Annotated in this window: 114 protein-coding genes, 2 tRNA genes and 2 pseudogenes (2 of these 118 cut by a window edge); 54 read left to right on the top strand and 64 right to left on the bottom strand. The window is 66.8% G+C overall.

Going from position 1 to position 110,662, the window contains the following annotated elements; all coding sequences use genetic code 11:
• Together JC881_RS21575 and JC881_RS21570 are read right to left on the bottom strand one after the other, a co-directional pair.
• Positions 1-211, bottom strand: partial view of a sulfite exporter TauE/SafE family protein gene (locus tag JC881_RS21575; RefSeq protein ID WP_233101947.1) — the start only. The gene continues 431 nt to the left of window position 1, outside the view; the window shows 211 of its 642 coding nt (coding positions 1-211); the start codon lies at positions 209-211; its stop codon lies off the left edge, out of view.
• 67 nt (positions 212-278) lie between these two features.
• The gene (locus JC881_RS21570) at positions 279-1,538 is read right to left on the bottom strand and encodes an MFS transporter (RefSeq protein WP_198787724.1); all 1,260 of its coding nucleotides are present in this window, start codon (positions 1,536-1,538) and stop codon (positions 279-281) included.
• A gap of 89 nt (positions 1,539-1,627) precedes the next feature.
• Between JC881_RS21570 and JC881_RS21565 the strand changes: the two genes are divergently transcribed.
• The 4 genes from JC881_RS21565 to JC881_RS32730 all read left to right on the top strand — a co-directional run bounded on the left by JC881_RS21565 (position 1,628) and on the right by JC881_RS32730 (position 4,858).
• A complete protein-coding gene (locus JC881_RS21565; RefSeq protein WP_198787723.1) occupies positions 1,628-2,479 on the top strand; it encodes an AraC family transcriptional regulator in 852 nt (283 codons plus the stop codon).
• A gap of 118 nt (positions 2,480-2,597) precedes the next feature.
• Positions 2,598-3,308 carry a phosphatase PAP2 family protein gene (locus JC881_RS21560; protein ID WP_198787722.1) on the top strand — a complete coding sequence of 237 codons (711 nt, stop codon included), beginning with the start codon at positions 2,598-2,600 and terminating at the stop codon, positions 3,306-3,308.
• A 96-nt stretch (positions 3,309-3,404) separates the two neighbouring features.
• The gene (locus JC881_RS21555) at positions 3,405-3,647 is read left to right on the top strand and encodes an acyl carrier protein (RefSeq protein ID WP_198787721.1); all 243 of its coding nucleotides are present in this window, start codon (positions 3,405-3,407) and stop codon (positions 3,645-3,647) included.
• The gene (locus tag JC881_RS32730; RefSeq protein ID WP_198787720.1) at positions 3,644-4,858 is read left to right on the top strand and encodes a beta-ketoacyl-[acyl-carrier-protein] synthase family protein; all 1,215 of its coding nucleotides are present in this window, start codon (positions 3,644-3,646) and stop codon (positions 4,856-4,858) included. The genes JC881_RS21555 and JC881_RS32730 overlap by 4 nt, the downstream gene beginning before the upstream one ends.
• On the opposite strand, the gene JC881_RS21545 is transcribed toward JC881_RS32730, so the two are convergent.
• Positions 4,855-5,766 carry a LysR substrate-binding domain-containing protein gene (locus tag JC881_RS21545; protein WP_198787719.1) on the bottom strand — a complete coding sequence of 304 codons (912 nt, stop codon included), beginning with the start codon at positions 5,764-5,766 and terminating at the stop codon, positions 4,855-4,857. The two genes, JC881_RS32730 and JC881_RS21545, sit on opposite strands and share 4 nt — an antisense overlap.
• A 151-nt stretch (positions 5,767-5,917) precedes the next feature.
• On the opposite strand from JC881_RS21545, the gene JC881_RS21540 reads away from it, so the two are divergent.
• From JC881_RS21540 to JC881_RS21525, 4 genes are all read left to right on the top strand, one after another.
• Positions 5,918-7,270, top strand: a complete 1,353-nt coding sequence (locus tag JC881_RS21540; RefSeq protein WP_198787718.1) for a M20/M25/M40 family metallo-hydrolase — start codon at positions 5,918-5,920, stop codon at positions 7,268-7,270.
• A 104-nt stretch (positions 7,271-7,374) separates the two neighbouring features.
• Positions 7,375-7,788, top strand: coding sequence for a DUF2501 domain-containing protein (locus JC881_RS21535; RefSeq protein ID WP_198787717.1), 414 nt, complete (start codon positions 7,375-7,377; stop codon positions 7,786-7,788).
• A gap of 83 nt (positions 7,789-7,871) precedes the next feature.
• Positions 7,872-9,590 (top strand): SulP family inorganic anion transporter, encoded by a 1,719-nt coding sequence (locus JC881_RS21530; protein ID WP_198787716.1) that lies wholly within the window; start codon positions 7,872-7,874, stop codon positions 9,588-9,590.
• A 19-nt stretch (positions 9,591-9,609) separates the two neighbouring features.
• On the top strand, positions 9,610-10,503 hold the full coding sequence (locus JC881_RS21525; RefSeq protein WP_198787715.1) for a LysR family transcriptional regulator: 894 nt from the start codon (positions 9,610-9,612) through the stop codon (positions 10,501-10,503).
• Here JC881_RS21525 and JC881_RS21520 read toward each other — a convergent pair.
• Entirely contained in the window at positions 10,463-11,746 is a 1,284-nt protein-coding gene (locus JC881_RS21520) for a hypothetical protein (protein ID WP_198787714.1), read from the bottom strand. The genes JC881_RS21525 and JC881_RS21520 overlap by 41 nt on opposite strands.
• A 21-nt stretch (positions 11,747-11,767) precedes the next feature.
• Positions 11,768-12,340 (bottom strand): DUF3299 domain-containing protein, encoded by a 573-nt coding sequence (locus JC881_RS21515; protein ID WP_198787713.1) that lies wholly within the window; start codon positions 12,338-12,340, stop codon positions 11,768-11,770.
• A 129-nt stretch (positions 12,341-12,469) separates the two neighbouring features.
• Between JC881_RS21515 and JC881_RS21510 the strand changes: the two genes are divergently transcribed.
• Entirely contained in the window at positions 12,470-12,997 is a 528-nt protein-coding gene (locus JC881_RS21510; RefSeq protein WP_198787712.1) for a hypothetical protein, read from the top strand.
• Here JC881_RS21510 and arfB read toward each other — a convergent pair.
• Genes arfB through clpB form a run of 3 tightly spaced genes read right to left on the bottom strand, consistent with a single transcriptional unit; the run spans position 12,966 to position 16,401 of the window.
• Complete coding sequence (gene arfB / locus JC881_RS21505) at positions 12,966-13,373, bottom strand: alternative ribosome rescue aminoacyl-tRNA hydrolase ArfB (RefSeq protein ID WP_093434177.1); 408 nt, start codon at positions 13,371-13,373, stop codon at positions 12,966-12,968. The genes JC881_RS21510 and arfB overlap by 32 nt on opposite strands.
• 55 nt (positions 13,374-13,428) lie before the next feature.
• A complete protein-coding gene (locus tag JC881_RS21500) occupies positions 13,429-13,770 on the bottom strand; it encodes a hypothetical protein (RefSeq protein ID WP_233101946.1) in 342 nt (113 codons plus the stop codon).
• 9 nt (positions 13,771-13,779) lie between these two features.
• Positions 13,780-16,401, bottom strand: coding sequence for an ATP-dependent chaperone ClpB (clpB, locus tag JC881_RS21495; protein ID WP_198787710.1), 2,622 nt, complete (start codon positions 16,399-16,401; stop codon positions 13,780-13,782).
• Between the two features lie 141 nt (positions 16,402-16,542).
• On the opposite strand from clpB, the gene JC881_RS21490 reads away from it, so the two are divergent.
• Positions 16,543-17,538 (top strand): Bug family tripartite tricarboxylate transporter substrate binding protein, encoded by a 996-nt coding sequence (locus JC881_RS21490; RefSeq protein ID WP_198787709.1) that lies wholly within the window; start codon positions 16,543-16,545, stop codon positions 17,536-17,538.
• Between the two features lie 6 nt (positions 17,539-17,544).
• Here the strand turns inward: JC881_RS21490 and JC881_RS21485 are convergent, their stop codons facing one another.
• Entirely contained in the window at positions 17,545-18,021 is a 477-nt protein-coding gene (locus tag JC881_RS21485; protein ID WP_198787708.1) for a molybdenum cofactor biosynthesis protein MoaE, read from the bottom strand.
• A gap of 253 nt (positions 18,022-18,274) precedes the next feature.
• Between JC881_RS21485 and dapA the strand changes: the two genes are divergently transcribed.
• Positions 18,275-19,171 (top strand): 4-hydroxy-tetrahydrodipicolinate synthase, encoded by an 897-nt coding sequence (gene dapA, locus JC881_RS21480; RefSeq protein ID WP_198787707.1) that lies wholly within the window; start codon positions 18,275-18,277, stop codon positions 19,169-19,171.
• On the opposite strand, the gene moaD is transcribed toward dapA, so the two are convergent.
• The 7 genes from moaD to JC881_RS21445 all read right to left on the bottom strand — a co-directional run bounded on the left by moaD (position 19,158) and on the right by JC881_RS21445 (position 25,688).
• Complete coding sequence (moaD, locus tag JC881_RS21475; RefSeq protein ID WP_198787706.1) at positions 19,158-19,409, bottom strand: molybdopterin converting factor subunit 1; 252 nt, start codon at positions 19,407-19,409, stop codon at positions 19,158-19,160. The genes dapA and moaD overlap by 14 nt on opposite strands.
• Before the next feature lie 7 nt (positions 19,410-19,416).
• Entirely contained in the window at positions 19,417-20,703 is a 1,287-nt protein-coding gene (locus tag JC881_RS21470; protein WP_198787705.1) for a molybdopterin molybdotransferase MoeA, read from the bottom strand.
• Entirely contained in the window at positions 20,696-21,241 is a 546-nt protein-coding gene (mobB, locus tag JC881_RS21465) for a molybdopterin-guanine dinucleotide biosynthesis protein B (RefSeq protein ID WP_198787704.1), read from the bottom strand. The genes JC881_RS21470 and mobB overlap by 8 nt, the downstream gene beginning before the upstream one ends.
• An 18-nt stretch (positions 21,242-21,259) precedes the next feature.
• Positions 21,260-22,675, bottom strand: a complete 1,416-nt coding sequence (gene thrC, locus JC881_RS21460; RefSeq protein WP_198787703.1) for a threonine synthase — start codon at positions 22,673-22,675, stop codon at positions 21,260-21,262.
• 9 nt (positions 22,676-22,684) lie between these two features.
• The gene (locus JC881_RS21455; protein WP_198787702.1) at positions 22,685-22,999 is read right to left on the bottom strand and encodes a response regulator; all 315 of its coding nucleotides are present in this window, start codon (positions 22,997-22,999) and stop codon (positions 22,685-22,687) included.
• Positions 23,000-23,017: 18 nt separating this feature from the next.
• Positions 23,018-24,340, bottom strand: a complete 1,323-nt coding sequence (locus JC881_RS21450; RefSeq protein ID WP_198787701.1) for a homoserine dehydrogenase — start codon at positions 24,338-24,340, stop codon at positions 23,018-23,020.
• A gap of 115 nt (positions 24,341-24,455) precedes the next feature.
• The gene (locus JC881_RS21445; RefSeq protein WP_198787700.1) at positions 24,456-25,688 is read right to left on the bottom strand and encodes a pyridoxal phosphate-dependent aminotransferase; all 1,233 of its coding nucleotides are present in this window, start codon (positions 25,686-25,688) and stop codon (positions 24,456-24,458) included.
• 99 nt (positions 25,689-25,787) lie between these two features.
• Between JC881_RS21445 and JC881_RS21440 the strand changes: the two genes are divergently transcribed.
• The 8 genes and pseudogenes from JC881_RS21440 (at position 25,788) to JC881_RS21405 (ending at position 31,441) form a co-directional block, all read left to right on the top strand.
• Entirely contained in the window at positions 25,788-26,171 is a 384-nt protein-coding gene (locus tag JC881_RS21440; protein WP_198787699.1) for an Mth938-like domain-containing protein, read from the top strand.
• A gap of 135 nt (positions 26,172-26,306) precedes the next feature.
• Positions 26,307-26,783: a peroxiredoxin gene (locus tag JC881_RS21435; RefSeq protein ID WP_007830801.1), complete on the top strand. Its 477-nt coding sequence runs from the start codon at positions 26,307-26,309 to the stop codon at positions 26,781-26,783.
• A 221-nt stretch (positions 26,784-27,004) separates the two neighbouring features.
• On the top strand, positions 27,005-28,795 hold the full coding sequence (locus JC881_RS21430; protein WP_198787698.1) for a PhoH family protein: 1,791 nt from the start codon (positions 27,005-27,007) through the stop codon (positions 28,793-28,795).
• Between the two features lie 152 nt (positions 28,796-28,947).
• Complete coding sequence (locus JC881_RS21425) at positions 28,948-29,319, top strand: VOC family protein (RefSeq protein WP_198787697.1); 372 nt, start codon at positions 28,948-28,950, stop codon at positions 29,317-29,319.
• A gap of 6 nt (positions 29,320-29,325) precedes the next feature.
• Positions 29,326-29,775, top strand: a complete 450-nt coding sequence (locus JC881_RS21420) for an EVE domain-containing protein (RefSeq protein ID WP_198787696.1) — start codon at positions 29,326-29,328, stop codon at positions 29,773-29,775.
• A 44-nt stretch (positions 29,776-29,819) separates the two neighbouring features.
• Positions 29,820-30,278, top strand: a complete 459-nt coding sequence (locus JC881_RS21415) for a GyrI-like domain-containing protein (RefSeq protein ID WP_198787695.1) — start codon at positions 29,820-29,822, stop codon at positions 30,276-30,278.
• Positions 30,275-30,733, top strand: coding sequence for an MGMT family protein (locus JC881_RS21410; RefSeq protein ID WP_198787694.1), 459 nt, complete (start codon positions 30,275-30,277; stop codon positions 30,731-30,733). The genes JC881_RS21415 and JC881_RS21410 overlap by 4 nt, the downstream gene beginning before the upstream one ends.
• Positions 30,733-31,441: pseudogene (locus JC881_RS21405) on the top strand (helix-turn-helix transcriptional regulator). The gene JC881_RS21410 and the pseudogene JC881_RS21405 overlap by 1 nt, the downstream one beginning before the upstream one ends.
• Positions 31,442-31,457: 16 nt before the next feature.
• Here the strand turns inward: JC881_RS21405 and dnaB are convergent.
• From dnaB to ppsA, 7 genes are all read right to left on the bottom strand, one after another.
• A complete protein-coding gene (gene dnaB, locus JC881_RS21400; protein WP_198787693.1) occupies positions 31,458-32,864 on the bottom strand; it encodes a replicative DNA helicase in 1,407 nt (468 codons plus the stop codon).
• Positions 32,865-33,043: 179 nt separating this feature from the next.
• The gene (rplI, locus tag JC881_RS21395; RefSeq protein ID WP_198787692.1) at positions 33,044-33,496 is read right to left on the bottom strand and encodes a 50S ribosomal protein L9; all 453 of its coding nucleotides are present in this window, start codon (positions 33,494-33,496) and stop codon (positions 33,044-33,046) included.
• A gap of 12 nt (positions 33,497-33,508) precedes the next feature.
• Positions 33,509-33,790 (bottom strand): 30S ribosomal protein S18, encoded by a 282-nt coding sequence (gene rpsR / locus JC881_RS21390; RefSeq protein ID WP_007830781.1) that lies wholly within the window; start codon positions 33,788-33,790, stop codon positions 33,509-33,511.
• Positions 33,791-33,811: 21 nt separating this feature from the next.
• Positions 33,812-34,126, bottom strand: a complete 315-nt coding sequence (gene priB, locus JC881_RS21385; RefSeq protein WP_042579539.1) for a primosomal replication protein N — start codon at positions 34,124-34,126, stop codon at positions 33,812-33,814.
• Between the two features lie 4 nt (positions 34,127-34,130).
• Positions 34,131-34,505: a 30S ribosomal protein S6 gene (gene rpsF / locus JC881_RS21380; protein WP_198787691.1), complete on the bottom strand. Its 375-nt coding sequence runs from the start codon at positions 34,503-34,505 to the stop codon at positions 34,131-34,133.
• Between the two features lie 116 nt (positions 34,506-34,621).
• Positions 34,622-35,116 carry a hypothetical protein gene (locus JC881_RS21375; RefSeq protein WP_198787690.1) on the bottom strand — a complete coding sequence of 165 codons (495 nt, stop codon included), beginning with the start codon at positions 35,114-35,116 and terminating at the stop codon, positions 34,622-34,624.
• A 131-nt stretch (positions 35,117-35,247) separates the two neighbouring features.
• Positions 35,248-37,641 (bottom strand): phosphoenolpyruvate synthase, encoded by a 2,394-nt coding sequence (gene ppsA, locus JC881_RS21370; RefSeq protein ID WP_198787689.1) that lies wholly within the window; start codon positions 37,639-37,641, stop codon positions 35,248-35,250.
• A 190-nt stretch (positions 37,642-37,831) separates the two neighbouring features.
• On the opposite strand from ppsA, the gene ppsR reads away from it, so the two are divergent.
• Positions 37,832-38,653: a posphoenolpyruvate synthetase regulatory kinase/phosphorylase PpsR gene (ppsR, locus tag JC881_RS21365; protein ID WP_042579541.1), complete on the top strand. Its 822-nt coding sequence runs from the start codon at positions 37,832-37,834 to the stop codon at positions 38,651-38,653.
• Positions 38,654-38,738: 85 nt separating this feature from the next.
• Here ppsR and ahpF read toward each other — a convergent pair whose 3' ends face one another.
• Positions 38,739-40,313, bottom strand: a complete 1,575-nt coding sequence (gene ahpF / locus JC881_RS21360) for an alkyl hydroperoxide reductase subunit F (protein WP_198787688.1) — start codon at positions 40,311-40,313, stop codon at positions 38,739-38,741.
• A 90-nt stretch (positions 40,314-40,403) separates the two neighbouring features.
• Positions 40,404-40,967: an alkyl hydroperoxide reductase subunit C gene (gene ahpC, locus JC881_RS21355; RefSeq protein WP_007830764.1), complete on the bottom strand. Its 564-nt coding sequence runs from the start codon at positions 40,965-40,967 to the stop codon at positions 40,404-40,406.
• A gap of 251 nt (positions 40,968-41,218) precedes the next feature.
• Here ahpC and bfr point away from each other — a divergent pair, with 251 nt between their 5' ends.
• The 13 genes from bfr (at position 41,219) to hemP (ending at position 52,294) form a co-directional block, all read left to right on the top strand.
• Complete coding sequence (bfr, locus tag JC881_RS21350) at positions 41,219-41,695, top strand: bacterioferritin (RefSeq protein ID WP_056583098.1); 477 nt, start codon at positions 41,219-41,221, stop codon at positions 41,693-41,695.
• A 118-nt stretch (positions 41,696-41,813) separates the two neighbouring features.
• On the top strand, positions 41,814-42,458 hold the full coding sequence (locus JC881_RS21345; protein ID WP_198787687.1) for a PepSY-associated TM helix domain-containing protein: 645 nt from the start codon (positions 41,814-41,816) through the stop codon (positions 42,456-42,458).
• Between the two features lie 66 nt (positions 42,459-42,524).
• On the top strand, positions 42,525-43,025 hold the full coding sequence (locus tag JC881_RS21340) for a DUF2271 domain-containing protein (protein WP_198787732.1): 501 nt from the start codon (positions 42,525-42,527) through the stop codon (positions 43,023-43,025).
• A gap of 49 nt (positions 43,026-43,074) precedes the next feature.
• Positions 43,075-43,884, top strand: coding sequence for a DUF4198 domain-containing protein (locus tag JC881_RS21335; RefSeq protein ID WP_198787686.1), 810 nt, complete (start codon positions 43,075-43,077; stop codon positions 43,882-43,884).
• Between the two features lie 15 nt (positions 43,885-43,899).
• Entirely contained in the window at positions 43,900-44,904 is a 1,005-nt protein-coding gene (locus JC881_RS21330) for an FAD:protein FMN transferase (RefSeq protein ID WP_198787685.1), read from the top strand.
• Entirely contained in the window at positions 44,901-46,259 is a 1,359-nt protein-coding gene (locus JC881_RS21325; protein WP_198787684.1) for a sulfite reductase subunit alpha, read from the top strand. Before JC881_RS21330 ends, JC881_RS21325 begins: the two co-directional genes overlap by 4 nt.
• Positions 46,260-46,499: 240 nt before the next feature.
• The gene (locus JC881_RS21320; RefSeq protein WP_198787683.1) at positions 46,500-48,878 is read left to right on the top strand and encodes a catecholate siderophore receptor Fiu; all 2,379 of its coding nucleotides are present in this window, start codon (positions 46,500-46,502) and stop codon (positions 48,876-48,878) included.
• 87 nt (positions 48,879-48,965) lie between these two features.
• Positions 48,966-49,646, top strand: a complete 681-nt coding sequence (locus JC881_RS21315; RefSeq protein ID WP_198787682.1) for a Fe2+-dependent dioxygenase — start codon at positions 48,966-48,968, stop codon at positions 49,644-49,646.
• Between the two features lie 115 nt (positions 49,647-49,761).
• Positions 49,762-50,034, top strand: a complete 273-nt coding sequence (locus JC881_RS21310; protein ID WP_093434223.1) for a (2Fe-2S)-binding protein — start codon at positions 49,762-49,764, stop codon at positions 50,032-50,034.
• Positions 50,035-50,114: 80 nt separating this feature from the next.
• Entirely contained in the window at positions 50,115-50,834 is a 720-nt protein-coding gene (locus JC881_RS32620; protein ID WP_198787681.1) for a TonB family protein, read from the top strand.
• A 14-nt stretch (positions 50,835-50,848) separates the two neighbouring features.
• Complete coding sequence (locus tag JC881_RS21300) at positions 50,849-51,565, top strand: MotA/TolQ/ExbB proton channel family protein (RefSeq protein ID WP_042578501.1); 717 nt, start codon at positions 50,849-50,851, stop codon at positions 51,563-51,565.
• Between the two features lie 5 nt (positions 51,566-51,570).
• The gene (locus tag JC881_RS21295) at positions 51,571-51,984 is read left to right on the top strand and encodes an ExbD/TolR family protein (protein ID WP_198787680.1); all 414 of its coding nucleotides are present in this window, start codon (positions 51,571-51,573) and stop codon (positions 51,982-51,984) included.
• A gap of 97 nt (positions 51,985-52,081) precedes the next feature.
• A complete protein-coding gene (gene hemP / locus JC881_RS21290; protein WP_013540500.1) occupies positions 52,082-52,294 on the top strand; it encodes a hemin uptake protein HemP in 213 nt (70 codons plus the stop codon).
• Between the two features lie 181 nt (positions 52,295-52,475).
• On the opposite strand, the gene JC881_RS21285 is transcribed toward hemP, so the two are convergent.
• Complete coding sequence (locus JC881_RS21285; protein WP_013540499.1) at positions 52,476-52,883, bottom strand: GlcG/HbpS family heme-binding protein; 408 nt, start codon at positions 52,881-52,883, stop codon at positions 52,476-52,478.
• 161 nt (positions 52,884-53,044) lie between these two features.
• Here JC881_RS21285 and JC881_RS21280 point away from each other — a divergent pair, with 161 nt between their 5' ends.
• Entirely contained in the window at positions 53,045-53,746 is a 702-nt protein-coding gene (locus JC881_RS21280) for a Bax inhibitor-1/YccA family protein (RefSeq protein WP_198787679.1), read from the top strand.
• Positions 53,747-53,791: 45 nt separating this feature from the next.
• Here JC881_RS21280 and rlmD read toward each other — a convergent pair whose 3' ends face one another.
• From rlmD to surE, 5 genes are read right to left on the bottom strand one after another with little or no spacing between them, the layout of a single operon-like run.
• Positions 53,792-55,228: a 23S rRNA (uracil(1939)-C(5))-methyltransferase RlmD gene (gene rlmD / locus JC881_RS21275; RefSeq protein ID WP_198787678.1), complete on the bottom strand. Its 1,437-nt coding sequence runs from the start codon at positions 55,226-55,228 to the stop codon at positions 53,792-53,794.
• A 43-nt stretch (positions 55,229-55,271) separates the two neighbouring features.
• Positions 55,272-56,297, bottom strand: a complete 1,026-nt coding sequence (locus JC881_RS21270; protein ID WP_198787677.1) for a sigma-70 family RNA polymerase sigma factor — start codon at positions 56,295-56,297, stop codon at positions 55,272-55,274.
• A gap of 4 nt (positions 56,298-56,301) precedes the next feature.
• The gene (locus tag JC881_RS21265) at positions 56,302-57,210 is read right to left on the bottom strand and encodes a peptidoglycan DD-metalloendopeptidase family protein (protein ID WP_198787676.1); all 909 of its coding nucleotides are present in this window, start codon (positions 57,208-57,210) and stop codon (positions 56,302-56,304) included.
• A gap of 11 nt (positions 57,211-57,221) precedes the next feature.
• The gene (locus JC881_RS21260) at positions 57,222-57,995 is read right to left on the bottom strand and encodes a protein-L-isoaspartate(D-aspartate) O-methyltransferase (protein WP_198787675.1); all 774 of its coding nucleotides are present in this window, start codon (positions 57,993-57,995) and stop codon (positions 57,222-57,224) included.
• A 1-nt stretch (position 57,996) separates the two neighbouring features.
• Positions 57,997-58,755 (bottom strand): 5'/3'-nucleotidase SurE, encoded by a 759-nt coding sequence (gene surE, locus JC881_RS21255; protein ID WP_198787674.1) that lies wholly within the window; start codon positions 58,753-58,755, stop codon positions 57,997-57,999.
• Positions 58,756-58,882: 127 nt separating this feature from the next.
• Here surE and JC881_RS21250 point away from each other — a divergent pair, with 127 nt between their 5' ends.
• A complete protein-coding gene (locus JC881_RS21250) occupies positions 58,883-59,869 on the top strand; it encodes an NADPH:quinone oxidoreductase family protein (RefSeq protein WP_198787731.1) in 987 nt (328 codons plus the stop codon).
• A gap of 81 nt (positions 59,870-59,950) precedes the next feature.
• Here JC881_RS21250 and JC881_RS21245 read toward each other — a convergent pair whose 3' ends face one another.
• From JC881_RS21245 to JC881_RS21235, 3 genes are all read right to left on the bottom strand, one after another.
• Entirely contained in the window at positions 59,951-60,295 is a 345-nt protein-coding gene (locus JC881_RS21245) for an H-NS histone family protein (protein WP_198787673.1), read from the bottom strand.
• 277 nt (positions 60,296-60,572) lie between these two features.
• Positions 60,573-60,648: transfer RNA gene (locus JC881_RS21240), tRNA-His, on the bottom strand.
• A 76-nt stretch (positions 60,649-60,724) separates the two neighbouring features.
• Positions 60,725-61,387, bottom strand: coding sequence for a YbhB/YbcL family Raf kinase inhibitor-like protein (locus tag JC881_RS21235; protein ID WP_233101945.1), 663 nt, complete (start codon positions 61,385-61,387; stop codon positions 60,725-60,727).
• Between the two features lie 196 nt (positions 61,388-61,583).
• On the opposite strand from JC881_RS21235, the gene JC881_RS21230 reads away from it, so the two are divergent.
• Positions 61,584-61,832 (top strand): GlsB/YeaQ/YmgE family stress response membrane protein, encoded by a 249-nt coding sequence (locus tag JC881_RS21230; protein ID WP_013540415.1) that lies wholly within the window; start codon positions 61,584-61,586, stop codon positions 61,830-61,832.
• 53 nt (positions 61,833-61,885) lie between these two features.
• Positions 61,886-62,218, top strand: coding sequence for a hypothetical protein (locus JC881_RS21225; RefSeq protein WP_124458666.1), 333 nt, complete (start codon positions 61,886-61,888; stop codon positions 62,216-62,218).
• Positions 62,219-62,245: 27 nt separating this feature from the next.
• On the opposite strand, the gene JC881_RS21220 is transcribed toward JC881_RS21225, so the two are convergent.
• From JC881_RS21220 to JC881_RS21195, 6 genes are all read right to left on the bottom strand, one after another.
• Complete coding sequence (locus tag JC881_RS21220; RefSeq protein ID WP_198787672.1) at positions 62,246-62,920, bottom strand: histidine phosphatase family protein; 675 nt, start codon at positions 62,918-62,920, stop codon at positions 62,246-62,248.
• Between the two features lie 103 nt (positions 62,921-63,023).
• Positions 63,024-64,940: a SurA N-terminal domain-containing protein gene (locus JC881_RS21215; RefSeq protein WP_198787671.1), complete on the bottom strand. Its 1,917-nt coding sequence runs from the start codon at positions 64,938-64,940 to the stop codon at positions 63,024-63,026.
• A gap of 77 nt (positions 64,941-65,017) precedes the next feature.
• Positions 65,018-65,093 (bottom strand) — tRNA-Val (locus tag JC881_RS21210).
• A 27-nt stretch (positions 65,094-65,120) separates the two neighbouring features.
• A complete protein-coding gene (locus JC881_RS21205) occupies positions 65,121-65,393 on the bottom strand; it encodes an HU family DNA-binding protein (RefSeq protein ID WP_007830705.1) in 273 nt (90 codons plus the stop codon).
• A gap of 234 nt (positions 65,394-65,627) precedes the next feature.
• Complete coding sequence (locus JC881_RS21200) at positions 65,628-66,713, bottom strand: tartrate dehydrogenase (RefSeq protein ID WP_198787670.1); 1,086 nt, start codon at positions 66,711-66,713, stop codon at positions 65,628-65,630.
• The gene (locus tag JC881_RS21195; protein ID WP_198787669.1) at positions 66,710-67,633 is read right to left on the bottom strand and encodes an alpha/beta fold hydrolase; all 924 of its coding nucleotides are present in this window, start codon (positions 67,631-67,633) and stop codon (positions 66,710-66,712) included. The genes JC881_RS21200 and JC881_RS21195 overlap by 4 nt, the downstream gene beginning before the upstream one ends.
• Positions 67,634-67,703: 70 nt before the next feature.
• Between JC881_RS21195 and JC881_RS21190 the strand changes: the two genes are divergently transcribed.
• Complete coding sequence (locus tag JC881_RS21190) at positions 67,704-68,663, top strand: LysR substrate-binding domain-containing protein (RefSeq protein WP_198787668.1); 960 nt, start codon at positions 67,704-67,706, stop codon at positions 68,661-68,663.
• Between the two features lie 3 nt (positions 68,664-68,666).
• On the opposite strand, the gene JC881_RS21185 is transcribed toward JC881_RS21190, so the two are convergent.
• From JC881_RS21185 to uvrC, 3 genes are read right to left on the bottom strand one after another with little or no spacing between them, the layout of a single operon-like run.
• Positions 68,667-69,554: a DMT family transporter gene (locus JC881_RS21185; protein ID WP_198787667.1), complete on the bottom strand. Its 888-nt coding sequence runs from the start codon at positions 69,552-69,554 to the stop codon at positions 68,667-68,669.
• Positions 69,551-70,117 (bottom strand): CDP-diacylglycerol--glycerol-3-phosphate 3-phosphatidyltransferase, encoded by a 567-nt coding sequence (pgsA, locus tag JC881_RS21180; RefSeq protein ID WP_198787666.1) that lies wholly within the window; start codon positions 70,115-70,117, stop codon positions 69,551-69,553. Before pgsA ends, JC881_RS21185 begins: the two co-directional genes overlap by 4 nt.
• Before the next feature lie 59 nt (positions 70,118-70,176).
• Positions 70,177-72,168, bottom strand: a complete 1,992-nt coding sequence (gene uvrC / locus JC881_RS21175; RefSeq protein ID WP_198787665.1) for an excinuclease ABC subunit UvrC — start codon at positions 72,166-72,168, stop codon at positions 70,177-70,179.
• 143 nt (positions 72,169-72,311) lie between these two features.
• Between uvrC and ggt the strand changes: the two genes are divergently transcribed.
• Complete coding sequence (gene ggt / locus JC881_RS21170) at positions 72,312-74,360, top strand: gamma-glutamyltransferase (protein WP_198787664.1); 2,049 nt, start codon at positions 72,312-72,314, stop codon at positions 74,358-74,360.
• A gap of 39 nt (positions 74,361-74,399) precedes the next feature.
• Here ggt and JC881_RS21165 read toward each other — a convergent pair whose 3' ends face one another.
• Entirely contained in the window at positions 74,400-75,851 is a 1,452-nt protein-coding gene (locus tag JC881_RS21165; protein WP_233101944.1) for a M20/M25/M40 family metallo-hydrolase, read from the bottom strand.
• Between the two features lie 86 nt (positions 75,852-75,937).
• Here JC881_RS21165 and earP point away from each other — a divergent pair, with 86 nt between their 5' ends.
• The 3 genes from earP to JC881_RS21150 all read left to right on the top strand — a co-directional run bounded on the left by earP (position 75,938) and on the right by JC881_RS21150 (position 78,763).
• Positions 75,938-77,044, top strand: coding sequence for an elongation factor P maturation arginine rhamnosyltransferase EarP (gene earP, locus JC881_RS21160; RefSeq protein WP_198787663.1), 1,107 nt, complete (start codon positions 75,938-75,940; stop codon positions 77,042-77,044).
• Positions 77,045-77,219: 175 nt separating this feature from the next.
• Entirely contained in the window at positions 77,220-77,774 is a 555-nt protein-coding gene (gene efp / locus JC881_RS21155) for an elongation factor P (RefSeq protein ID WP_198787662.1), read from the top strand.
• Positions 77,775-77,899: 125 nt separating this feature from the next.
• Positions 77,900-78,763, top strand: a complete 864-nt coding sequence (locus JC881_RS21150) for a TIGR00730 family Rossman fold protein (protein ID WP_198787661.1) — start codon at positions 77,900-77,902, stop codon at positions 78,761-78,763.
• 13 nt (positions 78,764-78,776) lie between these two features.
• Here the strand turns inward: JC881_RS21150 and JC881_RS21145 are convergent, their stop codons facing one another.
• The 8 genes from JC881_RS21145 to pncB form a co-directional block, all read right to left on the bottom strand.
• Positions 78,777-79,451, bottom strand: coding sequence for a TetR/AcrR family transcriptional regulator (locus JC881_RS21145; RefSeq protein ID WP_198787660.1), 675 nt, complete (start codon positions 79,449-79,451; stop codon positions 78,777-78,779).
• Entirely contained in the window at positions 79,438-79,626 is a 189-nt protein-coding gene (locus JC881_RS21140; protein WP_198787659.1) for a hypothetical protein, read from the bottom strand. The genes JC881_RS21145 and JC881_RS21140 overlap by 14 nt, the downstream gene beginning before the upstream one ends.
• Before the next feature lie 14 nt (positions 79,627-79,640).
• Positions 79,641-81,170, bottom strand: a complete 1,530-nt coding sequence (locus tag JC881_RS21135) for an MFS transporter (RefSeq protein ID WP_198787658.1) — start codon at positions 81,168-81,170, stop codon at positions 79,641-79,643.
• 108 nt (positions 81,171-81,278) lie between these two features.
• Positions 81,279-82,442 (bottom strand): MFS transporter, encoded by a 1,164-nt coding sequence (locus JC881_RS21130; RefSeq protein ID WP_198787657.1) that lies wholly within the window; start codon positions 82,440-82,442, stop codon positions 81,279-81,281.
• A complete protein-coding gene (gene rmuC / locus JC881_RS21125; RefSeq protein ID WP_198787656.1) occupies positions 82,439-83,809 on the bottom strand; it encodes a DNA recombination protein RmuC in 1,371 nt (456 codons plus the stop codon). Before rmuC ends, JC881_RS21130 begins: the two co-directional genes overlap by 4 nt.
• Before the next feature lie 24 nt (positions 83,810-83,833).
• Entirely contained in the window at positions 83,834-84,820 is a 987-nt protein-coding gene (locus JC881_RS21120; RefSeq protein ID WP_198787655.1) for a 2-hydroxyacid dehydrogenase, read from the bottom strand.
• A gap of 11 nt (positions 84,821-84,831) precedes the next feature.
• Entirely contained in the window at positions 84,832-86,244 is a 1,413-nt protein-coding gene (locus JC881_RS21115) for a sodium:proton antiporter (RefSeq protein ID WP_198787654.1), read from the bottom strand.
• Between the two features lie 48 nt (positions 86,245-86,292).
• Positions 86,293-87,513: a nicotinate phosphoribosyltransferase gene (gene pncB, locus JC881_RS21110; RefSeq protein ID WP_198787653.1), complete on the bottom strand. Its 1,221-nt coding sequence runs from the start codon at positions 87,511-87,513 to the stop codon at positions 86,293-86,295.
• Between the two features lie 182 nt (positions 87,514-87,695).
• Between pncB and JC881_RS21105 the strand changes: the two genes are divergently transcribed.
• Together JC881_RS21105 and JC881_RS21100 are read left to right on the top strand one after the other, a co-directional pair.
• Complete coding sequence (locus JC881_RS21105) at positions 87,696-87,929, top strand: CsbD family protein (protein ID WP_093434272.1); 234 nt, start codon at positions 87,696-87,698, stop codon at positions 87,927-87,929.
• A 70-nt stretch (positions 87,930-87,999) separates the two neighbouring features.
• Positions 88,000-88,407: a hypothetical protein gene (locus JC881_RS21100; protein ID WP_093434274.1), complete on the top strand. Its 408-nt coding sequence runs from the start codon at positions 88,000-88,002 to the stop codon at positions 88,405-88,407.
• A gap of 83 nt (positions 88,408-88,490) precedes the next feature.
• Here JC881_RS21100 and JC881_RS21095 read toward each other — a convergent pair whose 3' ends face one another.
• Positions 88,491-88,937 carry an acyl-CoA thioesterase gene (locus JC881_RS21095; RefSeq protein WP_198787652.1) on the bottom strand — a complete coding sequence of 149 codons (447 nt, stop codon included), beginning with the start codon at positions 88,935-88,937 and terminating at the stop codon, positions 88,491-88,493.
• Positions 88,934-89,869, bottom strand: a complete 936-nt coding sequence (locus tag JC881_RS21090) for a histone deacetylase family protein (protein WP_233101943.1) — start codon at positions 89,867-89,869, stop codon at positions 88,934-88,936. The genes JC881_RS21095 and JC881_RS21090 overlap by 4 nt, the downstream gene beginning before the upstream one ends.
• Before the next feature lie 170 nt (positions 89,870-90,039).
• Between JC881_RS21090 and JC881_RS21085 the strand changes: the two genes are divergently transcribed.
• Positions 90,040-90,591: a phasin family protein gene (locus JC881_RS21085; RefSeq protein WP_198787650.1), complete on the top strand. Its 552-nt coding sequence runs from the start codon at positions 90,040-90,042 to the stop codon at positions 90,589-90,591.
• Positions 90,592-90,721: 130 nt separating this feature from the next.
• On the top strand, positions 90,722-91,480 hold the full coding sequence (locus tag JC881_RS21080) for a 3-hydroxyacyl-CoA dehydrogenase (protein ID WP_198787649.1): 759 nt from the start codon (positions 90,722-90,724) through the stop codon (positions 91,478-91,480).
• Here the strand turns inward: JC881_RS21080 and JC881_RS21075 are convergent.
• Complete coding sequence (locus JC881_RS21075; protein ID WP_198787648.1) at positions 91,428-92,381, bottom strand: YihY/virulence factor BrkB family protein; 954 nt, start codon at positions 92,379-92,381, stop codon at positions 91,428-91,430. The genes JC881_RS21080 and JC881_RS21075 overlap by 53 nt on opposite strands.
• Before the next feature lie 85 nt (positions 92,382-92,466).
• Here JC881_RS21075 and dnaG point away from each other — a divergent pair, with 85 nt between their 5' ends.
• A complete protein-coding gene (gene dnaG, locus JC881_RS21070; RefSeq protein ID WP_198787647.1) occupies positions 92,467-94,458 on the top strand; it encodes a DNA primase in 1,992 nt (663 codons plus the stop codon).
• 123 nt (positions 94,459-94,581) lie between these two features.
• On the opposite strand, the gene JC881_RS32725 is transcribed toward dnaG, so the two are convergent.
• Entirely contained in the window at positions 94,582-94,914 is a 333-nt protein-coding gene (locus JC881_RS32725; RefSeq protein WP_332875267.1) for a hypothetical protein, read from the bottom strand.
• On the opposite strand from JC881_RS32725, the gene rpoD reads away from it, so the two are divergent.
• Positions 94,907-97,093 (top strand): RNA polymerase sigma factor RpoD, encoded by a 2,187-nt coding sequence (rpoD, locus tag JC881_RS21065; RefSeq protein WP_332875266.1) that lies wholly within the window; start codon positions 94,907-94,909, stop codon positions 97,091-97,093. The genes JC881_RS32725 and rpoD overlap by 8 nt on opposite strands.
• A gap of 108 nt (positions 97,094-97,201) precedes the next feature.
• On the opposite strand, the gene JC881_RS21060 is transcribed toward rpoD, so the two are convergent.
• Entirely contained in the window at positions 97,202-98,377 is a 1,176-nt protein-coding gene (locus tag JC881_RS21060) for a hypothetical protein (RefSeq protein ID WP_198787645.1), read from the bottom strand.
• Positions 98,378-98,524: 147 nt separating this feature from the next.
• Here JC881_RS21060 and JC881_RS21055 point away from each other — a divergent pair, with 147 nt between their 5' ends.
• Genes JC881_RS21055 through sugE form a run of 3 tightly spaced genes read left to right on the top strand, consistent with a single transcriptional unit; the run spans position 98,525 to position 101,260 of the window.
• Positions 98,525-99,760, top strand: coding sequence for a multidrug effflux MFS transporter (locus JC881_RS21055; RefSeq protein WP_198787644.1), 1,236 nt, complete (start codon positions 98,525-98,527; stop codon positions 99,758-99,760).
• Between the two features lie 14 nt (positions 99,761-99,774).
• Positions 99,775-100,905: an HPP family protein gene (locus JC881_RS21050; protein WP_198787643.1), complete on the top strand. Its 1,131-nt coding sequence runs from the start codon at positions 99,775-99,777 to the stop codon at positions 100,903-100,905.
• A gap of 34 nt (positions 100,906-100,939) precedes the next feature.
• Positions 100,940-101,260 (top strand): quaternary ammonium compound efflux SMR transporter SugE, encoded by a 321-nt coding sequence (sugE, locus tag JC881_RS21045; RefSeq protein WP_198787642.1) that lies wholly within the window; start codon positions 100,940-100,942, stop codon positions 101,258-101,260.
• Positions 101,261-101,272: 12 nt separating this feature from the next.
• Here sugE and JC881_RS21040 read toward each other — a convergent pair whose 3' ends face one another.
• Genes JC881_RS21040 through JC881_RS21030 form a run of 3 tightly spaced genes read right to left on the bottom strand, consistent with a single transcriptional unit; the run spans position 101,273 to position 104,459 of the window.
• The gene (locus JC881_RS21040; RefSeq protein ID WP_198787641.1) at positions 101,273-102,259 is read right to left on the bottom strand and encodes a tripartite tricarboxylate transporter substrate binding protein; all 987 of its coding nucleotides are present in this window, start codon (positions 102,257-102,259) and stop codon (positions 101,273-101,275) included.
• Positions 102,260-102,297: 38 nt separating this feature from the next.
• Positions 102,298-103,506 carry a CaiB/BaiF CoA transferase family protein gene (locus tag JC881_RS21035; protein WP_198787640.1) on the bottom strand — a complete coding sequence of 403 codons (1,209 nt, stop codon included), beginning with the start codon at positions 103,504-103,506 and terminating at the stop codon, positions 102,298-102,300.
• The gene (locus JC881_RS21030) at positions 103,503-104,459 is read right to left on the bottom strand and encodes a hydroxymethylglutaryl-CoA lyase (protein WP_198787639.1); all 957 of its coding nucleotides are present in this window, start codon (positions 104,457-104,459) and stop codon (positions 103,503-103,505) included. Before JC881_RS21030 ends, JC881_RS21035 begins: the two co-directional genes overlap by 4 nt.
• Before the next feature lie 111 nt (positions 104,460-104,570).
• Between JC881_RS21030 and JC881_RS21025 the strand changes: the two genes are divergently transcribed.
• The 3 genes and pseudogenes from JC881_RS21025 (at position 104,571) to JC881_RS21015 (ending at position 107,211) form a co-directional block, all read left to right on the top strand.
• The gene (locus JC881_RS21025) at positions 104,571-105,488 is read left to right on the top strand and encodes a LysR family transcriptional regulator (protein WP_198787638.1); all 918 of its coding nucleotides are present in this window, start codon (positions 104,571-104,573) and stop codon (positions 105,486-105,488) included.
• A gap of 113 nt (positions 105,489-105,601) precedes the next feature.
• A pseudogene (locus JC881_RS21020) lies at positions 105,602-106,492 on the top strand (MBL fold metallo-hydrolase); the annotation flags it as partial.
• Complete coding sequence (locus tag JC881_RS21015; RefSeq protein WP_198787636.1) at positions 106,486-107,211, top strand: DsbA family protein; 726 nt, start codon at positions 106,486-106,488, stop codon at positions 107,209-107,211. The pseudogene JC881_RS21020 and the gene JC881_RS21015, both read left to right, overlap by 7 nt.
• Before the next feature lie 7 nt (positions 107,212-107,218).
• On the opposite strand, the gene JC881_RS21010 is transcribed toward JC881_RS21015, so the two are convergent.
• The 4 genes in view from JC881_RS21010 to JC881_RS20995 are tightly spaced (at most 37 nt apart) and all read right to left on the bottom strand, a layout consistent with a single transcriptional unit that may run on beyond the window.
• Complete coding sequence (locus tag JC881_RS21010; RefSeq protein WP_198787635.1) at positions 107,219-108,919, bottom strand: tannase/feruloyl esterase family alpha/beta hydrolase; 1,701 nt, start codon at positions 108,917-108,919, stop codon at positions 107,219-107,221.
• Between the two features lie 37 nt (positions 108,920-108,956).
• Positions 108,957-109,661, bottom strand: coding sequence for an ABC transporter ATP-binding protein (locus JC881_RS21005; RefSeq protein ID WP_198787634.1), 705 nt, complete (start codon positions 109,659-109,661; stop codon positions 108,957-108,959).
• Positions 109,654-110,424: an ABC transporter ATP-binding protein gene (locus tag JC881_RS21000; RefSeq protein ID WP_198787633.1), complete on the bottom strand. Its 771-nt coding sequence runs from the start codon at positions 110,422-110,424 to the stop codon at positions 109,654-109,656. The genes JC881_RS21005 and JC881_RS21000 overlap by 8 nt, the downstream gene beginning before the upstream one ends.
• Positions 110,421-110,662, bottom strand: the final stretch of a protein-coding gene (locus JC881_RS20995; RefSeq protein ID WP_198787632.1) for a branched-chain amino acid ABC transporter permease. The gene runs 763 nt beyond the window's last position; only the last 242 of its 1,005 coding nucleotides appear in the window; the start codon falls outside the window, past its right edge — the gene reads right to left on this strand; its stop codon occupies positions 110,421-110,423. The genes JC881_RS21000 and JC881_RS20995 overlap by 4 nt, the downstream gene beginning before the upstream one ends.

Genomic DNA, 110,662 nt, shown 5'->3' with positions numbered 1-110,662 from the left:
GCAGGGATTTGTCGAAGGCGCGGCGCACCGTGACGGCCGCGATCACCTGCCCCGTCAGCGCGCCAAACAGCGCGAGCACGGCGGCCAGTTGCGGCTCCAGGGTCCAGGCCCAGACCGACATCGCGACCAGCCCGAACGCAAAGCCCGACAGGCCCTGCACGAAACCCGCCAGCACGGCGCCGACGATCACATAGACATACAAGGCTTGCATGCGGCCGATGATAGGAGCCGCTGCAGCGCGTTCGCCCGCCTCGACGGACGGCGTTGGAGAGAAGGGATCAGGCCGAAGCCGGCACCAGCGCCGTGCGGCGCACGCGCGTGACGTTGAACGCGCTCGCGATCAGCACGCCCTGCACCAGCGCCAGGCCGACGATCACGCTCGTGTACTGGCCGTGGTCCATCAGGCGGCCGAACACCAGCGGCGCGAGCGCCTGGCCGATATCGAGGCCCGCATACACCACGCCGTAGACGCGGCCGGTGGCGTTGGGCGGGGTCGAGCGCTTGACCAGCAGGTCGCGCGACGGCCCGGCCACGCCCGAGACGAAACCCATCGCGCCGAACAGCACCGGCACGAGGACCGGCGGGAACTGCGCGAAGGCCAGCACCAGCGCCAGCGCGGCTGCGATGCCGAAGCCCGCGCCCACGATGCGCTCGCAGCGCGACGAGTCGGACGCAAGGAAACCGCCCACCACCATGCCGGCCGCGCTCGCGACCATGTAGACCGTGAGGCACACCGCCACCAGCGCCACCGGCACCGCGTGCAGATGGCCCGCGGCGACCGGCGCGAAGGTCTGCACCACGCTGATCACCGCGGCGTAGAAGAAGAAGAAACCGAAGCACATCCACACGGCCGGAATGCGCAGGAAGTCGAACTCGCCGCCGATCGGCGCGGGCTCGCCCTGCCCCGTGGCCTTGTGCACGGCCGCCACGTCGAGCGACAGCACGCTGCGGTAGATCCACAGCACCAGCAGCACCACGATGGCCAGCACGCCGGCCGAAGCCAGCGCCACGCGCCACGAGAACGCGATAGCGATCGGCACCACGAAGGCCGGCGCGAGCGCCCAGCCGAGGCTGCCGGTGATGCCGTGCACGCTGTAGGCATGGCCCAGGCGCGTGGGCGCGACCTTGCGGTTGAAGAGCGTGTAATCGACCGGGTGGAACACGCCGTTGCCGATGCCGCCGACCACGGCGCACGCGAGGAGCATCCAGTAGCTCTGCGCCATCGCATAGCCGAAGGCGGCGAGACCGAGCGCGCCGAGGCCCACGAACAGCACCGGCCGCGGGCCCAGCTTGTCGACGATGAAGCCCGAGGCCGCCTGCACGATGCACGAGACCACGAAGAACACCGTGAGCACCGCGCCCAGCTCGGTGTAGCTCACGTTGAACGCGTCCTTGAGCCAGGGGAACAGGGGCGCCAGGATGAGCTGGCTGAAGTGGCTGATCGCGTGGGCCAGGCCGACGAGGCCGATGAGTTTCGCGTCGGAACCCAGGGAGTGCGCGGGGGACGTGGAAGGTGGGGTGGTCGCGTGGGAGGACATGGATTGCTACAAAAAACCGGGGCAGGCTCCGATGCTATGCCCCCGGGGCGCGGCAGAATGGCGATACGGCGACAACATTTGTCGAAACCATGCCACGCGCCTCCTCCACCGTTTTCCACCCCTCGCCGGTCACCAGCGTCGCCTCGCTCACGCCGCACCTGTACGCCCCTGACGCGGTGCGCCCGCTGCGCGCCAAGGAGCACTTCCTGAGCGCGGACACCTTCGTCGAGCTGCACCAGCATCCGTGGCCGCAGCTCACGTTCTCCACGCGCGGCGTGATCCGCCTGAGCACCGAGGACGGCAGCTACATCGTGCCGCCCTCGCGCGCGCTGTGGGTGCCGGCGAACATGCCGCACAGCATCATGCTCATCGAGGACGCCGAGCTGCGCACCATCTACCTGCACGCCTGGCTCGCGCCCGCCTGGGAGAAATGCGAGGTGCTGGAGATCAGCCCGCTGATGCGCGCGCTGATGCTCGCGCTGGACACCACGCCCGACGGCCTGCCGCCCACCGATCCGCAGGCGCCGCAGCGCGAACGCATGATCGCGCCGCTCTTGGTCGACGAGATCGAGCGCGCCACGCAGATCCGCATCGACGTGCCGCTGCCTACGGACAAGCGGCTGCGCCAACTCTGCGAGGCGCTGTTGCGCAACCCCGCCGACCGCTCCACGCTGGCCGAGCGCGCGGCCACCATCGGCGCGAGCGAGCGCACGGTGGCGCGGCTTTTTCGGGACCAGCTGGGCATGAGCTGGCAGCAGTGGCGCCAGCAGGCGGTGATGGCGCATGCGCTGCCGCTGCTCGCGCGCGGCATGGCGGTGAGCCAGGTGGCCGCCGCCAGCGGCTATGCCACCGACAGCGCGTTCTGCGCGATGTTCAAGGCGGCGACGGGGCGCTCGCCGACCTCGTTCCAGCACAAGAAGCGGTCGGCCGTGCCTGCATGAACCGCCGTCCGAACCACCACTTCAACCGCCACTTGAACCATTGAACGCGCGGGGCCTTCCCGACGCTCTGGCAAGATCGGCGGGCCCGAAAAACCACGGACCTTCCATCGACCAGCCCATGGCATCGCCTCCCCGACCGCAGACCTGGACCGCCGACATCGGCCTGCGCATTCGCCGCCATTTCCTCTTGAAGGCGGTCGGGACCACGGTGTTCACCTGGCTGTTCTTCATCGGCTACTTCCACCTGCTGCGCAACCCCGCCTTCCCGGTCGCGGTGATGCCGCTCACGGCGCTGGACCACCTCATTCCGTTCCAGCCCTACACGCTGGGCGCCTACCTCTCGCTCTGGGTCTACGTGGGCATCGCGCCCGGGCTGCAACTCACCTTCCGCGAGCTGGTGGTCTACGGGTTGTGGATCTGCGGGCTGTGCCTCACGGGGCTGGCGCTTTTCTATTTCTGGCCGACGCAGATACCGCCGCTGCCCATCGACGCCTCGGGCTACCCGGGCTTCGCGATGCTGCAGGGCGTGGACGCGGCGGGCAACGCCTGCCCGTCGATGCACGTGGCCGTGGCCATCTTCACGGCCCTGTGGGTCGAGCACCTGCTGCGGCAGGCGGGCGCGCCCGTCGTGTTGCGCATCGTCAACGGGGCCTGGTTCCTGGCCATCGCCTATTCGACGCTGGCCGTGAAGCAGCACGTGGTGCTGGACGTGGTGGCCGGCGCGCTGCTGGGTATGGCGTTCGCGATCCCCTCGCTGCGCTGGCGGCCGGGCAAGCGTTTGCGAGGGGATTCCCCTCCGGTCGGAGCGGATATCATTGGCCATCACTGACCAACACAGGCCGAGCGAGGAAGGGATCGACCCCATGGCACACCCCGAAAGGGTTGCCGTCGATCAACGGCGGCACAAGACGACAGGCATCGCACGATGAGTTCGCTGAAGGAATTGCAGGACCTGATTCACGAGAAGTACGGCATCGAACCGTCCAAGCTCGACCCCAACGCCTCCATGCGCGAAACCGGCGGTCTCGATTCGCTGGCGCTGGCCGAATTCCTCTTTGCCATCGAAGACCACTTCGGCATCACCATGCCCGACGAGGACGCGAGCATCGACACCCTGGCCGAGCTCGCGCTGCTGGTGGACAAGGTCCGGGCCGCGAAGGTCGCGTGAACCGCCACGAGGTTGCCGTCACCGGGCTGGGCGTCATGGCGCCCCACGGCGACGAGCCCGGCGCGCTGTTCGAGGCGCTGCTGCAGGCCCGATCGGCCATCCAGCCGGTCTTTCCCGAACTGCCCAAGCCGGCTGCCGCCGCCACGGTGGCATTCGACGAAACGCGCTGGTTCACCAAGCTGCAGCTGGCCGGCGTCGACCGCGTGAGCCAGCTCGCGGTGGCCGCGGCCGACCTCGCGCTGCGCGATGCGAACCTGCCGCTGGCCGATGCCGATCTCGAACGCGTCGGCGTGTATGCCGGGTGCGGCATGGGCGGCGCGGCCGCACTGGAGGCGGCCTACCGCGGCAACGGGCGCGTGTCGCCGCTCACCATTCCGGCCTTCATGCCCAACGCGCCCGCGGCCCACGTGGCGATGCGCAACGGCGTGCTCGGCCCGGTGCTCACCTACTCCGTGGCCTGCGCCTCGTCGTCGGTCGCCATCGCCGAAGCGGCCAAGGCGATCGAGCGCGGCGAAGTGGACATCGCCATTGCCGGCGGCAGCGAGGCGCTGATCGTGCCCGGCGTGGTGCTGGCCTGGCAGGCGATGCAGACGCTGGCCACCTTCCAGCCCGGCGAAGCGGCCGGCGCGGTGCGGCCGTTCGCGAGCGACCGCAGCGGTTTCGCGCTCGGCGAAGGCGCGGCCTTCCTTGTGCTCGAATCGGCCGAGCGCGCGCGCCGCCGCGGCGCGCGCAGCCATGCCACGCTGGCCGGCTGGGGCCTCTCCAGCGATGCCACCCATCTCACCAAGCCCGACGCACCCGGCCAGGCGCGCGCCTTGCGCCAGGCGCTGCGGCAAGCCGGCCTGCAGCCGCGCGACGTGGGCTATTGCAACGCGCACGGCACGGCCACGCGCATCGGCGACGTGGTCGAGCGCAATGCGCTGGCCGAGGTGTGGGGCGACGATTTCGACAAGCTCCGCGTGAGCTCCACCAAGGCGCTGCACGGCCACATGCTCGGCGCGGCGGGCGCCATCGAGGCGCTCATCACGGTGCTCGCGCTGCAGCGCCGGCAGCTGCCGCCCAATGCGAACTGCCGCGAGATCGATCCGGCCTGCCAGATGAATCTCGTCGCGCAGGACGACAGCGCCGCACCGGCGCTCCAAGCGGCGATGAGCAATTCCTTCGCCTTCGGCGGCACGAACTCGGTGCTGCTTTTCCGCCGCGCCGACTAAGCCGCCTGCTGCGATGCGGCCTGGGCGCCCGCCTCGCGGAGCCATTCGACGAAAGCTTCCGCCAGCGGATCGACCGTGCGGTTCGGCGCCATGAACACGCTGTAGCCACGGCTCGATGGCGCCCGGTGCGCGCACGCGAGCCGCAGCTCGCCCGAACGCAGTTCGCGCTCGACGTAGTACGCCGGCACCAGCCCCACGCCGAGATCGGCGCGCACCGCCGCGACCAGCGACGAGAACAGATCGAAGCGGTGCCCCGCCACGAGGTTCTCGGGCGGCTGCGCGTGCGGCGTCTGCGCGAACCACTCTTCCCACGCGCCCATGCGCGTGCGCAGCTGCAGCAGCGGCGCGGCGCGAAAGTCGCCGCGCGCCATCGCGGTCCGGCCCTTCGCGCGCGGGGCGCACACCGCCACGCAGAACTCGCCCATCAAGGGCCGCGCATCGGCGCCGGGCCACACGGCGTCGTCGTACTGCACGCCCACGTCGAACGGCATGTCGGCCATGTAGAGATCGGTCGGAAACACCTGCAGGTGCAGGCTGCAGCCCGGGTTGCGCGCGATGAACTGCGGCAGCAGCGGCGTGAGCCAGCCCTCGGCCAGCACGGGCACCGCACCGACGATGAGCCGCAGGCCATCGACGCGCTGCGCCATCGCTTCGAGCGTGTGGTTCTGCAGCCGCATGAGGTCGCCCGCGATCTGGCCGTGATAACGGCGCCCGGCATCGGTGAGCTCGGTGCCGCGCGCGGTGCGCTGCACGAGCCGCACGCCGATCTGCGATTCGAGGAGCCGCAGCTGCTGGCTCACGGCGCTGTGCGTGAGGCACAGCTCCTCGGCCGCCTTGCCGACGCCGTGATGGCGCGCGACCGCATCGAAGATCAGCAGCGCTCGGGTGCTCGGAATGTGGCGGCGCATGGCGGGGTTCGTAAGAAAAACTGACAAGGCCAAAGATTAAACCAGAGCGGCCGGCTCACTTGCCCCTAAGAATTGCTGACGGCGCCGCGCCGGCTGCGCCCTTTCGTGCGCCCTTTCGCCGCGTCTTCACCTTCAAGGACAACCCACCGCCATGCCTCGCTCCGCGTCATTCCGCCTTGCCCCGATCGTCATCGCCCTCGCCTGCACCGCCGGGCTCGCCCAGGCCCAGAACGCCGCCGTCGCGGCCACGCCCGCGCAGGTGCGGCCCGAGATCGACAAGGCCTACACGCAGCTGATGGCGGCGCCCGCAGTCCAGAAACTGCTCGATGCGGTCAAGGCCGATCACGAGCGCTCGGTCGAAGATTTGAAGATGCTCACCGAGATCGAAGCGCCTCCGTTCAAGGAACAGAAACGCGCCGAAGCCTTCCTCGCACGCATGAAGGCGTTGGGCCTCACGGACGCGAAGATCGACGCCGAAGGCAACGTCGTGGGTCTGCGCAAGGGCACGGGCAACGGCCCCAAGTTGCTGATCTCCGCGCACCTCGATACGGTGTTCCCCGCCGGCACCGACGTGAAGGTGAAGGAGCGCGACGGCAAGCTCTACGCCCCTGGCATCTCCGACGACACGCGCGGCCTCTCGGTGCTGCTGTCGTGGATCAAGGTGCTCAACGACAACAAGATCCAGACCGTGGGCGACCTGCTCATCGTCGGCAACGTCGGCGAGGAAGAACTGGGCAACCTGCGCGGCATCAAGGCGATCTTTCGCGACAACCTGGACATCGACGGCATGGTCGGCCTGGAGCCGGCGCCCGATGGCACGGTGCTGATGCTGGGCACGGGCAGCCACCGCTACGAGGTCACCTTCAAGGGCCCGGGCGGCCACAGCTTCGGCGCGTTCGGCCAGGTGCCCAGCGCCATCCACGGCATGGGCCGCGCGATCGCCAAGATCGCGGAAGTGCGCACGCCCACGTTCCCCAAGACCACGTTCACCGTCGGCACCGTCAGCGGCGGCACCTCGGTCAACACCATCGCGCCGGACGCGCGCATGGCCATCGACATCCGCTCCGATGAAATGGCGCCGCTGCTGGAGACCGAGAAGAAGATCCTCGCTGCCATCGACGAAGCCGTCGAGGAAGAGAACAAGCGCTGGAACGTGACCACGCTGAGCGCGAGCCGCAAGCTGATCGGCGACCGGCCGGGCGGCCGCACGCAGTCGGACACGGTGATCGTGGAGGCCGCCACGCGCGCGAACAGCGCCTTCGGCCACAAGACCCTGCTGACGGGCGCGAGCACCGATGCCAACGTGCCGATGTCGCTGGGCATCCCGGCCATCATCGTCGGCGCGGGCGGCAAGACCGGCGGCTTTCACGCGCTGTCGGAGTGGATCGACGTGACCGATGGCTGGAAGGGCGCGCAGAACTCGCTGGTCACGGTGCTGGGCCTCGTGGGCGTGCAGGGCACGAGCGCACCGCTGCTGGAGAAGCGCGCGCCGCGCAAGAACTAGGGCGAACTCCGGGGGCCCTCGGGGGCCATGCCCCCGGAAACGCCGGGGACTCTCCGGTATGCTGGCGGGCGCTTCTCCCCTCATGCGTTCCCAAGGAGACCATCATGCATGCCCGCTCCACACTCATCGCCCTCGCCCTGCTCGCCGCAGGCGCCTCGGCACAGGCCAACGACCTGCTCGACCAACTGAAGGAAAAGGCCGGCGCGGCCGCCAGTTCGCAGAGCGGCAACCTCGGCTTCAAGATGCCCTCCATCGGCTCCAGCACCATCGGCAGCGCCGCCGGCGTGCTGCAGTACTGCGTGAAGAACAACTACCTCGGCGGCGATGCCGCTTCGGTGAAAGACAAGCTGCTGGCCAAGATCACCGGCCAGAAGCAGCAGGAGAAAAACTTCGAAAGCGGCGCGAAAGGTTTGCTCAAAGGCGGCGACGGCAAGACGCTCAACATGAAGATCCTGTCGTCGAAGGTGAAGGAAAAGGCCTGCGACTACGTGCTCAAGAACGCCACCTCGCTGATCTGACCTGACAGCGCCCCCGCATGGCCTCCGCGCGGCGCACCGCGCATGTGCTTGCCTGTTTCTCCCCGTGCGCGCGTAACGACTCCATGACCCCGGCTGCCTCCCCCTCGTCCCTGCGCCAGCGCCTCGCGCGCTGGGTTCCCTGTCTTGCATGGCCCCGCCCTTCCGGGGCGCTCCTGCGCAGCGAGGCGATGGCCGGCATCACCGTCGCGCTGATGGTCATTCCGCAAGGCGTGGCGTATGCGGCGCTCGCGGGCATGCCGCTCGTGACCGGCGTGTACGCGGCGCTGTTTCCCGCGCTGATCGCGGTGATGTTCAGCTCGTCGCAGCGGCTGTCGGTCGGGCCGACGGCGCTCACCAGCCTCCTGGTCGGCGCCTCGCTCGCGCCGCTCGCGGTGGCGGGCAGCGCCGAGTGGGTGGCGATGGCGGTGTGGCTCACGCTGATGTCGGGCGCGATCCAGATCGTGCTGGGCGCGGGGCGCTTCGGCTGGCTGCTGCGGCTGGTGAATTCGCCGGTGCTGATCGGCTTCACGCAGGGCGCGGCGGTGCTGATCGCGATCTCGCAACTGCCCTCGCTGCTGGGCTTCACCGGGCGCACGATTCCGCAGGTGCTGCAGGGCGGGCCGCTGCCCGACCTCGTGGCCATCGCCTTCGGCCTCGGCAGCATCGCGGTGCTGTGGCTGGGCAAGCGGTTCGTGCCGCGCTTTCCAACCACCATGGCACTGGTGGCGGGCGCCGCGGCCATCAGCTGGGGCATCGACTACGCGCTGCGCGGCGGCGCCGTGGTCGGGAGCCTCCCCTCGGGACTGCCCTCGTTCTACTGGCCCGGCCTGCTCCCGCTGGGTACGTTCAGCGCGCTGGTGCTGCCCGCATTGATGATCACGCTGGTGAGCTTCCTGGAGACCGCCTCCAGCGCCAAGGTCGACAACGCGCGCGCCGGCACGCTGTGGAACGAAAACCAGGACCTGATCGGCCAGGGCCTGGCCAAGCTGGCCTCGGGCTTCACGGGCGCGTTCCCGACCAGCTCGTCGTTCTCGCGCTCGGCCATCACGCTCTATGCGGGCGCGCAGACCGGGTGGGCGACGCTCTTCAGCGTGGTGGTGGTGGCCGGTGCGCTGCTGTGGCTGATGCCGCTGCTGTACCACGTGCCGCAGGCGGTGCTGGCGGCGGTGGTGGTCACGGCCATCCTGGGGCTGGTGAAGCCCGCGAGCTTCACGGCGCTCTGGCGCATCTCGCGCATCGAGGCGGGCATCGCCTTCGGCACCTTCGTGCTGACCATCGCGACCGCGCCCAGCATCTACTGGGGCGTGCTGGGCGGCCTGCTCGCGAGCATGGCGCACTATATGTACCGCCACCTGCATCCGCGCATCATCGAGGTGGGCCTGCACCCCGACGGGAGCCTGCGCGACCGCAACCTCTGGAAGCTGCCGCCGCTCGCGCCGCAGCTCTATGCGCTGCGCATGGACGCGGAGCTCGACTTCGCCTCGGCCTCCACGCTCGAACGCGCGCTCACCGTCGCGCTGGCCGAGCGCCCCGAGCTCACCGACGTGTGCCTCTTCGCGCAGCCCATCAACCGCATCGACATCACCGGCGCCGAGGTGTTCGGCTCGATCCGCCGGATGATGGAATCCAGGGGCGTGCGCCTGCACCTGAGCGGCATGAAGCTGCCGGCCATGCAGGTGCTCGAGCGCGCGGGCCTCCTCGCGCCGGGGCCGATGCTTTTCAGCTACCGCACCGACGGCGAGGCGCTCGCGGCGCTGATGCCGCGCATCGACGTGCCCGCAGAGGCCGAAACCGCCGGCTGACGACACGGGCACCGGCGCCATGAAAACCACCATCGAAGAACTCGTCGCGTTCCGCACGGTGGTGGACACCGGCTCGATCACCGCCGCAGCCGAGCAACTCGGCCACACGGTCTCGGGCATCAGCCGCGCGCTCAGCCGCCTGGAGCAGAAGCTCGATACCACGCTCATGCGCCGCACCACGCGGCGCCTGGAAATCACCGAGGAAGGCGCGGCCTTTTTGCAGCGCACCCGCGCGATCCTCGATGCGATCGACGATGCCGAAGAGCAGATGGCCGTACGCCGCGAGCAACCGGCCGGCCGTCTGCGCGTGAACGCGGCCTCGCCCTTCATGCTGCACGCCATCGTGCCGCTGGTGCCCGAGTTCCGCAGGCTCTACCCGCAGATCAGCCTGGAGCTGGACACCGACGACCTGCCCATCGACCTCCTGGAGCGGCGCACCGACATCGCGATCCGCATCGGCCCGCTGCGCGATTCCACGCTGCACGCGCGGCCGCTGGGCACGCACCGCCTGCGCGTGCTCGCGAGCCCGGCGTACCTGGAGGCGCACGGCAAGCCGCGCAACGCCGCTGATCTGACCGGTCACGCGCTGCTGGGCTTCACGCAGCCCGAGTCGCTCAACCGCTGGCCGCTGCGCGCGGAGAACGGCATCCACGGCGACGAATGGCCCATCGCGCCCACGCTCGCCGCATCGAGCGGCGAAACGCTGCGTCAGCTCGCGCTGGCCGGCGCGGGCATCGTGTGCCTGGCCGATTTCATGACCGCCGCCGACCGCGCGAGCGGCGCGCTGGTGCAGGTGCTGGCGAAGGAAACGGTGGACGTGCGCCAGCCGGTGAACGCGGTGTACTACCGCAACACGCAGCTGTCGGCGCGGATCACTTCGTTCCTGGATTTCCTGACGCAGCGCATGACTTGACGGCGGGCTGCCCGGCAGGCAATGCCGTGCACAAGCGCCGCTGCAGATCGTCCAACAGCGCGGTGCGCCGCAGGGACGGATCGCTGGCGCCTTGCAGGCTTTTGCGCACCTGGGCCAGTGCATCGAATGCCGTGAAGCCACGGGTGTTCTTGGTCGCCGGACTCGCTCCGTTGTCGAGCAGCGCCTGGATGTAGCGCGCTATCTCCGCGTCGTCGACGCGAGGGTTTCGGTCTTCACCAAGTTGGCTCATGTCCCTTCCGTCGACACGCTCCGCGAGCATGAACGCGCCTTGCAAAGCCTCATTGATCGGCATGCCCGACTTGGCCAGCAACGCCACCACTGCGTCGGGCAGCGGCGCTTGGGCGTCGATCTCCGGGTCCCAATGAGGATCGATGCGCAAACCGTGGGCGAGCAGCAATTCGAGTGCCCCGGCCATCTCGCTTCGCGGCATGTGGAAGACGCGAGACAACGGCCAAGGGGTCGATGTGGAACAAGAGACGCCCGGCGTATGGGCTGTCACGTCGGCCTGCCAGTTCACGCCGCCGAGCACGGGGCCCAAGCCCAGCCGCTGTTCGATTCGCACGCGATCGGCGCTTTGCAGGGCTTCGTCCATCGCGATCAGCAACAGGGCCTTGCGCTGTTCCGCCGGGATCGACGGCAGGGAGACGGCAGCCTCGAAGGCTGTATCGAAGACTTTTCGCTGCCCGTCCTTGTCTGTCGGCCAGGCCGCGGCGGCGATGATGCCGTCGTCGTGGCGCACGGCGCAGAGGAACGAAGCCGGCGCCACGGCACCCGCCTGCGATGCCAGCCCGTCGCGCAGCGCCGCCACATCGCCGCCCAGCAACACCGGCGCCAGTTTCTCCAGCAAGAACCCGACGGCATATTTTTGCGCCTGTTCCGCCTCATCGGGACGGTACGGATCGTGGCTCTGGTAAGCGACGATCGCCACGCCCGACAGCAGCGCCGCGGCCAGCGTCAACGCGGCCTCGGGCAGTCCACCCCATCCGGCGGAGCGGGCGGCCTTTCGACAGGCATACACCACGACAGCCATCGCCGAGAAAGCGAAAAGCAACGCCTGTGCAGCGAAGAAAACGAGACCGATGCCGTTGATGCCAACGGGGGACCAAGGGAGCGCGGTGGAGACCAGCGTCAGCAGAACGGGCAGTCCCGCGAGCGCCAGCAACGGACCGGTCCAGGAAGAAGTTGTGCGCGCATCGCGCGATGCGCCGGTGTCGTTCGACATGCGGCGCATTCTAGGGACGGCCTATCGCGCGGAAACGAAGCGCTCCACCGCCGCCGATGTGATCTCGTACCCGCTCACGCCCATGTCCGCCGACGCATAGCGCGCGGCCTTCAGGATGCCGCTGACCTTGACCGTGTCCATCGCGTGCAGGCCCTTGAAGGTCTCGGCGGCGATCACGTGCACGATCTGGTTTGCGGGGGGCGGCGGGGTGTGGATGCAGGCGCCGAAGTACGGCACGAGAAGGAATTCGCGGATGCCGTCCTGGGTGCTGTCCAGCGGCACGACGAAGCCCGAGAGCTTGGCCGCGGTGCCGTCGAGCGCCACGTTGACCGGGGCGTTGTCCCAGACGGCGCGCATCTCGTCGAGCATCTGGATCGCGCGCGGGTCGTTGTCGCGCAGGGCCTCCAGGCTGATGTTGCGGTAGCGCTTGGTGGGGTCCCAGCTCTTGGGGATGAGCTCGTCCCACTTGAGCTCGGGGGCCGCGGCCGCGCTCGCGCTCGTGGCACCGGCCTCGGGACCGCAGCCGGCCAGCAGCGCAGCGGCCGGAACCAGGAGAAATGCGGGCAGCAGGATGCGCGAGATGAACCTTCTCATGACCACGATTTTGCTTGGGACATGTTTCAGTCCCGTAAAGCAGGGCCTTTGGCACTCAAATCGTCGCAACTCACACAAATGGATGAGCACGCGCCAGAATGCCGCACCACGAACAACGAGGAGCTCCGCATGGCAGCGACCGGATGGCTGGGACTCACGTCCCTCGGGATCATTCACACCGCGATCAGCCTGATCGCCGTCTTCGCGGGGATCGTCGCCCTGCTGCGCTACAAGGAAATCACCCTGCGCACCGGATGGGGCCGGGTCTTCGTCTGGACCACGGTGCTCACCTGCCTGACCGGCTTCGGCATCTTCCAGCACGGCGGCTTCGGCAAGCCGCATGTGCTGGGCATCGTGACGCTGCTCGCGCTCGGCGCGGGCGCGCTGGCCGGGCGGGGCGGCCTCGGAAAGAACTCGCGCTACATCGAGGCCATTGCCTATTCGGCCAGCTTTCTCTTCCACTGGATACCGGCGTTCACCGAGACGCTGACGCGGCTTCCGCTGGGCGCGCCGCTGCTGGCGGATGCCGAGGCGCCCGCGCTGAAGGCGATCACCGGCGTGCTGTTCGTGCTGTACATCGTGGGCGTGGCGCTGCAGGTCAGGCGGCTGCGCGGCGGCAGCCCGGTCAGTCCCGCACCGGTCCGCGCAAGTTCTTGATCTGCGCGCGCTGGCTCTTGCCCTCGAGCCGGCGCTGCTTGGACCCATAGGTCGGCTTGGTGGCGCGCCGCACGCGCGGCGGCGTGGCGACGGTGTCGATCACCGCCTGCAGGCGCGCGAGCGCGTCGGCGCGGTTCATCTCCTGCGTGCGGTGCTGCTGCGCCTTGAGCACGAAGACGCCCTCCTGCGTGATGCGGCTGTCGCGCAGCGCGAGCAGCCGCTCCTTCACGTCGGCGGGCAATGAGCTTGCGGGGATGTCGTAGCGCAGGTGGATCGCGCTGGAGACCTTGTTGACGTTCTGCCCGCCCGCGCCCTGCGCCCGGATGGCGCTGATCTCGACTTCGTCGGGATCGATCAGGAGCGGTGGGCGGAGCATGAAGGCGAGTGTGCCTTCAAACGCGTGCGGCGGCGGCGAAGGGCCAGGGTCGAGGTCAGCCGCGCGAGACCGATTTCGGCGCGACGTCGGTCACGTCGCTGGCATTGCCGCGGATGCGCTCGGCGCGCACCACCGATTCGCCGCGCGCCCGCGCGTTGGTGACGTCGGCGGCGGTGGGCTCGGCCGGATTTGCCGCATTGCGAAACCGGTCGAAGCCCGAGCGCGGGTTGAAGCGCCCGCCCATCGACGCCATCCAGGGCGTCACGGGCTTGCCCGTGAGGCGCCCCCAGGCGTAGCGCACGCCCCACACGGCCGCCAGCAGCATGACCGCGACGGCCAGGCTGGCCGCGAACACCAGCCCCAGGAGCAGAAGAATCACGCGAAGAATGAAGTTCATCATCCGACTTTAGGCCGAAGCCGCCACCGTTGGTTCCCCCCCCTTGGTGAACGAGAACTGGCCCGGCGACTGGATCGGGTCGGTGTTGACCTCGATCGTGTCCTTCGGCCCGAAGCTGCCGTCCAGCAAGAGCCGCGAGAGCGGGTTCTCGATGCGCTGCTGGATCGCACGCTTCAACGGCCGCGCGCCGAACACCGGATCGAAGCCGACCTTGGCGATCTCGGCCAGCGCCGCGGGCGACACCTCCAGGCCCAGGTCCATCTTCGCCAGGCGCGCCTTGAGCACCTTCAGCTGGATCGCGGCGATCGATTCGATGTTCTTCGCGTCGAGCGCGTGGAACACGACCGTCTCGTCGATGCGGTTGAGGAACTCGGGGCGGAAGTAGTTCTTCAGCTCGTCCCACACCGCTTCCTTGATCTCTTCGGAAGGCTTGCCCACCATGGCCTGGATGATGGGCGAGCCGATGTTGCTCGTCATCACGATCACCGTGTTCTTGAAGTCCACGGTGCGGCCCTGGCCATCGGTCAGGCGCCCATCGTCGAGCACCTGCAGCAGCACGTTGAAGACGTCGGGGTGCGCCTTCTCCACTTCGTCGAGCAGCACCACGCTGTAGGGCTTGCGGCGCACGGCCTCGGTGAGGTAGCCGCCCTCTTCGTAGCCCACGTAGCCCGGCGGCGCGCCGATCAGGCGCGCGACCGAATGCTTCTCCATGAACTCGCTCATGTCGATGCGGATGAGGTGGTCTTCGCTGTCGAAGAGGAACCCCGCGAGCGCCTTGCACAGCTCGGTCTTGCCCACGCCCGTGGGGCCGAGGAACAGGAACGAGCCCGTGGGGCGGTTCGGATCGGACAGGCCCGAGCGCGAGCGGCGGATCGCATTGGCGACGGCACCGATGGCCTCGTTCTGGCCGACCACGCGCTCGTGCAGCTTGTCTTCCATCACGAGCAGCTTGTCGCGCTCGCCCTGCATGAGCTTGGCGACCGGGATGCCGGTGGCGCGCGCCACGACCTCGGCGATTTCTTCGGCGCCGACCTGCGTGCGCAGGAGCGTGGGCGCGCTGGACTTGCCCTTGCTCGCCTCGCTGGCCTCGGCTTCCTTCAGGCGCTTTTCGAGCGCGGGCAGCTGGCCGTATTGCAGCTCGGCAAGCTTGTTGAAGTCGCCCTTGCGCTCCCACTCCTTGATCTCGATCTTGAGCTTCTCGATTTCTTCGCGGATGTGCGCGCTGCCCTGGGCCTGGGCCTTCTCGGCCTGCCAGATCTCGTCGTAGTCGGCGATTTCCTTCTGCAGCTTGGCGATCTCGTCCTCGATGAGGTTGAAGCGCTTCTGCGAGGCCTCGTCCTTCTCGCGGCGCACGGCTTCGCGCTCGATCTGCAGCTGGATGAGGCGGCGATCGAGGCGGTCCATCACCTCGGGCTTGGAGTCCATCTCGATCTTGATCTTGGCCGCGGCCTCGTCGATCAGGTCGATGGCCTTGTCGGGCAGGAAGCGGTCGGTGATGTAGCGGTCGGAGAGCTCGGCCGCGGCCACGATGGCCGGGTCGGTGATCTGCACGCCGTGGTGCACTTCATACTTTTCCTGCAGGCCGCGCAGGATCGCGATGGTGGCCTCGACGCTGGGCTCGCCCACGATGATCTTTTGGAAGCGGCGCTCGAGAGCGGCGTCCTTCTCGATGTATTTGCGGTACTCGTCCAGCGTGGTGGCGCCCACGCAGTGCAGCTCGCCGCGCGCGAGCGCGGGCTTGAGCATGTTGCCCGCGTCCATCGCTCCCTCGGCCTTGCCGGCGCCGACCATGGTGTGGAGTTCGTCGATGAAGACGATGGTCTGGCCTTCGTCCTTCGCGAGTTCGTTGAGCACGGTCTTCAGGCGCTCCTCGAATTCGCCGCGGAACTTGGCGCCGGCCAGCAGCGACGCCATGTCGAGCGACAGCACCCGCTTGCCCTTGAGCGAATCGGGCACCTCGCCCGCGACGATGCGCTGCGCGAGGCCTTCGACAATGGCTGTCTTGCCGACGCCGGGTTCGCCGATGAGCACGGGGTTGTTCTTGGTGCGGCGTTGCAGCACCTGGATCGCACGGCGGATTTCCTCGTCGCGGCCGATGACCGGGTCGAGCTTGCCCAGGCGCGCGCGCTCGGTCAGGTCCATGGTGTATTTCTTGAGCGCCTCGCGCTGGCCTTCGGCGTCGGCGCTGTTCACGCCCTGCCCGCCGCGCACGGCGTCGATGGCCGATTCGAGCGACTTGCGGCTCAAGCCATTTTCTTTCGCGATCTTGCCGATGTCGGACTTGCTGTCCGCCACGGCCAGCAGGAAGAGCTCGCCGGCGATGAACTGGTCATTGCGCTTGAGGGCTTCCTTCTCGGTGGCCTGCAGCAGCTTGCCCAGCTCCGGGCCGACCTGCACGATGTCGTGGCCCTGCACCTGGGGCAGCTTCTTGATGGCGGCTTCGGCCGCCTGCACGAGACCCGGCACATTGACGCCGGCACGCTCCAGGAGGGCGCGCGGGCCGTCGTCCTGGCGCAGCATCGCGACCAGCAGGTGGGCGGGCTCGATGTAGGCGTTGTCGTTGCCGAGCGCCAGCGTCTGCGCGTCGCTCAGCGCTTCCTGAAATTTGGTGGTGAGTTTGTCTTGTCGCATGGTGGTATTCCTGCATCCAAAATAGGGCCGTTCGGGCACGATTCAAGGTTGTGAACCGTGCCCGCGCCGCGGGCACGGGTATTGCACGGTGCACCGCACCTTTTTGCCGTAGGCATTTCTCTCTCTCGAATGGAGTCGATCATGGGTTTTTCAATGCAGCGCGTACAGCCGGTGCGTCGCGCGCTCAGCGTGGGTCTTTTTGCCGCCGCCATGGGCATGGCCGGGCTGGCGCAGGCCCAGAGCGGCACGCCGATCCGCATCCTGGTCGGCTTTCCCGCCGGCGCGGGCACCGATGCCATCGCGCGCACCCTGGGCGAAAAGCTCAAGGACGTGCTGGGCGTGCCGGTGGTGGTGGAGAACCGCGCCGGCGCGGGCGGGCAGATCGCCGCGACGGTGCTGAAATCGTCGCCCGCCGACGGCCACACGCTCTTCCTCTCGCACGACCACACCATCTCGATCCTGCCGCAGGTGGTGAAGAACCCGGGCTTCAACCCCGCCACCGACTTCGTGCCCGTGGCCGGCTTCGCCACCTTCGCCAATGTGCTGGCCGTCTCGGGCGGCACGCCGGCCAAGAGCATCGACGAGTACGTCAAGTGGGTCCGCACGGCCAGAGGCGGCAAGGAGACCATCGGCATCCCGGCGCCCGCGTCGATTCCCGAATTCCTCGTGAAGATGATCTCGGACAAGTACAAGATCGACGTGCAGCCCGCGCCCTACCGCGGCAGCGCGCCGATGACGGCCGACATGCTGGGCAACCAGATCACCGCGGGCATCGCCTCGGTGCCGGACTTCATCGAGAACCACAAGGCGGGCAAGGTGCGCATCGTGGCGTCGATCGGCGCCAAGCGCCAGGCGGTGATTCCGAACGTGCCGACCTTCACCGAGCTGGGCTTCTCGAACCTGGAAGACCTGCCCTACTACGGCATCTTCGCGCCGGTGGGAACGCCGCAGCCGATCATCGACAAGTACGGCGATGCGCTGCAGAAGGTGCTGGCGATGCCTGATGTGAAGCAGAAGCTCACGACGATGGGGCTGACGGTCGGCTACGAGCCGCAGGGGCAGTTCGCGGGCCGCGTGCGCACGTACACGCAGACGTGGGAGCGGATCATCCAGGCCAGCGGGTTCAAGCCGCTGTAAGCTGTTTCAAGCGTTCGGGGCAGAGATGCCCCAGCGCGCCAGCGCCGCGTCGTCGGCGACGCGCGCATCGACCCAGCGGGCGCCTTCGGGCGTCTGTTCTTTTTTCCAAAACGGGGCCTGGGTCTTCAAGTAATCCATCAGGAACTCGCAGGCCTCGAAGCTCTGGCCGCGGTGGGCCGAGACCACCGCCACCATCATGATCTGGTCGAGCGGCTGCAGGAGGCCGATGCGGTGGATCACGCGGGCGCCCAGGATGTCGAAGCGCTTGTGGGCCTCGTCGATCATGGCTTCGATGGCCTTCTCGGTCATGCCGGGGTAGTGCTCCAGCTCCATCGACGCGACGGTGCTGCCGTCGTTGCGGTCTCGCACCGTGCCGATGAAGCTGCAGACCGCGCCCACGCGCTTGTCGCCCGCGCGCAACGTGGCGAGCTCGTGGCTCAAGTCGAAATCACCCGTCTGGATCGAAACACGCGCAACGCTCATGTCCGGATTGTGGCATCGGGATAGACTGCGTCCATGCCTTGCCTCGCCACGCTCTCCACGGTGCTTACGCACCCCGAGAGCCGTTGCGCGCGCCAGGGCAGCAAAGCCAAAAAACCAAAGCTCGTCTGACCGGAGCTGCGGTTCCGTCGTCGGATGAGCGACGGAACCTGCCCAAAGGCTTTGACCCCTGCATGGTTGTGCGCGCATCGGACGGTGGTTCTTTCCATCGGTTGATTCCTGAAAGGAAACCTGCGTGCCACAACAACAACCCGCCTCCCCCACCCCTGATTTTTCGGGCCTCTGGATTCCGCTTGTCACGCCGTTCCGCGACGACGCTGTCGATCATGCCGCGCTCTCCGCGCTGACCCGGCGCCTCGCCGCCGACGGCGTGGCCGGCTTCGTGGTCTGCGGCTCGACCGGCGAAGCCGCGGCGCTCGACGAGGTGGAGCAACTCGCATCGCTCGACACGGTGCTGGCGGCCGCCAGCGGCCTGCCGGTCGTCATGGGCCTCTCGGGCTACCACCTGGGCAAGACGACGGCCTGGGTGCGCCAGCTTTCGGAACGCCCGCTCGCGGGCCTGCTGGTGCCCGCGCCGCACTACATCCGCCCATCGCAGGCCGGCCTGCTCGAATGGTTCCGCGCGATCGCCGATGCGAGCGCGGTGCCGGTGCTGATCTACGACATCCCCTACCGCACTGGCGCCATCCTCTCGCGCGAGACGCTGCTGGCGCTGGCCGCGCACCCGCGCATCCAGGGCATCAAGGACTGCGGCGGCGACATGGCCAAGACGCGTGCGTTGATCGCCGATGGCCGGCTGCAGGTGCTGTCGGGCGAAGACCACCAGATCTTCTCCACCGTGGCCGAAGGCGGCGTGGGCGCCATCGCGGCGAGCGGGCATGTGCAGACGAAGCGCTTCGTGCAGGTGCTGCGGCTCCTGGCCGACAACCGCGTGGCCGAGGCGCGCGCCGAATGGCAGCCGCTGCAGCCGCTGATCGAGATGCTGTTCGCCGAGTCGAACCCCGGCCCCTTGAAGGCGCTGCTGGCGCAGGGCGGCGCGATGCGCGACGAGTTGCGCTCGCCGATGACGCGCGCCTCCGACGGCCTGCGCGAGCGCCTCGTGGCGCTGGACGCGCGGCTCAGCCGCCCGTAACCGGCGGGAAGAACGCGACCTCGCAGCCTTCGTGCAGGGCTGCGGCTTCGTCGCTCATGACCTGGTCGAGCGCCATGCGCACCGCCCTGCCGCGGGCGAGCGCGATGGCGTGCGCCCCGCCGCGCGCGATGAGTTCGTCGCGCAATGCGGCGAGCGTTTCGGCGCGGGTGTCGACGCTTTCGTTGCTCGTGGAGAGCGCCTCGCGCACCGAGGCGAAATAACGGATCTGGACCTTCATGACGATGTCAGGCGAGCAGCGAGGCGAAGGGAATGAAGTTCACGGTGTCGCCCGACTTGATCGTCTGGCCCGAGGGGTTGTCGACCACGCCGTCGCCCCAGACCATCGAGGTCAGCACGCCCGAACTCTGGTTGGCGAACAGGTCGAGCCCGCCCGCGGCGTTGCGCCGTGCGCGCAGGAACTCGCGGCGCTTGTCGGCGCGCAGCCAATCGAAATCGGCGCGCATCTGCACGGCCTCGGGCGTCACGCGATCGGCGCCCTGCAGCGTCAGCAGGAACGGGCGCACGAGCATCAGGAAGGTGAGGAAGCTCGACACCGGGTTGCCGGGCAGCCCCGTCACGTGGCACACGCCCTGCCCGCTGCTGCGCGCGATGGAGCCATAGGCGAAGGGCTTGCCGGGCTTCATCGACAGCGACCACAGCTGCAGCTCGCCGAGCGTCTGCAGCGCGGCGCGGATGTGGTCTTCCTCGCCGACGGAGACGCCGCCGGTCGTGATGATCAGGTCGCTCGCCTCGGCCGCATCGCGCAGTGCCGCGATGGTGGTTTCGCGGTTGTCGGGCACGATGCCCAGGTCGTTCACTTCGCAGCCCAGCCGGTGCAGCAAGGCGCGCATGAAGAAGCGGTTGGAGTTGTAGATCGCGCCGGGCTTCATCGCGTCGGGCGCGACCTCGCCGGGCATCACCAGCTCGTCGCCGGTGGAGAGCATGGCCACGCGCGGCTTGCGCGCGACCTGCAGCTTGTGGAAGCCGACGCTGGCCGCGAGGCCGAGCGCGGCGGGTGTGAGGCGTTCGCCTTTCTTCAGCACGACGTCGCCGGAGGCCACGTCTTCGCCCGCGCGGCGGACCCACTGGCCGGCCGCGGGAACGATCGCGATGCGTACCGAGCCCAGGCCGCCTTCCTGCGGCGTGGCGGTGGTGTCTTCCTGCATCACGACCGCATCGGCGCCCTCGGGGATCTGCGCGCCGGTGAAGATGCGCGCCGCGGTGCCCGCTGCGAGCGGCGTGCCGACGGTGCCCGCGGGAATCCGCTGCGTCACCTCGAGCACTGCGCCGGGCGCGGCGCAGTCGGCCGCGCGCACGGCGTAGCCGTCCATCGCGCTGTTGTCGCGCGGCGGCACGGTGAGGCCGGAGACGATGTCCTGTGCGAGCACGCGGCCGTCGGCGTCGAAGGTGACGACGCTCTCGGCGGGAAGCGCAGGCGTGGCCTTGGCCAGCAATTGCGCGATGGCCTCGTCCAGCGGCATCAGCGGGGGCCGCGCGTTGGACGCGGAGAACGGAACGGGTGTGTCAGCCATGGTGTTCCGGGTTGTACTCGAAGCGCCCGCCATTGGCGATGAGCCACTGCGCGATGGCCTCGGCGTCGTCGAGGTCGAACAGCGGCCGGGCCGTGGGCTCCGGCAGGCTGCCGGGCGCATCGGTGGCGATGGCGGTGACGAAGGGGTCGTCCGGATAGAGCACTGGCCGCAACGTCTCGCCTGCCTCGGGCTGGCGCCAGACCTCGATCTTGTGCACGTTGCTGTGGCGAAAGCCCTCGACCAGCACCCAGTCGGCGGCCGGATGCAGCTCGGCCAGCAGTTGGTGCACGCTGAGCTCGACCGGAACCTCGAATTCGCGCATCACGGCCAGGCGCTTGTCGGAGGCGACGACCACCTCGAACGCGCCGGCCTCGCGGTGGCGGTACGTGTCCTTGCCCGGATGGTCGATGTCGAACTTGTGGTGCGCATGCTTGACCACCGAGACACGCTGCCCGAGCCGCTTGAGCACGGGAATCAGCTTCTCCACCAGCGTGGTCTTGCCCGCGCCCGAGTAGCCGGCGAAGCCGACGACTTTCATGCCGATTCCCCGTGTCGGTCAGTCACAGTTCTGGGCGATGTAGGCCTTCACGGCCTCGGCGTCCGCCGGCAGCTTGACCACGCGCTTGGGCAGCGCCTCGATGCCTTCGAACTTCGCGGGCCGGTCAGGCTCGTGGCCCAGGGCTTCGACGATCGTGGCGGCGAACTTGATCGGCAGCGCCGTCTCGAGCACCACCATCGGCACGCCCGGCACGAGGAATTCGCGCGCGGCCTTCAGGCCGTCGGCCGTGTGCGGATCGACCAGCGTGGCAAAGCGCTTTTCGGTATCGCGGATGGTGGCCAGGCGATCGGCATGCGTGCTGCGGCTGCTCACGAAGCCGAAGCGCCCGGCCGCGTCCTTGAACGCCGCATCGGCGCTCAGGTCGAAGCGGCCTTCCAGGCCCAGGTCTTCCACGAAGAGCTTGCGCAGCTTGCCAGCGTCGCGACCCACGAGATCGAACACGAAGCGCTCGAAATTGCTGGCCTTGCTGATGTCCATCGACGGGCTGGAGGTCTCGTGCGTGTCGGCCGCGCCGCGCACGCGGTAGATGCCGGTGCGGAAGAACTCGTCGAGCACGTCGTTCTCGTTGGTGGCGACCACCAGCGTCTGGACCGGCAGGCCCATCATGCGCGCCACATGGCCCGCGCAGACGTTGCCGAAGTTGCCCGAGGGCACGGTGAAGCTCACCGGCTTGTCGTTGCTTGCCGTGGCCTGGAAGTAGCCCGCGAAGTAGTAGACGACCTGCGCCAGCAGCCGCGCCCAGTTGATCGAGTTGACCGTGCCGATGCGGTACTTGCGCTTGAAGCCCAGGTCGTTGGAGACCGCCTTCACGATGTCCTGGCAGTCGTCGAACACGCCGGTGATGGCGATGTTGTGGATGTTCTCGTCCTGCAGGCTGAACATCTGCGCCTGCTGGAACGGGCTCATGCGGCCGTCCGGCGAAGTCATGAAGACGCGCACGCCCTTCTTGCCGCGCATGGCGTATTCGGCCGCGCTCCCGGTGTCGCCGCTGGTGGCGCCCAGGATGTTGAGCTGCGAGCCGCGGCGGGTCAGTTCGTACTCGAACAGGTTGCCCAGGAGCTGCATCGCCATGTCCTTGAAGGCCAGCGTGGGGCCGTTGGACAGGGCTTCGATGTACACGCCGTCCTCGAGCTCGCGCAGCGGCACGACCTCGTCGGTGCCGAACACCTCGGCGGTGTAGGTCTTCGCGCAGATGGCCTTCAGGTCGACAGGCGAGATATCGTCGATGTAGAGCGAGAGGATCTCGAAGGCCAGTTCGGCGTACGGCAGCTCGCGCCATTTGGCGAGCGTGGCGGTGTCGATCTGCGGGTAGGTTTCCGGCAGGTACAGGCCGCCATCGGGCGCGAGGCCTTCGAGGAGGATTTCACAGAAGCGCTTGCGGTCGGGGTGACCGCGGGTGCTCAGGTAGTTCACAAGATATTCCTAGAGACCGATTCCATAGTGGCGGATGTCAAGCCAGAAGCGAGAGCCGATCAGCGCCAGCATGCCGAAGAAAAGAACGATGTAGTGCAGTGCGCGGTACTCGACATTGTCCGTCGCATCGAGCGCGCCGAAGTACGCCCAGGCGGCCAGAAAGCTGCCCGCGCCGTTGAGCACGAGCTGCCACCATCCGAGGCTGGCGAACAGCGCCAGCGTGACCAGCACCGCGAACCAGAACGCCAGGTGCCAGCGCGGAAGCTCCACATGCGCGAAGCGCAGCAACCCGACCAGCGCGAAGGTGGCGATCAGCGTGGGCACTGCGGCGCTCCATGGCGATCAGGACAGCTCTTCCTTGCGGATGCGCACGATCGGCTCCAGCACGGTGGGCAGCGCCTGCAGCTCGGCCAGCACGTCGTTGACGGTGCCTTCGCGCGCGTCGTGCGTGAGGATGATGAGGTCGGTTTGCGTGGAGCCCTCGCCGCCCACTTCGTCGGCTTCGCGCTGCAGCACGGCGTCGATGCTGATGCCGGCGGTGGCCAGGAGGCCCGTCACCTTGGCGAGCACGCCGGCCTGGTCGGCCACGCGCAGGCGCAGGTAGTAGCTGGTGACCACCTCGGCCATCGGCAGCACCTTCAGGTCGCTCATCGCATCGGGGTGGAAGGCCAGGTGCGGCACGCGGTGCGCGGCGTCGGCGGTGTGCAGGCGGGTGATGTCCACCAGGTCGGCGATCACCGCGCTGGCGGTCGGCTCGCTGCCCGCGCCCTTGCCGTAGTAGAGCGTGGTGCCGACGGCGTCGCCGTGCACGACCACCGCGTTCATCGCGCCCTCGACGTTCGCGAGCAGGCGCTTGGACGGCACGAGCGACGGATGCACGCGCAGCTCGATGCCCTTGGCCGTGCGCTTGGTGATGCCCAGGAGCTTGATGCGGTAGCCCAGCTGTTCGGCGTACTTGATGTCCTGCGCGGCGAGCTTGGTGATGCCCTCGATGTGGGCCTTGTCGAACTGCACCGGGATGCCGAACGCGATGGCGCTCATCAGCGTGACCTTGTGGCCGGCGTCGACGCCCTCGATGTCGAAGGTCGGGTCGGCTTCGGCGTAGCCCAGGCGCTGGGCTTCCTTCAGCACGGTGGCGAAGTCCAGGCCCTTGTCGCGCATCTCGGAGAGGATGAAGTTGGTCGTGCCGTTGATGATGCCGGCCAGCCACTGGATGCTGTTGGCCGTGAGGCCTTCGCGCAGTGCCTTGATGATCGGAATGCCACCGGCCACCGCCGCCTCGAAGGCCACCATCACGCCCTTGGCATGCGCGGCCGCGAAGATCTCGGTGCCGTGCACCGCGAGCAGCGCCTTGTTGGCCGTGACCACGTGCTTGCCGGCGGCGATGGCTTCGAGCACCAGCTGTTTCGCGACGCCGTAGCCGCCGATCAGCTCGATGACGATGTCGATGTCGGGGTTGGCGATGATCTCGCGTGCATCGGCCACCACCTTGACGCCTTCGCCGGCCACTTCCCGGGCGCGGGCGGTGTCCAGGTCGGCCACCATCGTGATCTCGATGCCGCGGCCGGCGCGGCGCTTGATTTCTTCCTGGTTGCGCTGGAGCACCTTGAAGGTGCCGCTGCCGACCGTGCCTGCGCCGAGCAGGCCTACTTGGATGGGTTTCATTGGGAGAGTCGCGCTCATGGCGTGGATGGTTTGGATGGGGCGGGCTTCAGGCATCGCCGGGGCGGGGGTTCAGGCATCGCCGGCGCGGCCACGGCACACGCCAGGCCAGCGGTTTTCATGACGCCGTCTTGCGGCGCAGGCGGTACTGCTCCAGGAACTTCGCGATGCGGTTGATGGCCTCGCGCAGGTCGTCTTCATGGGGCAGGAACACGATGCGGAAGTGGTCCGGCGTGGCCCAGTTGAAACCGGTGCCCTGCACCAGCATCACGCGGGTTTCCTTGAGCAGTTCGAGGAAGAACTGGCGGTCGTCGGCGATCGGATAGACCTCGGGGTCGAGCCTGGGGAACATGTAGAGCGCGGCGCTGGGCTTCACGCAGGTCACGCCCGGAATGGCGGTGATCAGTTCGTAGGCCAGGTCGCGCTGGCGGCGCAGGCGCCCGCCGTCGCAGACCAGGTCGTTGATGCTCTGGTAGCCGCCCAGCGCCGTCTGGATGGCCCACTGGCCCGGCACGTTGGCGCACAGGCGCATGTTCGAGAGCATGTTCAGGCCCTCGATGTAGTCCTGCGCGGCGCGCTTGTCGCCCGAGACCACGACCCAGCCGGCGCGGTAGCCGCACGAGCGGTAGCTCTTGGAGAGCGAGTTGAAGGTGAGCGTGAGCACGTCGGTCGAGAGGCTCGCGATGGCGGTGTGCTTGACGCCGTCGTACAGCACCTTGTCGTAGACCTCGTCGGCGAAGATCACCAGGCCGTGTTCGCGCGCGATGGCCACGATGCTCTTGAGCAGATCGTCGGAGTAGAGCGCGCCGGTCGGGTTGTTCGGGTTGATGACCACGATGCCCTTGGTGCGGGGCGTGATCTTGGCGCGGATGTCGTCCAGGTTGGGCATCCAGCCATTGGCCTCGTCGCACAGGTAATGCACCGGGGTGCCGCCCGAGAGGCTCGTGGAGGCGGTCCACAGCGGGTAGTCGGGGGCGGGCAGGAGGAGCTCGTCGCCGTCATCGAGCAGCGCGTTCGTGGACATGGCGATCAGTTCGCTGGCGCCGTTGCCCAGGTAGATGTCGTCCAGCGTGACGCCGGCAATGCCCTGCTTCTGGGTCTCGTGCATCACCGCCTTGCGCGCGGCGAAGACGCCCTTGCTGTCGGAATAGCCTGCCGAATTGGGCAGGTTGCGGATCATGTCCTGCTGAATTTCCTCGGGCGCATCGAAGCCGAACACGGCCAGATTGCCGATATTGAGCTTGATGATCTTCTGGCCGTCCTCTTCCATCTGCTTGGCGGCGTCCATGATGGGACCGCGGATGTCGTAGAGAACGTTGGCCAGCTTGGCCGATTTCTTGAGCTGCTTCAAAGGGCCCTCCCGGGCGTGTCGACTCGAGGGTCAAAGGCCCCTGGAGGCCTCGCGTCACTGGGGAAAACCTATAATTTGACCACAGTTCCCAGTGACCAGATGAAGCTCCAGCCCGACAAATCCGACGCCCAGTCCCTCACCGCCCACGGCCCCGGCTGGGTCGCGATCAACAACGAAAAGGTCGAGGGCAGCGTGGTGGTCGGCTCCCGCGGCGAGCGCTTCGAGTGGAATTGCACCCGGTTCGACGAAATCGGCCCGGAGCATTTCGCGCAATTGGCGCAATTGGGGGCGGAATTGATCATTTTCGGCAGCGGAAGCCGCATCCGTTTTCCGCAGCCTGCCTGGCTCCAGCCCCTGATGGCGCAGCGCACCGGTGTCGAGACCATGGACACCCCGGCGGCCTGCCGGACCTACAACATCCTGGCCGGCGAAGGCCGGCATGTGATCGCCGCCCTGCTGGTCGAGCGCCCGTCGGCTGACTGAGAGGGGTATTTTCGGGGTAAAATAGCGGGTTGCGAACAGGCCAGCTACCCCAAAGTTAGCAACGACCAATCCTCCGCGCATCGAGTCTGCCCCGAAGAACTCGATCCACGGAATCTAACGGAGAAAACAAGTTTCATGGCGATCGTTGTCAACAAACCCATTCCTGAATTCGACGCCAACGCCACGGGCGGCCTCAAGGTCTCGAATACCTCGCATCTCGGCCACGTGCTGGTCATGTATTTCTACCCGAAAGATAACACCCCGGGTTGCACGACCGAAGCGATGCAATTCCGTGATCGCTACAAGGATTTCGAAAAGGCCGGTGCCACCGTTTTCGGCGTTTCGCGTGACAACATGAAGTCGCACGACGAGTTCAAGGCCAAGCTCGAGCTGCCCTTCGAACTGATCGCCGACACCGAAGAAAAAATGTGCCACATGTTCGGCGTGGTCAAGAACAAGATCATGTACGGCAAGAAGGTCAAGGGCATCGAGCGCAGCACCTTCCTGATCGGCGCCGACGGCATCCTGAAGGCCGAATGGCGCGGGCTGAAGGTTCCGGGTCACGTCGACGACGTGCTCAAGGCAGTCAAGGCGCTCAAGAAGGCCGCCTGACCGCAGCGAGAAGCGCCAGCCGGCGCTTTTGCGTGATTTGCGTGGGGAATGCCCAACGTGACACGTAAAAGCGGCAAAGAGCCCCTGGCGCGTCATCTGCGGTGTGCATAATGGCCTCATGCCGTTGAGCTCCACGACCGCATCCTCCGAACAAAGCCGCCTAGGTCTTCAGGCGGCTTTTTCGTTTTCTGGTTTCCACTTTCCTGCGAGCGACCTCCCACATGCCATTGCCTCCCGCCCCCACGAAACGCGCCGCATTGCTCTCACCGGACGCGATCGACGCGCCCGCCCGGTCCTCGCACAGGGGGTCGCGCCGCTCCGGCGACCAGCGCGCTGACGAAACGGCCTCGAACGGACCGCAGCCGCTGGAGTTGTTCGACAACCTGAACTCCGATGCCGCAGGCGGCGGCGAAACCGCGCGCCCGTCGCGCCGGGCCAAATCCCGGCAGGCGCCTGCGCCCGCACCCGCTCCGCAGCAACAGCCCGCCGCCATCCAGGTCGAGACCCGGGTCCCCACGGCGCCCGCCCCGGCCTATGCCCCGGCGCCCGCAGCGGCCGCGCCCCAGGCTCCGGCTCGCCCCAAGCGCAGCAAATCGACCGGCCCGGCCAAGCTGTTCGTGCTCGACACGAACGTGCTGCTGCACGATCCGATGTGCCTGTTCCGCTTCGAGGAGCACGACATCTTCCTGCCGATGATCGTGCTGGAAGAGCTCGACGGCCACAAGAAAGGCACCACCGAAGTCGCCCGCAACGGCCGCCAGACCAGCCGTACGCTCGATGCGCTGGCCGGCGCGCAGGACGCGGACATCGACAAGGGCCTGAAGCTGGACACCACCGGCCACCGTGAAGCCGGCGGCCGTCTGTTCTTCCAGACCGCTCCGCTCGATTACTCGCTGCCGATCAGCCTGCCCCAGGGCAAGGCCGACAACCAGATCCTGGGCGTCGTGCATGCGCTGCGCGACGAGTACGCCAAGGACCGCCCGGGCAAGCCGAAGCAGGAAGTGGTGCTGGTGTCCAAGGACATCAACATGCGCGTCAAGGCGCGCGCCCTGGGCCTGGCCGCCGACGATTACCAGAACGACAAGACGCTGGAAGACGGCGACCTGCTCTACGCCGGCTCGCTGGCGCTCCCGTCCGACTTCTGGACCCGCCAGAGCAAGACGGTCGAGAGCTGGCAGAGCGGCAGCAACACCTTCTACCGGATCAGCGGTCCGATCGTGCCCAACCTGTACATCAACCAGTTCGTCTTCTTCGAGGCACCCGGCGAGCCGAGCATGTACGCGCGCGTCACCGAGATTCGCGACAAGACCGCGGTGCTCAAGACGCTCAAGGACTACAGCTCGGGCAAGAACGCGGTGTGGGGCGTGAACACGCGCAACCGCGAGCAGAACTTCGCGATGAACCTGCTCATGGACCCGGAGATCGACTTCGTCACGCTGACCGGCACCGCCGGCACCGGCAAGACCCTGATGGCGCTGGCCTCGGGCCTCACGCAGGTGCTGGACGACCGCCGCTACACCGAGATCATCATGACCCGCGCGACCGTGAGCGTGGGCGAGGACATCGGCTTCCTGCCCGGCACCGAGGAAGAAAAGATGGGCCCCTGGATGGGCGCGCTGGACGACAACCTCGAGTTCCTGGCCAAGGGCGACGGCGGCGGCGCCGGCGAGTGGGGCCGCGCGGCCACCAACGAGCTGATCCGCAGCCGCATCAAGGTCAAGAGCATGAACTTCATGCGCGGGCGCACCTTCCTGAACAAGTACGTGATCATCGACGAGGCGCAGAACCTGACGCCCAAGCAGATGAAGACGCTGATCACCCGCGCGGGCCCGGGCACCAAGATCATCTGCATGGGCAACCTCGCGCAGATCGACACGCCGTACCTCACGGAAGGCTCCTCGGGCCTCACATTCGCGGTCGACAAGTTCAAGGGCTGGCCGCACGGCGGGCACATCACGCTGGCGCGCGGCGAGCGCTCGCGCCTGGCCGATTTCGCGAGCGACGTGCTCTAAAAAACCGATCCGCGGCCATCGAGCCCGCGCATGTCCTCCAGAGGGCATCGCGGGCTTTTTTTCGCCCGCCATGACAGGCTCCTGACAAGACGTTGTCAGGAGGCGGCTCGCACCATCGAGGCTCCTTCCAACGCAACGAAAGAGAGCTCTTCATGCAGAACGCGATCACCTGGTTCGAGATTCCGGTCAGCAACCTGGACCGTGCCCAGGCCTTCTACGAAACCGTGCTGGCGCGCAAGCTGCGCCGCGAAAGTCTCGGCGGCGAGGCGCTGGCCATTTTTCCGTATGACGCCCCGGGCGTCGGCGGCGCATTGCAGGCCGGCGCGAGTGCCGCTGGCCGCACAGGCAGCAGCACCCGCATCTACCTCGATTGCATGCCCAGCATCGATGCCGTGCTGTCGCGCGTCGAGGCGGCCGGCGGCCAGATCGTGGCGCCCAAGTCGGCGCTGCCGCCGGGCATGGGCTTCATCGCTCATCTGCGTGACACCGAAGGCAACGAAGTCGGCCTGCACGCCCTCGCCTGAAGCACCATGGCACAGCGCAACTGGATCGCCGTCGCGAGCGCCGACCATGCCCGGCGCGGGCGCGACCACAAGCCGGTCGGCTTCATGCAGGTCGGCCACGGCAAGCTGGGCCCGCTCAAGCGGATCGCCGCGGGCGACCGCGTGGCCTACTATTCGCCGGCGACGGTGTTCGGCGGCACGGACAAGCTGCAGAGCTTCGTGTCGATCGGCATCGTGCTGCCCGGCGACGCGTACGAATTCGACATGGGCGGCGGCTTCATTCCCTGGCGCCGCGACGTGGGCTATGCGGCGTCGCACGAGGCGCACATCGCCCCGCTGATCGAGCGCCTCGCCTTCATCGAGACGCCCAAGCAGTGGGGCTACAAGTTCCGCTTCGGCATGTTCGACGTGACCGACGCCGACATCGCGTTGATCGCCCAGGCCATGAAGGCCGACCTGAAAACGCTCGCCCTTTGAGCAGCAACACCCGAACATCGCAGACAGAAGAAGGAGAAGAACCCATGGAACCCGCCCGCCAACACCACGACGCCTTCCGGGTTGCCGGCCTCACGGTCCGCACGACCAACCGCGAAGAAAACGATCCCGCCACGGCCCGCATTGGCGCGCTGTGGGGCCGTTTCTTCGGCGAGCAGACCTACGGGTCGACGCCGCACCGCACGAGCGACACGCGCATCTTCGGCGTCTACGCCGCCTACGCGTCCGACGCTCATGGCCCGTTCGACATCACCGTCGGCGTGGCCGTTTCGGACGGCGCGGACAGCGTGGCCATCGAGGCCGGCGACTACCTCGTCTTCACCGGCCAGGGCGAGATGCCGCAGATGGTGATCGCCACCTGGCAGCGCATCTGGCAGTATTTCGAGGCGCACCCGGAAATCGCGCGCCGCTACCAAAGCGATTTCGAAGCCTACGAGGGGCCGGACATGGTGGCGATCCACATCGGAGTTTCCGCAGTTTCATGAGCACCAAGAAGAGCTGGCGCGACAGGCTCGCCAGCTACCCGCACCTGCCGAACGTCAAGGAGATCCCTCTGGCCATGCGCAAGCGCCACGGCGAAGGCACCATTGCCACGCCCTCCCCGCGGGAGGTCGAGGAGGCGATGCGCGGCGTGCCCGAGGGCCGGCTCGCGACCGTGCTGGGCATTGGCGAAGACATCGCGGTGCGCCACAGCGCCACCATCGGCTGCACCGTGACCACGGCGATCTTTGCGCACATGGTCGCGCACGCCACCGAAGAGAACCAGGAGCGAACGCCCTACTGGCGCACCCTCAAGATCGGCGGCGAACTCAACCCCAAGTACCCCGGCGGCATCCAGGCGCAGATGGCCCGGCTCGAAGCCGAGGGCCACACGGTGGTGCAGCGCGGCAAGCGCTACTTCGTCGAGGACTTCGCCGGGAAGCTCTCCGGAACGCGCTGATGCGTCGCGCCGATCGCCTCTTCCAGCTCGTGCAGCTCATCCGCGGGCGCCGGCTCACCACGGCCGCGTTTCTCGCGCAGCGCCTGGAGGTGTCGGAGGGGCGTGCCGATCGAGGGCGAAGCCGGCGTGGGCTACCGGCTGGGCGTGGGCTTCGAGCTGCCGCCGCTGATGTTCACGCAGGACGAGGCCTCCGCGCTCGTGGCCGCGGCGCGGCTCGCACAGAGCTGGGTCGATCCGGCGCTGGCGCGCGACATCGAAGCGGGACTGGGCAAGATCCTCTCGGTGCTGCCACCGGCCGCGCGCGTCTCGGCGGAAGCGCTGGCGCTCTACGCGCCTGCGCTGGGACTGGACGACGTCATGGGTGCCCGATTGCAGGCCTTGCGCGAGGCCGTGCAGGCGCGCCAGAAGCTGCGCCTGAACTACCGCGACGTATCGGGCGACGCCAGCGAGCGCACGGTGCGGCCGCTCGGATGCTTCTACTGGGGGAAGGTCTGGACGCTCTCGACCTGGTGCGAGCTGCGCAACGACTTCCGCGGCTTCCGCGTCGACCGCATGGACGCGGTCGAGGTGCTGCCCGAGCGCTTTCGCGACGAGCCGGGCAAGACGCTCGCCGACCTGCTGCGCCAGGTAAAGGCCCGCCAGGTGGAGACGACGCCGCCGGAACCGCAGACATGGCCGTCGAAGGCGCAAGGTCCTTCGGCCGTTTGACCTCGCTGCGTTGGCGTCAGTACTGGTCGCTGTGGCTGTAGCCTTCCAGGTTCTCGAACTTGGTGATCGGTTTCAGGAAGGCCAGCTTGATGGTGCCCGTCGGCCCGTTGCGGTGCTTGCTGATGATCACCTCCGCCACGCCCGGCTCCTTGCTGTTCTTGTCGTAGTAGTCGTCGCGGTAGATGAACATGATGATGTCCGCGTCCTGCTCGATGGCGCCCGATTCGCGCAAGTCGCTCATCATGGGGCGCTTGTCGGTGCGGCTTTCCACGCCGCGGCTGAGCTGCGAGAGCGCGATCACCGGGCACTTGAGTTCCTTGGCGAGCATCTTCAGGCCGCGCGAGATTTCGCCCACGGCCGTGGCGCGGTTCTCGTCGCCGCTCGTGCTGGTGGACATGAGCTGCAGGTAGTCGACCACGATCAGGCCCAGGCGCCCGTACTGGCGCGCGAGCCGGCGCGCATTGGCGCGCAACTCGCTGGTCGAGAGGCCCGGCGTCTCGTCGATGTGCAGCGACACGGTGCGCAGCTTCTCGATGGCTTCGGTCAGGCGCGGCCACTCTTCGTCGCTGAGCTTGCCGGTGCGCAGGTGTCCCTGGTCGATACGGCCGATCGAGCCGACGATACGCACCGCCAGTTGGGACGCGCCCATTTCCATCGAGAACACGGCAACAGGCAGTCCTTCGTTGAGCGCCACGTGCTCGGCGATGTTGATCGCCAGCGAGGTCTTGCCCATCGAGGGACGCGCGGCCAGCACGATCATGTCGCCCGGCTGCAGGCCCGAGGTCATCTTGTCGAAGTCGTGAAAGCCGGTGCGCACGCCCGTGATGTCGTTCGGGTTCTCGGCCATCTCGGTCACGCGGTCGAGCAGCTCGACCACCAGGGCGTCCATGCTCTGGAAGCCCTGCTTCATCCGCGAGCCTTCTTCGCCGATGTTGAAGATCTTCTGCTCGGCCTCGTCCAGGATCTTGTCGACCGGCTTGCCCTGCGGGTTGAAGGCGTTGGTCGCGATCTCGTCGCTGGCCGAGACGAGCTTTCGCAGGATCGAGCGCTCGCGCACGATCTCCGCATAGCGCCGGATGTTGCTCGCGCTGGGCACGTACTGCGCGAGCGAGTTCAGGTAGACCAGTCCGCCGATATCGTCGGCCTTGCCCAGGCTCTGCAACCGCTCGAAGACGGTGATGACGTCGGCCGCCTTGCTGGCATTGATCAGTCCGCCGATGGCGGCGTAGATCAGCTTGTGCTCGTGACGGTAGAAGTCGTCGTCGACCAGCAGGTCGCCCATGCGGTCCCAGGCGCCGTTGTCGAGCAGCAGGCCGCCGAGCACGCTCGATTCGGCCTCGATGGAGTGCGGCGGAATGCGCAGTTGGGCGATCTGGCGGTCGGCCGACGAATTACCGTCGGAGTAGGAGAAAACGGCGGACATGGACTTCCCTTGCAACCCTGCATGCTAAGCCGCGCACGGCGCTGCGCTTGTGGACAAGGTTGTTGATAAACGGTGATCTTCCAGTGCAACGCGCTGGACAACTCCAGCGCACGGAGACCCCAAAAGAAAAGCCGCCCGAAGGCGGCTTTTGCGGGCAGCGCACGAGGCGCCGCGAACGATCAGGCGGTTTCGCCGTAGACCGTCACGGTGATCTCGACGACCACGTCGGTGTGCAGCGCAACGCTCACGGTGCTGTCGCCGACGACCTTGATCGGGCCGTTGGGCAGGCGCACTTGCGACTTGGCAACCTTGTAGCCTTGCTTGCCCAGCTCTTCGGCGATGTCGCCGTTGGTGACCGAGCCGAACAGGCGGCCGTCGACGCCGGCCTTTTGCGTGAGCTTGACGGTCGTGCCGCCGAGCTTTTCGCCTTGGGCTTGCATTTCAGCCAGCTTGGTGGCCGCAGCCTTTTCGAGTTCGACGCGCTTGGCTTCGAATTCGGCCTTGTTGGCAGCGGTGGCGCGGCGGGCGCGGCCCGACGGAATCAGGAAGTTGCGTGCGTAACCGTCCTTGACCTTGACGATTTCGCCCAGGGTGCCGAGGTTGACGACCTTGTCCAGAAGAATGACTTGCATGGTGTCGGCTCCTTAGACGCGGTGTTGGTCGCTGTACGGGACCATGGCCAGGAAGCGGGCGCGCTTGATGGCGGTGTTGAGCTGGCGCTGGTAGATCGCGCGCGTGCCGGTCAGGCGTGCGGGAATGATCTTGCCGTTTTCGCTGATGAAGTCACGCAGCGTGTCGATGTCCTTGTAGTCGATTTCCTCGACGCCAGCGACGGTGAAACGGCAGAAGCGCTTGCGCTTGAACAGCAGCGACTGGGTGTTGCGCTTCGGGCGCTTGTCTTTGTTGAATTTCTTGAACGTGGCCATTTGGGGACCTCTTGTCGAAAATTAATCTTGCTGAAAATCCTGGATGTGCAGGACCGGATGCTTGCCGTTGCCCGGTGTCGCGAGAAAACCCTGAAAACGCCAGAGACTTCCCATCGACTGTCTTGCGAGCCGTTCGGCGATGGCGCCGAAAGCAACGGCCTTGAGGGCCGTCTTCACCTGCCGGGGTTTGCCTGCTTCATCGAGCGTGGACTCGTGTTCGAGTCTGAGGTCGATGGCGGGCAGGCCGGCGGGCGTGTATCGCAAGGCTCCGAGTTCGGCAACCGAGGCGGTCAGCAACAGCTGATTGACTCCGGTTGCCGCAGCGGCAGCAGTCACGCCATCAGTTGTTGTTGGCGGCGTATTCGGCCTGCTGGGCCTTGCGGGCTTCTTCGCGCTCGACCGTCTTCATCATCGACGAAGGACCGGTGTCGGCCTTCTTCTTCTGGACGGTGAGGTGACGCAGCACGGCATCGTTGAACTTGAACGCGTGTTCCAGTTCGCCCATCACGGTTTGCTCGGCTTCGATGTTGACGCACAGGTAGTGCGCCTTGTTGAGCTTGTTGATCTGGTAAGCCAGCTGGCGGCGGCCCCAGTCTTCAACGCGATGGACCTTGCCACCGCCGGCCGTGATCAGGCCCTTGTAGCGCTCCAGCATGGCCGGAACTTGCTCGCTCTGATCCGGGTGGATCAGCAAAATGATTTCGTAGTGACGCATGGCACTCCTTGTGGATTCTTCCGAGGAAGAGGAAAAGCCACCTGCAGCGTCGGGCGCAGTGTGGCAAGGCAAAGCCGGCGATTATAGCCTTGGAATCGCCGATCCGGCAAGGCACCTCAGTCGTTGAGGGCCTTGTCCAGGGCGGCCGCCTTCTCGGCGCCGACCGCGGCGCGGATCTTGGGCGCGAGTGCCAGCAGGTCTTCGTAGCTCGTCGTGCCCTCGACCTGCAGATTGAGCCGGAACCCCATCAGGCCCAGGCTGCCGGTGAGTTGGGTCGCGATGGGGTAGGCGTCCTTGTAGCGCTGCTGCCTGCTGCGGCCCGAAGAACCGGCCGCGGGTGCGGCCGGCGCGGCCGGTGCAGCCGGTTTGGGAACCTCCGCAGGTGCGGCGACCGGTGCCGGCGCAGCCGCACTGCCCGCAGCCGGCTCCAACAGTCCCAGCGCGACCATGTGGTCGATGTCCTCCCGGACGATGCCCATGCCGTTGGCCAGCACCTCGTCGACCGAGCGCTTGCCATCGAACAGGATGAACGCCGAGCGCTGGCGCGGCGTCAGCGGGACCGAGCGGTCTTTGAGGGCCTGCTGGCCCGTTGGCGTCTTCACAAGAATCATGGTGGTCTTCCCTTCCGGGATGCGCCCGTGAGTCTTGCAAGTCTGGCATCAAATACGCAATTTGTTTCCAGAACACCTACAGGTCGCGGGAATCCCCCCATGGGGATTTCCGCAATCCTGCGCGCGGGGCTTCAGCGCTTGGCGAGCTGCTGCCAGGTGTCGATCACGCTGTCGGGGTTCAGCGAGATCGACTCGATCCCCTCTTCCGCCAGCCAGAGCGCGAAGTCCGGATGGTCGCTGGGGCCCTGGCCGCAGATGCCCACGTACTTGCCTTCGGCCTTGCACGCCTTGATGACGCGGCTCAGCAGCGCCTTGATGGCCGGGTCGCGCTCGTCGAAGTCGGCGGCCAGCAGCTCGAGGCCCGAGTCGCGGTCCAGGCCCAGCGTGAGCTGGGTCAGGTCGTTCGAGCCGATCGAGAAGCCGTCGAAGAACTTCAGGAACTCTTCCGGCAGGATCGCGTTGCTCGGCACCTCGCACATCATGATCAGCTTGAGCTCGTTCTCGCCGCGCTTGAGGCCATGCTCGCCCAGCAATGTGGTCACGCGCTCGGCCTGGCCCAGGGTGCGCACGAAGGGCACCATGATCTGCACGTTGGTGAGGCCCATGTCGTTGCGCACGCGCTTGAGCGCCTCGCACTCCATCGCGAAGGCTTCGCCGAAATCCGCGCTCAGGTAGCGCGCCGCGCCGCGGAAGCCCAGCATCGGGTTCTCTTCTTCCGGCTCGTAGCGGCTGCCGCCGATCAGCTTGCGGTACTCGTTCGACTTGAAGTCCGACAGGCGCACGATCACCTGCTTGGGCCAGAAGGCCGCGGCGATGGTCGCGATGCCTTCGGCCACCTTGTCGACATAGAACGCACGCGGCGACGCATGGCCGCGGGCCACCGACTCGACGGCCTTCTTCAGGTCGTTGTCGACGTTCGGATAGTCGAGGATCGCCTTCGGGTGCACGCCGATGTTGTTGTTGATGATGAACTCCAGCCGCGCCAGGCCCACGCCGTGGTTCGGCAACTGCGCGAAGTCGAAGGCCAGCTGCGGGTTGCCCACGTTCATCATCAGCTTGATGTCGATCTCGGGCATCACGCCGCGCTGCACTTCGGTCACTTCGGTCTCGAGCAGGCCGTCGTAGATGAAGCCGGTGTCGCCCTCGGCGCAGCTCACCGTGACCAGCGTGCCGTCCTTGAGCAGGTCGGTCGCGTCGCCGCAGCCCACGACGGCCGGAATGCCCAGCTCGCGCGCGATGATGGCCGCGTGGCAGGTGCGCCCGCCGCGGTTGGTGACGATGGCGGCGGCGCGCTTCATCACCGGTTCCCAGTTCGGATCGGTCATGTCGGTGACGAGCACGTCACCGGCCTGCACCTTGTCCATTTCGCTGATGTTGTGCACCAGGCGCACGGGGCCGGTGCCGATCTTCTGGCCGATGGCACGGCCTTCGGCGAGCACGGCGCCCTTGCCCAAGAGCTTGTAGCGCTGCTCGGCCTTGCCCTGCTGCTGGCTCTTCACCGTTTCGGGACGCGCCTGCAGGATGTAAAGGAGGCCGTCGGTGCCGTCCTTGCCCCACTCGATGTCCATCGGGCGGCCGTAGTGCTCTTCGATGACCAGCGCGTACTTGGCCAGTTGCTCGACGTCGGCGTCGCTCAGCGAATAGCGGTTGCGCTGCTCGGCTTTCACGTCGGTGGTCTTCACCAGCTTGCCGCTCGCCTTTTTCTCTTCGGGCGTCGCGAACTCCATCTGGATCAGTTTGGAGCCGAGGTTGCGGCGAATGACGGCCTTCTTGCCGGCGCGCAGCGTGGGTTTGTGCACGTAGAACTCGTCGGGGTTCACGGCGCCCTGCACCACCGTCTCGCCCAGGCCGTAGCTCGAGGTGATGAACACCACCTGGTCGAAGCCCGATTCGGTGTCGATGGTGAACATGACGCCCGCGGCGCCCAGGTCGGAGCGAACCATGCGCTGCACGCCGGCCGATAGCGCGACCACGTCGTGTTCGAAGCCCTTGTGCACGCGGTAGCTGATGGCGCGGTCGTTGTAGAGGGAGGCGAACACCTCCTTCATCTTGTGCAGCACGTCGTCGATGCCGACCACGTTCAGGAAGGTTTCCTGCTGGCCCGCGAACGAGGCGTCGGGCAGGTCTTCGGCGGTGGCCGAGGAACGCACGGCGAACGAGGCCTCCGGGTTGCCGGCGCTCAACGTGGCAAAGGCCTCGCCGATGGCTTTCTGCAGGTCGGCCGGAAAGGGCTGCGATTCGACCATGGCGCGGATCTCGGCGCCGGCTGTAGCCAGCGCGCGCACGTCTTCGGTGTCGAGCGCGGCGAGGCGCTTGCTGATCTTGTCGGCCAGGCCGTCGTGGGCCAGGAACTGGCGGAAGGCGTGGGCCGTGGTCGCGAAACCGGTGGGCACCCGCACGCCCTGGGGCAGCTGCGAGATCATTTCGCCGAGGCTGGCGTTCTTGCCGCCAACCGCCTCGACGTCGGTCATTCTCAGGTTTTCAAACGGTACGACCAGGGCGGTCGCGTCGAAAAGTGCAGACATGGGAAAGCTCCAGAAGTTGAAACCGGTGCTGCATGCAGGCGGCGCGGCACGATCGTTGTCGTTGCTTTGGGTGCGGGGGCGGCGTGCATGGAAAGAATGGGGGCTGGGAAAGCGGATTCCCGATAATGGACCGGATTGTAGGCGTGGCAAGGTTGCCCGCGCCGCAGGACAAGGCCGCAAGAGCAACACCATGCATACACGCACTGTTTTCTTCATTTCCGACGGCACCGGCATCACCGCCGAGACTTTCGGCAACGCCGTGCTGGCCCAGTTCGAGATGAAGCCGCGCCACGTGCGCCTGCCCTTCACCGACACGGTGGACAAGGCGCACCAGGCGGTGCGGCAGATCAACCACACGGCCGAACTCGAGGGCGTGCGGCCCATCGTCTTCACCACGCTGGCCAACATGGACGTGCTGGAAGTGATCGAGACCGGCTGCAAGGGCATGCTGCTGGACATGTTCGGCACTTTCGTGCGGCCGCTGGAAATCGAACTGGCGGTGAAGTCCAACCACCGCATCGGCCGCTTCAGCGATGTGAGCAAGAGCAAGGAATACAACGCCCGCATCGCGGCCATCGACTTCAGCCTGGCGCACGACGACGGCCAGAGCAACCGCGACCTGCAGGGCGCCGACGTGATCCTGGTGGGCGTGAGCCGCAGCGGCAAGACGCCCACCTCGCTCTACCTGGCGATGCAGCACGGCCTGAAGGCGGCCAACTACCCGCTGATCCCCGAGGACTTCGACCGCCGCCAGTTGCCGCCGGCGCTGATGCCGCATCGCAAGAAGATCTTCGGCCTCACGATCCAGCCCGAGCGCCTGAGCGAGATCCGCAACGAGCGCCGGCCCGATTCGCGCTACGCGAGCCTGGAGAACTGCCGCCACGAGGTGAGCGAGGCCGAGGCGATGATGCGGCGCGCCGGCATCCGCTGGCTCTCGACCACCACGAAATCGATCGAGGAAATCGCCACCACCATCCTGCAGGAGCTGCGGCCGGAGCGGCTGACTTACTGAGCCCAAAAAAAGGGCCACCCGGATCGGGTGGCCCTTCTCGTTCAGCGCTGGGCGCCCAAGCCCGAACTGCATTGACCGGCCAGGGTCATGCAGCAGCCGGCGCCGAAGTGCGGATCAGGTGGTCGAACGCACCGAGCGCCGCCTTCGCGCCGTCGCCGGCCGCGATGATGATCTGCTTGAACGGCACGGTCGTCACGTCGCCCGCAGCGAACACGCCGGGCACCGAGGTCTGGCCACGGGCATCGACGACGATCTCGCCGTGCTTCGTGAGCTCGACCACGCCCTTGAGCCAATCGGTGTTGGGCACGAGGCCGATCTGGATGAACACGCCTTCGAGCTCGACTTTCTTCTGCTCGCCCGACGCGCGGTCCTTGTAGACCAGGCCGTTGACCTTCTGGTCGCCGGTGATCTCGGTGGTCTGCGCGTTGGTGAACACGTCGACATTCTTCAGGCTGTGCAGCTTGCGTTGCAACACGGCGTCGGCGCGCAGCGCCGTGTCGAACTCGATCAGCGTGACGTGGCCCACGATGCCGGCCAGGTCGATCGCCGCTTCGACGCCCGAGTTGCCGCCACCGATGACCGCGACGCGCTTGCCCTTGAAGAGCGGGCCGTCGCAGTGCGGGCAGTAGGCCACGCCCTTGTTCTTGAACTCGTGCTCGCCGGGCACGTTGATGTTGCGCCAGCGCGCGCCGGTCGAGATGATGATCGACTTGCTCTTGAGCGAGGCGCCGCTTTCGAGCTGCACCTCGATCAGGTCGTTGCCCGGCCCTGCATTCGGAACAAGCGCCTTGGCACGCTGCAGATTCATGATGTCGACGTCGTAGTCGCGCACGTGCTCCTCGAGCGCATGGGCGAACTTCGGGCCTTCGGTTTCCTTGATCGAGATGAAGTTCTCGATGCCCAGCGTGTCGAGCACCTGGCCACCGAAGCGCTCCGAGGCCACGCCGGTGCGTATGCCCTTGCGCGCGGCGTACACGGCAGCTGCCGCGCCGGCCGGGCCGCCGCCGACGATCAGCACGTCGAACGGGTCCTTGGCGGCGATCTTTTTCGCTTCGCGTTCGACGCCGCTGGTATCGATCTTGGCGAGGATTTCTTCCAGGCTCATGCGGCCCTGGCCGAACTCGGTGCCGTTCAGGAAGACGGTCGGAACGGCCATGATCTGGCGTTCCTTCACTTCATCCTGGAAGGTGCCGCCTTCGATCATCGTGGTGCGGATGCGCGGGTTCTGAATCGCCATCAGGTTCAGCGCCTGGACGACGTCGGGGCAGTTGTGGCAAGTGAGCGAGACATAGATCTCGAACTCGAAGTCGCCATCGAGCGCCTTGATCTGGTCGAGCACGGCTTGCTCGACCTTGGGCGGGTAGCCGCCGATCTGCAGCAGCGCAAGGATCAGCGAGGTGAATTCATGGCCCATCGGCAGGCCGGCGAAACGCGGGCCGTGGTTCTCGCTCGGGCGGTTGACCGAGAACGAGGGCTTGCGGTGGCTGTCGTCGCGGCTTTCGGTCAGCTTGACCAGCGGCGAGGACTCCGCGACGTCCTTCAGCAGCGACAACATCTCGCCCGAGGCCTTGCTGTCGTCGAGCGAGGCAACGATTTCGATCGGTTGCGTGGCGCGTTCGAGGTAACTCTTCAATTGGGCTTTGGTGCTGGCGTCGAGCATGACGGACTCACTTTCGATAACTGAAAACTATCAACTGGGAACAAAAAAGCCCGGGGCCTCGTGAGCGCCCGGGCTTTCGCACGGGAGCGCTTAGATCTTGCCGACGAGGTCGAACGAGGGGGCGATGGTCTTGTCGCCTTCGTTCCACTTGGCCGGGCAGACTTCGTTCGGGTGGGCGGCGGTGTAGACGGCTGCCTTGAGCTTGCGGAGAGTCTCCTTCACGTCGCGGGCGATTTCGTTGGAGTGCACTTCGGCCGTCTTGATGATGCCCTCGGGGTTGATCACGAAGGTGCCGCGCAGGGCCAAGCCTTCTTCGGGGATGTGCACGCCGAAAGCGTTGGTCAGCGTGTGGGTCGGGTCGCCCACCAGCGGGAATTTAGCCTTGCCGACGGCCGGCGACGTGTCGTGCCAGACTTTGTGCGAGAAGTGCGTGTCGGTGGTCACGATGTAGACCTCGGCACCCAGCTTCTGGAACTCGGGGTAGTTGTCGGCCGCGTCTTCGACTTCGGTCGGGCAATTGAAGGTAAAGGCCGCCGGCATGAAGATCAGCACGGACCACTTGCCCTTGAGCGTCTCGTCGGACACATCGATGAACTTGCCGTTGAGGTAGGCCTGGGTCTTGAAGGGTTGGACTTGGGTGTTGATCAGGGACATTGGTGATTCCTAGGTGGCTGATGAAAAAGGCGAACCATGAGTATAGCTACCAATCTCATATTATCAATAGTCATGAGCTATTAAAAGTATTGGAGCTTGCTATGTTTGCGATCAGGTCGCGACGGGTTTTTTCGCACCCCAATACGAACGTGTATCACCATCACACGCATGCAGACCGGCGCAGCATGGGATTGCTTGCACGCACGCATCCGCCCCTCTGACAATCACGCTTTCAGAACAAGGAAAAAACCATGAAGGGCGACCCCAAGGTCATCGAACATCTGCAGGCGCAGCTCAAGAACGAGCTCACCGCGATCAACCAGTATTTCCTGCACTACCGCATGCTCAAGCACTGGGGTCTGGACAAGCTGGCCAAGAAGGAATACGAGGAATCGATCGGCGAAATGAAGCACGCCGACAAGCTGATGGACCGCATCTTCATGCTCGACGGCCTGCCCAATCTGCAGGACCTGGGCAAGCTGAACATCGGCGAAGACGTGCCCGAACTGCTGCGTTGCGACCTCGGCGCCGAAACCGGCGCGCAAGCCACCATCAAGGACGGCATCGCGCATTGCGAATCGGTGCGCGACTATGTCTCGCGCGACCTGCTGCAGGAAATCCTGGACGACACGGAAGAGCACATCGACTTCCTGGAAACCCAGATCGACCTGATCGACCGCGTCGGCCTGCAGAACTACCTGCAATCGCAAATGGGCGAACTCGAATAAGCGCAGTCTTTCGACATCAATCAACGGGACTTCGGTCCCGTTTTTTATTGCTTTACGTAACTTAACGGCCTCCAAATAGCAGTCATTCTCATCTGCGCGGATAGAATCCGCGCCTTCGATGACTGCCACCCGCCCCGACAACCGCCGCCGTTCCTACTGGCTCAAGACCCTGCACGAATGGCATTGGGTGAGCTCCGCGATCTGCCTCATCGGCATGATCCTGTTCAGCGTCACGGGTTTCACCCTCAACCACGCAGGGCAGATCGAAGCCAAGCCGGCGATCACGAAGTTGAACGGCACGATCGATGAGCCGTTGCGCGCCCGGCTCGAACAACAATTGCCCGCTGCCAAGGCGCAAAAAGGCAAGGCGCCCCTGCCCTCCGAACTGCAAGGCTGGGTCCAGAAGAACTGGGACGTCGGCACCGCCGGCCGCGAGGCCGAGTGGTCGGACGATGAAATCTATCTCTCGCTCCCCCGCCCCGGCGGCGACGCCTGGCTGCGCCTGAGTCTGGCCGACGGCGAAATCGAATACGAGCGCACCGACCGCGGCTGGCTCTCCTACCTCAACGACCTGCACAAGGGGCGCAACACCGGCGCCGCCTGGAGCTGGTTCATCGACATCTTCGCGGGCGCCGCGCTGGTCTTCTCGATCACCGGGCTGTTCATTCTCAAGATGCACGCGGGCAACCGACCGTTCACCTGGCCGATGGTGGGCATGGGGCTGGTCGTGCCGGTGCTGCTCGCGCTGCTGTTCATTCATTGATTGACCGATTGATTCAGGAAAAAGAGGTTTCACGTGCACGTTCGCTATTCACTCGCGCCGATCGCCATGTCGGCGTTGCTCGCAACCCCGGCCTTCGCGGCGAGCCTGGCCGTCAACATCGAGATCCCGCGGCTGAACGCGTCGGAGTACCACCGCCCCTACGTGGCGACGTGGATCGAGCGCGCCGACAACACGGTCGCGGGCACGCTGGCCGTCTGGTACGACGTGCGCACCAAGACGAACAACCCCGAAGGCGAAGGCACGAAGTGGCTCAAGGACATGCGCCAGTGGTGGCGCCGCGGCGGCCGCGAACTCGCGGTGCCTGTCGATGGCGTGACCGGCGCCACCAAGCCCGCCGGCAAGCACCAGTTGAGCTTCAACGAAGGCACAGCGCCGATGCCCAAGCTCGCGCCGGGCGCCTACAAGCTGGTGGTCGAAGCGGCCCGTGAAGTCGGCGGCCGCGAGGTCGTGAGCATTCCGTTCCAGTGGCCACCGACCGCGGCAGCGCAGCCGACCGCGGCCGGCAAGGAAGAGCTCGGCGAGATCAAGCTCGAACTCAAGCCCTGATCGACGACGGCCCCCCTTCTCTGCAAGCTTCATCCCTCAAGGACTTCCCATGACCCGTTCCACCCTGCGCGCCACCGGCCTCGCCATCGCCCTGTCGGCCATCGCTTCCGTTTCGATGGCGCACAACGCCTGGCTGCTGCCCTCCTCCACCGTCTTCTCGAAGGCCGACACCGTGAGCATCGATGCCGCCGTGTCGAACGACCTGTTCGTCGCGAACCATGCGCCGCTGCGGCTCGATGGCCTGCAGATCACCGCGCCCGACGGCAGCACCGTCAAGCCCGAGAGCGAAGCCAAGCTCAAGCTGCGCAACGTGTTCGACGTGAGCGTGGCACAGCCGGGCACGTACCGCATCGCCGTGATCAACGCGGGCGCCTTCGCGAGCTGGAAGGACAAGGCCACGGGCCAGAACAAGCGCGCACGCGGCACGGCCGAGACGATCGGCAAGGAAATCCCGGCCGACGCGCAGGACGTCACCATCACCCAGTCGTCCGGCCGCATCGAGACCTTCGTGACGGTCGGCAAGCCATCGGCACTCAAGCCGATCGGCCAGGGGCTGGAACTGATCGTGGCCGGCAGCCCGACCGATCTGGTCAAGGGCGAGAAAGCCAGCTTCACGCTGAACCTCGACGGCCAACCCGCGAAGAACCTCGAAGTGACGGTCACCGCCGGCAACACGCAGTACCGCGACAAGCTCGAGGAGATCAAGCTCAAGACCGACGACAAGGGCCAGTTCAGCGTGACTTGGCCGACCGCCGGCATGTACTGGCTCGACGCGAACACCAAGGACACCAAGACCACCGTGCCGCAAGCCAAGGAACGCCGCCTGAGCTACGCGGCCACCCTTGAAGTGATGCCCTGACAAGCGCGCGCTCCCTTGGGAATTTCCTTCAGCACCTGGCGCGCGGGCGGCTACGCCAACGCGGCCGTCCCGCGCCGCGCGGACCCCGCCACCCTGCAGCAACTGGGCGGTCAGACGATGGGCACGACCTGGTCGCTGCGCTTGGACAACCCTCGGATGCTTGCGCTGGAAAAGGTGCGAGAGACGGTCGAAGCGGCGCTTGCGCGCGTGATCGCGCAGATGAGCCATTGGGAGCCGGCGTCGGACATCAGCCGGTTCAACCGCGCGCCCGCGGGCTCGCGTCATGTGTTGCCCAAGGAATTCGCCGAAGTGATGGCCTGCGCCTTTCACTGGGCGCGCGCCAGCGCAGGCGCGATCGATCCGACCGTGGGTCCGCTGGTCGCCTGCTGGGGATTCGGGCCTGACGCAGCCGAGAGCGGCCTGCCCTCGCCCGAAACACTCGCCGCGGCGCGTGCGCTCGCCGGCTGGCAGCAACTGGCGTTCGATGAAGCAAACGCCGCCCTGCTGCAACCGGGCGGCGTCACGCTCGATCTCTCGGGTATCGCCAAGGGCTTCGCTGTCGACCACGGCGTCGAGGCACTGCGTGAGTTGGGCCTTACCGAGCTGCTGTTCGAAATCGGCGGGGAATTGCGGGGCATCGGGCGCCGTCCTGACGGCCAGCCGTGGCAGGTGCTTGTCGACGGCGAATCGGCGGCCATGCAGCGTGTTGCATTGGCCGACATGGCCATCGCCACCTCGGGCGACCGCTGGCATCGCCGCGCGCATGAGGGGCGCCGCTGGTCGCACACCATCGACCCGCGCACCGGCGAGCCGGTCGCGCACGCGCTGGCGAGCGTCACGGTGCTGCATGCGCAGTGCATGCAGGCCGATGCGCTGGCCACAGTGCTGACCGTGCTGGGTCCGGACGAGGGCCTGGCCTTCGCGGAGCGGCACGACGTCGCGGCCCTGTTCGTCAGCCACGGCGACGCGTCGCCACAGCTGCGCGCCACGCGCGCCTGGCTCGCGCAGGCCGGCGCATGAGCGAGGCGATGCTGCGCGCCCTGGGCGCGGGCGCCACGGCAGCCGCCTACACGGCGCTGTGCCTTGCCGTCTATGCGCGACAGCGACGGCTGCGCACCGCGGCTGCCCGAGAAGCGGCGGCGCTTTCAGCCGACGGCGATGCAGCTCCCACGCTCATCCTCTTCGCCAGCCAGACCGGCCAGGCAGAGACGATCGCCTGGCAGACGGCGCGGCAACTGCGCGCGGCAGGTGAGTCGGTGCGCGTGATGGAACTCAACGCCCTGGACGCCGCCACGCTGGGTTCCGCAGGCCGCGCGCTCTTCGTGGCGAGCACGTACGGCGAGGGCGATGCACCCGACGGTGCCAGCGTGTTCGCCGAGCGCGTGATGGGTTCGCCCGTCACCCTGTCTTCGCTGCGCTATGGCGTGCTGGCATTGGGCGACCGGCAGTACAAGAACTTTTGCGGCTTCGGCCGCGCGCTCGATGCGTGGCTGCATGCGGCGGGCGCCAGGCGAGACTTCGAATGCATCGAGGTCGACAACAGCGATCCGGCTGCGCTGGCCGCCTGGCAGGCCCGGTGGGGCGACGCGGATGTCGGCCACGAAGATCCGGCTGGCGCATTCGCGCCATGGCGGCTCGCGAGGCGTGAGCTGCTCAACGCCGGCAGCGCAGGCGCTCCGGTCTTCCAACTCGGCCTGGTGCCGCAATCAGGCGCAATGCCTCACTGGGCCTCCGGCGATCTGGTGCAGATCGCCGTTGCAAGCGATCCGGCGCGGCCGCGCGACTACTCGATCGCTTCGCTGCCTACCGACGGCGAATTGCAGTTGCTGGTGCGACAGGAGCAGCATCCTGATGGCACGCTCGGCACGGCGTCGGGGCTGCTCACCTCGACGCTCACGGTCGGCGACACCGTCGCCCTCCGCCTGCGGCCGCATCGCACCTTCCGCCTCGACGGCAACGAGAGCCGGCCGCTGATCCTCATCGGCAACGGCACCGGGCTGGCGGGCCTGCGCGCCCATCTGCGCGCTCGCGCGGCGGCGGGTCGGAATGACAACTGGCTGGTGTTCGGCGAGCGGCAGACGGCCCACGATTTCCTGTGCCGCGAGGAGATCGAAGGCTGGCAGGCCAACGGCGTGCTGCAACGGCTCGACATGGTCTTCTCGCGTGACCAATCCGAGCGTGTTTATGTGCAGCATCGGCTGCTGCAATCGGCCGATCCGCTGCGCGCCTGGCTCGAAAACAGCGCGGCCATCTACGTGTGCGGGAGCCTGCAGGGCATGGCGTCGGGCGTGGACGCCGCTTTGAGGCAGATCGTCGGCGATGCTTCCTGGCGCGAGCTGTCGGCAACCGGCCGCTATCGCCGCGACGTCTACTGACCTCGGCCGCCGCCAGCGTTGTCGACAGTTGCGCTCCGGCAACAAAGCAAAGGTACTTTCGGCTTAGCCAGCATTTTGGTGAGGTCAAAGGTATTGAGAAACATTATCATCTGCGTCAATTTGCAATCCTTTGCAAATTGACTCACCCAGCCAGTCCCCCCAGTTTTCTCTGCTGAAAGCGTGCGTGCGGACATCGCCAGTCGAGTCCTTCCGCTCGCCGCCTCTCTCGGAGATAACTTCATGGCCTACATCAAGAGCCGCAAACACGCCGTCGCGCGCGCCGTTCCACACCTCTCTGGCGCTGCCGCCGCGACGCTGATGGCCTTTGCGGCCCCGGCCGCGTTCGCCCAAGCCGGCGGCTCGCTGCCCGAAATTCGCGTGCAGGACACCCCCGCAGCCGACTACAAAGCCGACACCTCGGCCAACCCCAAGTTCACCGCGCCGCTGCTCAACACGCCGCAGACCGTCCAGGTGATCAAAGAACAGGTCATCCGCGAACAGGGCGCGACGACGTTGACAGAAGCGCTGCGCAACACGCCCGGCGTGGGCACCTTCTTCCTCGGCGAGAACGGCAACACGAACACCGGCGACGCCGTCTTCATGCGCGGTTTCGACAGCTCCAGCAGCATCTTCGTGGACGGCATTCGCGACCTCGGCTCGATCTCGCGCGACGTGTTCAACATCGAGCAGGTCGAAGTGGTGAAGGGCCCGTCGGGCACCGACGTCGGTCGCACCTCGCCCACCGGCTACATCAACCTGGTCACCAAGAAGCCGAAGCTGGACGACAGCTTCGTCGGCTCGATCGGGTTCGGCAGCGCCGACTACAAACGCGGCAGCATCGACTGGAACAAGTCGCTCAGCGGTGCCGACGGCATCGGCGCCGCATTCCGCCTGAACGCCGTGGTGGAAGACGCGGGCGTTGTGGGCCGCGACTTCGTCAAGAACAAGCACACAGCCATCGCACCGTCGATCGCGCTCGGCCTGAATTCGCCCACCCGCTTCTACTTCGACTACCTGCACGTCGACCAGGACAACGTCCCCGACGGCGGCGTGCCGACCATCGGCCTGCCCAGCTACTCGAACCCCGATCCGACGGCACTCGGCGCACGCCGCCGCAGCTTCCTGAACTACGCCGCACCGGTCGATCCGAAGAACTTCTACGGCACGGCCTACGACTTCAACAAGGTGACGGCGGACATGTTCACCGCGCGCGTCGAGCACGACTTCACGCCCGACGTCACGCTGCGCAACACCACACGCTACGCCAAGACGAAGCAGGACTACATGCTGACGTCGTTCATGCTCGGCGGCCTCACGGCCACCGGTGCGCGTCCGGCGACCGGCACGGCGTTTCTCGATACGCCGGTTCCCGGCCTGCCATCCACCTGGTCGGTCACACGCAACTCGCCGACCAACAAGAACCAGGAAAACACGATCTTCGTCAACCAGACGAACGTGACCGCCAAGTTCGACACCGGCAGCGTAAGCCACTCGCTGAGCGCGGGCGTTGAATTGATCCGCGAAGAACAGACCAACCTGGGCTACTTCGCCCCCGGCGCGACATTCAACGGCAGGGTCGTGCAGAACGGCGCCTGGCCGGCCGCGAACCTGTATGCGCCCAATCCCTATGTCAACGGCTACAGCCGCATCGAGAGCGGCGCCGACAGCAAGGGCGTGACCAACACCGTCGGCCTCTATGCCTTCGACACGGTCAAGCTCAACGAGCAATGGCAGATCACCGGCGGCCTGCGCTTCGACCACTACAGCACGTCGTTCCAGGGCGCAACGCTGTCGACCGCGACGACCAATCCGGGCCTGACGCTCGGCACGCTGGTGCCCTCGTCGCTCAAGCTCTCCGACAACCTGTTCACCGGCAAGCTCGGCGTGGTCTACAAGCCCGCGAAGAACGGCAGCATCTACGCGGCCTACGGCACCTCGGCGCAGCCGCCGGGCGGCGCGAACTTCTCGCTGTCGGCCGCCGGTTCGGGCAACAGCGCCGCGCGCACCGACTTCCTGCCGCAGAAGGCCAAGACCTTCGAAGTCGGCACGAAGTGGGACGTGATGAACGACAAGCTGTCGCTGACCGGCGCGATCTATCGCACGGACGTGAGCAACGAAGTCGTGCAGGACCCGACCAACACCGCTGCTTACTACCAGAGCGGCAAGAAGCGTGTCCAGGGCATCGAATTGGGCGTGGCGGGCAGCATCACCGAGCGCTGGGGCGTGACGGCCGGCTTCACGACGATGGACACCAAGGTCCAGAGCGGCCCCAACGTGACCGCCGACGGCACCAACGTGCTGGTCTACACCCCCAAGAACGCCTTCACGGCCTGGACCACCTACCAGTTCCCGCTCGGCCTGACCATCGGCGGCGGCGCGCGCTACAACGGCAAGCTGCACCGCGGCACCGACGGCGCCGTGGGCACGCCGCTGTACATCGACTCCTACTGGGTGTTCGACGCGATGGCGTCCTACCGCATCAACAAGAACATCGACATCCAGCTGAACGTCTCCAACCTGTTCGACAAGCAGTACGCGGCCGCCATCAACAAGAGCGGCTACCGCTACACGCCGGGTACGCCCCGCTCGGCGAAGATCACCGCGAACTTCGCGTTCTGATCCTTGCCTGCCGGGTTCGCCCGGCACGGTGCGAAACTCGAGCCCCGGCCTGCGCCGGGGCTTTTCTCATTGCGGAGTGCCTGAAAAATGATGCTGCATGTGCCCGAGGTCCTGAGCTCGACCCAAGTGCGCGAAATGCGCGCGGCGCTGGATGCCACCAGCTGGATCGACGGCCGCGAGACCGTTGGCGAACAGGGCGCGCAGGTCAAGCGCAACCAGCAACTGCCGGAGTCGTCGCCCATCGGCCGCGAACTCGCCAGCACGGTGCTGGCCGCGCTGGCGCGTCACTCGCTTTTCTTTTCGGCAGCGCTGCCCTCGCGGTTCGTTCCGCCGCTCTTCAACCGCTATGAAGGCGGCGAGCACTATGGGGTTCACGTCGACGGCGCGGTTCGTGCGCTGCCCGGAAGCGGTCAGCAATTGCGCACGGACCTGTCGTGCACGCTGTTCCTGTGCGATCCGGAGGACTACTACGGGGGAGAACTCGAGGTGATCGACACCTACGGATCGCACGAGGTCAAGCTGCCGGCTGGCGATCTCATTCTTTATCCGGCGAGCAGCCTGCATCGCGTTCATCCGGTGACTCGCGGGGCGCGTGTTTGCTCGTTCTTCTGGCTCCAGAGCATGGTGCGCAACGATCAGCAACGCAGCATGCTGTTCGAGCTGGACCAGAGCATCCAGAAATTGCGCGGCCGGCTCGGGGAGTGCGAAGAGACGGTCGCGCTCACGGGCCACTATCACAATCTTTTGCGGCTCTGGGCGGAGGTGTAGCGAGTTGCCAAGGAACCGTCGCAAAAGTCCGGTAACACCATAGTTATTGCAAATGCGATGGATTCTTATTTATAATCGGGCAACCAACAGCCAGCCAACTGCCGCTTTCACCGCCATGATCGTTTGCGTCTGCCGCCGAGTCTCCGACCGTGAAATCGCACGTCATGTGCGAGCCGGCATGACGTTCGACGAAGTCCAATTCGAGCTTGGCGTGGCCACCCAGTGTGGTCAATGTGAAGGTTGTGCGCGCGATATCGTCGCGCAGTGCAGCGCTTCGCATCCGGTCGCCGCGCTGAACCGCGAATCGGGTCCGAGGGCGATCCAGCTTGCCAGCTCCATCACGGAAAGCAAGGCATGGAACTCGTCTCGGCACTCGGCGGCAGCCTGATCTTGGTTGCAGGCTCGGTCTGGTGGATTTTTCGCAAGTAACGTCGTAGCGGTTTTGCTGCAATCGGGGCACGTTTTGCCGTGTCCGCACTCGAATGGTTGATCGTGTCTGACCGCTTTGCCCCTCCCCCCTCGGTTTTTGGCCTCTCGCGCAATGTCGTCATTGCGAGCGGCGTCATCCTGTTTCACGCGGCTGCGCTCTGGGCGTTGCAAAGCGGCCTGCTGCGGCGGGCCGCCGAAGTGGTGATTCCGGTGGAAATCATGAGCCAGTTCGTCGAGCCACCGAAACCCAAGGTGGACCCGCCGCCGCCTCCGCCCCCACCGCCCAAGGTGACCAAGGCGCCGCCTCCTCCGCGACCGCAGGCCATTCGCGAGCCCAAGCCGACGCCGGCGCCTGCGGCCCCGGTCGGAACTACCGAACCGCCGCCGCCGCCCGCGCCTCCGGCACCCGAACCCGCTCCCCCAGCGCCGCCGGCGCCGCCGCCTGCACCGCCCGCTGCGCCCAAGGTTGTCGAAGTCACCGCCGCGCAAGCACAGTGGCTGCGCAAGCCAGCCCCTCGGCGGCCTGCCCTGAGCGACCGGCTCGGCGAATACGGCACCGTGGTCATCGCGGTCTATTTCACCCGCAACGGCACCGTGAAACGTACCGAGATACAGAAGTCCAGCGGCTACGACCGGCTGGACAAGGCGGCCCGTGATGCAGTCGCACTGTCTTCGCTCACCGTCTCGCAATTTCCAAACGCCAACGAAGACACGCTTTTCATGCTTCCGGCGTCCATTATTTTTGATCAACCCAAGTAACAAGAAGGCACTTTATGGACTCCCAATTCGGCTTGATGAACGTCTGGAATCAGGGCGATTTCGTCACCAAGGCCGTCGCGGTGCTATTGATCGGCATGTCGCTCGCATCGTGGATCGTGATCGTCGTCAAGGCGCTCGACGTCATCAAGTACAAGCGCCTCGCCAAGCACTCGCAGGACTTCTGGCACAGCGAAGACTTCGCCACCGCGCTGAACAAGCTCGGCAAGGACGACAGCAACCCCTTCCGCGCGCTGGCGCTCGAAGGCCGCGAAGCGGCGGCACACCACCGCAACACCAAGGCTCACCTGCACGATGCGCTCGACGTGAGCGACTGGATCACGCGCGCTCTGCGCAACGGCATCGACGCGTTCACCGCTCGCCTTCAAACCGGCCTTGCCATCCTGGCATCGGTGGGCTCCACGGCACCTTTCATCGGCCTGTTCGGCACGGTGTGGGGCATCTACCACGCACTGATGAGCATCGGCTCGGCCGGCCAGGCCACCATCGACAAGGTGGCGGGCCCGATCGGCGAGGCGCTGATCATGACGGCGCTCGGCCTGGCAGTGGCGATTCCCGCCGTGCTCGGCTACAACGCGCTGGTTCGCGGCAACAAGTTCGTACTGACCAAGCTCAACAGCTTCGCACACGACCTGCATGCCTACTTCGTCACCGGCGCCCGCGTGCAAAGCGGTAGCGGCGATGCCATCGTGGTTCCGCTCAAGAAGGGCTGAGCACCATGGCCTTCGGAACACAAGACGAACCCGATGAGGTGATGAACGAGATCAACATGACGCCGCTGGTCGACGTCATGCTGGTGCTTTTGATCATCTTCATCATCACCGTGCCGGTGATGAAGCACGCGGTCAATATCGATCTTCCTCGCGCCACCAGCGAGCCCGAGCAGCCCAAGCCGCAGAACATCCTGTTCAGCGTCACGGCCGACGGAAGCTACTACTGGAACGAAACGAAGATCGACGACAGCGAATTGCCCAGCCGCCTCGCCGCCGAAGCCGCCAAGGAACCGCAACCCGAGTTGCACATCCGCGGCGACAAGGCCGTGCGCTATGAACGCGTGGCCAAGGCCATGTCTGAAGCGCGGGAAGCCGGCGTGCGCAAGATCGGTTTCATCACCGAACCCGACGCGAAGTGATCTGGATTCGAAGCGTGTGAAAAAAATCAATCTTCGCGATTGACTTCTATTTGAGAATCGTTATCATTCAGTCATCGCTTCGATCACGGAACTCCAAATGCCAGCCACACCGAACGCCTTCACTGTTCTGAACCATCCTTCGCTCGACCAATCGGGTGGCGGTCATGCGTCGATCCAGGCATCGCGTCCGGTGCCGATGGTCGAAAGCACGGAGCTTCTCAAGGGAAGCAAGACCGTGGGCATCATGCACAACGGTTCGCTCTACCGGCTCCAAGCCACCAAACTCGGCAAGCTGATCCTGACCAAATAAGTCGCTCAGCACGCCCTCCGCGCAAGTTTCATCGTGGGGCGACTCAAGGAGATTCATCTCCGAAGGGTCGTTTTTTGCTAGCCAACGGTTCGCCGACTAGCCAAGCTTTTTTTCACGCTGAACGCTCCAAAGAAAACGCCGACCTCGAAGTCGGCGTTTTGCTTTGTGAAGCGAGAAAGACTCAGAGGCCGATCGCCGCGATGCCCGCCTTGGCAATCTGTGCGTCTTCGTTCGACTTCACACCGCTCACGCCGACCGCGCCGATGACCTGGCCGTCCTTCACGATCGGCACGCCGCCTTCGAGCAGGCCCTGCACCGCGGGCGCCGTCAGGAACGCCGTGCGGCCGCCGTTGATGATGTCCTCGTAGACCTTGCTCTCGCGCCGGCCCATGGCCGCCGTGTGCGCCTTGGCGGGAGCGATGTGCGACGACAGCGCCGCGGCGCCGTCCAGGCGCTGCAGCCAGAGCAGGTTGCCGGCATCGTCCGAGATGGCGATGGTCACGGCCCAGTTGTTCTTGAGGGCCTCGGCTTCAGCCGCTGCGGCGATGGCCTTGACGTCGGCGAGTTCGAGGAATGATTTGGTCTTCATGTGAGCTCAGGTTGCGTAAAAACCCGACAGCATAACGGCCGCCCGCCTCAAAAAGCTCCAGCCGCTTAAGAACAACCCCGATACGGTCTTTCGAACGCCCGCCTCTTGCAGACACCTAGAATGCGCCCAACTGCGTAGCAGCAACCACAGGAGCTTCGGCCATGAACGACCGCGTCACCACCCTCGACACTTCCACTGGCTACGGCCAGACGTTGCCGCAGGCGGAGCGCCAACGCGTCCTGCGCAACACCTACTGGCTGCTGGCACTGAGCATGGTGCCTACCGTGCTGGGCGCCTGGCTCGGCGTGAGCACCGGCCTCACGCGCTCGCTTACCGGCGGACTCGGCCTGATCGTCTTCCTCGGCGGCGCATTCGGCTTCATGTTCGCCATCGAGAAGACCAAGAACTCGGCCGCCGGCGTGCCGGTGCTGCTGGCCTTTACCTTCTTCATGGGCCTCATGCTCTCGCGCCTGATCGCGATGGTGCTCGGCTTCAAGAACGGCTCCGAACTCGTCATGACGGCCTTCGGTGGCACGGCGGGCGTGTTCCTGGTGATGGCCACGCTGGCCACCTTCATCAAGCGCGACCTGTCGGGCATGGGCAAATTCCTGTTCGTCGGCGCACTGGTTCTGATGTTCGGCGCGATCATCAACGTGTTCGTCGGCTCGACCACGGGCATGCTGGTCATCTCGGTGGCCGCCATCGGCATCTTCTCGGCCTACATGCTCTATGACCTGAAGCAGATCATGGACGGCGGCGAAACCAACTACATCACCGCCACGCTGGCCCTGTACCTGGACCTGTTCAACGTGTTCCAGAGCTTGCTCGCCCTCTTGGGCATTTTCGGCGGTGAACGCGACTGATCGAGCGACACCGCGCAATGACAAAGGGCCCCGAGGGGCCCTTTTTCATTCCAGGTCGAAAACCGCAATCGACTCGACGTGCGCCGTGTGCGGGAACATGTTGACCACGCCCGCGAACGTGCACCGGTAGCCCGCCTGATGCACCAGCAGACCCGCATCGCGCGCCAGCGTCGACGGGTTGCAGCTCACGTAGACGATGCGCTTGGGCGGCGTCCAGCCGTCGGTGCGAAGTTCAGGCTGCTGATGCAGGTCGGCCATCGCCTTGGCCAGCGCGAAGGCGCCTTCGCGCGGCGGATCGACCAGCCACTTGTCGGCGCTGCCATCGGCCACCAGCATGGCCGGCGTCATCTCGAACAGATTGCGTGCCACGAACTGCGTCGCCGAAAGCGCTCGACGCGCACTCGTTGCGGGCTGGTTCTTCTTGAAGTTGTCGGTCGCCCGCGCCACCAGCGTGTCGCTGCCCTCGATGCCCAGCACCTCGCGCGCCTGGCTCGCCAGCGGCAAGGTGAAGTTGCCCAGACCGCAGAACCAGTCGATGACCCGCTCGTCGGACTGCACGTCGAGCAGGCGGAGCGCCTTGCCCACCAGCGCGCGGTTGATGTGCGGATTGACCTGCGTGAAATCGGTCGGCTTGAACGGCATCGTCACGCCGAATTCGGGCAGGCGGTACGCGAGCGGCGTGCCGCCTTCTTCCAGCAGCTTCACCGTTTCCGGCCCCTTGGCCTGCAGCCACCACTGCACGCCTTCGTTCTGCGCGGCAAACGCCTTCAGCCGGTCGATATCGGCGCCTGACAGGGGCTGCAGGTGCCGCAGCACCAGGGCGATGGTGCCGAGCGCCGTGGAGCCCGGCGCATCGCCGCAGGCGAGCTCGATCTGCGGGCAGGTCTCGCGCGCGTCCATGGAGCCGATCAGCGCGCGCAGCGGCATCAGCATGTCGCTGACTTGTTTGGGCAGCACCGGGCACACCTGCATGTCGGCCAGGTAGCGGCTCTTGCGCTCGTGAAAGCCGATCAGCACCGTGCCCTTCTTGACCACGTGGCGCACCGACAGGCGCGCGCGGTAACGGTAGTGCCATGCCGGCCCTTCGAGCGGGCGCAGCACGTTGTCGGGGCGCACCTTGCCCAGGTGCCACAGGTTGTCCTCCATGGCGCGCTGCTTCACGGCCACTTGCGCGGCCGCGTCCAGGTGCTGCATCTTGCAGCCGCCGCAGGCGCCGGTGTGCAGGCCGAAATGCGGGCAGCCGGGACGCACCCGCTGCGACGACTCGCGCCGGATGTGGGTGACCGTGCCCTGCTCCCAGTTGTTCTTGCGGCGATGGACGTTGAACTGCACTTCCTCGAACGGCAATGCGCCTTCGATAAATACGACCATGCCGTCGGCCTTGTGGGAAACGCCCTGCGCGTCGAGGTCGAGCGACTCGACGTTCAGCCATTCTTCGCTGGGGTTCGTGGGGACTTTCTTTTCTTCGATGGATTCCGTCATCCCCCGATTGTCTCAGTGCGGCCGCCCCCGCTTTTTCGCCCTGCTAGAACAGCGCGTCCCGCCCGATGCCCGAGCGCGCCAGTTGGCGGCGCATCTTGGCGAGCGCCTCGTTCTGGATCTGCCTGACGCGCTCGCGCGTGAGGCCCAGGCGCACGCTCAGCACCTCGAGCGTTTCAGGCTCGCGGTCGTGCAGGCCGTAGCGGCCCTCCAGCACCTCGCGCTCGCGGGCATCGAGCGCGTGGACCCACTGGTCGAGCAGGCGCTCCACCTCGTGCGCCTGCGTCACGCCGCTCGGATTGCCCTGCTCGTCGTCGGATGCCACGGTGTCGGCCAGCTTGAAGCCTTCGTCCCCGCGCGCATCGCCGGCATCGAGCGAACGCGGCGCTTCGGAGAGGGCCAGCAGGTCGGCCACCGCCTGCACGTCGCGGCCGAGCAGCGCGGCGATGTCTTCCACGCGCACGCCGTCGGGCCGGCGCGCCACAAACTCCGCATCGCCTTCGAGCGTGCGGCGGGCCCGCAGCACCTGCTGCAGTTCGCGCACCACGTGCACCGGCAGGCGAATCGCGCGCGCCTGCGTCATGACCGCGCGTTCGACCGACTGGCGGATCCACCAGGTCGCATACGTGGAAAAACGGAAACCGCGCTCGGGCTCGAACTTGGTGATGGCATGCATCAGCCCGAGATTGCCCTCCTCGATGAGGTCCGACAGCGGCACGCCGCGTCCGAGGTACCCCTTGGCGATGTTGACCACGAGCCGCAGGTTGTGCTCGATCATCGATTGCCGCGCCGCGAAATCGCCGGACCGCGCGGCGCAGGCGGTCTTGAATTCCTCGTCGGGGGTGAACAGCTCGGTGCGCCGGACCTGGCGCAGGTAGATGGTCAGCGCGTCTGCGCCTTCGCCGCCGATCAGTTGCTCGGTCACGGCACCGCGTGGCAGCGCCGCGTTGAGCGCCAGCGGGTCGGCTAAGAGCGCCTCGTCGGGCGAGGCGTCCTTGTCGCCAGAAGCCCGGCCGCCTCGGCCCGCCAGCCCGCGCACGGGCAGCGTGCGACGGGGGCGGGAGGCAGCCATGGCATCACCGGCCGGGCAGGTAGCGTGACGGGTCGACGGGCTTGCCCTGGCGGCGGATCTCGAAATGCAGCTTCACGCGATCGGCGTCGCTGTTGCCCATTTCGGCGATCTTCTGGCCCTTCTGAACCGACTGGTCTTCCTTCACGAGCAGCGTCTGGTTGTGCGCATACGCCGTGAGGTAGGTGTTGTTGTGCTTCAGGATGATCAGGTTGCCGTAGCCGCGCAGGCCTGCGCCGGCATACACCACGCGTCCGTCGGCCGCGGCCAGCACGGGGTCTCCCGCCTTGCCGCTGATGTCGTAGCCCTTGTTCTTGGCTTCGTCGAAGCCGGCGATCAACGAACCGCTCGCGGGCCAGATCCAGCCGAGGTCTTCGTCACCCGAGCTGCCGCTGCCGGGGCTTGCAGGAGAAGCCGTGACAGGTGCCACGGGCTTGACCGGCGCGCTGGCGCCACTCGCCGGAACAGGCGCCACCACCGAAGGCGGCGTCACCGGCTTGGCGACCGCGCCTTCCGAACCCGAAGCTGCGGGAGCGGTTGCAACGGCGGTGCCCGAACCGGACGGCGGAATCACGCGCAGCACCTGGCCCACTTCGATCAGGTCGGGGTTGTCCAGGTTGTTCCAGCGGGCGATGTCCTGCCAGCGTTGTCCGGTCTCGCTGCCGATGCGGCGGATCGTGTCGCCGGGGCGCACGGCGTAGTAGCCGGGCTTGCCGTAGTTCTCGATGCCCGCAAGCGGCTTGCCGTTGGCATCGACCGTGAGAGGAGAACCACCTGGCGTGGCACCGGGCGCCCGCGTCATGGTGCCGCGGTCCTCGACGGGCGCCGGCCCGCGCGGTGCGGAGCAGCCCGCGATCACGAGCACAACGGCCAACGTGATGCCCGCGAACAAACTCCGATTGCCAAAACCCTGCATTTGTTATTCCTTCAAGCGATGCCCGATTTTAGGGGGACAAAGTGAACCGCCTCAAGAATGAGCCGCTCCAGCCCACGGGCAGTTTTATCGATGACGACAAGGGCCTGTCCACCCTTGGCCGAATGGGTCGGCGCAACGATGCGCCCGCCGACCGCGAGTTGTTCGATCCAGGCCTGCGGAACGGCTTCGCCGCCAGCGGCCGCGATGATGCCGGCGTAGGGCGCGCCCTTGGCGTAGCCGATCATTCCGTCGCCCAGCATCAGGTGCACCGTGGCGAGCCGGAAGTGCCGCAGATTGGCCCGCGCGCGCTCGTGCAGGCCGCGCAGGCGCTCGATGCTGTAGACCTCGGTCGCCACATGGTTCAGCACCGCGGCCTGGTAGCCGCAGCCGGTGCCGATCTCGAGCACGCGCCCCAGGCGCTCCTGCGGCTTGCCGGCCAGCGCGGGCGCTGCGAGCAGCAGTTCGATCATGCGGGCCACGACGCTCGGCTTGGAAATGGTTTGCCCCAGGCCGATCGGCAGGCTCGTGTCTTCGTAGGCCTGGTTGACCAGCGCGCTGTCGACGAAGCGATGGCGCTCGACAGCGCTCATCGCGCGCAGCACGCGCGGATCGGAAATGCCCTGCGCCGCAAGCTTCTGCACCATGCGCGCGCGCACGGCGTCGGAAGCCATCGAGGGCGTGGACGGCACCATGGGCTTGACCGGCACGGCGGGCATGCGCCCGCGCGTGGCTGCCGAAGCGGTGGGTGTCAGGCGAACCGGGAAACTGGGCCGTTGCGTGGCCATGTCAATTGCCAAGACGGGCCACCGTCTCGCGCCATTGGCCCAGGTTGGCGTGGTCGGTCAGGTCGATCTGCAACGGCGTGAGCGCGATGTGGCCGGCGGCGGTGGCGTGGAAGTCGGTGCCCTCGCCGCTGTCCTTGGCGCCGCCTGCGCCCGCGATCCAGTACATCGTCTCGCCGCGCGGGCTGTCCTGCGTGATGACTTTCTCCGCCGCGTGACGGCGGCCGAGGCGGCAGACCTTCACCGGCTTGAGCTCGTCGAACGGCCGGTTCGGCACGTTCACGTTGAGCAGGAAGGCGGGGCCGCCGATCATCTTCTCGCGCTCGATCTGCTGCACCAGGCGGCGCGCGACCTGCGCGGCCGCATCCACGTGCGCCCAGCCCTTTTCGATTTGCGAGAAGGCGATGGCAGGAATGCCGAAGAGGTAAGCCTCCATGGCCGCACCGACGGTGCCCGAATAGATGGTGTCGTCGCCCATGTTGGCGCCGTTGTTGATGCCCGAGACCACGAGGTCGGGCCGATAGTCGAGCAGGCCCTTGAGCGCGATGTGCACGCAATCGGCCGGCGTGCCCGTCACGTAGCGAAAACCGTTGTGCGCCTTGTGCACGTAGAGCGGGGCTGCCAGGGTGAGCGCGTTCGACTTGGCGCTGTTGTTGTGTTCGGGTGCGACCACCTCGACGTCGGCGATGTCCTTGAGCGCGTCGTGCAGTGCGACGATGCCGGGCGCCTGGAAGCCATCGTCATTGGAAATAAGTATCTTCATGGTGCTTTTCGATGCACCGGATTGTAGGCGTCGGGTGCGTCGCAGCAGGGACAAGGACGCCCTGCCGCGGCCCCTATCATGCCCGCAGTCATTGCCTCAACATTACCCATCCGAAGGAGACCCGAGCATGCACGCATGGCTTTGCGAAAACCCCGTTGGCGTCGACGCGCTCACCTGGAAAGAACTGCCGACGCCCACGCCGGGCCCGGGGCAGGTGCTGATCGAGATCAAGGCCGCGAGCCTGAATTTCCCCGACCTGCTGATCGTGCAGAACAAGTACCAGATGAAGCCGCCCCTGCCCTTCGTTCCCGGCTCGGAATATGCGGGTGTCATCCAGGCGGTCGGCGAAGGCGTCACGCACCTGAAGGTGGGCCAGAACGTGGCGTGCCTTTCGGGCACCGGGGGCTTCGGCACCCACACGATCGCCCCTGCCGCGTTGTGCATGCCGCTGCCCGAGGGCTTCGGCCATGTCGATGCAGCCGCGTTCATCATGATCTACGCCACCTCGTGGCATGCACTGATGGACCGCGCGCAGCTCAAGGCCGGCGAAACCGTGCTGGTGCTCGGCGCGGCGGGCGGCGTGGGAACTGCAGCCATCCAGATCGCAAAGGCCGCCGGCGCCAAGGTGATTGCAGCGGCCTCCACCGACGAGAAATGCGAACTCTGCCGTTCCATTGGCGCCGACGCGACGATCAACTACACGACGCACGCCCTCCCCAATGGTTTTCGCGATGCGGTCAAAGCGGCAACCGACGGCAAGGGCCCCGATGTGATTTACGACCCGGTGGGCGGCGATTTTGCAGAGCCGGCTTTTCGCTCCATTGGCTGGCGCGGCCGCTATTTGGTGGTGGGTTTTGCATCGGGCCCCATTCCATCGCTGCCATTGAATCTGACGCTGTTGAAAGGCGCTTCGCTCGTGGGCGTGTTCTGGGGCGATTTCGCCCGCCGCGAACCCAAGGCCAATGCGCAGATGATGGCCGAATTGGCGCAGTGGTACGGCCAGGGAAAGATCAAGCCCGTGATCGACAGCACGATGCCGATGGCCGAATTGAAGGCCGCGTATGCGCACATGGGTTCGCGCGGCGTCAAAGGAAAACTCGTGATGGTGAACTGAGCGACGCGCGTTTCAGCACCCAATAAAAAAGCCCGCGCATGCGGGCTTTTTTATTGATAAAAGTTCGGCGATTCGCGGCGCTTACTTGATCTCGTAATCGGAAAGCGACTTGCCGGCAGCCAATGCTTCGGTCACCCAGCGGGGCTTGCGGCCACGGCCACCGGACCAGGTTTCGCCCGTCGGGCCGCGGTATTTGGCAGCTGCCTTGGGTGCTGCGGTACCCGCAGTGCGCTTGGCGGCGGCGCCACGGCCACCGAGTTTCAGGTCGGAAGCGGTCAAACCGAATTCCGCGATCTTCTTGCGCAACTCCTCGATCACGCCCGAGCGTTCCTGGTTGCGCAGGTCTTCGGCCTGCTTGCGCAATTGCGCAATCTGCTCGTCGTGCTTCTTGATCTGGGAATTGATATCGGCGAGTGTCGAAGCCATTGTTGGACTCCTGAAAATTGAAAACGGGTGGATTTTAATTCAATTTGCATTTGCCACAAGTGCATCGGCCGCAGAAAAAATGGACACCCAATGGATCAATGCAACAGCGCGCAACGGAAAGCGCACCGTTTTGGCGGCGTATATCGAGGGAGAACAGGGGAAAAAGACTGAGGGCAACTGCTGCAGCGAGCAGTGCGCCGGAAATGACAACGCCGGGTAAACCCGGCGTTGGAATCCCTTGAATGCTATTGAGCAATAGCGGCAGGGAGATATTTTTTGGGGTGGCTGATGGGACTCGAACCCACGACGACCAGAATCACAATCTGGGACTCTACCAGCTGAGCTACAGCCACCGCAGAGCCAGCAATTGTAGCGTCAAAAATCGCCGTTTCGGCTTGACCGGCCTGCGCCGTGGCTTGAAATTCACATTCAGCCCGCCGCCAAAGGACCGGAAGGGCCGGAAGCCGCGACGCCCTCTTCTATCTTGATAGAGCCATCGGATCGCTCGCACGTGCCGATCAAGAGGCCGCTGGCCATGGCGTGATCGCGCAATTCACCGAATACCTCGTCGCGGCCCGGCTCCTCGGAAAACACCGGAACATTGTCGAGCGCGAACAGCTGGAAGGCGTAGCGATGCACGCCGTGGCCGGGCGGCGGGTCCGGCGGCAGCCAGGTCGCCTGCAGGCTCGAATTGCGCCCGACGTGCAAGCCGGCGCCTTCCTGGTCGCTGCTCGGAATGGCGGCCTCGACCAACCTGTCGTCTCCAGGCCCCAGGCCGACCACGATGGCATGCACCAGCGGATTCGGCGTGGGCGAGTCGGCGTCTTCGACGATCAGCACCAGCGACGCGGCCCCCGAAGGCAACCCCGTCCATTGCAAAGGCGGCGAGACACCGTCCCCATCGGCCGTGTAGCGCGGCGGCATCGGCGCATGGTCGGCGAATGCCACGCTGGTCAGCGCGATCGATGCCATGCCTTCGCGCAGGCCGAGCGTGTTGAACACGATGTTGTCCAGGCCGGCGCGCACACCGTGCAGCGCGCGGCCGACAGCTTCGGGTAGTTTTTCAAGCATGCATCCGGTATAGCCCCGCATGCCAGCGCGCGCTGTAGGACGCCGCAGCGCCCTCGCCGCCGCGCTTGCCGCCGCCCTGCGGCAGAAATTCTCGTTCGCCGGCGCCGATGCGAACTGCGGGTGCGGCGGCTCGAATGGCTCCGCTATCATCGACGCGGCCCGCGCAGACGGGCGCGGCTTTTCGCCACTTCCACTTCACCACCAAAGGAATTTCTTCATGAGCATCGTCTGGACTATTCTGATCGGGTTCGTCGTGGGTCTGGTGGCACGCGCCGTCAAGCCGGGCGACGATTCCGCCGGCTTCATCGTCACCACGCTGATCGGTATCGCGGGCTCGCTGATCGTCACCTACGTCGGCCAGGCCATGGGCTGGTACACCGCGGGCCAGGGCGCCGGTTTCATCGCCTCCGTGCTGGGCGCGATCGTGCTGCTGATCCTCTACGGCCTGATCAAGCGCAAGAGCTGATTCCCCGCGCGACCTTGCCGGCGCGCGCGCAGCGCGGCGAGGTCGCGAATCCCATGCCCCGCAAGCCACGCGCCAGGCACCACGTCTATGTGGTCGAACTCGACGATCGCGTGTGGAACAGCAGCCGTTTCAGGCGCGCCAACCCCGACTACCAGCTCGGCAAGCCCTTCGTCTATGTCGGCATGACCGGCCTGGACCCCGACATCCGCTTCGACAAGCACAAGGCCGGCATCCAGGCCAACAGCTTCGTGCAGGAGTTCGGCTTGCGCCTGCTGCCCGCGCTCTACGAGCGCTACAACCCGATGCCCTATGACGACGCACGCCTGATGGAGGTCGACCTCGGCATCGCGCTGCGCAAGGCCGGCTACGGCGTCTGGCAGGCCTGATGCGCCGCGCAGCGCGCATCGGAAATATCAGGAGTAGGTGACCCAGTCCTCGTACGCCGGGCCATCCAGATGCGGCAGCGTGTTGTACGTCACGAGCATGTGCCGCTTCGGCGTGAAGGCGAACTCGGTCACCGAGGTGTTGCGGATGCGCAGGTTGAGCTCGATGGTGGTCTCCGCGCTCGTGCCCAGCACATGGCCGACCGCGGTGCTGATCGGCCCGCCGCTGGACACCACCAGCACCTTCGCGCCATGGTGCCGGTCGCGCACGTGGTCGAGGGCCGTCGTCACGCCGGCCAAAAAGTCGACATAGCTCGGCATGCCGACCGGCGCTGTCTTGCCCTGCATCCAGGCGCCCAGGCCTTCGCGCAGCAGGCGGAAGTGATGGCGGTACATCTCGGGTGAGTCGGGCTTCTCGAGCTTACCTTCGTGGATCGTGGCGATGACCGCCTCGCTGTCGTACTCATTGAGCCCGGGCCACGGCAGCACGTCGTCGCGCTCGAGGCCCAGGCCCTTGGCGATGCCCTCCCAGGTCTGGCGATGGCGCTTCAAGGTGCCGGTGATGACGGCATCAAACGCCATGCCGCGCTCGCGCCAGTACTCGCCCAGGCGCACGGACTGGCGGTGTCCGAGCTCGCTCAGGTTGTCATAGTCGGCAGCGCCGAAACTGGCCTGTCCGTGGCGCACGAGGTAGAGGGTTCCCATGCGCCGGATTCTGGCAAGAAGCGGGAGCGGCGCTTGTCCCTCGTGCGACCAAAAAAAAGCCCGGGTCATCGACCCGGGCGTTCTCTTTGCGCAGTGCCTTGCGTCAGCGCGCGGAAGCGACAGGCAGCGTGTCCGCCGGCTTCGGCACGAGGATCTCGGCCTTGAAGCGTTCCTTCAGCAGGTTGTAGTAGGCGGCGGCCTCGGCGGCGGTCACCGACTGGCCGACCTGCGCGCTTTCCTGCTGCGCCTGCTCGGGTGGCGGCGGCGTGCGCGGGACCACCTTGGTCACGCGAACCACCGCATAGCCCTGCGTGCCCAGGTCCACGCCCACCAGCGAAGGCAGCTTGGTGGCATCGGCGCGCAGCGCGGCATCGATCACCGGAACAGGCTGCGATTGCGCATCGATGCGCGAGACCGTGACCGGCGCAGCGAATGTCGCGCCGTCCGCCTTGGTGGTCCAGGCCGCGAGCTTGGCTTCGCCTTCGGTCCTGGCCAGCACCGCGGCACGCTCGGTGATGAGCTGCGCGCGGATCTTGTCCTTGACCTCGGCCAGCGGGATCGGATGCGCGGGCGTGTACTGCGTCACGCGGCCCGAGGCGAGCTGGCTGGAGCCGACCTCGACCGCTTCGGTGTTCTGCTTGCGCTCGAGCGAGTCGCTCGCGTACAGCGCGCTCAGGAAGTTGCGGCTGGCCAGCGGGCCCTTGGCGCCCGGCGCGGGGATGCGCGGGACATTGGTCGCGGTCTGGATCGTGAGCTTGAGCTTTTCCGCGGCGGGCTTGAGGCTGTCGGGCTGCTGGTACACGGCATCGGTGAAGGTCTCGGCGGCCTTCGCGAATTCCTGCGTGGCTTGCGCGGCGCGAACTTCGTTCTCGATGGTGGCGCGCACCTGCTCGAAGGGCGGCACCACGGCCGGCTTGATGTCGGTCAGATGAATGATGTGATAACCGAACTCGGTCTCCACGAGGCTGCTGATCTCGCCCTTCTTCAGCGCGAACATCGCGTCTTCGAACGGCTTGACCATCGCGCCCTTGGTGACGAAATCCAGGTCGCCGCCCTTCTCGGCCGAGCCCGGGTCCTGCGAGTTCTTGCGCGCCACGTCGGCGAAGGTGTTCGGTGCCTTCTTCACGTCGGCGAGCAGTTGCTCGGCCTTGGCCTTGGCCTTCTCGCGATCGCCGGCGGACATGCTGGCCGGCGCGGTGATCAGGATGTGGCTCGCACGGCGCTCTTCCTTCGTGCCGAAGCGCTCCTTGTTCTGGTCGTAGTAATTCTTGAGATCGGCCTCGTTCACCGAGATGTTCTTCTTGGCCGCGTCCAGGTCGAGCACGAGGTATTCGATGCTGGCCTGCTCGGGCGCCTGGAACTGCGAGGTGTGGTCCTTGTAGTAGGCCTCGATGTCTGCATCGCTCACGGTCACCTTCGAGGCGAAGCTCTCGGGCGCGAAGCGCGCGACCTGGATCTCGCGGCGGTCATAGAAGGCGTTGACCGTGGCGGCCACCAGCGCAGGCGGCGTGAGGGCCGTGCCCGAGACGCCCAGCAGCACCTGCTGCGTGGACATGTCGGCGCGCACCGAGGCTTCGTACTGCTCGGGCGTGCGGCCCGTCACGCGCAGGAAGGTCTCGCGGTCGAACTTGCCGTCGGGCGTGCGGAAGGACGCGAGGCCCTGGTCCTGCGCGAAGATCCGCGCGAGGCGGTCTTCGGAGACGGTCATGTTCGCCTTGGCGGCGGCTGCGGCCAGCACGCGGTCGCGCACCATGCGCTCCAGCGTGGCATAGCGCAGGGCGTCCGAATCGAGCACCGTCGGATCGACGTTGGGCGACTGCTGGCGGATGCGGTCCGTCTCGATGCGGTGCTGCTGATCCCACTCGGGCTTGGTGATGTCGCCGCCTTCGATGTGGGCAACCTTCTCGTCGCGGCCGGAGCCCTGGTAACGCTCCACACCGAAGAGCACGAACGAGGGAATGATCAGCAAGAACAAGAAAATCATGACGATCTTGTTGTACTTGCGGAAGAAATCAAACATGCTTGAACACTCTTTTTCGACGGAAGTCGGACGGCAATAAAAAAGGCGAACTGGTGTTCGCCTTTGCATCTGGGTGGTGGTGGGTGCTGAGGGGCTCGAACCCCCGACCTACGCCTTGTAAGGGCGCCGCTCTACCAACTGAGCTAAGCACCCCACCGGAATACTCTCCGAGTCTACGTCCTAGTTGAGCGCGTCTTTCAGCGCCTTGCCCGGACGGAACTTCGGAATCTTGGCTGCCTTGATTTTAATCGCGTCGCCGGTGCGGGGATTCCGGCCGGTGCGGGCGGCCCGCTTGCCCACTGCGAAAGTGCCGAAACCGACGAGCGACACGGAGCCGCCCTTTTTGAGCGTGGTACGAATGGCGCCGATGGTGGATTCGAGCGCGCGGGTGGCAGCTGCTTTGGAAATATCGGCGTTCTTTGCGATGTGCTCAATCAGTTCGGTCTTGTTCACAAGGGCCCCTTGTAGAGAAAAAGTTGGTCGGCTTTCGTCAGCTGCGACCTGGCCGCGGGTGGGTGCGACTCAAGAGCTTGGCAGGCCTGACGCCTCGGCAGCGCACTGCCAGCGAGGATTACAACCACTGCCCTGCAGGGTGTCAATAAGACACGAGGCCATGCAGAACAGCGGAGCGCGCGATTTTAGGGGCGTTTCGTTGCGCACTTTCCGGGACGTTTCGTGAAGTACTTTTCAAAGCGCTTCAGCGATCGCCTTCCCGAGGTCGCTGGTACTTGCCGTGCCACCGATATCTGGCGTACGCGGTGCTCCGCTTTGGGGCGCGAGCACCCGCTCGATGGTCGAGAGGATCGCGTCGTGCGCATCCTTGTGACCCAAAAATTCGAGCATCATCGCGCCGCACCAGATCTGCCCGATCGGGTTCGCGATGCCCTTGCCGGCGATGTCCGGCGCCGAGCCGTGCACCGGTTCGAACAGCGACGGCGTGGTGCGCTCGGGGTTCAGGTTGGCGCTCGGCGCGATGCCGATGGTGCCGGTGCAGGCCGGGCCGAGGTCCGAGAGGATGTCGCCGAAGAGATTGCTCGCGACCACCACGTCGAAGAAATCGGGGCGCTGCACGAAGTGCGCGGTGAGGATGTCGATGTGGAACTTGTCCAGCTTCACGCCCGTGTAGTTCTTGGCCATCTCGGCCACGCGCTCGTCCCAGTAGGGCATGGTGATCGAGATGCCGTTCGACTTGGTGGCGCTCGTCAGGTGCTTTTTCGGCCGCGACTGCGCAAGCTCGAATGCGAACTTGAGCACGCGGTCGACACCGATGCGCGACATCACGGTTTCCTGCACCACGATCTCGCGCGGCGTGCCTTCGTACATGCGCCCGCCGATGCTGGAGTACTCGCCCTCGGTGTTCTCGCGCACGATGTACATGTCGATCTCGCCGGGCTGGCGCGGCGTGCCGTCGCGGCGCACCACGGGCGCGACGATGCCGGGCATGAGGCGCGCGGGACGCAGGTTGATGTACTGGTCGAACTCGCGGCGGAACAAAAGGAGCGAGCCCCAGAGCGACACGTGGTCGGGAATCTTCTCGGGCCAGCCGACCGCCCCGAAGAAGATCGCGTCGTGGCCGCCGATCTGGTCCTTCCAGTTGTCGGGCAGCATCTTGCCGTGCTTCTCGCAGTAGTCCCAGCTGGAGAAATCGAAGTGGTCGAACTTCAGGTCGATGCCGAACTTGCGCGCCGCCGCGTCGACCACGCGCAGGCCCTCGGGCATGGTTTCCTTGCCGATGCCGTCGCCGGCGATGACTGCGATTCTGTGGGTGCTCATGGAATGGCTCCTGTCTGCGGAAGAGATGGTTGGAGAGGTGAAAAGAACGCGAGTGCCTCGGCGAGCAATTCGGCCGGGGCTTCTTCGGGAACATAGTGGCCGCATGGCAGCGCGCGGCCCGACACGTCATCGGCGCACGCGCGCCACAGCGCGAGCACGTCGAAGCACTTGCCTACCGCGCCGTGCTCGCCCCACAGCACGCGCAGCGGCTGCGCGAGCTTGCGGCCGGCGGTGATGTCCGCGCGGTCGTGCACGAGGTCGATGGTTGCGGAGGCGCGGTAGTCCTCGCAGATGGATTCGGCCGTGCCCGGGATGCGCGCGCAGCGCTCGTACTCGGCCAGCACCTCGGGCGCGAAAGGCGCGAGGCCCGCATGCCGCCCACCCATCACGCTGCGCACGTAGCGCACCGGATCGGAGGCGATCAGCGCCTCGGGCAACGGCGGCGGCTGGATCAGGAAGAACCAGTGCCAGTAGGCCTTGGCAAAGGCCTCGGAGGTGTTCTCGTACATCGCGAGCGTGGGCGCGATGTCCAGCAGCAGCATGCGCTCGACCGCCGAAGAATGGTCCGCGGCGAGCCGGTGCGCCACCCGCGCACCGCGGTCGTGCGCCAACACGCCGAAGCGCTCGAAGCCGTGATGCCGCATGGCGGCGAGCGCATCGAGCGCCATCTCGCGCTTGCTGTAGACCGCATGCTCTGCATCGGCCGCGGGCCGGCCCGAGTCGCCGTAGCCGCGCAGGTCCACCGCGACCACGGTGAAGCGCTCGGCCAGTTGCGGTGCCACGCGATGCCAGATCGCATGCGTCTGCGGATGGCCGTGCAGCAGGAGCAACGGCGCCCCCTTGCCACCGATGCGGCCATGGATGCGCACGCCGTTGCGCTCGATGTCGAAGGAGGGAAAGCTGAGGAAGGAGGCAGTCACGGAACGATTGTGCGTTGCGCCCCGGCGATCATCAAGCAACAATCGGCCAATTCATACTTTCCGGATTGGCATGAATCCCTCCTCGCTGGAACGCAGCGATCTCGAACTGGTGCTGGCAATTCGCGACCAGGGCAGCCTCGCCGGCGCGGCCGCCACGCTCGATGTCGTGCCCTCGGTCATCACCAAGCGGCTCGGTGCGCTCGAGGGGCGGCTCGGGCAGCGGCTGTTCGACCGCACCACGCGCCGGCTCAGCGTCACGGCCGAGGGCGAGGCGGTGTGCCTGCATGCGCGCGCACTGCTCGAAGGCTTCGCGGCGCTCGAAAGCGAGCTGGGCGAGCGGCAGAACGAACTGGTCGGCACGATCCGCCTTGCGGCCACCTTCGGCTTCGGCAGGCGCTGGCTCGGTCCGGCGCTGGCGGCCTTCCAGGCCCGGCACCCTGCCCTGCAGATCGAGCTGCTGCTGACCGAGCACCTGCCCGATCTGGGCGCCGAGGGCTACGACGGCGCGCTCTGGCTGTGGGCCGTGCAGCAGCACCGCGCGGCCGACTGGGTCACGCGGCGCATCGCGCGCAACCAGCGCGTGCTGGCGGCCGCGCCCTCGTACATCGCGCGGCACGGCATGCCGGCCACGGTCGATGCGCTCACCGCGCACGCGTGCCTCGTCGCGCGTGAGAACGGCGAAGTCAACCAGCGCCAGTTCGCGCTCTGGACATTGCGCCATGCGCGCGACAGCAGCACGGCGCGCGTTCGCGTGCAAGGGCCGCTCGCGAGCAATTCGGGGGAGATGGTGCGCGACTGGTGCATGGCGGGCCACGGCATCATGCTGCGCAGCCTCTGGGACATCGCACCGCAACTGGCGAGCGGCGAGCTGGTGCGCGTGCTGCCGCAGTACGCGATGCCCGATGCCGACATCCACTGGGTCGCGCCGTGGCGGCCGAAGACGCCGCGCCGCGTGCGCCTCCTGCTCGATCACCTCGCGGAGCAGTTTCGCGGCGAGCCGTGGAAGCCGGCAAAGACCGGCGCGCGCTGAAGTTCAGCGCTCGCTGCGCACCACCAGGCTCACGCCGATCGCGGTGAGCCCGATGCCCAGCAGCGTCGTGAGCGTGATCGGCTCGGCGAACAGCAGCCACGCCATCACCGCGGTGCAGGGCGGCACCAGATAAAGCAGGCTCGTGACCGCCGTGGCCGTGCCGCGCTGGATCAGCATGTAGAGCAGCGAGCTCCCGCCGAGCGACAGCGCCAGCACCGACCAGGCCATCGCGCCCGTCGAGTGCGCGTTCCATTCGATGCCCTGCGATTCCATTGCAGCGAAGGGCAGAGTCACCAGCAGCGCCGCGGCCATCTGCACCGCGCTCGCGCTGCGCACGTCGCAGGGCGCGACGAAGCGCTTCTGGTACAGCGTGCCCGCCGTGATCGAAAGCAGCGCGAAGACTGCGAGCCCCAACGTCAGCGCATTGACCTCGGCGCCCTGCCCGAACTTGCGCGAGACCACGAGCACGAGGCCCGCGAAACCCAGGACGAGGCCGGCCCACTGCCGCTTCGAAATGCGCCCGCCGTTGAACGACAGCCAGATCGCGGTGAGCACCGGCTGGATGCCGACCAGCAACGCCACGAGCCCCGCGCCCATGCCCGCATGCACCGCCGCCCAGACGCCGCCCAGATACCCCGCCTGCATCAACACGCCCGTGATGGCGAGGTGCCCCCACTGCGCGCGCTCCTTCGGCCACGCGACCCGCGCGAGCGCCACCCACGCGCCGAAGCACACGAGCGAGAGCGCATAGCGCACGGCGAGGAACTTGAGGGGCGGCGCATACGGCATGCCGTAGCGCGCAACGATGAAGCCCGTGCTCCAGATCAGCACGAAGACTGCCGGCATGGCCCGGATCCAGCCCGAGCCACGTGCCGCGGCGGCCACCGTCATTTGGAGTGGGCCCGGATCTCGGGAATGGCCTTCTGCAGGTAATACACCATCGACCAGACGGTGAGCACCGCCGAGATCCAGATCAGCCACTGGCCCCAGAGGCCCGTGTCGATCACCTTGAAAAGGTGCCCGTCATAGAGCAGGAAGGGAATCGCGACCATCTGCACGGTCGTCTTGACCTTGCCGATCATGTGCACCGCCACGCTCTTGCCGGCGCCGATGCGCGCCATCCATTCGCGCAGCGCCGAGATGGCGATCTCGCGGCCGATGATGATGAGCGCCACGAACACATCGGCGCGCTGCAGGTGCACCAGCACCAGCAGCGCGGCGCACACGAGGAACTTGTCGGCCACCGGATCGAGGAAGGCGCCGAAGGAAGAGGTCTGGTTGAGCTTGCGCGCCAGGTAGCCGTCGAGCCAGTCGGTGGCGGCAAAGACGATGAACATGACCGTGGCGATCAGGTTGCGCATCGGCTCGGCGATCGGCAGATAGAACACCCCGACGATCAATGGGATCGCGACGATGCGCGTCCAGGTCATGATGGTCGGTAGGGTCCAGAACATCGCTTGATTGTGTCATGGCGGGATGACCCCGCAGGCTGCTTCGTCTCTCGGTGTTTGCCTCAGTGCAGCGCCTTGTAGATCTCCTCGGCCAGTTCGGCGGCGATGCCCTCGACCGAGGCGATGTCCTCCATGCTCGCCGCGGCCACGCCGCGGATGCCGCCGAAGCGTTGCAGCAGGCGTGCCCGGCGCTTCGGCCCGATGCCCGGAATGTCTTCGAGCTGGCTGCCGCCCACCCGCACCTTCGCGCGCTTGGCCCGCATGCCGGTGATGGCGAAGCGGTGCGCCTCGTCGCGGATCTGCGCCACCAGCATCAGCGCAGCCGAGTCCTTGCCGAGATAGACCTTCTCGCGGCCATCGGCGAACACGAGCTCTTCAAGGCCGACCTTGCGGCCCTCGCCCTTCTCGACGCCGACGATCAGCGAGAGCGGCAGGCCCAGTTCGCTGAACACCTCGCGCGCCATCGACACCTGCCCCTTGCCGCCGTCGACCAGCACCAGTTCGGGCATGCGCGCGGTCCGCGTCCTGGGCGATGCCTCGCCGGTCTCGGCGCCTTCGACGGGCTCGACGTTTTCGCTCTCGGCGTCGCCGGGCGGCAGCGCCTCGGTCTCGGCCGCCATCGCCTCGGCCAGCTTGCCGTAGCGGCGGTGCAGCACCTGGCGCATCGCGGCGTAGTCGTCGCCGGGCGTGATGCCCTCGATGTTGTAGCGGCGGTATTCCTTGTTCTGCATCGTGTGGTGCTCGAACACCACGCACGAGGCCTGCGTGGCTTCGCCCGCGGTGTGCGAGATGTCGAAGCATTCGACGCGGAAGTTGTCCAGGTCGTCGCACGCGAGCTCCAGCGCCTCGACCAGCGCGCGGGTGCGCGCCTGCTGCGAGCCTTCTTCGGCCAGCAGGCGAGCCAGCTGCAGGCCGGCATTGGTCTCGGCCATCTCGAGCCAGTGGCGGCGTTGCTCCCGCGGCTGGAACACGGCCGTCACGCGCCCGCCGGCCTGCAGCGAGATCGCCTCGATCAGCTCGCGGCTCACCAGGTGACTGAGCACCAGCGTGGCCGGCACCGGCACGTCGATGTAGTGCTGGGCGATGAAGGCTTCGAGCACCTGCACCTCGATGGGATCGGCCGCGACCGGCGCGGCGCCCTCTTCCACATCGTCCATCTCGCCGTGGTGGATCTGCGCCGCGTCTTCCACGTGCACCGGAAAGTAGGGCCGGTCGCCCAGGTGCCGCCCGCCGCGCACCATCGCGAGGTTGACGCAGGCCTTGCCGCCCTGCACCTTGACCGCGAGGATGTCGACGTCCTTGTCCGAGGCGATTTCGATCGACTGCTGGTGCAGCACCCGCGAGATCGCCGACATCTGGTTGCGCAACTCCGCCGCCTGCTCGAACTCGAGCTTCTCGGCGTGCGTGGTCATGCGCTGCTCGAGCCGGGAGAGCACGAGCTGCGTGTCGCCCATCAAGAAGGCCTCGGCGCTGGCCACGTCCTGTGCGTAGGCCTCGGGCGTGATGTAGTCCACGCAGGGGCCGGTGCAGCGCTTGATCTGGTACAGCAGGCAAGGCCGCGTGCGGTTGGCGTACACCGTGTCCTCGCAGGTGCGCAGCTTGAACACCTTCTGCAGCAGCTGGATCGATTCCTTCACCGCCCAGGCGCTCGGGTACGGCCCGAAGTAGCGGTGCTTCTTGTCGACCGAGCCGCGGTAGTAGGCCAGCCGCGGAAATGCGTGCGACGCGATCTTCAGGTAGGGGTAGCTCTTGTCGTCGCGAAACAGGATGTTGTAGCGCGGCTTGAGCGTCTTGATCAGGTTGTTCTCGAGCAAGAGCGCCTCGGCCTCGGAGCGCACCACGGTGGTCTCCATGCGCACGATCTTCGAGATCATGTGGCCGATGCGGGTGCCGCCGTGGCTCTTCTGGAAATAGTTGGCGACCCGCTTCTTCAGGTTGCGCGCCTTGCCCACGTAGAGCACCGCGCCGGCGGCGTCGAAGTAGCGGTACACGCCCGGCAGTTGCGGCAGCGCCGCGACCTCGCTGAGCAGTTGATCGGAATGCACGTCTGACATGGCGGCTATTGTGGCGTCACGCGGAACCCGCGTCGCACGCCTGCGCGCAAACCCCGAGGTGGCTGGAACGAATTGTGCTGATGATGAAGACGGGCGCGAGGAGCGCCCGTGTCATTTCACCAAAACTACTCGGGAAGATTTCCATGACGAAGAAGATCCAGGCGCGCGCCTGGCGGGCGCTCCCGCCCCTGGCGCTTGCATTGAGCGTGGCCGGCTGCGGCGGCGGTGGTGGTGGCGGGCAGGACAACGCGGCGCTCATCGCCGCGATCGCCGCCATCAACGCGGCCAACAACCAGCCGCCCGCCCCGCCCCCGGCCGACAAGGGCTGCCTGATCGGCGACAGCGGCACGCCGGTCGTGGTGGGTTCGGGCGATCCGGGCGACCCCGCCGCGCCCGAGCCCGCCTCGGGCTACGTGCTCGGCCACAAGCTGGTCTATGCGAAGAACTACATGGTGGTGGCCAACCATCCGCTGGCCACGCGCGCGGGCTGCGACGTGCTCAAGGCCGGCGGCAGCGCGGTCGATGCGGCGGTGGCCGTTCAGGCCGTGCTCGGCCTGGTCGAGCCGCAGTCCAGCGGCCTGGGCGGCGGTGCGTTCATGCTGCACTACGACGCGAAGACGAAGAAGGTGCAGGCCTACGACGGACGCGAGATGGCGCCGGCCGCGGCCACGGAGAACTACCTGCGCTACATCGACGATGTCAGCGACAAGACCGTGCCCAAGCCCTCGCCGCTGCGCGCGAGCGGCCGCTCCATCGGCACGCCGGGCGCGGTGCGCATGCTCGACATCGCCTACAAGGACCACGGCAAGCTGCCGTGGAAGGACCTCTTCAGCTACGGCATCACGCTGGCATCGGACGGCTTCTCGATCGGTGGCCGCATGGCCGCCGCGATTTCCTCCTCCGAAGCCAACCTGAAGCGCGACGCCGAGGCGACGGCCTACTTCTTCAACGCCGACGGCACGCCCAAGGCCCTGGGCACCAGGCTCAAGAACCCGGCCTACGCCCAGACGCTGACCACCCTCGCCACCGAGGGCGCCAATGCCTTCTACACCGGCCCGATCGCGCAGGCCATCGTCGACAAGATCGCCGTCACGGCGGCCGTCGACGGCTCCGTCATCACCCCGGGCAAGACGACCATGGCCGACATGGCCAACTACGTGGCCAAGCGCCGCGACCCGGTCTGCGGCACCTACCGCGACTACTACGTGTGCAGCATGTCGCCGCCGTCCTCGGGCGGCATCGCCGTGGTGCAGGCGCTGGGCATCCTGGAGACCTTCAACCTGGGCCTGTACAAGCCCACCGCCATCGACATCGAGGGCGGCAAGCCGACGGTGATGGGCGTGCACCTGGTGAGCGAGGCCGAGCGCCTGGCCTACGCCGACCGCGACAAGTACGTGGCCGACACCGATTTCATCCCGCTGCCGGGCGGCTCGGTCGACACGCTGCTCAACAAGCCCTACCTGCAGCAGCGCGCAAGCCTCATCAGCCTGTCCAAGAGCATGGGCACGGCAACGGCAGGCAACCTGGGCAATGTGCCGCTGGGCATCGACAAGACCGAGGAGCACGGCACCACGCACTTCACGATCGTCGACAAGGACGGCAACGTCGTGACGATGACCACCACCGTCGAAAGCACGCTCGGCTCGTTCCACATGACGCAGGGCTTCATGCTGAACAACCAGCTGACCGATTTCTCGGCCGACCCGAACGACACCAAGGACCCGAGCATCAAGGTCGCCAACCGCGTCGCGCCGGGCAAGCGCCCGCGCAGCACGATGGCGCCCACGATGGTGTTCAGGAAGAACGGCGACGGCAGCATGGGCGAGTTCGTGATGGGCACCGGCTCGCCGGGCGGCGGCACGATCATCCAGTACGTGGTCAAGACCGTGGTCGGCGCGCTCGACTGGGGGCTCGACGCGCAGCAGGCGACCTCGCTGGTGGACTTCGGCGCGACCAACAGCCCAAGCACCAACGTGGGCGGCGAGCACCCGGCGATCGACACCTCGAACACGGGCAACAACGACCCGCTGATCGCGGGCCTGCGCGCGCTCGGCCACACGGTGAGCTTCGGGCCGCAGTCCAGCGGCATCAGCACCATCATCCGCACGACCGTGGGCGGCAAACCTGTGCTCACCGGCGGCGCGGACCCGCGGCGCGAAGGCATCGTGCTGGGCGATACCTTCACGCCCTGACGACAAAGGGGCAGGCGCGATGCCTGCCCCTTTGCCTGATTACTTCGCGACTTCCGACACCAGCCGGTACAGGAACTCGCGCCCGTCGTACAGCCGCTGAATCTCGATGCGCTCGTCCAGCCCGTGCGCGCGCGCATCGGCCGGCTCCAGGAACATGCCGGTCACGCCGTACATCGGGATGCCGGCATTGCGCATGAAGCGGCTGTCGGTGGCGCCGGTGCTCATCGCGGGCACCACGGGCACGCCGGGCCACATCTGCTGCGTGAGCGATTCCACCGTCTTCACCAGGTCGCCGTTCAGCGGCGACGCCGGGCTGCGCAGCGGCTTGCCCATGTTGCGCACCACGATCTTGTCGTTGCCCACGGCCTGGGTCAGCAGGCGCTCGACCTCGTCGGGGTCGTCGTGCGGGAGGATGCGGCAGTTGACCGTGGCCTTGGCCGATTGCGGCAGCGCGTTCTCGGCGTGGCCGGCCTGCACCATCGTCGCCACGCAGGTGGTGCGCAGCTGCGCGTTGTAGGCCGGGTTGGCCGTCATGCGCTCCAGCACGCCCGCATCGGGGTTGCCGGTGCCGATGGCGCGCATGTCGTCGGCCAGTTGGCCGGTGGCGAACGGCGCGCTGCGCGCGAAGTAGGTCTTGGTGACGTCCGCGAGCTTGATCGGGAAGGCGTAGTTGCCCAGCCGCTCCAGCCCCGCCGAGAGCGCGTAGATCGGGTTGTTCTTCGTCGGCACCGAGCTGTGGCCGCCCACGTCGCGCGCCTCCAGCATGTAGGTGGTGTACATCTTCTCGGCCACCTGCATGCGATGCAGGTTCGGCTTGCCGCCGCGCAGTTCGCCGCCGCCGCCCTCGTTGATGCCGAACTCGGCCTGCAGCAGCTCGGGCTTGTTGCTGATGAGCCAGAAGGCGCCGTTGCTCAGCGCATCGCCGCGCTCCTCGTCGGCGGTCAGCGCCAGGATGATGTCGCGGCTGGGCTTGAAGCCCTCCTGCTTGAGCTGCCCGAGCACCGAGACCAGCGCCGAGGCCATGGCCTTGTCGTCGATGGAGCCGCGCGCGGTGAAGTAGCCGCCGGTTTCCTGCAGCTTGAAGGGGTCGGTCTTCCAGTCTTCGCGCCGGGCCTCGACCACATCGATGTGCGCCAGCAGCAGCAGCGGCTTCTTGCTGCCGTTGCCCTTGAAGCGCAGCACCAGGTTGCCCTTCTTCGGGAAGGGTTCGAAGATCTGGATGTCGCCGGGCGCGAAGCCCGATTCGACCAGGCGCTTTTCCATGGCGCGCGCGGCCAGCGTGTTGTCACCGGTCGAGTGGGTGGTGTTGATCTCGATGAGCTCCTTGTAGATGTCGTGGAAGCGCTGCTGCTGCGGCGTGAGCGACTGCGGCGCGGTGCTCGTCTGGGCCGACGCACCGGTTATGCCGGCGAGGCCGCACAGGGCCAGCGACAGGGCGAGCACGGTCTTCGCGCAACGATGGGGAAACTGCGAACGGTTCTGCATCCTCATGGTCTTTCTCTCTCCGGTGGTTGTTGTGCGGCCAGCATAGCAAGCCGGGCGCCGAACAGCCCCCGAAGACGGGCACACTCGCGGCCATGGGCACGCGCATGCAATGGGACATCTTCTGCAAGGTCATCGACAACCACGGCGACCTGGGCGTGTGCTGGCGGCTGGGCTCCCAACTGGCCGCGCTCGGCGAACGCGTGCGGCTGTGGATCGACGACGCGACGGCGCTGCACTGGATGGCGCCCACGGGCTGCGAAGGCGTGCAGGTGATCGACTGGCTCGACGCGGCCGCGGTGCAGCAGGCTGCGGCGGAGTCGGCGCCGGATGTGCTGGTCGAGGCCTTCGGCTGCGAGCCGGCGCCGGAACTGATCGCGCGATTTGCCGAGGCATCGAGCGCCGGCGGGCCGCGGTCCTGGATCAATCTCGAATACCTGTCGGCCGAGCCGTACGTCGAGCGCCTGCACGGCCTGCCCTCGCCGGTGTTCAAGGGGCCGGGCGCCGGGCTGACCAAGCGCTTTTTCTATCCGGGCTTCACGCCCGCGACCGGCGGGCTGCTGCGGGAGCCCGATCTGTTGGAACGGCAAGCGCGCTTCGACCGTGCGCAATGGCTGGCGGCGCAGCAGATTCCGTGGACGGAGGGCGAGCGTCTCGTTTCTCTCTTCTGCTATGAGCCTTCGGCGCTGGCGGATCTGTTGACCCAGTTCGCCGACGGCCCGGAACCCACGCGGCTGCTGGTGACAGCGGGCCGCGCCGCCAATGCCGTGAAAGCCCATTTGTCGAACATTTCGCCGGAGAGCCCGGCGCCCCATGGGCACGGCGCGCTATCGATTTCATACCTTCCCTACCTCACGCAGCCGGATTTCGACCACCTGCTCTGGGCCTGCGACCTGAATTTCGTGCGCGGCGAGGATTCGCTCGTGCGCGCCCTCTGGGCCGGCGCGCCGACGGTCTGGCAGATCTACCCGCAGGACGACGACGCCCACCACGCCAAGCTCAACGCCTGGCTCGACTGGCTCGGCGCCCCGCCCTCGCTGAGGCGTTTTCACCACGTCTGGAACGGGTTCGGCGACGGCCCCCTGCCCCACCTGGAAACGCAGGGCCCATGGCGGGAAACGGTGCTGGCCGGGCGCGCGGCGCTGCGCGCCCAGGACGATCTGGTCACCCAACTGCGGCATCTGATCGCCCAAAAAAGCTAAAATAGCGGGCTTTGCGGATTTCGGCCCGGGTCGTCAGGACCCGAGATGCTCTCCGCCAAACCTGCCGCGGGACATGTACCGCGGGGCCAGACACTCCGGCAAGCGCGTTTCGAACGCCGCCGGATGTCGAGAGAATGCCCCGTGCACCGAGCGGCCAACATCCAGAGAACCTGTTATGAAAATCGCTCAAGAAATCCGCGCCGGCAACGTCATCATGCACGGCAAGGACCCGATGGTCGTCCTCAAGACCGAATACAGCCGCGGCGGCCGCAACTCCGCCACCGTGCGCATGAAGATGAAAAGCCTGGTGGCCAACTTCAACACCGAAGTGGTCTTCAAGGCCGACGACAAGATCGACCAGATCGTGCTCGAGAAGAAGGACTGCACCTACTCCTACTTCGCCGATCCGCTCTACGTCTGCATGGACGCCGACTACAACCAGTACGAAGTCGAAGCCGAGAACATGGGCGACGCGCTGAACTACCTGGAAGACGGCATGGCCGTCGAAGTGGTGTTCTACGACGGCAAGGCCATCTCGGTCGAACTGCCCACCAGCGTGGAGCGCGAAATCACCTGGACCGAGCCGGCCGTCAAGGGCGACACCTCGGGCAAGGTCCTGAAGCCCGCCAAGATCGCCACCGGCTTCGAAGTGCCGGTTCCGCTCTTCGTCTCGCAAGGCGACAAGATCGAAATCGACACCCGCACCGGCGAATACCGCAAGCGCGTCTGAGTGTTCCCGGCCTTCCGGCCGGCAACCCTCTCTGAAGAAAGGCCCCGCAAGGGGCCTTTTTCGTTTCTTGGGCACGGCGATTGCAACGCTGCACAATCCATCGGGTCTTCCTGTCCGAGTCCTTCATGAACAACACGCACGATCTTCACGACAAACGCCTGGCCGACGCCTGGGCCACGCTCCGCGCGCATTCCGACAAGGGCCTGCCGCTGGACCCCGATCCCTCGCGCATCGCCTTCGCCGATCCCGAATTCCTGCTGCGACGCGAGACGCGCGGCATCCGCATGCAGCTGGAGCTGATGAAGCCCGACGTCGAGCAGCGCGCGCATGGCATCGAGAACACCGTGGTGGTCTTCGGCAGCGCCCGCTTTCGCAGCGAGGAAGACTCCGCCGCCATGATCGCGCAGGCCGAGGCCGCGGGCGACACGGTGGCCGCCGAGCGCTGGCGGCGCCTGGCGCGCAGCTCGCACTACTACGAAAAGGCCCGCGCCTTCGGCAAGCTGGTCGCGCAATACAGCAACGGCAAGGAGCCGCAGGACAAGCTCTTCGTCTGCACCGGCGGCGGCCCCGGCATCATGCAGGCGGCCAACCGCGGCGCGCACGAAGGCGGCGGCATTTCGGTGGGCCTGGCGATCGCGCTGCCGATGGAGGAGGAAGCCAACCCCTACGTCACGCCCGCGCTGAGCTTCAAGTTCCATTACTTCGCGATCCGCAAGATGCATTTCATGATGCGTGCGAAGGCGCTGGTAGCGTTCCCGGGCGGCTTCGGCACGCTGGACGAGTTGTTCGAAGTCATCACGCTGGTGCAGACCAAGAAGTCCAAGCCCGTGCCGATCGTGCTGTTCGGCTCGGACTACTGGAAGCGGATGATCGACTTCGACTTCCTGGTCGATGAAGGCGTGATCTCGCCGGGCGACGTGAAGCTCTTCGAATACGTCGACGCGCCCGACGACGCATGGGACGCAATCAAGCGCTTCTACAAGCTCTGATCGGCGCGGGCGCTCAGGCGTCGCTGTCGTCGACGACGTCCGGGTGCAGCGCTTGCTCGAAGAATCGCGTGAGCGCGCGGGCACGGCGGCGGCGGTCGGCAACGGGATCGCCAGCCGGGCCCATGGCCACGGCGTCGTCGGCCACGCCGTGCAGCGCATTGAAAAGGATCACGGCCGTGAGCGTCGCGTCCTCCACCTCCCACACCCCCGCCGCATCGCCCTGCCTGAGCAGGCCGACCAGCTGCGTGATGACCGCGTTGTCGTTGCGCATGCGCCGGTTTTCGGGACGGTATTCATGGAACACCACGTCGTGCAGCGCGACGTTGTCCAGGTAGGTTTCCAGCCCCGTCTCCACCCAGGCCTTCAGGCGCGCGTGATGGTTGTCGGGGCGATGGCGGTCCATGGCGTTCTGCAGACGCTCGCAGAACGTATCGACAAAGCGCTGCTGCAGCGCGCCGAGCATCGCCTCCTTCGAGGGAAAGTACAGGTAGAACGTGCCCTTGGCCACCTGCGCGCCGGCCGCGATGTCGTCGATGCTGGTGGTGGCGATGCCCTTGGCGATGAAGAGGCGCTCGGCGGCGTCCATCAGCGCGACGGCGCGCGTTTCGGGCGCCTTGGTGCGGCGGCGCGGCGCGGGTTCGGCCTCGTCTGCCGGAGCGGAATCGGTGGCCGGATCACTTCGTGTCATGGCAAATCTCGGTGAACAGGGGGAACGTGGCGTCGATGACCGTATCGGGTTGCAGGCCGCGCGGCGCAGTTTTTCGCGCTCCGGGATGCTTCTCGATTTTCGATGGGCGGATTTTCTCGCATTGCCCGGCCGGCACCGCGCTGCGCAAGCGAATGGGCACGAGGGCGGCAGGCATGCCGTGGCGCGGCCTCAGGCCCGCGCGGGCAGCGCCGCGGCCCGCGGCCTTACGCGCACCAGCAACCCCGCCGCGAGCAAACCGGCCACGCCAGCACAGGCCACGGCGGCGTGGAACCCGCCCGCGAGAGCGCCGGCCAGCAGGGTGTGCGCTGTGTCCGCATCGAGTGCGGCCAGCGCGGCGAGGTCATGCCGCGAGACGGCCGCGACGGCTGCCTGTTGCGCATCGCGAAGCCCGGCCTGCTCGAGCGCGGTGGCCAGCAGCGCGGTCGCCCGCGTGCTCATCAGCGTGCCCAGGAGCGCGATGCCGATCAGCATGCCGGCCTGGCGCAGCGCGTTCATCGTGGCCGAGGCCATGCCCGAGCGCTGCGCGGGCACGGACGCCATCACCGCCATGCTCGTGGACGGCACCGCCAGGCCCGTGCCCGCGCCGAGGAACACGAACAGCAGCGCCAGCAGCAGGTAAGGCGTTTCGGCCGAGAACAGCGTGAGCAGCAGCATCGCGCCGCCGATGAGCGCGTAGCCAGCGACCATCAGCGTGTGCACCTCGAAGCGCCGCGCCAGCCGGCCGAACTGCGAAGCGACAAGGCCGGTCGCGACGAACTGCGGCACCAAGCGCCAGCCGGTGTCGCTGGCCGACCAGCCCTGCACCTGCTGCAGGAAGAGCGAGAAGAAGAACAGGCTCGCGTACGACGAGAAACCGAGCACGAACGAGGCGAAGTTGGTGGCCGAGAAACGCGCATCGCGGAACAGCGCGAGCGGCAGCAGCGGCCGCGCCACGCGCGCCTCCACCATCAGGAACAGCGCAAGTCCGACGGCTGCGGCCACCAGCGCGGTCGCGGCGCGGCCGGAACCCCAGCCATGCTCGCCGGCGGCGATCAGCCCGTAGGTCAGCGCACCGAGCCACAGCACGCTGAGCACCTGCCCGAGCGGATCGAGCGCCGCGTGCTCCGGGTGCGAACTCTCGCGGATGCCCCAGAGCCCGAGCCCCACGGTCAGCACGCCGATCGGCAGATTGATGAGAAAGATGCTCTGCCAGCCCGCGTGGTCCACCAGAAGCCCGCCGAGCATCGGCCCGAGGATCAGCGACAGCGCCGTGAACGACGACCAGCCGCCGATCACCCGCGCGCGGCTGGCGGGCTCCGGAAACGCATGCGCCAGCAGCGAGAGCGCGCCGGGAATCATCAGCGCGCCCGCCACGCCCTGCACCGCGCGCCCCGCCAGCAGCGTGGAAAGATTGCCGGCCATCGCGCACATCGCCGAGCCCAGCGTGAACACGACCACCCCGGCCAGCCACGCGCGCTTGCGGCCGTAGCGGTCGCCCACCGGACCCGCCGACAGGATGAAGGCCGAGAGGCACAGCGCGTAGATGTCGATCACCCACTGCAGGCCGGCCAGGTCGGTGGCGAGCGCGCGCTGCAGCGTGGGCAGCGCGACGTTGACGATGCTCACGTCGAGCGTGGCGATGAAGCTGCCCAGGTACACCGCCGCCACGAGCGCGAGGCGGCGGCGCGGATCGGTCTGGACCGAAGTCGGGGAGTCCATGGACGCCTTCCTTGTTGAAGAAGGCGCCGATACTGACTTCGAGTCAGTTAAAAGTCAACCAGATGAGAATTACTCTTATCTGGAACGTGGATTTCGCCTGAAAGCCGCCTAGAGCTTCAGCCCCCACGTCGCCCGCGCGCCCAGCGCCAGCACGCCGCCCACGACCCAGAACACCCCCGCGATGCCGATCAGCGCCCCGAGCGAGCCGAACAGCATCGGCATCGCCACGCTCGAGGCGTTGATGGTCATGAGCCGCAGCCCCAGCGCCTCGCCGTGCCGCGCGTGCGGGGTGATCTGGTGCAGCATGCTCATCACCATCGGCTGCACCGCGCCGAGCGCGAAACCGAGGACGACCGAGCACAGGCCCATGGTCCAGGCCGAGTCGAGCAGCGGATACACCGCGAACATCGCCGCCGTGACGATGGTGGAGCTCAGGATCACGCTGCGCTCCGACGCGCGCGAGGCGATGAGCGGCAGCACCACGCGGATCGCGGCGGCCGCGATGGCGAACGCGCCGAGGATCGAGCCGATCACCGAGGCGCTGATGCCGCGGTCGTGGCCCAGCACGGGCAGCACGAAGGCATGCACGTCCCAGCTGGACGACTGCAGCCAGTTCACGAACAAGAGGCGGCGGAACATGGGTTCTCGCAGCAGGTCCCAGGCGCGCGTCGGCACGGCGCCCACCGCGGGGGCTGCCCGTGGCGGCTCGTAGGCGCCGCGCGCGAGCATCCAGCAAAGGATCGGCAAGAAAGCCATCGCCGCGAAGCAGACGCGAAACGCCAGCAGGTCCGCGGGCGCGCGGCCGGCGTGGTCGATCAGCATGCCGGCCAGGAAGGGCCCGACGAAATTGGCCACCGCGGGCGCGATGGCCAACCAGCTGAACACGCGCTTGAGCTGCGTCGCATTGGTGGCCGAGCGCCCGACGTGCCGCTGCAAGGCGATGACGGTCGCGCCGGTGGCGCCGCCCGTCAGCAGCGCCGCGATGCACATGACCGGAAAGATCGGAAAGACCAGCACCAGCCCCGCGCCGACCGAGGCGGCGATCACCGACCACCAGAGCGGCCGCTTGAACCCGTGCCGGTCGGCAAAGCGCCCCGCCGGCAGCGCCAGGAACACCTGGGTCAGCGCGAACAGCGCGATCAGCACGCCGACCGCCGCCGCGCTGTAGCCCTGCTGCAGCGCCAGCAGCGGCGTGGCCAGGCGCATGCCGGCCATCGTGGCGTGCAGGCAGACCTGGGCGCCGATCACACGCAGCAGTTCGGAGCCTTTCACGGGGTGTCGTCGCCCTCGGTATCGGTGGTCGGGGGCAAAAGCACCTGCGACTGCTCTTCGGGCATTGCTTCGACCTTGCGTAACGCACGCTGCATTTGCTTGGCGCGAGTGGCGGCTTCGTCGATGGTGTCGGAAGCTTTGCCCACTTGATCCTTGATGCGCTCGACCCACTTGCCGTAGCGCTCAAACTCGGTCTTGACCGCGCCCAGCACCTTCCAGACCTCCGAGGCCTGCTGTTCCAGCGCGAGCGTGCGAAAGCCCATGTGCAGGCTGTTGAGCATCGCCAGCAAGGTGGTCGGGCCGGCCAGCGTCACGCGGTGCTGGCGCTGGATGGCGTCCATCAGGCCGGGCCGGCGCAGCACCTCGGCGTAGAGGCTCTCGACCGGCAGAAAGAGGATCGCGAAATCGGTCGTGTGCGGCGCGGCGAGATAGTTCTCGGCGATCGAACGCGCCTCCAGGCGGATGCGCGCTTCGAGCGCCTTGGCCGCGAGTTCGGCGCCAGCTGCATCGGCGCGCTCGTGCGCATCGATCAGGCGCTCGTAGTCGTCGCGCGGAAACTTGGCATCGATGGGCAGCCACACCGGCGCACCGTCGTCGCCGCGACCCGGAAAGCGGATCGCGAAATCGACGCGCTGGCCGCTGCGCGGCTTGGTCTCGATCTGCTTGGCGTACTGCTCGGGCGTGAGCACCTGCTCGAGCAGCGCCTCCAACTGCACCTCGCCGAACACGCCGCGCGTCTTCACGTTGGTCAGCACGCGCTGCAGGCTCCCGACGCCGACGGCCAGCGTCTGCATTTCGCCCAGGCCCTTGTGCACCTGCTCGAGCCGGTCGGCCACCTGCTTGAAGCTCTCGCCCAGGCGCGCCTCGAGCGTGCTCTGCAGCTTTTCGTCGACGGTCTTGCGCATCTCGTCGAGCTTGGCGGCGTTGCTCTGCTGCAGCTGCGCGAGCTGCGTTTCCATCGTCGCGCGCACTTCGGCCAGGCGCCGCGCGTTCGATTCGCTCAGGCCCTGCAACTGGGTGTTGAGCGTGTCGGCCAGCGACTTCTGCAGCGATGCGAGCTGCAGCGCGAAGGCGTCGAGCTGCGCGTTCTGCGTGCGCGTGGCCTCGGCGCCCTGCTGCACCAGCGACTGCTGGAAGGTGGCGAAGGCCTGTGCCGTTTCCTGCCGCGTGCCGCGCGCGCTTTCGCCGATGTCGTTGCGCAGTTCGCGTTCGGTGCGCTCATTGGCCGATCTCAGCGCGGCCAAGAGGCCCAGCATCTCGCCGTGGTCCGGCTTGGGCTGCCGGCGTGCGAGCAACCAGATCACCAGCACGAGCTGGACGACGGCGAGCGCGGCCAGCGCGAGAAGAATCAACTCAGTCGGTTCCAAGGAGCGTCGCTGTGTGTCAGGTGTTTACTTCGTGGCGGCTGGAACGGGCGTGACCGGCGTGAGCGGCCCCTTGCCGCTGAAATACGCGATGAGGTTGTCGGCCGCGAGGTCGGCCATGGCGCGGCGCGTGGGCACGGTGGCGCTCGCGATGTGGGGCGTCAGCACGACATTGGGCACGGTCAACAGGTCCGGGTGCACCTTGGGCTCGCCCTCGAACACGTCCAGGCCCGCCGCCGCGATGCGCTTCTCGCGCAGCGCCACGGCCAACGCCGCGTCGTCGACGATGCCGCCGCGCGCGATGTTCACCAGCGTGGCGGTCGGTTTCATCAGCGCGATCTCGCCCGCGCCGATGGTGTGGTGCGAAGCGGGCGAATACGGCACGACCAGCACGACGTGGTCAGCGGTCTTGAGGAGTTCTTCCTTGCTCACGTAGCTGGCCTTGCAGTCGGCTTCGAGCTTTGCATCGAGGCGCGAGCGGTTGTGATAGATCACCTTCATGCCGAAGCCGTGCGCGCCGCGCCTGGCGATGCCCTGACCGATGCGGCCCATGCCGATGATGCCGAGCGTGGCGCCGTGGATGTCGGAGCCCGCGAACATGTCGTAGCTCCACTTCTCCCACTTGCCGGCGCGCAGGAAATGCTCGCTCTCGGTGATGCGGCGCGCGGTCGCCATGAGCAGCGCGAAGCCGAAGTCGGCGGTGGTCTCGGTCAGCACGTCCGGCGCGTTGGTGCCCAGCACGCCGTGCGCGGCCATCGCATCGACGTCGAAGTTGTTGTAGCCCACGGCCATGTTGGCGCAGATCTCGAGGTCGGGGTTCGCGTCGAGCACGGCAGCATCGATGCGCTCGCTGCCGGTGGTGAAGGCGCCCTGCTTGCCCTTGAGCCTGTCGATGAGTTGCTCTTTGCTCCAGCTCTCGTCGGACTGGTTCGACTCGACCTCGAAATGCTGCGACAGGCGCTCGATGGTCTCGGGAAAGATCGCGCGCGCGACCAGGATCTTGGGCTTGCTCATGATGTGTGCACTCAACGGAAGAAGAGGAAGGTGGAGATGACGAACAGCGGAATCAGGATGGCCACGGACCACGCCATGTAGCCGAAGAAGCTGGGCATGCGCACGCCGCGGCTCTCGGCGATGGCCTTGACCATGAGGTTGGGCGCGTTGCCGATGTAGCTGTTGGCACCCATGAAGACGGCGCCGGCCGAGATGGCGGCCAGCGTGCTCGCGTAGGTGGTCATGAGCGCGGCCGGGTCGCCGCCCGCGGTGTTGAAGAACACGAGGTACGTCGGCGCGTTGTCCAGGAACGAACTCAGCACGCCTGTCGCCCAGAAGTACATCGCCGGGTCGGGCTGGCCGTCGGCACGCGTCACGGCCGAGACGATGGCGCCGAACGGGCCTTGCGTGCCGGCCTTGAGCATCGCGATCACCGGGATGATGGTGAGGAAGATGCCCGCGAAGAGCTTGGCCACCTCGGCCATCGGGCCCCACTCGAACTGGTTGTCGGCGTGCACCTTGGGCGCGGTGAGCTTGTAGGAGACAAGGGCGATCAACAGCAGCCCCACATCGCGCACCAGCCCGGGCAGCCCGACCGGGGTGCCGAATACATCGAAGCTCACCGGCGATTTCCAGAAGCCGCTCAGCAGCACCAGCACGACCACGCCGCCCAGCAGCCAGAAATTGGCGGCGCCGTCGAAGCCGATGCGCGGGGTGTCGGGGGTCGGGTCGACCGGCAGCACGCCCTCCTTGCGGTAGTAGTGGCGGTCGATGGCATAGAACAGCGCCAGCAGCACGCCCACGATGAAAAGCGTCTCGGGCAGGATGTTCTGCACCGTCCAGAAGAAGCTCACGCCCTTGAGGAAGCCGAGGAACAGCGGCGGATCGCCCAGCGGCGTGAGCGAGCCGCCCGCGTTCGAGACGATGAAGATGAAGAACACGATCACATGCACCTTGTGCAGGCGGTTGTCGTTCGCGCGGATCAGCGGCCGGATCAGCAGCATCGAGGCGCCCGTGGTGCCCATGAAACTCGCGAGCACCGCGCCGATCGCCAGGATCGCCGTATTGAGACCCGGCGCCCCGTGCAGGTTGCCGCGGATGTGGATGCCGCCCGCCACGGTGAAGAGCGCCGTCAGCAGGATGATGAACGGGATGTACTCGGCCACCAGCGCATGCACCAGTTGCCCGCCCGCGAGGCCCGCGCCGTAGATGGCGGCAAAGGGCAGCAGGAAGGCCAGCGCCCAGGCCGCGGAAATCTTGCCGTAGTGGTGGTGCCAGAAAGACGGAGCCAGCAGCGGCAGCAGCGCGATCGACAAAAGGATGCCGGCAAACGGAACGCCCCAGAGCGGCGAGAGCACGGCGCCGTCGAAATCCGCGGCGCGGGCCAGGGCGGGAAAGAGCATGGGCAGCACTGCGGCTGCCGCGAGGCGGAGGGTCTTTTTCATGGGTGCCGTACCGTAACAGACCGAGCTCGGGCCGAGGCCGGGCCGCGCTCAGGCGGCCGGCTGTTCGATCTCGAACACCTGGCGCAGATACGCCAGGTATTTTTCGTCCTCGCACATGTTCTTGGACGGCGTGTCCGAGAGCTTTGCGACCGGCTGGCCGTTGCAGTGGATCATCTTGATGACGATCTGCAGCGGCTCGTAGCCCAGGTCGTTGGTGAGGTTGGTGCCGATGCCGAAGGCCAGCTGGCAGCGGCCGCGGAACTGCTGGTAGAGCTCGATGGTGCGCGGCACCGTGAGGCCGTCGCTGAAGATGAGCGTCTTGGTGAGCGGATCGACCCGGTTGGCCGCGTAGTGCGCCAGCATGCGCTCGCCCCACTGGAACGGATCGCCGCTGTCGTGCCGGGCGCCGTCGAAGAGCTTGCAGAAGTACAGGTCGAAGTCGCGCAGGAACGCGCTCATGCCGTACACGTCGGACAGCGCGATACCGAGGTCGCCGCGGTATTCGCGCGCCCAGCTCTCGAAGCCGAAGATCTGGCTGTCGCGCAGCCGCGGGCCGAGCGCCTGGCAGGCCTGCAGGTATTCGTGCGCCATGGTGCCGAGAGGGATGAGGCCCAGCTTCATCGCGTACAGCACGTTGCTGGTGCCCGCCAGCTGCGGCAGCCGGGCGCCGGGCTTGGCCTGCATCGGCGGCGGCGTGACGGCGCCCAGGCGCGAGTTCAGGGTGCGAAGGACTTCTTCGTGCCAGTCTTTCGAGAAGCGGCGGCGCGTGCCGTAGTCGGCGATCTTCAGGTCCGCCAGGCCCGCGTCCTGCAACTGGGCGATCTTGGTTTCCAGGCGGCGGCGGCCTTCCTCGATGTCGGGCTTCTTCTGCGTGTTGCGAAAGTACACCTCGTTGACGATGGCCAGCACCGGGATCTCGAAGAGGATGGTGTGCAGCCACGGCCCCTGGATGCGGATCTCCAGTTCGCCCGAGGGCTGGGGAATGATGTTGATGTACTTCTCGTTGAGCCGGAAGAGCCCGAGGAAGTCGACGAAGTCGCTCTTGATGAAGCGCATGGACCTCAGGTAGGCCAGCTCAGCGTCGCGGAACTGCAGCGAACAGAGGCTGCGCACCTCGTCGCGGATCTGGCCCGCGAACTGCGCCAGGTCGACGCCGGGGTTGCGGCACTTGAAGCGGTACTCGACCCGGGCGCCCGGGAAGTGATGCAGGACCACCTGCATCATCGTGAACTTGTAGAGGTCGGTGTCGAGCAGGCTGTGGATGATCATGGTCGTCGTCGGTGCGCGGTGTCTCAAACTTTTCGGCGTCCGCTCGATTATCACGGGCAGCGTCGGCCTCTGCCTACGGGGGCTGCACAGCACGTCCTACCGGCAGGGCGAATCCATCACGAGACATTCGTTTCACGGCGGCGACACAGCCCGCCGAATCAACCTCTCAAAGGAGATTCGCAATGAACAAGGACACCATCGAAGGCAACTGGAAACAGCTCAAGGGCAAGGCCAAGGAGCAATGGGGCAAGTTGACCGACGACGACTTCGACGTCATCGCCGGCAAGCGCGACCAACTGCTCGGCCGCATCCAGGAACGCCACGGCATCAGCCGCGATGAAGCCGAAAAGCAAGTCAAGGACTGGGAATCGCGCGACGGCCGCTCGCCGGATGCGCTCTGGTTCGAAAAGTACTGATCCCAATGCCGGCTGGCCGTCAGCCAGCCGGAACGCACCCGAATTTCAACAACCTCGAAGGAAAACTCCAATGAAAAAACACCTGCTCATGCTCGCTCTCGCCTCCACCTGTTTCGTCGCCACGCAAGCCAGCGCGATGACCGGTGACGAACACAAGGTCGCCAAGGAAAAGATCGAGGCCGACTACAAGGTCGCCAAGACCCAGTGCGACACGATGAAGGACAACGCCAAGGACGTCTGCCAGAAGGAAGCCAAGGGCAAGGAAGACGTCGCCAAGGCCGAACTGGAACAGCAATACAAGCCGAGCGACAGCAATGCGCGCAAGGTCGCTGAAGAGAAGGTGAAGGCCACCTACGAAGTCGCGAAGGAAAAGTGCGACGACCAGAACGGCGCCGCCAAGGATGCCTGCCAGAAGCAGGCCAAGGCTGACGAAGCCCAGGGCAAGGCCGAAGTCAAGGCCATGAAGAAGGCCATGTAAGGCACTGCGGCCCGATCGGTAGATCGGCCGCATGACAAAAGACAACGGCGCCCTCGGGCGCCGTTTTTCTTGGGGACCGGGGATCAGGCTTTCAGCGTGTCGACCACGCGCTGCAGCGCCTCGGGCAACGGCACCGGCCGCTGCGTCTCGCGGTCCACGTAGACGTGCACGAAGTGGCCTTGCGCGGCCGCGGTGTCGGCGCCTTCGGCGAAGAGCGCGATTTCATAGCGCACGCTCGAGCGCCCTGCCTGCGCCACGCGGATGCCGGCCTCCACCGTCTGCGGGAATGCGATCGGGGCGAAGTAGTTGCACTGGGTCTCGACCACGAAGCCGATGGTCTGCCCCTGGTGGATGTCGAGCGCGCCGCGCTCGATGAGGAGGGCATTCACCGCCGTATCGAACCAGCTGTAGTACACGACGTTGTTGACGTGGCCGTACATGTCGTTGTCGGCCCAGCGCGTCGGGATGCTGCGGAACGCGCGGTAGCTGCTGCGGGAATTCGGCGTGGGTTTGGCGGCGGAGGAGCTCATCGCGCGGCATTTTGCCAGCGGCGCCAGTAGTCGAACGCCACGCGGAAGGTGCCCAGCTGCACCTGCACGGTTTCCGCGATGTCGCTGGCGTAGCCGCCGGCCATGGCGAAGGCCACGGGAATGCGGCGCTGCCAGGTCCAGTCGAACACGCGGCGATCGCGCGCCTCCAGGCCGTCGAAGCTGAGTTTCAGGCGGCCGAGGCGGTCGCGCTCGAAGGGGTCGGCGCCGGCCAGATAGATCACGAGACCGGGGGAGAAGCGGCGATCGAGCTCGTCCAGGGCATGCTCCAGCGCGGTGAGGTAGTCGGCATCGCCGCAGCCGTCGGGCAGTTCGACGTCCAAGTCGCTGGCCTCCTTGCGGAAGGGAAAGTTCTTCTGGCCGTGCATCGAGAGCGTGAAGACGCTAGGGTCGTCGCGAAAGATGCTGGCCGTGCCGTTGCCCTGGTGGACGTCCAGGTCGATCACCGCGACCTTCAGCTGCCGGCCGCTGCGGCCGTGCTCCGCCTGCATCAGCCGGGCCGCCACGGCCGCGTCGTTGAAGACGCAGAAGCCGCCGCCCTTGTCGGCATAGGCGTGGTGCGTGCCGCCAGCCATGTTCGCCGCGATGCCGCCTGCGAATGCGGCGCGGCAGGCGGCGATGGTGGCGCCGGTGGAGCGGCGCGAGCGCTCGACCATCGCCTCGCTCCAGGGGAAGCCGATTTCGCGCGTCGCCTGCGGGCTCACGCTGCCGTCGCTGATGGCGGCGATCCACTGCGGTGTGTGGGCCAGCGCCAGTTCGCCGTCGCTGGCGCGCGGGGCCTGGTCCATTTCGACGGCGGGCAGGTGTTCCTCCAGGCGATCGCGCAGCAAGGCGTAGCGCGACATGGGAAAGCGGTGGCCGGGCGGCAGGGGCAAGACGAACTTGCCGGAATAGAAGGCGCGCATGTCCGGCATTCTGCGTTGCGGGCCGGTTTTAGAAGGTGACCTCTAGATTGCTGCACAGCAGCAAAAACCCCTTGATCGAGAAACTCAGCTGCCTATACTTGAGGCCATGCTGCACCGCAACAAAGACGACGAGGCGCAGCGCAACGTGAATCGACCACCATCCCTTCTGGAGATCCCAAATGGCCCTGACCGCTGACCAAATCCTCGCCGCCCAAAAAGCAAACCTCGAAACCCTGTTCGGCCTGACCACCAAGGCTTTCGAAGGCGTCGAGAAGCTCGTCGAACTGAACGTGACCGCCTCGAAGGCTGCCCTGGCCGAAGCTGCTGGCACCGCCCAAGCTGCGCTGAACGTCAAGGACGCGCAAGAACTGCTGACGCTGCAAGCCAGCCTGTTCCAGCCCCTGGCCGAAAAGACCGCCGCCTACAGCCGTCACCTGTACGACATCGCCCAAGGCACCGGCGCGGAATTCTCCAAGGCTTTCGAAGCCAAGGCCTCTGAAGCCCAGCAAACTTTCGTCGGCCTCGTCGACAGCGCTTCCAAGAACGCCCCCGCCGGTTCGGAAACCGCCGTCGCCGTCCTGAAGAGCGCCGTGGCCGCCGCCAACAACGCATTCGAATCGGTCCAGAAGGCTGTCAAGCAAGCTTCCGACGTCGCCGAAGCCAACTTCAACGCCGTGTCGACGCAAGCCGTCGCTGCCGCCAAGACGGCCACCGCTTCGCGCAAGCGCTAAGCACCGACCACCACCAGTTGTCTCCTTGGGTCCTCACGGATCCAATTCAGGGCCTCATCTTCGGATGAGGCCTTTTTTTTGGCCCAACGTGCGTCTTCGATAATGCCGGTCTCATTTCAGGAGACTCTCCATGCAGATCGACGGCAAGGTTTTTATCGTGACCGGGGGCGCTTCGGGCCTCGGCGAAGGCGCGGCGCGCATGCTGGCCGCCAATGGCGGCAAGGTGGTGATCGCCGACATGCAGGCTGAAAAGGGCGAAGCCGTCGCCAAGGACATCGGCGGCGTGTTCGTCAAGTGCGACGTGAGCCAGGAAGCCGATGGCCAGGCCGCGGTTGCAGCCGCCGCGAAGCTGGGCAAGCTGGTCGGCCTCATCAACTGCGCGGGCATCGCGCCGGCCGAAAAGACCGTGGGCAAGAACGGCCCGCACGCGCTGGCCGTGTTCAGCAAGACCGTCACGGTCAACCTGATCGGCAGCTTCAACATGATCCGCCTGGCGGCCGACGCGATGAGCAAGAACGAGCCCGAGGCCACCGGCGAGCGCGGCGTGCTGATCTCGACCGCCTCGGTCGCGGCCTACGACGGCCAGATCGGGCAGGCCGCCTACAGCGCCTCCAAGGGCGGCGTGGTCGGCATGACCCTGCCCATCGCCCGCGACCTCGCGCGCAACGGCATCCGCAACATGACCATCGCCCCCGGCATCTTCGGCACGCCCATGCTCTTCGGGATGCCGCAGGAGGTGCAGGACGCGCTGGCCGCCAGCGTGCCCTTCCCCTCGCGCCTGGGCACCCCCGAGGACTACGCCAAGCTCGCGAAACACATCATCGAGAACGACATGCTCAACGGCGAGGTGATTCGTCTGGACGGAGCGATTCGACTCCCTCCACGTTGACACCGGGCACCGTCGGCGGCACTGCGGTGCTGCCCGTGCGGTCCAGCCGCTCGTACTGCGCGATCACCTGCGCGCCCAGCAGCACGAGCGTGGCGGCGATCTCCAGGCTCAGCAGCACCACGATCGCCGTGGTGAGCGAGCCGTAGACCACGTTGACCTGCGAAAGTGTCGAGAAATACCAGATCAGCACCCGCCGCGTCGCTTCCCACAGCAGCGCGGCGGTCACGCCGCCCAGCAGCGCGTGGCGCAGCGACATCCGGCCGGCCGGCATCACGAGGTAGAGCGAGGTCAGCATGAAGATCTCGCCGCCCAGTCCCAGCAGGTACAGCAGCAGCCCCGAGACGCCCGAGAGCGACCAGTTGCGCCCGAACAGGTCCACGCTTTCCTGCCCCACCAGCTGCAGCGCGCCCGACACCAGCGTGACCAGCAGCAGCCCCACGCACAGGCACAGGATGTAGATGTAGGGCATCGCCACCGAGACGAGGAAGTGGCGCTTGTGGTCGGCCTTGCGGTGGTGAAAGATCACCGCCATGGCGCTCTCCAGGATGCTGAAGGCCAGCGAGCTGAAGAAGATCATCGTCACCAGCAGCACCGGGCCCATCACGTCGCGATGGTCCAGAAAGCTCGACAGCTCCGTCACGATCGCCTTCGATTGCCCCGGCAGCAGCCATTCGAGATACCGCCCGATGGTGCGCAGCAACTCGGCCTGATCGATGACATGCGAGATCGCGATCACGCTCACGATCAAGAGCGGCACGATGGACAACAGCGCGTAATACGCCACCGCGCCCGCGAGCAGCAGCCCCTGGTTGGCGCGAAAGGCCTTCAGCGCATCCCAGATGAATCGGAGCGGGTGCCGCAGCAGCGGCGCGGCGTGTTGCAATGGGTTGGGCGTCGTCATGCGTTGGGAATCAGGATCGCATTCAGTATGCCGCTGCGCCGCCGGAGGCCGGCCGCTTGCGTATGATTTGCCGCTCTTCGCCTACATGACCATCCCCGCCTCATTCATCCAGGAACTCATCGCGCGCGCCGATGTGGTCGAGATCGTCGGCCGCTATGTGCCGCTCAAGAAGGCCGGCGCTAATTTCATGGGGCTGTGCCCCTTCCACGGCGAGAAATCCCCCTCTTTTTCCGTCAGCCCGACCAAGCAGTTCTATCACTGCTTCGGCTGCGGGGTGCATGGCAACGCCATCGGCTTTCTCATGGAGCACGCGGGGATGGGCTTCGTCGAGGCGGTGCACGACCTGGCCGGCCAGTACGGCCTGCAGGTGCCCGAAGACGACGCCTCCCCCGCCGAGCGCGCCCGTGCCGCCAGCCAGCGCCAGAAGCAGGCCACGCTGACCGACGTGCTCGAGAAGGCCGGCGACGCGTATCGCAAGTCACTGCGGCAGGCGCCCGGCGCCATCGACTACCTCAAGGGCCGGGGTGTCTCCGGCGAAGTGGCCAAGCAGTTCGGCATCGGCTATGCGCCCGCGGGCTGGCGGGCTCTCGCCAGCGTATTCCCCGACTACGACGATCCGCTGCTCGCCGAGAGCGGCCTGGTGATCGTCAACACCGAAGACGGCCAGCTCGAGGCGAGCGAGGCCAAGCGCTACGACCGTTTCCGCGACCGCGTGATGTTCCCCATCCGCAACGTCAAGGGCGAATGCATCGGCTTCGGCGGGCGCGTGCTCGGCGACGAAAAGCCCAAGTACCTGAATTCGCCCGAGACGCCCGTCTTCAGCAAGGGCCGCGAGCTCTACGGCCTCTACGAAGCGCGCGCTGCCTTCCGCGACCGCGGCTATGCGCTGGTCACCGAGGGCTACATGGACGTGGTCGCCCTCGCGCAACTGGGCTTTCCGAACGCGGTGGCCACGCTCGGCACCGCCTGCACGACCGAGCACGTGCAAAAGCTCTTCCGCTTCACCGAATCGGTGGTCTTCAGCTTCGACGGCGATGCCGCCGGCCGCCGCGCCGCGCGCAAGGCGCTCGACGGCGCCCTGCCCTATGCCACCGACGTGCGCAGCATCAAGTTCCTGTTCCTGCCGGCCGAGCATGACCCCGACAGCTTCATCCGCAAACACGGCGCCGAGGCCTTCGCCCGCTTCGTGACTGAAGCCACGCCGCTGTCGCGCTTCATGCTCGAGGCAGCGCGCGAAGGCTGCGACCTGACCACCGCCGAAGGCCGCGCCCACATGACCAGCAACGTGCGCCCGCTCTGGAGCGCGATGCCGGACGGCGCGCTCAAGCGCCAGCTGCTGAGCGAGATCGCCACGCTGGTGCAGCTCGACGCAGCGGCCCTTTCGGACCTGTGGGCCTCCACGCCCGGTCCGCGCAAGGCCGCGGCGCCGCCTGCGCCGCGCCACAGCGAATCCAGCGGCGACGACGGGGACTATCCGGACATGCCGCCGCCGATGGAATTTGAAGCGCCGCGCTATGAAACCGATAGCAAGCCGCGCAAATTCGTCAAGGGCAAGCGCTGGGGCGGCAAGTACGAAGAGTCCATCGAGCCGCTGCGCGGGCGGGGCAAGCCCCCGAGCCGGCCCGACGTGGCGGTGCGCCTGCTGCTCTCGAACATGGCGCAGTGGGACGCGCTCTCGCACGAGTTGCACCTCATGCTGTGCGACCTGCCCGGCACGCACGGCGCGCTCTTCACCTGGCTCGACAGCCAGTTGCACGAGCATGGCGTGCAACCCTGGGCGGCCTTGCGCGAAGGCATGCGCGGGCTGGATTTCGAGGCGCTGGCCGAGCGGCTCATGAACGTCGCCGACGCTGCGCCGGTACCCGAGGGCGAAGAGGAACAACACCTGGCCGATGCGGCCAAGGAGCTTTCCAGCGTGCTCGACTTCATGCTGGACGACCGCCTGAAGGCCCAGCAAAGCGAAGCCATCGCCGCGGTCGGAAAAGATCCGAAAGCCCTGGAGCGCTACAAGGCGCTCGAGGCGCGGCGGTTGGAATTGCGCAACCGCCTGAGTCCGCGCGGTTCAGAAACTGCTTGAAATTTGTGCAATACGCTATAATGTAGGGCTTCGCAACTGGCGAAATCAGACAAGAGCGACAGCAGCACCTCCGGGCCGACCCCTAGCGCAACGCACTCCAACGGTAAATTCCGGCGGAAAGGGTCAATAACCGCAAGGACTGCACACCAAATGTTCGCCCGACATCTTGTCTGCTGAGGAATTAATTCCTCTTTCCCAATTGTTTATGTCCGTGCCTGTGCGCGGGCTGTGGTGGCGCTGCCCGAATGGCAGTGCGCCTGTGATTTCCGCTTGTCCATTCTTGTCGTAACGAGGTCGTATGCCCAGTTCAAAGAAGCCTGCTATTTCACTCGCCAAAAGCGTCGCCAAAAAGCCTGTAGCAGAGAAACCGTTGAAAGCCGGCAAGACGCCGGCATCTAAGACGAGTGCCGCCGCGTCCAAATCGGCACCCGCAACGAAAGTGAAAACCGTGCCCACGAAAACGACCACCCTCGACGATCCCAAGAAAGTCGCCGCTCCCACTGCCAAGAAAGTCGGCCGTCCGCCCAAGGCTGCCGGTGCCGCCGCACCTGCCACCGGCGCCAAGCGCGGCCGCAAGCCCAAGGCCGGCAACGACGCCCCCGAGAGCGACGTCGACCTGTCGGACATCGAGGAAGACCTGGCCGGCGACGAGCCGGCGGTCGCCACGACCACCGAAGAAAAGGTCAAGCCGCTTCGCATGAAGATCAGCAAGGCGAAGGAACGCGCCTTGATGAAGGAGTTCGGCCTCGACGAGACCGTGCTCTCCGAAGAAGACCTGGCCAAGCGCCGCTCGCGCCTGAAGACCCTGATCACGCTGGGCAAGACCCGCGGCTACCTCACGCACGGCGAAATCTCCGACCACTTGCCCGACAAGCTGGTCGATGCCGAGACCATGGAAGTCGTGGTCACCATGTTGAACGACATGGGCGTGGCGGTGTACGAGCAGACGCCCGACGCCGAAACGCTCCTCCTGAACAACACCGCGCCCACCGCCACCACGGTGGAAGAAGCCGAGGAAGAAGCCGAAGCCGCGCTCTCCACGGTGGACAGCGAATTCGGCCGCACCACCGACCCCGTGCGCATGTACATGCGCGAAATGGGCACGGTCGAGCTGCTGACGCGCGAAGGCGAAATCGAAATCGCCAAGCGCATCGAAGGCGGCCTCATGGCCATGATGGAAGCCATCTCGGCCTCCCCCGCCACCATCGCCGCGATCCTGGAGATGGCCGCGACGATCCGTGAAGGCAAGGTCGTCATCTCGACCATCGTGGACGGCTTCTCGAACCCCAACGAGGCCGACGACTATGTGGCCGAAGAAGACTTCGACGAATTCGACGAAGAAGACGACGACGACGGCAAGGGCGGCTCCAAGGCGCTCACCAAGAAGCTCGAGGAACTCAAGCGCGAAGCGCTCGATCGCTTCGACCGCATCGCCGGCATGTTCGAGAAAATCCACAAGATCTACGAGAAGGAAGGCTACGGCACACCGGCGTACACCAAGGCCCAGCAGGCCGTGTCCGACGAGCTGATGACCATCCGCTTCACGGCCAAGACCATCGAGAAGCTGTGCGACCTGGTGCGCACGCAGGTGGACGACGTTCGCAAGAAGGAACGCGAGCTGCGCCGCATCATCGTGGACAAGTGCGGCTTCCCGCAGGACGAGTTCATCCGCGACTTCAGCGGCTACGACAAGAACGGCAACCGCATCCCCTCGAACCTCTTGAACCTGAAGTGGGTCGAGAAGCAGGCTGCCGCCGGCAAGCCCTGGAGCGCCGTGCTCGCGCGCAACATTCCGCCGGTGCAGGAACTGCAACAACGCCTCACCGACATCCAGTCGCGCGTGGTGGTGCCGCTCACGCAGCTGAAGGACATCAACAAGCGCATGAACGAAGGCGAATCGTCTTCGCGCGATGCCAAGAAGGAAATGATCGAGGCCAACCTGCGCCTCGTGATCTCCATCGCCAAGAAGTACACCAACCGCGGCCTGCAGTTCCTCGATCTGATCCAGGAAGGCAACATCGGCCTGATGAAGGCGGTGGACAAGTTCGAATACCGTCGCGGCTACAAATTCTCGACGTACGCCACGTGGTGGATTCGCCAGGCCATCACCCGCTCGATCGCCGACCAGGCGCGCACCATCCGCATCCCGGTGCACATGATCGAGACGATCAACAAGATGAACCGCATCTCGCGCCAGCACTTGCAGGAGTTCGGCTTCGAGCCCGACGCCGGCATCCTGGCCGCCAAGATGGAGATCCCGGAAGACAAGATCCGCAAGATCATGAAGATCGCCAAGGAGCCGATCTCGATGGAAACCCCCATCGGCGACGACGACGATTCGCACCTGGGCGACTTCATCGAGGACAGCAGCAACACGGCGCCCATCGAGGCCGCGATGCAGGCGGGTCTTCGCGACGTGGTCAAGGACATCCTGGACTCGCTCACGCCGCGCGAAGCCAAGGTGCTGCGCATGCGCTTCGGCATCGAGATGTCGACCGACCACACGCTGGAAGAAGTCGGCAAGCAGTTCGACGTGACCCGCGAGCGCATCCGCCAGATCGAAGCCAAGGCGCTGCGCAAGCTCAAGCACCCGTCGCGTTCGGACAAGCTGCGCAGCTTCATCGACACGCTCTGAGGCATGGGTTCTCCGGCACCGGCGACGGTGTCGGAAGGCTCGAAAAAAGGCCCGGAACCGCTTCACGCGGTCCCGGGCCTTTTTCTTGGGGCCGGTGCACCGATTTCTTCAGAGCGCCGCGAGCCCCTCCACCAGCGCCTCGCGGTCCAGCTTGCGCTGCTCGCCGCGCGACCACGAGAAGATGTCGTAGCCGTTGCTGTAGAGCACCGCGCCGTCGGGTGCGAGGTCGAAGTGCGCCACATGCGAGGCGATCACGCGCGGGCTCGCGCGGCGGCCTTCCTGCGCGATCAGCTGCCACGACCCGGGCACGAGGTTGCCCGAGTACTGCGGGTCGCTGCGCACCTTCGACAACTCGATCATCCGGCCGTGCAGCCAGAGCTTGCCCAGGTCCTGGTCGAGCTCGGGCGTGCGCGGGCCGCCGGCCGAACGCAGCGGCTCCTTGCCGTAGATCATCGAGAAGAAGTTGAGGTAGCCGAAGACCGCCTTGCCCAGGCGCAACGGCATCATCAGCGTGTCCTTGATCGCGCCGCCGGCGCGCTCGTGCGCGGGCTTTTCCACCGGCCGGCGGATCGCGTAGAGCGTGCCGTCGGACGCGATGCGCGGAACGATGTAGTCCCACTCGGGGTCGTCGAGCAGGCTGTCCATCTGGGCGCTCTTGTAGTCGAGCCAGTTCACCGTCGAATGCCCCATCGCGACGACGACGCCGCTCTCGGCATGCCGCGCGACGCCGCACGACTGGTAGACCAGCGTCGAGGGCGCGCCCGGCATCGCGGCCGGCGCGGCGTCCAGGCTGTCGCCGCCGGTGATCGCGCCCTTGGCGTTGCCCTCTTCGTCGAACACCTCCAACTGCGCGGTGCCGTCGGGCTGACCCACGGCCAGCACGAGGTGGCGCGTCTCGGGCACATAGGCCATGCCCAGGATCGGCGTGTGCTGCCGATGAAAGAGCCGCACCTCGCGCTTCTCGTCCAGCTCGTAGCGGAACAGGCCGATGCTGCGCCCCACGCTCAGCACGTAGTAGATGGTGCGCGGCCCGCCGCGGCAGACGTGCTGGAAGCGCGCCGGCGCCATCGCGCCGCCCGGCCCGCCCCGGCCCCACAGCGCGGCGCCCGAGAGCATGCCCTGGGACTCCTCGCGCTCGGCGTGCTTCCAGGAAGTGGTGCGGCGGCTGTTGGCCTCGCGCTGGATCAGCTCGCGCGCGAACGGCGATTCGATCTGCACCGGCGCGGCCTGGCCGCCGCGCAGCCACAGCTCGCCACGGGTGATCGACAGAAACTCCTGACTCATTCCTCGTCCCTTCTTCTTCATGCACGCAGGCGCGCAGTTTAGTGGGCGGCCCGCCCCGGCGAACGTCCGGCGCGTCTGCTACGCTCGCACTCTTTCGGTGCGCACCCTTGGCGCGCCGTTCTCGCAGCTCTTCTTCCCATCCAAGCCATGAATCCCGACGCCGACAAACTCTGGCAGGCCCCGCGTTGGGCGCTGGCCGTCCTGCTCGCGGTGCTCGGCATGCTCGGGCCGTTCTCCATCGACACCTACATCCCGGCCTTCTCGGGCATCGCGCGTTCCATCGGCGCGACGCCCGCCGAGATGCAGCAGACGCTCTCGGCGTACCTCTTCGGCTTCGCGTTCATGAACCTGTTCCACGGCGCGCTGTCGGACAGCTTCGGCCGCCGGCCCGTGGTGCTGTGGGGCCTCGCAGTATTCACCATCGCCTCGCTGGGCTGCGCGCTGTCGCAGAACATCACGCAGCTGGTGCTGTTCCGCGGGCTGCAGGGCCTCTCGACCGGCGCGGGCATCGTGGTCTCGCGCGCGGTGATCCGCGACATGTTCCCGCCCGCCGAGGCGCAGCGGGTGATGAGCCAGGTGACGATCTACTTCGGCGTGGCGCCTGCGATCGCGCCGATCATCGGCGGCTTCCTGTTCGTGCATGCGGGCTGGCACGCGGTGTTCTGGTTCCTGGTGGCCGTAGGCGTGGTGCTGTTCGTGGCCAACTACAAGCTGCTGCCCGAGACGCTGCACGCCTCGCACCGCCAGTCGTTCCACGTGCGGCACTTGCTGCGCGGCTACTGGGACCTGTGCTCCGACCCGCGCTTTCTGCTGCTCGCGCTCGCGAGCGGCGTGCCCTTCAACGGCATGTTCCTCTACGTGCTGGCCGCGCCCGCGTTCCTGGGCGACCACCTCGCGCTGCAGCCGCAGCAGTTCTTCTGGTTCTTCCTTCTGACCATCGGCGGCATCATGCTCGGCGCACGCGCCAGCGGCCGCATGGCCGGCAAGGTCACGCCCAAGCGGCAGATCCGCGACGGCTTCCTCATCATGCTGGTCACCTCGGTGGTCAACGTGGTGGCCAACACCTTCTTCACGCCGCACGTGGCCTGGGCGCTGTGGCCGCTCGCGGTATTCGCCTTCGGCTGGGCGCTGATGGTGCCGGTGGTCACGCTGCTGGTGCTCGACCTGCACCCCGAGCGCCGCGGCATGGCCTCGTCGCTGCAGGCGGTGATCGGTTCGACCGCCAACGGCGTGGTCGCCGGCGCGATCGCGCCGCTGGTGATGCACTCCACGCTGGCGCTGGCGGTCACCTCCACGCTGATGCTGGGCATCGGCCTCGTCGCCTGGGTCTGGCTGCACGGCCGCTGGCCCGAGATCGGCCGCAGCCTCGCCCACGAAACCTGAAAGGAACCGGCTCGATGCGGCTCTCCGCAGTTCTTGCCTATGCGCGCGCCTGGCTGCCGGGCCGCACCGCCGTCGACATGCGCGAGCGCCTGCGCGCCGTGTGCGGCGCGGCCATCGGCCTCTTCGTCACCGCGGTGCTGTGCCGCTGGCTGGCGGGGCCGCTGGGCAGCGCCGTCTGGCTGATCGCGCCGCTGGGCGCGAGCGCGGTGCTGGTGTTCGCGGTGCCCGCGAGCCCGCTCGCGCAGCCCTGGTCGGTGATCGGCGGCAACACGCTGTCGGCCGTGGTCGGCATCGCGAGCGTGAGCTTCATTCCCGACCCGGCCGTGGCCGCCTCGATCGCGGTGGCCGGCGCCATCGGCGTGATGTTCTTCGCGCGCTGCCTGCACCCGCCGGGCGGCGCGGCGGCGCTGCTGGCGGTGCTCACGCACACCACGCATTTCTCGTCGGCGCTCTTTCCGTTCTTCACCAACTCACTGCTGCTGGTGCTGGCCGGCGTCGTCTACAACTCGCTCACCGGCCGGCGCTATCCGCACGTGCAGGTGGCGCAGCCGCCGCGCGCCGATGCGCGCTTCAGCCAGGCCGACATCGACGCGGTGCTCGCCCGCTACAACCAGGTGCTGGACATCAGCCGCGACGACCTCGAATCGCTGATCCAGCAGACCGAGCTGGAGTCGTACAAGCGGCGCCTGGGCACGCTCGATTGCGGCGACATCATGTCGCCCAACCCCGTGTCGGTGGAGTTCGGAACGCCGCTGCAGGAGGCCTGGGCGCTGATGCACGACAAGCGCATCAAGGCGCTGCCGGTGACCGACCGCACGCGCCGCGTGGTGGGCATCGTCACGCAGGCCGACTTCTTCCGCCAGCTCGACCTGCAGCACCACGAAGGCATCGCGGGCCGGCTGCGCGACCTGATCCGCGCCACGCGCACGGTGGTCTCGAACAAGCCCGAGGTGGTCGGCCAGATCATGACGCGCCAGGTGCGCGTAGCCAGCGCCGAGCGGCCGGTGGTCGATCTCGTGCCGCTTTTCTCCGAAGGCGGCCACCACCATATCCCCATCATCGATGGTGAAAAGCGCCTCACCGGCATGATCACGCAGTCCGATTTCGTGCGCGCGCTTTACCGCGCCGTGCGGCCGGAGAACTGAAACCCCTCTCTATCGTTTTCACCAAGGAGCGCGCATGGCCTGGGTCGTATTGCTGGTGGCTGGTCTGCTTGAAATGGGATGGGCCATCGGCCTCAAATACACCGAAGGATTCACGAAGTTCTGGCCGTCGGTGGGCACCGTGATCTCGATGATCCTGAGCATCGTGCTGCTGGGCTGGGCGATGCGCTCGCTGCCCGTGGGCACGGCCTACGCGGTGTGGACCGGCATCGGCGCCGTGGGCACGGTGATCCTGGGCATCGTGCTGTTCCACGAGCCGGCCAATGCGGCGCGGCTCGCGTGCGTGGGGCTGATCGTGGCGGGCATCCTCGGGCTCAAGCTCACGAGCCCGGCTTGAATTGCCTGGCTGCTACTCCAGCACCACGTTCGCCTTCTTCACGAGCGCCGCATAGCGCGCGGCCTCGGTGCGAAAGTAGCTCGCGGCCTCGTCGGATGAAGTCGGCTTGATGACGTTGCCTTGCTTGTCCATCGCCTCGCGCACCTCGGCGCTGGTGTAGGCCGCCACCACTGCGTCGTGCACGCGCTTGATGTCGGCCGCCTGCATCTTCGGCGGGCCGATCACCGCGAACCAGCCTTCGACCGCGTAGTTCGGCAGGCCCTGCTCCGCGATCGTCGGAATGTCCGGCGCGGCCGGCGAGCGCGACGGCCCGCACACGCCGATGGCACGCAGCGCGCCGCTCTTGATGTGCTGTTGCACGGCGGGCAGCGCGACCACGCCGATCTCGACCTGCCCCGCCATCATGTCGGTCACCATCGGGCCGGTGCCCTTGTACGGAATGTGCCGCGCCTTCACGCCGGCCTCGTCCATGAACATCTCGCCGGCCAGGTGAATGATGGTGCCGTTGCCCGACGAGGCGTAGTTGTAGCCCTCGGGCTTCGCGCGCAGCAGCGCCACGAGCTCCTTCACGTTCTTCGCGGGCAGCTTCGGGTTCACCATCAGCACCAGCGGCGTCGCGCCGACCACGCTGATGGGCGTGATGTCGTTGATCGCATCGAAGGGCATCTTCTTGAACACGCTCGGATTGATCACGTGGTTGTTCGACACCATGCCCAGCGTGAGCCCGTCGGGCGCCGCCTTGACGATGGCCGCGGTGCCGGTGATGCCGCCCGCGCCCGGCATGTTCTCGATCACCACCGGCTGGCCGAAGGCCTTGCCCAGCGCCACCGAGGCGGCGCGCACGATGTTGTCCACGCCCGAGCCGGCGCTGATCGGCAGGATGAAGCGGATCGGTTTGTCGGAGCCCTGTCCAAATGCGGGGAATGCAGCAAGCGCCGCGGCGCCCGCGCCCAAGCCCAGCATCGTGCGGCGCGTCATCGGAAGGAAGTTCGTGGTCATGGTCTTGTCTCTCTTTATGTTTTGAAGAATCGCCGGCGTCAGCTCACGGCCGCATCGGCATGCATTGCATCGACCTGCGCGTCGGCGTAGCCCAGTTCGGCCAGCAGTTCGCGCGTGTGCTCGCCGAGCGTCGGCGGATGCAGGCGCACGCCCAGGCGCTCGCCGCCTAGCGTGATCGGGAAGAGCGTCGTCTGCGCCATCTGCCCCGCGCGCTCGCCGTCCGGAAGGCGAATGTCCGCGAGGCCGCCGGTGGCCTTCAGGTGCGGATCGGCGTACAGGTCCTCGGGACGCGTGATCGGCGCGAACGGCAGGCCCCGCGCCTCGAAGATCGCCGAGAGCTCGGCGGCCGAACGGTCGGCCAGCCGCGCGCGCAGGTCGGCCAGCAGCGTGGGGCGAAGGCGCACGCGTTCGTTGTTCGTGCGCAGGGCCGCATCGGCCTTCAGGTCATCGAAGCCCAGCGCGTCGCAGAACACCGTCCATTGCGCGTCGCTCACTGCGGCCAGGAAGATCTGCTCGCCGTCCTTCACGGTGAACACGTCGTACAGCGCCCAGGCCGAAATGCGCTCGGGCATCGGCGCGGCCGCCTGCCCCGTGATCGCGTACTGCAGCATGTGCTGGCCGACCAGGAACACGTTGTTCTCGAACAGCGCCGACTGCACCTCCTGCCCCTTGCCGGTCTCGGCGCGCTGCATGAGCGCGGCGATCGCGCCGATCGCGCCGAACATGCCGCCCATGATGTCGTTCACGCTCGTGCCCGCGCGCAGCGGATCGCCGGGGCGCCCCGTCATGTAGGCCAGGCCGCCCATCATCTGCACCACCTCGTCGAGCGCGGTGCGGTGCTCGTAGGGGCCGGGCAGGAAGCCCGTGTGGTTCACGTACACCAGGCGCGGATTGAGCTTGCCGAGCGCGGCGTAGCCCAGGCCGTACTTGTCCATCGTGCCGGGACGGAAGTTCTGCGCCACCACGTCGGCCGTGGCGCACAGGCGCAGCGCCGCCTCCAGCCCCTGCGGGTTGCGCAGGTCCAGCGCGATGCTTTTCTTGTTGCGGTTGAACATCGGGAAGAAGCCCGCGCCCGCGCCCAGCAGGTGCCGCGTGCGGTCGCCGTCGATCGGCTCGACCTTGATGACTTCCGCGCCCAGGTCCGCGAGCACCATGCCGCAGGTCGGGCCCATGACCATGTGCGTGAACTCGACCACGCGGATGCCTGCGAGCGGCAGGCGCTTCGGCTCGGTGGCTGCAGCGCTCATGCGGCCACCTCTTCGGCCGCAGCGGCCGGTGCGAAGGTCTTCGGAAAGCCCGCGCGCCACACCGTGCCCTGCAGCGTCTCGCCATCGAGCCAGCCGGCCACGCGCTTGCGCAGGTCCAGCAGCTTCGGCAGGTCGACGCCGGTCGCGACACCCATGCTCTCCAGCATGAAGACGAGGTCTTCGGTGTCGACGTTGCCGCTCGCGCCGGGCGCATGCGGACAGCCGCCGATGCCGGCCAGGCACGCATCGAAACGCGTGATGCCGACCTCCAGCGCCGCATACGCATTCGCGAGCCCGAGGCCCCGCGTGTCGTGGAAATGGCCGCACCAGAGCCGGTCGCCGGCGATGCGCAGCGCGCGCTCGAAGAGGCTGCGCACCATCGCCGGATCGGCGTAGCCCACCGTGTCGGCGAGGCTCACGCGGTCGGCGCCCGCATCGAGCAGCGCCTGCATGAGGCGCAGCACTTCGTCGGGTGCGACATGGCCCTGGATCGTGCAGCCGAACGCCGTGCCCACGCCCCCGTCGATCAGCGTCTTCGAGCCCGCCGCGTCGCGCGCGGCGCGCATGCGCCCGACCTCGGCCACCACCTCGTCGGGCGTCTTGCGCAGGTTGGCGAGGCTGTGCGCGTGGCTCGCCGAGAGCGGCACCATCATCAGGTCGGCCTCGCCCGCGATGGCGCGCTCCGCGCCCTTGAGGTTGGGCACGAGCACCGAGGCGAAAAGGCCCGGCAGCGTCTTGGCATAGGCCAGCAGCTCGGCCGTGTCGGCCAGCTGCGGCAGCAGGTGCGCCGGCACGAAGGAGCCGACCTCGATCTCGCGCTGGCCGGCCGCGTGCGCGTCGCGGATCCATTCGAGCTTGCGTGCGGTGGGCAGCACGCGGGAGATGCTTTGCAGCCCGTCGCGCAGGCCCACTTCGCGAACGACCGCGCGGGGCGGCAGGAAGGCGTGAATCAAGTCTTGTCTCCGTCGTGTGAGGGTACGGCGTCGATGTTAGAAGTTCCGATTCGGTCCAGAAGGTATATTTTGGAAGCCAACTGCTTCCAAAACGGAACACCACAAAACAACATGAGAGACCTCGACCTCACCACGCTGCGCCTGTTCGTCGCCGTCTGCGAAACCCGCAGCATCGCGCGCGCCGGCGAACAGGCCAGCATCGTCGGCTCGGCGATCAGCAAGCGCCTCGCGCAGCTCGAAGACACCGTCGGCACGCCGCTCCTGCTGCGCAAGCGCCGCGGCGTGGTGCCGACGCCGGCCGGCGAAACGCTGCTCGAACATGCGCGCGCCATGCTCGGCAGCGCGACGCGCATCGAGCGCGACATGGCCGCGTACGCGGGCGGTGCGCGCGGGCATGTGCGCATCCTCGCCTCGGCCTCGGTCATGGCCGAATCGCTGGCCGAGGACGTGGCCGGTTTCCTCAAGGACCCGGCGCACCGCAACATCCGCGTCGACATGGAAGAGCGCGTGAGCCCCGAGATCGTGCGCGGCATCCGCGAAGGCGTCGCGTCCATTGGCCTGTGCTGGGACGCGGCCGATCTCGAAGGGCTGGAGCGGCGCGACTACCGCTCCGACCACCTCGCGATCGTCGCGCACCCGTCGCACCCCGTGGCCCGCCACGAGGCGGTGCGCTTCGAGCAGGTGCTCGATCACGAATTCGTCGGCATGCCCGCGCTGAGCGCCGTGCAGCTGATGCTCGCGCGCGAGGCGGCCGTTGCCGGCAAGCCGCTCGTGTACCGCGTGCTGGTGTCCAACTTCGATGCGGCGCTGCGCGTGGTGCGCGCAGGGCTCGCGATCAGCGTGGTGCCGGCCGAGGTCGCGCGGCCTTTCGCCGAGGCTTTTGGCCTCAGGCTGATGCCGCTCACCGACGAGTGGGCGCGGCGGCGCTTCGCGATCTGTTTCCGGGGCGAGGCGGCGCTGTCGCCTTCGGCGCAGTTGCTGGTGGCGCACCTCGAACGCTGCGCGACGGACCGGCCGGGCAGCGCCTGATTCGTCCGATAACGGAAACGATCCATTGCGGCGGCGGTGGTTTTTGTTTCGTTTCCGGCAACCTAGCATTCGGTCTGTTCACGCTGTCACGCCATCCCAACCGAAAGTCCGCCATGTTCCGCAGAGCCTTGATTTCCGCCGCAGTCCTTTCCGCCACGTTCGCCCTCGCGCCGCTGGCCCATGCCGCCGAGCCGCTCAAGCTCGACGTGTACAACCCCGGCGCCAAGTCGATGTTCCCGGTGTCCTCCGGGCTCATCACCGGCCAGAACGACGCGGTGCTGGTCGACGCGCAGTTCCAGCGCAACGATGCCGAGGCGCTGGTGCAGAAGATCAAGGCCAGCGGCAAGAAGCTCACCACCGTCTACGTGAGCCACAGCGACCCCGATTACTACTTCGGCCTCGACGTGATCCAGGCCGCGTTCCCCGACGCGAAGATCGTCGCCACGCCGCAGACCGTGGCCGCGATCCAGGCCTCCAAGGACGGCAAGCTCGCGCACTGGGGTCCGATCCTGAAGGACAACGCGCCCAAGGCGCTGGTCGTGCCGCAGCCGCTCACGGGCGACAGCCTCGAACTCGAAGGCCGCAAGATCCAGGTCGTCGGCCTGGACGGCCCCACGCCCGAGCGCAGCTTCGCCTGGATTCCCTCGCTGAAGGCGGTGGTCGGCGGCATCCCGGTGTCGGCCAACATCCATGTGTGGATCGCCGACACGCAAACACCCGCCTCACGCGCCGACTGGCTCAAGGCGCTCGGCCGCATCGAAGCGCTGCATCCCAAGACCGTGGTGCCCGGCCACTACCTGCCGAACGCGGACGGCAGCGCGCCTTACACGCTCGCTTCGGTGAAGTTCACGCGCGGCTATCTGCAGGCCTTCGAGACCGAAGCGAAGAAGGCCAAGGACTCGGCCGCGCTCATCGCCGCGATGAAGAAGCGCTACCCGAAACTGCAAGACACCTCGTCGCTCGAACTGAGCGCCAAGGTCATCAAGGGAGACATGAAATGGCCGCAGTGAACGACGACAACGGCGACACCGCCACGCTGCACTACATCTTCGACCCGATGTGCGGCTGGTGCTACGCGGCCGCGCCGCTGGTCGATGCGGCGCGCGGCGTGCCGGGGCTGAAAGTCGAGTTCCACGGCGGCGGCATGATGACCGGCGCCAACCGCCGCGCGATCTCCCCGCAGTGGCGCGAGTACGTGATGCCGCACGACCGGCGCATCGCCGAACTCACGGGCCAGCCGTTCGGCGAGGCTTACTTCGAGGGATTGCTGCGCGACACCGGCGCGGTGATGGATTCCGAGCCGCCGACTGCTGCGGTCCTCGCCGCCGAAGCGCTGCGCGAAGGCGGCGGGCTCGACATGATTCATCGCCTGCAGCACGCGCACTACGTCGAAGGCCGGCGCATCGCCGATGCAGATGTGCTCACCGCGGTGGCCGTCGAACTCGGCTTCGATGCGAAGGCTTTCGCATCGAACTTCGCGCGACTGTCCGGCCAAGCAACTGAGCAGCACATCGCCGCGAGCCGACAGCTGTTGCAACGCGCAGGCGGCCAGGGCTTTCCGACCTTCGTGCTCGCACATGCCGGCGGCCCTGCAAGCCTCGTAGACATCGGCCCATGGCTCGGCCGCCCGGACGAATGGAAGGCGCAGCTCGCGACCTTCGCCACGCCGCCGCAGCCCGCGAGCACGGCGCCGGCGTGCGGCCCCGACGGCTGCGCGATCTAAACCTGCATTACCTCGCGCACTGGAAGCTCGCCGCCTGCGACGCATCGCCGCTCACATAGCGCGGCCACAGCGGCCACTCGCACAGCGGACGTGCGCGAATGGTCTTGAACGGCGGCTGCACCTCCTGCTCGGCGAGTTGCAGCCCGGCCGGCGCGCGGCCGCGCTCGACCCAATCGGCCAGCGCGCCGAGCATGTCGACATTGGCCGGCGCGCCGCTGCCCACATGGTCCACGCCGGGCGCGGTGTACAGGCGCATGAAGCGGTCCACGTTGTCGCGCCCCAGGCGCGCGACCACCGACTCGTAGTAGCGGATGCCCGCGAACGGGCTCTGCGCGTAGTCGGCCATGTGCTCCAGCATCAGGAGCTTGCCGCCGCGCGCGTTGAAGGCGCTGAGGTCCGGATTGGTCGAGTCCATCAATTGCGACACGGTGGCGATGCGCGCCGCGAAATCTTCGGCGCGGTAGTTGCGCACGTCCAGCGATGGATTGCGTGCGTAGAAATACTGCAGCGCCCCACTGCCATAGAACCACGCGATGCCGTTGCTCGGCTGCGGCGGCACGGTCGGCGCGGCGGTGCCCGTCCACCATGCATTCCAGCCGCCCATCGAGGCGAAGGCCGGCGTGCCTTCGCCGCCGATGCCCCAGCCCGGGTATTCGGTGACACCGTTGGCCAGCGGCACGGGCGCGCGCCACGGCGAGCGCAGCGTGCGCACCGCCTGCACCTGCGCATCGTTGAGACAGTTGTCGCCGCTCGTGCCCGCCGCACAGCGCAAGGTGGCCGGATCGAAGCGCTGCAGGCATGCCACCGGGTTCGACACGATGCGGTCCGCCACGCCGTCCGCGGCATCGCACGATGCGAGCACCGCGTTGTGCACCAGCTGCACCTGCGCGGGCCGCAGCCACCCTTCACCGAAGGTCGCGATGCCGTTGCGTGTGCCCGCGTGCTGCAGGCCCGTCCAGTTGATGACCGGCACGCGGCTGAAGACGCCGTCGAAGTCCTGCGGATAGCGCTGCGCCATCGTGAGCGCCTCGCGCCCGCCTTCGGAGCTGCCCATGAAATAGAGCTTCTGCGGCGCCTGCCCGTAGGCGCGCTGCATCAATGCCACGGCCACGTCGCGCACCTTCTTGTACGAGGCATGCGCGAAGTTCACGAGCGCCTCGTCGTTGAGCGCGAAGGCTTGCGGCGGCTGGCCCTGCACGTTCTGGTGGCCGGAGTCGGTGCCGTAGGTCACGTAGCCCTGCGCGAGCGGGGTGGGCTGGTCGAAGCGGCCCGCCGGAACCAGCGAGAGGCCGGTGATCAGCACGCCGTTGAAGCCGCCGCCGCCGTACTGCACGCTGCGCCCGTTCCACGCGAGCGGCAGGTTGACCTGGAACAGGATCGGCGGCGCGCTCGCGTCGAGCGGCGCGATGCGGCCGAGCACCTTGCAGTGCGCGGGCGTCACCGGCGTGATGCGCGCCGAGGGGCTGGGCCCGCGCTCGGCAACCGCCAGCGGCGATGCGGCCACGAGCGTCGCCGAGTCGATGGTCGCGGCGCCGCTCGGCAGGCCGATCGCCGCAGGCGCGATCGGTGCGGCCAGAGCCGCGCAGGCCGTTGCCGGCTCGCCGCCGAGCGTGAGCGCCCTCGGCCCCACGGGGGTGCCGCATGCGGCGAGCAACGCGGCGGCCGCCAGCATGGCGCCCCCGCAAAACACTGTCTTCGGGATCGCCATCTGTCTGTCTCCTTGTTGTTCGCCGTGGCTGCTACTGCTACCGCGCCACGCCCAGCAACCGTTCGAGCACCTGCGGCTGGCTGCGCAGGGCGGCCGCGCTGTCGGTGTGGACGATGGTGCCGTGGTCGAGCACCACCGCGTGGTCGGAAATCGCGAGGATCGCCTGCGGGTGCTGCTCCACGATGATCGCGGCCAGCCCCTCGTCCTGCGTGATGCGTCGGATGGCGCGCAGCAGCTCTTCCACGATGATCGGCGCGAGGCCTTCGAGCGGTTCGTCCAGCAGCAGCAGCTTCGGGTTCAGCACCAGCGCGCGGCCGACGGCCAGCATCTGCTGTTCGCCGCCCGAGAGCTGCGTGCCGAGGTTGGTCTTGCGTTCCGCAAGACGCGGGAACATCTCGTAGACGCGCTGCGGGTTCCACTTGCCGGGCCGCTCCACCGCCGTGAGGTTCTCGTGCACCGTGAGCGACTTGAAGATGTTGCGCTCCTGCGGCACCCAGCCGATGCCCGCTGCAGCACGCTGGTGCGGCGCGAGCTTGTGCAGCGCCTGCCCGCCGAGCGCGATGGTGCCGCCATGCTGGCGCGTGGCGCCCGCAAGCGTGTTGATCAGCGTCGTCTTGCCCGTGCCGTTGCGGCCCAGCAGCGCGAGCGTCTGCCCTTCGCCGAGCGCGAACGCCACGTCGTGCAGCACCACGGCCTCGCCGTAGCCCGCGCTCAGGTTGTCGATGCGAAGCAGCTCAGACATGGGCGTTCTCCCCGTGACCTAGATAGACCTCTTTGACCTTCGGATCGTTGGCGATGGTCTCTGGGTCACCCTCGGTCAGCAGGGTGCCGTTGACCAGCACCGTCATGCGGTCGGCAAAGCTGAACACCAGGTCCATGTCGTGCTCGATCAGCAGCACCGACACATCGGCCGGGAGCGCGGCCACGGTCTGCAGCAGCTCTTCGCGCTCGCCCGCCGGCACGCCCGCCACGGGCTCGTCGAGCAGCAGCACGCGCGGCTCGCAGGCGAGCGCGATGGCGATTTCCAGCAGGCGGCGCTTGCCATACGCCATGAACTTCGTCTGCTGTCTTGCGACATCGGAGAGATGGAACTGTTCGAGCAGTTGCCCTGCCCGCTCCGCGATGCCCTTGGTGCCGCCGAGCGGGCGCCACCATTGCGCGGCGATGCCCTTCTGTTGCGACACCACGAGCGCCAGCGTCTCCAGCGGCGTCATCGAGTCGAACAGCTGGTTGATCTGGAAGGTGCGCACCAGCCCGCGCGCCACGCGCTTGTGCGGCGCGAGCGTGGTGATGTCTTCGCCGAGCAGCGTGATGCGGCCTTCGGTCGGCGTGAGCACGCCGGTCAAGAGGTTGATCAGCGTGGTCTTGCCCGCGCCGTTCGGGCCGATGAGCGCGTGGCGTGCGCCGCGCTTCAATTCCATCGTGACGTTGTTGGTGGCGGTGATGCCGCCGAAGCGCATCACGAGGCCTTGCGTCGAGAGCACGGTTTCGGTGGTCGTGGTCATGCCGCACCACCCTTCTTCTTGCCGACTCCGAACCATGTCCATGGTTTGAGTAGCCGGTCGCGCCCCACGAGCACCAGCAGCACGAGGATCAGGCCGATCCAGAACATCCAGTACTGCGGCGTCACGGCCGAGAGCCAGTTCTGCAGCAGCTTGAAGACGATGGCGCCCGCCACGCCGCCATAGAGCCAGCCCACGCCGCCGATCACCAGCATCAGCAGCACGTCGGCCGAGCGGTCGA

It is taken from the genome of Variovorax sp. IB41 (assembly GCF_016405905.1).
Classification (GTDB): domain Bacteria; phylum Pseudomonadota; class Gammaproteobacteria; order Burkholderiales; family Burkholderiaceae_C; genus Variovorax.
Note: the sequence above shows the minus strand (reverse complement) of the source record. Positions and strands in the feature narration are given on the sequence as shown.

Excerpts from the sequence above, each read along its gene's own strand:
- JC881_RS21535 (WP_198787717.1), top strand. The coding sequence starts at position 7,375 with ATGCATGCCCGCTCCACACTCATCGCCCTCGCCCTGCTCGCCGCAGGC.
- JC881_RS21080 (WP_198787649.1), top strand. The coding sequence starts at position 90,722 with ATGCAGATCGACGGCAAGGTTTTTATCGTGACCGGGGGCGCTTCGGGC.
- JC881_RS21520 (WP_198787714.1), bottom strand. The coding sequence starts at position 11,746 with ATGTCGAACGACACCGGCGCATCGCGCGATGCGCGCACAACTTCTTCC.
- JC881_RS21055 (WP_198787644.1), top strand. The coding sequence starts at position 98,525 with ATGAATCCCGACGCCGACAAACTCTGGCAGGCCCCGCGTTGGGCGCTG.
- JC881_RS21565 (WP_198787723.1), top strand. The coding sequence starts at position 1,628 with ATGCCACGCGCCTCCTCCACCGTTTTCCACCCCTCGCCGGTCACCAGC.
- JC881_RS21100 (WP_093434274.1), top strand. The coding sequence starts at position 88,000 with ATGAAAAAACACCTGCTCATGCTCGCTCTCGCCTCCACCTGTTTCGTC.
- JC881_RS21485 (WP_198787708.1), bottom strand. The coding sequence starts at position 18,021 with ATGAGCGTTGCGCGTGTTTCGATCCAGACGGGTGATTTCGACTTGAGC.
- JC881_RS21060 (WP_198787645.1), bottom strand. The coding sequence starts at position 98,377 with ATGAGTCAGGAGTTTCTGTCGATCACCCGTGGCGAGCTGTGGCTGCGC.
- JC881_RS21035 (WP_198787640.1), bottom strand. The coding sequence starts at position 103,506 with ATGAGCGCTGCAGCCACCGAGCCGAAGCGCCTGCCGCTCGCAGGCATC.
- uvrC (WP_198787665.1), bottom strand. The coding sequence starts at position 72,168 with ATGTCAGACGTGCATTCCGATCAACTGCTCAGCGAGGTCGCGGCGCTG.
- JC881_RS21120 (WP_198787655.1), bottom strand. The coding sequence starts at position 84,820 with ATGAGCAAGCCCAAGATCCTGGTCGCGCGCGCGATCTTTCCCGAGACC.
- JC881_RS21010 (WP_198787635.1), bottom strand. The coding sequence starts at position 108,919 with ATGGCGATCCCGAAGACAGTGTTTTGCGGGGGCGCCATGCTGGCGGCC.
- JC881_RS21185 (WP_198787667.1), bottom strand. The coding sequence starts at position 69,554 with ATGACGGTGGCCGCCGCGGCACGTGGCTCGGGCTGGATCCGGGCCATG.
- JC881_RS21040 (WP_198787641.1), bottom strand. The coding sequence starts at position 102,259 with ATGACCACGAACTTCCTTCCGATGACGCGCCGCACGATGCTGGGCTTG.
- JC881_RS21435 (WP_007830801.1), top strand. The coding sequence starts at position 26,307 with ATGGCGATCGTTGTCAACAAACCCATTCCTGAATTCGACGCCAACGCC.
- JC881_RS21140 (WP_198787659.1), bottom strand. The coding sequence starts at position 79,626 with ATGCCTGCCGCCCTCGTGCCCATTCGCTTGCGCAGCGCGGTGCCGGCC.
- JC881_RS21415 (WP_198787695.1), top strand. The coding sequence starts at position 29,820 with ATGGAACCCGCCCGCCAACACCACGACGCCTTCCGGGTTGCCGGCCTC.
- bfr (WP_056583098.1), top strand. The coding sequence starts at position 41,219 with ATGAAGGGCGACCCCAAGGTCATCGAACATCTGCAGGCGCAGCTCAAG.
- dnaB (WP_198787693.1), bottom strand. The coding sequence starts at position 32,864 with ATGTCCGCCGTTTTCTCCTACTCCGACGGTAATTCGTCGGCCGACCGC.
- JC881_RS21340 (WP_198787732.1), top strand. The coding sequence starts at position 42,525 with ATGTCGGCGTTGCTCGCAACCCCGGCCTTCGCGGCGAGCCTGGCCGTC.
- JC881_RS21250 (WP_198787731.1), top strand. The coding sequence starts at position 58,883 with ATGCACGCATGGCTTTGCGAAAACCCCGTTGGCGTCGACGCGCTCACC.
- JC881_RS21555 (WP_198787721.1), top strand. The coding sequence starts at position 3,405 with ATGAGTTCGCTGAAGGAATTGCAGGACCTGATTCACGAGAAGTACGGC.
- JC881_RS21075 (WP_198787648.1), bottom strand. The coding sequence starts at position 92,381 with ATGACGACGCCCAACCCATTGCAACACGCCGCGCCGCTGCTGCGGCAC.
- JC881_RS21050 (WP_198787643.1), top strand. The coding sequence starts at position 99,775 with ATGCGGCTCTCCGCAGTTCTTGCCTATGCGCGCGCCTGGCTGCCGGGC.
- JC881_RS21225 (WP_124458666.1), top strand. The coding sequence starts at position 61,886 with ATGCCCCGCAAGCCACGCGCCAGGCACCACGTCTATGTGGTCGAACTC.
- JC881_RS21425 (WP_198787697.1), top strand. The coding sequence starts at position 28,948 with ATGCAGAACGCGATCACCTGGTTCGAGATTCCGGTCAGCAACCTGGAC.
- JC881_RS21265 (WP_198787676.1), bottom strand. The coding sequence starts at position 57,210 with ATGCAGGGTTTTGGCAATCGGAGTTTGTTCGCGGGCATCACGTTGGCC.
- pncB (WP_198787653.1), bottom strand. The coding sequence starts at position 87,513 with ATGATCATCCACAGCCTGCTCGACACCGACCTCTACAAGTTCACGATG.
- JC881_RS21105 (WP_093434272.1), top strand. The coding sequence starts at position 87,696 with ATGAACAAGGACACCATCGAAGGCAACTGGAAACAGCTCAAGGGCAAG.
- pgsA (WP_198787666.1), bottom strand. The coding sequence starts at position 70,117 with ATGTTCTGGACCCTACCGACCATCATGACCTGGACGCGCATCGTCGCG.
- JC881_RS21295 (WP_198787680.1), top strand. The coding sequence starts at position 51,571 with ATGGCCTTCGGAACACAAGACGAACCCGATGAGGTGATGAACGAGATC.
- dnaG (WP_198787647.1), top strand. The coding sequence starts at position 92,467 with ATGACCATCCCCGCCTCATTCATCCAGGAACTCATCGCGCGCGCCGAT.
- hemP (WP_013540500.1), top strand. The coding sequence starts at position 52,082 with ATGCCAGCCACACCGAACGCCTTCACTGTTCTGAACCATCCTTCGCTC.
- earP (WP_198787663.1), top strand. The coding sequence starts at position 75,938 with ATGGGCACGCGCATGCAATGGGACATCTTCTGCAAGGTCATCGACAAC.
- JC881_RS21320 (WP_198787683.1), top strand. The coding sequence starts at position 46,500 with ATGGCCTACATCAAGAGCCGCAAACACGCCGTCGCGCGCGCCGTTCCA.
- JC881_RS21335 (WP_198787686.1), top strand. The coding sequence starts at position 43,075 with ATGACCCGTTCCACCCTGCGCGCCACCGGCCTCGCCATCGCCCTGTCG.
- JC881_RS21545 (WP_198787719.1), bottom strand. The coding sequence starts at position 5,766 with ATGCGCCGCCACATTCCGAGCACCCGAGCGCTGCTGATCTTCGATGCG.
- JC881_RS21515 (WP_198787713.1), bottom strand. The coding sequence starts at position 12,340 with ATGAGAAGGTTCATCTCGCGCATCCTGCTGCCCGCATTTCTCCTGGTT.
- JC881_RS21540 (WP_198787718.1), top strand. The coding sequence starts at position 5,918 with ATGCCTCGCTCCGCGTCATTCCGCCTTGCCCCGATCGTCATCGCCCTC.
- surE (WP_198787674.1), bottom strand. The coding sequence starts at position 58,755 with ATGAAGATACTTATTTCCAATGACGATGGCTTCCAGGCGCCCGGCATC.
- JC881_RS21325 (WP_198787684.1), top strand. The coding sequence starts at position 44,901 with ATGAGCGAGGCGATGCTGCGCGCCCTGGGCGCGGGCGCCACGGCAGCC.
- JC881_RS21430 (WP_198787698.1), top strand. The coding sequence starts at position 27,005 with ATGCCATTGCCTCCCGCCCCCACGAAACGCGCCGCATTGCTCTCACCG.
- JC881_RS21090 (WP_233101943.1), bottom strand. The coding sequence starts at position 89,869 with ATGCCGGACATGCGCGCCTTCTATTCCGGCAAGTTCGTCTTGCCCCTG.
- JC881_RS21260 (WP_198787675.1), bottom strand. The coding sequence starts at position 57,995 with ATGGCCACGCAACGGCCCAGTTTCCCGGTTCGCCTGACACCCACCGCT.
- efp (WP_198787662.1), top strand. The coding sequence starts at position 77,220 with ATGAAAATCGCTCAAGAAATCCGCGCCGGCAACGTCATCATGCACGGC.
- sugE (WP_198787642.1), top strand. The coding sequence starts at position 100,940 with ATGGCCTGGGTCGTATTGCTGGTGGCTGGTCTGCTTGAAATGGGATGG.
- JC881_RS21560 (WP_198787722.1), top strand. The coding sequence starts at position 2,598 with ATGGCATCGCCTCCCCGACCGCAGACCTGGACCGCCGACATCGGCCTG.
- JC881_RS21190 (WP_198787668.1), top strand. The coding sequence starts at position 67,704 with ATGAATCCCTCCTCGCTGGAACGCAGCGATCTCGAACTGGTGCTGGCA.
- JC881_RS21200 (WP_198787670.1), bottom strand. The coding sequence starts at position 66,713 with ATGAGCACCCACAGAATCGCAGTCATCGCCGGCGACGGCATCGGCAAG.
- JC881_RS21215 (WP_198787671.1), bottom strand. The coding sequence starts at position 64,940 with ATGTTTGATTTCTTCCGCAAGTACAACAAGATCGTCATGATTTTCTTG.
- ahpC (WP_007830764.1), bottom strand. The coding sequence starts at position 40,967 with ATGTCCCTGATCAACACCCAAGTCCAACCCTTCAAGACCCAGGCCTAC.
- JC881_RS21095 (WP_198787652.1), bottom strand. The coding sequence starts at position 88,937 with ATGAGCTCCTCCGCCGCCAAACCCACGCCGAATTCCCGCAGCAGCTAC.
- JC881_RS21085 (WP_198787650.1), top strand. The coding sequence starts at position 90,040 with ATGGCCCTGACCGCTGACCAAATCCTCGCCGCCCAAAAAGCAAACCTC.
- JC881_RS21165 (WP_233101944.1), bottom strand. The coding sequence starts at position 75,851 with ATGAGGATGCAGAACCGTTCGCAGTTTCCCCATCGTTGCGCGAAGACC.
- JC881_RS21310 (WP_093434223.1), top strand. The coding sequence starts at position 49,762 with ATGATCGTTTGCGTCTGCCGCCGAGTCTCCGACCGTGAAATCGCACGT.
- mobB (WP_198787704.1), bottom strand. The coding sequence starts at position 21,241 with ATGAAAGTCGTCGGCTTCGCCGGCTACTCGGGCGCGGGCAAGACCACG.
- rpsR (WP_007830781.1), bottom strand. The coding sequence starts at position 33,790 with ATGGCCACGTTCAAGAAATTCAACAAAGACAAGCGCCCGAAGCGCAAC.
- JC881_RS21420 (WP_198787696.1), top strand. The coding sequence starts at position 29,326 with ATGGCACAGCGCAACTGGATCGCCGTCGCGAGCGCCGACCATGCCCGG.
- JC881_RS21525 (WP_198787715.1), top strand. The coding sequence starts at position 9,610 with ATGAAAACCACCATCGAAGAACTCGTCGCGTTCCGCACGGTGGTGGAC.
- JC881_RS21470 (WP_198787705.1), bottom strand. The coding sequence starts at position 20,703 with ATGGCTGACACACCCGTTCCGTTCTCCGCGTCCAACGCGCGGCCCCCG.
- JC881_RS21150 (WP_198787661.1), top strand. The coding sequence starts at position 77,900 with ATGAACAACACGCACGATCTTCACGACAAACGCCTGGCCGACGCCTGG.
- JC881_RS21270 (WP_198787677.1), bottom strand. The coding sequence starts at position 56,297 with ATGGCTGCCTCCCGCCCCCGTCGCACGCTGCCCGTGCGCGGGCTGGCG.
- JC881_RS21285 (WP_013540499.1), bottom strand. The coding sequence starts at position 52,883 with ATGAAGACCAAATCATTCCTCGAACTCGCCGACGTCAAGGCCATCGCC.
- JC881_RS21410 (WP_198787694.1), top strand. The coding sequence starts at position 30,275 with ATGAGCACCAAGAAGAGCTGGCGCGACAGGCTCGCCAGCTACCCGCAC.
- JC881_RS21245 (WP_198787673.1), bottom strand. The coding sequence starts at position 60,295 with ATGGCTTCGACACTCGCCGATATCAATTCCCAGATCAAGAAGCACGAC.
- JC881_RS21230 (WP_013540415.1), top strand. The coding sequence starts at position 61,584 with ATGAGCATCGTCTGGACTATTCTGATCGGGTTCGTCGTGGGTCTGGTG.
- rpsF (WP_198787691.1), bottom strand. The coding sequence starts at position 34,505 with ATGCGTCACTACGAAATCATTTTGCTGATCCACCCGGATCAGAGCGAG.
- JC881_RS21000 (WP_198787633.1), bottom strand. The coding sequence starts at position 110,424 with ATGACCACGACCACCGAAACCGTGCTCTCGACGCAAGGCCTCGTGATG.
- JC881_RS21115 (WP_198787654.1), bottom strand. The coding sequence starts at position 86,244 with ATGAAAAAGACCCTCCGCCTCGCGGCAGCCGCAGTGCTGCCCATGCTC.
- JC881_RS21145 (WP_198787660.1), bottom strand. The coding sequence starts at position 79,451 with ATGACACGAAGTGATCCGGCCACCGATTCCGCTCCGGCAGACGAGGCC.
- moaD (WP_198787706.1), bottom strand. The coding sequence starts at position 19,409 with ATGAAGGTCCAGATCCGTTATTTCGCCTCGGTGCGCGAGGCGCTCTCC.
- JC881_RS21315 (WP_198787682.1), top strand. The coding sequence starts at position 48,966 with ATGATGCTGCATGTGCCCGAGGTCCTGAGCTCGACCCAAGTGCGCGAA.
- JC881_RS21135 (WP_198787658.1), bottom strand. The coding sequence starts at position 81,170 with ATGGACTCCCCGACTTCGGTCCAGACCGATCCGCGCCGCCGCCTCGCG.
- JC881_RS21005 (WP_198787634.1), bottom strand. The coding sequence starts at position 109,661 with ATGTCTGAGCTGCTTCGCATCGACAACCTGAGCGCGGGCTACGGCGAG.
- rlmD (WP_198787678.1), bottom strand. The coding sequence starts at position 55,228 with ATGACGGAATCCATCGAAGAAAAGAAAGTCCCCACGAACCCCAGCGAA.
- JC881_RS21490 (WP_198787709.1), top strand. The coding sequence starts at position 16,543 with ATGGGTTTTTCAATGCAGCGCGTACAGCCGGTGCGTCGCGCGCTCAGC.
- JC881_RS21440 (WP_198787699.1), top strand. The coding sequence starts at position 25,788 with ATGAAGCTCCAGCCCGACAAATCCGACGCCCAGTCCCTCACCGCCCAC.
- JC881_RS21025 (WP_198787638.1), top strand. The coding sequence starts at position 104,571 with ATGAGAGACCTCGACCTCACCACGCTGCGCCTGTTCGTCGCCGTCTGC.
- JC881_RS21220 (WP_198787672.1), bottom strand. The coding sequence starts at position 62,920 with ATGGGAACCCTCTACCTCGTGCGCCACGGACAGGCCAGTTTCGGCGCT.
- JC881_RS21345 (WP_198787687.1), top strand. The coding sequence starts at position 41,814 with ATGACTGCCACCCGCCCCGACAACCGCCGCCGTTCCTACTGGCTCAAG.
- JC881_RS21280 (WP_198787679.1), top strand. The coding sequence starts at position 53,045 with ATGAACGACCGCGTCACCACCCTCGACACTTCCACTGGCTACGGCCAG.
- JC881_RS21450 (WP_198787701.1), bottom strand. The coding sequence starts at position 24,340 with ATGAAACCCATCCAAGTAGGCCTGCTCGGCGCAGGCACGGTCGGCAGC.
- JC881_RS21235 (WP_233101945.1), bottom strand. The coding sequence starts at position 61,387 with ATGCGGGGCTATACCGGATGCATGCTTGAAAAACTACCCGAAGCTGTC.
- ppsA (WP_198787689.1), bottom strand. The coding sequence starts at position 37,641 with ATGTCTGCACTTTTCGACGCGACCGCCCTGGTCGTACCGTTTGAAAAC.
- ppsR (WP_042579541.1), top strand. The coding sequence starts at position 37,832 with ATGCATACACGCACTGTTTTCTTCATTTCCGACGGCACCGGCATCACC.
- arfB (WP_093434177.1), bottom strand. The coding sequence starts at position 13,373 with ATGCTCCGCCCACCGCTCCTGATCGATCCCGACGAAGTCGAGATCAGC.
- JC881_RS21375 (WP_198787690.1), bottom strand. The coding sequence starts at position 35,116 with ATGATTCTTGTGAAGACGCCAACGGGCCAGCAGGCCCTCAAAGACCGC.
- rplI (WP_198787692.1), bottom strand. The coding sequence starts at position 33,496 with ATGCAAGTCATTCTTCTGGACAAGGTCGTCAACCTCGGCACCCTGGGC.
- JC881_RS21530 (WP_198787716.1), top strand. The coding sequence starts at position 7,872 with ATGACCCCGGCTGCCTCCCCCTCGTCCCTGCGCCAGCGCCTCGCGCGC.
- JC881_RS21510 (WP_198787712.1), top strand. The coding sequence starts at position 12,470 with ATGGCAGCGACCGGATGGCTGGGACTCACGTCCCTCGGGATCATTCAC.
- JC881_RS21015 (WP_198787636.1), top strand. The coding sequence starts at position 106,486 with ATGGCCGCAGTGAACGACGACAACGGCGACACCGCCACGCTGCACTAC.
- JC881_RS21570 (WP_198787724.1), bottom strand. The coding sequence starts at position 1,538 with ATGTCCTCCCACGCGACCACCCCACCTTCCACGTCCCCCGCGCACTCC.
- JC881_RS21300 (WP_042578501.1), top strand. The coding sequence starts at position 50,849 with ATGGACTCCCAATTCGGCTTGATGAACGTCTGGAATCAGGGCGATTTC.
- clpB (WP_198787710.1), bottom strand. The coding sequence starts at position 16,401 with ATGCGACAAGACAAACTCACCACCAAATTTCAGGAAGCGCTGAGCGAC.
- ahpF (WP_198787688.1), bottom strand. The coding sequence starts at position 40,313 with ATGCTCGACGCCAGCACCAAAGCCCAATTGAAGAGTTACCTCGAACGC.
- ggt (WP_198787664.1), top strand. The coding sequence starts at position 72,312 with ATGACGAAGAAGATCCAGGCGCGCGCCTGGCGGGCGCTCCCGCCCCTG.
- JC881_RS21500 (WP_233101946.1), bottom strand. The coding sequence starts at position 13,770 with ATGAACTTCATTCTTCGCGTGATTCTTCTGCTCCTGGGGCTGGTGTTC.